The sequence below is a fragment of the Psychromonas sp. SR45-3 genome, assembly GCF_014163575.1.
GTDB classification, from domain to species: Bacteria; Pseudomonadota; Gammaproteobacteria; order Enterobacterales; family Psychromonadaceae; genus Psychromonas; species Psychromonas arctica.
Map to the genome: position 1 here is coordinate 57672 of NZ_JACJDP010000006.1, position 115343 is coordinate 173014.

The 115343-nt window shown below is 38.1% G+C and carries 85 protein-coding genes, 1 tRNA gene and 1 pseudogene (2 of these 87 cut by a window edge); 47 read left to right on the top strand and 40 right to left on the bottom strand.

The features are described from left to right. The 4 genes from wecA to H5084_RS05320 form a co-directional block, all read left to right on the top strand. A protein-coding gene (wecA, locus tag H5084_RS05305) for a UDP-N-acetylglucosamine--undecaprenyl-phosphate N-acetylglucosaminephosphotransferase (protein ID WP_182689775.1) crosses the window boundary here: on the top strand, positions 1–712 show its 3' portion. 398 nt of this gene lie to the left of the window's left edge; only the last 712 of its 1110 coding nucleotides appear in the window; its start codon lies beyond the left edge, outside the window; its stop codon occupies positions 710–712. Positions 713–1013: 301 nt separating this feature from the next. Beyond that, positions 1014–2918, top strand: a complete 1905-nt coding sequence (gene htpG / locus H5084_RS05310) for a molecular chaperone HtpG (RefSeq protein ID WP_182689776.1) — start codon at positions 1014–1016, stop codon at positions 2916–2918. A 121-nt stretch (positions 2919–3039) separates the two neighbouring features. Further along, entirely contained in the window at positions 3040–3684 is a 645-nt protein-coding gene (adk, locus tag H5084_RS05315) for an adenylate kinase (protein ID WP_182689777.1), read from the top strand. Between the two features lie 116 nt (positions 3685–3800). Next, positions 3801–4406, top strand: coding sequence for a C40 family peptidase (locus tag H5084_RS05320; protein ID WP_182689778.1), 606 nt, complete (start codon positions 3801–3803; stop codon positions 4404–4406). 291 nt (positions 4407–4697) lie between these two features. On the opposite strand, the gene H5084_RS05325 is transcribed toward H5084_RS05320, so the two are convergent. The 3 genes from H5084_RS05325 to H5084_RS05335 all read right to left on the bottom strand — a co-directional run bounded on the left by H5084_RS05325 (position 4698) and on the right by H5084_RS05335 (position 7336). Then, complete coding sequence (locus H5084_RS05325) at positions 4698–5324, bottom strand: flavin reductase family protein (protein ID WP_182689779.1); 627 nt, start codon at positions 5322–5324, stop codon at positions 4698–4700. A 124-nt stretch (positions 5325–5448) separates the two neighbouring features. After that, entirely contained in the window at positions 5449–5898 is a 450-nt protein-coding gene (gene gloA / locus H5084_RS05330) for a lactoylglutathione lyase (protein WP_182689780.1), read from the bottom strand. Positions 5899–6208: 310 nt separating this feature from the next. After that, the gene (locus H5084_RS05335) at positions 6209–7336 is read right to left on the bottom strand and encodes a cupin domain-containing protein (RefSeq protein WP_182689781.1); all 1128 of its coding nucleotides are present in this window, start codon (positions 7334–7336) and stop codon (positions 6209–6211) included. Positions 7337–7565: 229 nt separating this feature from the next. Here H5084_RS05335 and H5084_RS05340 point away from each other — a divergent pair, with 229 nt between their 5' ends. Then, positions 7566–8504, top strand: coding sequence for a DMT family transporter (locus tag H5084_RS05340; RefSeq protein WP_182689782.1), 939 nt, complete (start codon positions 7566–7568; stop codon positions 8502–8504). Between the two features lie 87 nt (positions 8505–8591). Here the strand turns inward: H5084_RS05340 and purB are convergent, their stop codons facing one another. The 5 genes from purB to H5084_RS05365 form a co-directional block, all read right to left on the bottom strand. Further along, a complete protein-coding gene (gene purB / locus H5084_RS05345) occupies positions 8592–9962 on the bottom strand; it encodes an adenylosuccinate lyase (RefSeq protein ID WP_182689783.1) in 1371 nt (456 codons plus the stop codon). A gap of 74 nt (positions 9963–10036) precedes the next feature. Further along, positions 10037–10666 (bottom strand): high frequency lysogenization protein HflD, encoded by a 630-nt coding sequence (gene hflD, locus H5084_RS05350; RefSeq protein WP_182689784.1) that lies wholly within the window; start codon positions 10664–10666, stop codon positions 10037–10039. Positions 10667–10815: 149 nt separating this feature from the next. After that, positions 10816–11919 (bottom strand): tRNA 2-thiouridine(34) synthase MnmA, encoded by a 1104-nt coding sequence (gene mnmA, locus H5084_RS05355; RefSeq protein ID WP_166372326.1) that lies wholly within the window; start codon positions 11917–11919, stop codon positions 10816–10818. A 333-nt stretch (positions 11920–12252) separates the two neighbouring features. After that, the gene (locus tag H5084_RS05360) at positions 12253–14376 is read right to left on the bottom strand and encodes a methyl-accepting chemotaxis protein (protein WP_182689785.1); all 2124 of its coding nucleotides are present in this window, start codon (positions 14374–14376) and stop codon (positions 12253–12255) included. Between the two features lie 447 nt (positions 14377–14823). Further along, positions 14824–15120: a hypothetical protein gene (locus H5084_RS05365; protein WP_028868340.1), complete on the bottom strand. Its 297-nt coding sequence runs from the start codon at positions 15118–15120 to the stop codon at positions 14824–14826. Between the two features lie 292 nt (positions 15121–15412). On the opposite strand from H5084_RS05365, the gene H5084_RS05370 reads away from it, so the two are divergent. Next, positions 15413–18340 (top strand): FAD-binding and (Fe-S)-binding domain-containing protein, encoded by a 2928-nt coding sequence (locus tag H5084_RS05370; RefSeq protein WP_182689786.1) that lies wholly within the window; start codon positions 15413–15415, stop codon positions 18338–18340. Between the two features lie 109 nt (positions 18341–18449). Here H5084_RS05370 and H5084_RS05375 read toward each other — a convergent pair whose 3' ends face one another. Then, the gene (locus tag H5084_RS05375) at positions 18450–19361 is read right to left on the bottom strand and encodes a LysR family transcriptional regulator (RefSeq protein WP_182689842.1); all 912 of its coding nucleotides are present in this window, start codon (positions 19359–19361) and stop codon (positions 18450–18452) included. 166 nt (positions 19362–19527) lie between these two features. Here H5084_RS05375 and H5084_RS05380 point away from each other — a divergent pair, with 166 nt between their 5' ends. Continuing rightward, entirely contained in the window at positions 19528–20190 is a 663-nt protein-coding gene (locus H5084_RS05380; RefSeq protein ID WP_182689787.1) for a nitroreductase family protein, read from the top strand. A 128-nt stretch (positions 20191–20318) separates the two neighbouring features. Here H5084_RS05380 and H5084_RS05385 read toward each other — a convergent pair whose 3' ends face one another. Next, entirely contained in the window at positions 20319–20627 is a 309-nt protein-coding gene (locus H5084_RS05385; protein ID WP_182689788.1) for an antibiotic biosynthesis monooxygenase, read from the bottom strand. Positions 20628–20916: 289 nt separating this feature from the next. Here H5084_RS05385 and H5084_RS05390 point away from each other — a divergent pair, with 289 nt between their 5' ends. The 3 genes from H5084_RS05390 to H5084_RS05400 all read left to right on the top strand — a co-directional run bounded on the left by H5084_RS05390 (position 20917) and on the right by H5084_RS05400 (position 25941). Then, positions 20917–21996, top strand: coding sequence for an efflux RND transporter periplasmic adaptor subunit (locus H5084_RS05390; RefSeq protein ID WP_182689789.1), 1080 nt, complete (start codon positions 20917–20919; stop codon positions 21994–21996). Then, the gene (locus H5084_RS05395) at positions 21996–25112 is read left to right on the top strand and encodes a multidrug efflux RND transporter permease subunit (protein WP_182689790.1); all 3117 of its coding nucleotides are present in this window, start codon (positions 21996–21998) and stop codon (positions 25110–25112) included. The genes H5084_RS05390 and H5084_RS05395 overlap by 1 nt, the downstream gene beginning before the upstream one ends. Positions 25113–25470: 358 nt before the next feature. Continuing rightward, the gene (locus H5084_RS05400; RefSeq protein WP_182689791.1) at positions 25471–25941 is read left to right on the top strand and encodes an FKBP-type peptidyl-prolyl cis-trans isomerase; all 471 of its coding nucleotides are present in this window, start codon (positions 25471–25473) and stop codon (positions 25939–25941) included. A gap of 152 nt (positions 25942–26093) precedes the next feature. On the opposite strand, the gene H5084_RS05405 is transcribed toward H5084_RS05400, so the two are convergent. Both H5084_RS05405 and H5084_RS05410 read right to left on the bottom strand, forming a co-directional pair. Next, entirely contained in the window at positions 26094–27461 is a 1368-nt protein-coding gene (locus tag H5084_RS05405; RefSeq protein WP_182689792.1) for an L-serine ammonia-lyase, read from the bottom strand. Between the two features lie 71 nt (positions 27462–27532). Further along, entirely contained in the window at positions 27533–28189 is a 657-nt protein-coding gene (locus tag H5084_RS05410) for a DUF1007 family protein (RefSeq protein WP_182689793.1), read from the bottom strand. 303 nt (positions 28190–28492) lie between these two features. Between H5084_RS05410 and tnpA the strand changes: the two genes are divergently transcribed. Next, on the top strand, positions 28493–28906 hold the full coding sequence (gene tnpA / locus H5084_RS05415; protein ID WP_182689794.1) for an IS200/IS605 family transposase: 414 nt from the start codon (positions 28493–28495) through the stop codon (positions 28904–28906). Positions 28907–29012: 106 nt separating this feature from the next. On the opposite strand, the gene H5084_RS05420 is transcribed toward tnpA, so the two are convergent. Continuing rightward, complete coding sequence (locus tag H5084_RS05420) at positions 29013–29396, bottom strand: DUF2750 domain-containing protein (protein ID WP_182689795.1); 384 nt, start codon at positions 29394–29396, stop codon at positions 29013–29015. A 614-nt stretch (positions 29397–30010) separates the two neighbouring features. On the opposite strand from H5084_RS05420, the gene H5084_RS05425 reads away from it, so the two are divergent. Then, positions 30011–31657: a sensor domain-containing diguanylate cyclase gene (locus H5084_RS05425; protein ID WP_182689796.1), complete on the top strand. Its 1647-nt coding sequence runs from the start codon at positions 30011–30013 to the stop codon at positions 31655–31657. An 802-nt stretch (positions 31658–32459) separates the two neighbouring features. Then, positions 32460–32618, top strand: coding sequence for a YqaE/Pmp3 family membrane protein (locus tag H5084_RS05430; protein WP_037071730.1), 159 nt, complete (start codon positions 32460–32462; stop codon positions 32616–32618). 786 nt (positions 32619–33404) lie between these two features. On the opposite strand, the gene H5084_RS05435 is transcribed toward H5084_RS05430, so the two are convergent. From H5084_RS05435 to rpsU, 5 genes are all read right to left on the bottom strand, one after another. Then, positions 33405–33481 (bottom strand) — tRNA-Ile (locus tag H5084_RS05435). 130 nt (positions 33482–33611) lie between these two features. After that, entirely contained in the window at positions 33612–35459 is a 1848-nt protein-coding gene (gene rpoD / locus H5084_RS05440; RefSeq protein WP_028868997.1) for an RNA polymerase sigma factor RpoD, read from the bottom strand. Between the two features lie 95 nt (positions 35460–35554). Next, positions 35555–37303, bottom strand: a complete 1749-nt coding sequence (gene dnaG, locus H5084_RS05445) for a DNA primase (RefSeq protein ID WP_182689797.1) — start codon at positions 37301–37303, stop codon at positions 35555–35557. A gap of 191 nt (positions 37304–37494) precedes the next feature. Further along, positions 37495–37938, bottom strand: coding sequence for a GatB/YqeY domain-containing protein (locus H5084_RS05450; protein ID WP_182689798.1), 444 nt, complete (start codon positions 37936–37938; stop codon positions 37495–37497). Between the two features lie 18 nt (positions 37939–37956). Beyond that, the gene (rpsU, locus tag H5084_RS05455) at positions 37957–38172 is read right to left on the bottom strand and encodes a 30S ribosomal protein S21 (RefSeq protein ID WP_025563760.1); all 216 of its coding nucleotides are present in this window, start codon (positions 38170–38172) and stop codon (positions 37957–37959) included. A gap of 291 nt (positions 38173–38463) precedes the next feature. Between rpsU and tsaD the strand changes: the two genes are divergently transcribed. Continuing rightward, on the top strand, positions 38464–39483 hold the full coding sequence (gene tsaD / locus H5084_RS05460; protein WP_182689799.1) for a tRNA (adenosine(37)-N6)-threonylcarbamoyltransferase complex transferase subunit TsaD: 1020 nt from the start codon (positions 38464–38466) through the stop codon (positions 39481–39483). 135 nt (positions 39484–39618) lie between these two features. Here the strand turns inward: tsaD and queG are convergent, their stop codons facing one another. Further along, the gene (gene queG, locus H5084_RS05465; protein ID WP_182689800.1) at positions 39619–40842 is read right to left on the bottom strand and encodes a tRNA epoxyqueuosine(34) reductase QueG; all 1224 of its coding nucleotides are present in this window, start codon (positions 40840–40842) and stop codon (positions 39619–39621) included. Positions 40843–41399: 557 nt separating this feature from the next. On the opposite strand from queG, the gene tsaE reads away from it, so the two are divergent. The 12 genes and pseudogenes from tsaE to treC all read left to right on the top strand — a co-directional run bounded on the left by tsaE (position 41400) and on the right by treC (position 57661). Beyond that, positions 41400–41858, top strand: coding sequence for a tRNA (adenosine(37)-N6)-threonylcarbamoyltransferase complex ATPase subunit type 1 TsaE (gene tsaE, locus H5084_RS05470; RefSeq protein ID WP_182689801.1), 459 nt, complete (start codon positions 41400–41402; stop codon positions 41856–41858). After that, positions 41855–43228, top strand: a pseudogene (locus H5084_RS20035) (N-acetylmuramoyl-L-alanine amidase); the annotation flags it as partial. The gene tsaE and the pseudogene H5084_RS20035, both read left to right, overlap by 4 nt. Before the next feature lie 1518 nt (positions 43229–44746). After that, complete coding sequence (mutL, locus tag H5084_RS05480) at positions 44747–46717, top strand: DNA mismatch repair endonuclease MutL (RefSeq protein WP_182689803.1); 1971 nt, start codon at positions 44747–44749, stop codon at positions 46715–46717. 10 nt (positions 46718–46727) lie between these two features. Then, positions 46728–47660 carry a tRNA (adenosine(37)-N6)-dimethylallyltransferase MiaA gene (gene miaA / locus H5084_RS05485; RefSeq protein ID WP_409077628.1) on the top strand — a complete coding sequence of 311 codons (933 nt, stop codon included), beginning with the start codon at positions 46728–46730 and terminating at the stop codon, positions 47658–47660. A 147-nt stretch (positions 47661–47807) separates the two neighbouring features. Further along, on the top strand, positions 47808–48035 hold the full coding sequence (gene hfq / locus H5084_RS05490) for an RNA chaperone Hfq (protein ID WP_025565420.1): 228 nt from the start codon (positions 47808–47810) through the stop codon (positions 48033–48035). Between the two features lie 121 nt (positions 48036–48156). Then, complete coding sequence (gene hflX, locus H5084_RS05495) at positions 48157–49488, top strand: ribosome rescue GTPase HflX (protein WP_051369157.1); 1332 nt, start codon at positions 48157–48159, stop codon at positions 49486–49488. A 137-nt stretch (positions 49489–49625) separates the two neighbouring features. Then, positions 49626–50804, top strand: coding sequence for an FtsH protease activity modulator HflK (gene hflK / locus H5084_RS05500; protein ID WP_182689805.1), 1179 nt, complete (start codon positions 49626–49628; stop codon positions 50802–50804). Positions 50805–50806: 2 nt separating this feature from the next. After that, positions 50807–51673, top strand: a complete 867-nt coding sequence (gene hflC / locus H5084_RS05505; RefSeq protein ID WP_028869006.1) for a protease modulator HflC — start codon at positions 50807–50809, stop codon at positions 51671–51673. 199 nt (positions 51674–51872) lie between these two features. After that, a complete protein-coding gene (locus tag H5084_RS05510) occupies positions 51873–53186 on the top strand; it encodes an adenylosuccinate synthase (RefSeq protein WP_182689806.1) in 1314 nt (437 codons plus the stop codon). Between the two features lie 88 nt (positions 53187–53274). Beyond that, positions 53275–54240 carry a trehalose operon repressor TreR gene (gene treR / locus H5084_RS05515; RefSeq protein WP_182689807.1) on the top strand — a complete coding sequence of 322 codons (966 nt, stop codon included), beginning with the start codon at positions 53275–53277 and terminating at the stop codon, positions 54238–54240. A 185-nt stretch (positions 54241–54425) separates the two neighbouring features. Continuing rightward, positions 54426–55865, top strand: coding sequence for a PTS trehalose transporter subunit IIBC (gene treB / locus H5084_RS05520; RefSeq protein WP_182689808.1), 1440 nt, complete (start codon positions 54426–54428; stop codon positions 55863–55865). Between the two features lie 95 nt (positions 55866–55960). Then, positions 55961–57661 carry an alpha,alpha-phosphotrehalase gene (gene treC / locus H5084_RS05525; RefSeq protein ID WP_182689809.1) on the top strand — a complete coding sequence of 567 codons (1701 nt, stop codon included), beginning with the start codon at positions 55961–55963 and terminating at the stop codon, positions 57659–57661. A 151-nt stretch (positions 57662–57812) separates the two neighbouring features. Here the strand turns inward: treC and ispB are convergent, their stop codons facing one another. After that, positions 57813–58784 carry an octaprenyl diphosphate synthase gene (gene ispB, locus H5084_RS05530; RefSeq protein ID WP_182689810.1) on the bottom strand — a complete coding sequence of 324 codons (972 nt, stop codon included), beginning with the start codon at positions 58782–58784 and terminating at the stop codon, positions 57813–57815. Between the two features lie 357 nt (positions 58785–59141). On the opposite strand from ispB, the gene rplU reads away from it, so the two are divergent. From rplU to H5084_RS05555, 5 genes are all read left to right on the top strand, one after another. Continuing rightward, positions 59142–59453 (top strand): 50S ribosomal protein L21, encoded by a 312-nt coding sequence (rplU, locus tag H5084_RS05535; protein ID WP_025563511.1) that lies wholly within the window; start codon positions 59142–59144, stop codon positions 59451–59453. Between the two features lie 16 nt (positions 59454–59469). Then, positions 59470–59727, top strand: coding sequence for a 50S ribosomal protein L27 (gene rpmA, locus H5084_RS05540; RefSeq protein WP_025563510.1), 258 nt, complete (start codon positions 59470–59472; stop codon positions 59725–59727). 152 nt (positions 59728–59879) lie between these two features. Continuing rightward, on the top strand, positions 59880–61049 hold the full coding sequence (gene cgtA / locus H5084_RS05545; RefSeq protein WP_182689811.1) for an Obg family GTPase CgtA: 1170 nt from the start codon (positions 59880–59882) through the stop codon (positions 61047–61049). 437 nt (positions 61050–61486) lie between these two features. Further along, positions 61487–62350: a mechanosensitive ion channel domain-containing protein gene (locus H5084_RS05550; protein WP_182689812.1), complete on the top strand. Its 864-nt coding sequence runs from the start codon at positions 61487–61489 to the stop codon at positions 62348–62350. 211 nt (positions 62351–62561) lie between these two features. Next, positions 62562–63722 (top strand): mechanosensitive ion channel family protein, encoded by a 1161-nt coding sequence (locus H5084_RS05555; protein ID WP_182689813.1) that lies wholly within the window; start codon positions 62562–62564, stop codon positions 63720–63722. Between the two features lie 325 nt (positions 63723–64047). Here H5084_RS05555 and barA read toward each other — a convergent pair whose 3' ends face one another. Further along, a complete protein-coding gene (gene barA, locus H5084_RS05560; protein ID WP_182689814.1) occupies positions 64048–66825 on the bottom strand; it encodes a two-component sensor histidine kinase BarA in 2778 nt (925 codons plus the stop codon). 115 nt (positions 66826–66940) lie between these two features. On the opposite strand from barA, the gene rlmD reads away from it, so the two are divergent. Together rlmD and relA are read left to right on the top strand one after the other, a co-directional pair. Continuing rightward, positions 66941–68281 carry a 23S rRNA (uracil(1939)-C(5))-methyltransferase RlmD gene (rlmD, locus tag H5084_RS05565; protein WP_182689815.1) on the top strand — a complete coding sequence of 447 codons (1341 nt, stop codon included), beginning with the start codon at positions 66941–66943 and terminating at the stop codon, positions 68279–68281. Positions 68282–68490: 209 nt separating this feature from the next. After that, positions 68491–70704 (top strand): GTP diphosphokinase, encoded by a 2214-nt coding sequence (gene relA, locus H5084_RS05570; protein ID WP_182689816.1) that lies wholly within the window; start codon positions 68491–68493, stop codon positions 70702–70704. Positions 70705–70901: 197 nt separating this feature from the next. Here the strand turns inward: relA and priA are convergent, their stop codons facing one another. Then, complete coding sequence (priA, locus tag H5084_RS05575; protein WP_182689817.1) at positions 70902–73136, bottom strand: primosomal protein N'; 2235 nt, start codon at positions 73134–73136, stop codon at positions 70902–70904. Between the two features lie 400 nt (positions 73137–73536). On the opposite strand from priA, the gene rpmE reads away from it, so the two are divergent. The 5 genes from rpmE to H5084_RS05600 all read left to right on the top strand — a co-directional run bounded on the left by rpmE (position 73537) and on the right by H5084_RS05600 (position 84171). Further along, positions 73537–73752 carry a 50S ribosomal protein L31 gene (gene rpmE, locus H5084_RS05580; RefSeq protein ID WP_028868110.1) on the top strand — a complete coding sequence of 72 codons (216 nt, stop codon included), beginning with the start codon at positions 73537–73539 and terminating at the stop codon, positions 73750–73752. Positions 73753–73981: 229 nt separating this feature from the next. Further along, positions 73982–75223 carry a malic enzyme-like NAD(P)-binding protein gene (locus tag H5084_RS05585; protein WP_028868109.1) on the top strand — a complete coding sequence of 414 codons (1242 nt, stop codon included), beginning with the start codon at positions 73982–73984 and terminating at the stop codon, positions 75221–75223. Positions 75224–75448: 225 nt separating this feature from the next. Continuing rightward, positions 75449–80014, top strand: coding sequence for a biotin carboxylase N-terminal domain-containing protein (locus tag H5084_RS05590; protein WP_182689818.1), 4566 nt, complete (start codon positions 75449–75451; stop codon positions 80012–80014). 210 nt (positions 80015–80224) lie between these two features. Next, positions 80225–83419 (top strand): ABC transporter substrate binding protein, encoded by a 3195-nt coding sequence (locus H5084_RS05595; RefSeq protein ID WP_182689819.1) that lies wholly within the window; start codon positions 80225–80227, stop codon positions 83417–83419. Continuing rightward, positions 83419–84171, top strand: a complete 753-nt coding sequence (locus tag H5084_RS05600) for a class I SAM-dependent methyltransferase (protein ID WP_028868106.1) — start codon at positions 83419–83421, stop codon at positions 84169–84171. The genes H5084_RS05595 and H5084_RS05600 overlap by 1 nt, the downstream gene beginning before the upstream one ends. Before the next feature lie 309 nt (positions 84172–84480). On the opposite strand, the gene H5084_RS05605 is transcribed toward H5084_RS05600, so the two are convergent. Genes H5084_RS05605 through H5084_RS05615 form a run of 3 tightly spaced genes read right to left on the bottom strand, consistent with a single transcriptional unit; the run spans position 84481 to position 87071 of the window. Further along, entirely contained in the window at positions 84481–85233 is a 753-nt protein-coding gene (locus H5084_RS05605; RefSeq protein WP_182689820.1) for an inositol monophosphatase, read from the bottom strand. Between the two features lie 4 nt (positions 85234–85237). Next, positions 85238–86278, bottom strand: a complete 1041-nt coding sequence (locus tag H5084_RS05610; RefSeq protein ID WP_028868104.1) for a LacI family DNA-binding transcriptional regulator — start codon at positions 86276–86278, stop codon at positions 85238–85240. Positions 86279–86288: 10 nt separating this feature from the next. After that, entirely contained in the window at positions 86289–87071 is a 783-nt protein-coding gene (locus H5084_RS05615; RefSeq protein WP_182689821.1) for an MBL fold metallo-hydrolase, read from the bottom strand. 172 nt (positions 87072–87243) lie between these two features. On the opposite strand from H5084_RS05615, the gene H5084_RS05620 reads away from it, so the two are divergent. The 4 genes from H5084_RS05620 (at position 87244) to H5084_RS05635 (ending at position 91257) form a co-directional block, all read left to right on the top strand. Continuing rightward, positions 87244–88308 (top strand): ABC transporter ATP-binding protein, encoded by a 1065-nt coding sequence (locus H5084_RS05620; RefSeq protein WP_182689822.1) that lies wholly within the window; start codon positions 87244–87246, stop codon positions 88306–88308. A gap of 31 nt (positions 88309–88339) precedes the next feature. Next, positions 88340–89488 (top strand): extracellular solute-binding protein, encoded by a 1149-nt coding sequence (locus H5084_RS05625; RefSeq protein ID WP_028868101.1) that lies wholly within the window; start codon positions 88340–88342, stop codon positions 89486–89488. An 84-nt stretch (positions 89489–89572) separates the two neighbouring features. Beyond that, positions 89573–90409: an ABC transporter permease gene (locus tag H5084_RS05630; RefSeq protein WP_156916080.1), complete on the top strand. Its 837-nt coding sequence runs from the start codon at positions 89573–89575 to the stop codon at positions 90407–90409. After that, positions 90406–91257 (top strand): ABC transporter permease, encoded by an 852-nt coding sequence (locus H5084_RS05635; RefSeq protein ID WP_182689823.1) that lies wholly within the window; start codon positions 90406–90408, stop codon positions 91255–91257. The genes H5084_RS05630 and H5084_RS05635 overlap by 4 nt, the downstream gene beginning before the upstream one ends. A gap of 483 nt (positions 91258–91740) precedes the next feature. On the opposite strand, the gene H5084_RS05640 is transcribed toward H5084_RS05635, so the two are convergent. The 9 genes from H5084_RS05640 to H5084_RS05680 form a co-directional block, all read right to left on the bottom strand. Beyond that, positions 91741–92661 carry an ABC transporter substrate-binding protein gene (locus H5084_RS05640; protein ID WP_182689824.1) on the bottom strand — a complete coding sequence of 307 codons (921 nt, stop codon included), beginning with the start codon at positions 92659–92661 and terminating at the stop codon, positions 91741–91743. A 13-nt stretch (positions 92662–92674) separates the two neighbouring features. After that, complete coding sequence (locus H5084_RS05645; protein ID WP_182689825.1) at positions 92675–93709, bottom strand: iron ABC transporter permease; 1035 nt, start codon at positions 93707–93709, stop codon at positions 92675–92677. Continuing rightward, positions 93709–94707 carry an iron ABC transporter permease gene (locus H5084_RS05650; protein ID WP_182689826.1) on the bottom strand — a complete coding sequence of 333 codons (999 nt, stop codon included), beginning with the start codon at positions 94705–94707 and terminating at the stop codon, positions 93709–93711. The genes H5084_RS05645 and H5084_RS05650 overlap by 1 nt, the downstream gene beginning before the upstream one ends. After that, positions 94704–95594 carry an ABC transporter ATP-binding protein gene (locus H5084_RS05655; RefSeq protein WP_220485904.1) on the bottom strand — a complete coding sequence of 297 codons (891 nt, stop codon included), beginning with the start codon at positions 95592–95594 and terminating at the stop codon, positions 94704–94706. The genes H5084_RS05650 and H5084_RS05655 overlap by 4 nt, the downstream gene beginning before the upstream one ends. After that, positions 95542–96321 carry a siderophore ferric iron reductase gene (locus tag H5084_RS05660; RefSeq protein WP_182689827.1) on the bottom strand — a complete coding sequence of 260 codons (780 nt, stop codon included), beginning with the start codon at positions 96319–96321 and terminating at the stop codon, positions 95542–95544. Before H5084_RS05660 ends, H5084_RS05655 begins: the two co-directional genes overlap by 53 nt. A 30-nt stretch (positions 96322–96351) precedes the next feature. Continuing rightward, on the bottom strand, positions 96352–98445 hold the full coding sequence (locus tag H5084_RS05665; RefSeq protein WP_182689828.1) for a TonB-dependent siderophore receptor: 2094 nt from the start codon (positions 98443–98445) through the stop codon (positions 96352–96354). A 149-nt stretch (positions 98446–98594) separates the two neighbouring features. Beyond that, complete coding sequence (locus H5084_RS05670; RefSeq protein WP_182689829.1) at positions 98595–99500, bottom strand: AraC family transcriptional regulator; 906 nt, start codon at positions 99498–99500, stop codon at positions 98595–98597. 422 nt (positions 99501–99922) lie between these two features. After that, the gene (locus tag H5084_RS05675; RefSeq protein ID WP_182689830.1) at positions 99923–100456 is read right to left on the bottom strand and encodes a DUF4136 domain-containing protein; all 534 of its coding nucleotides are present in this window, start codon (positions 100454–100456) and stop codon (positions 99923–99925) included. A 197-nt stretch (positions 100457–100653) separates the two neighbouring features. Continuing rightward, on the bottom strand, positions 100654–101715 hold the full coding sequence (locus H5084_RS05680) for a GGDEF domain-containing protein (RefSeq protein ID WP_182689831.1): 1062 nt from the start codon (positions 101713–101715) through the stop codon (positions 100654–100656). Positions 101716–103096: 1381 nt separating this feature from the next. Here H5084_RS05680 and H5084_RS05685 point away from each other — a divergent pair. Further along, the gene (locus H5084_RS05685) at positions 103097–103780 is read left to right on the top strand and encodes a GntR family transcriptional regulator (protein ID WP_028868089.1); all 684 of its coding nucleotides are present in this window, start codon (positions 103097–103099) and stop codon (positions 103778–103780) included. A 225-nt stretch (positions 103781–104005) separates the two neighbouring features. Here the strand turns inward: H5084_RS05685 and H5084_RS05690 are convergent, their stop codons facing one another. The 6 genes from H5084_RS05690 to H5084_RS05715 all read right to left on the bottom strand — a co-directional run bounded on the left by H5084_RS05690 (position 104006) and on the right by H5084_RS05715 (position 110356). Further along, positions 104006–104851 (bottom strand): ABC transporter permease, encoded by an 846-nt coding sequence (locus tag H5084_RS05690; protein ID WP_028868088.1) that lies wholly within the window; start codon positions 104849–104851, stop codon positions 104006–104008. Between the two features lies 1 nt (position 104852). Then, positions 104853–106133, bottom strand: coding sequence for an ABC transporter permease (locus H5084_RS05695; RefSeq protein ID WP_028868087.1), 1281 nt, complete (start codon positions 106131–106133; stop codon positions 104853–104855). A 39-nt stretch (positions 106134–106172) separates the two neighbouring features. Then, complete coding sequence (locus H5084_RS05700) at positions 106173–107258, bottom strand: ABC transporter ATP-binding protein (RefSeq protein ID WP_028868086.1); 1086 nt, start codon at positions 107256–107258, stop codon at positions 106173–106175. 121 nt (positions 107259–107379) lie between these two features. Beyond that, a complete protein-coding gene (locus H5084_RS05705; protein WP_028868085.1) occupies positions 107380–107796 on the bottom strand; it encodes a dihydrodipicolinate synthase family protein in 417 nt (138 codons plus the stop codon). 86 nt (positions 107797–107882) lie between these two features. Beyond that, entirely contained in the window at positions 107883–108959 is a 1077-nt protein-coding gene (locus H5084_RS05710) for an ABC transporter substrate-binding protein (RefSeq protein WP_182689832.1), read from the bottom strand. Between the two features lie 143 nt (positions 108960–109102). Further along, positions 109103–110356 carry an FAD-binding oxidoreductase gene (locus H5084_RS05715; protein ID WP_182689833.1) on the bottom strand — a complete coding sequence of 418 codons (1254 nt, stop codon included), beginning with the start codon at positions 110354–110356 and terminating at the stop codon, positions 109103–109105. 98 nt (positions 110357–110454) lie between these two features. Here H5084_RS05715 and H5084_RS05720 point away from each other — a divergent pair, with 98 nt between their 5' ends. From H5084_RS05720 to mpl, 4 genes are all read left to right on the top strand, one after another. Further along, positions 110455–111456 (top strand): 4-hydroxyproline epimerase, encoded by a 1002-nt coding sequence (locus H5084_RS05720; protein WP_182689834.1) that lies wholly within the window; start codon positions 110455–110457, stop codon positions 111454–111456. A gap of 38 nt (positions 111457–111494) precedes the next feature. Further along, complete coding sequence (locus H5084_RS05725; protein ID WP_182689835.1) at positions 111495–113066, top strand: aldehyde dehydrogenase (NADP(+)); 1572 nt, start codon at positions 111495–111497, stop codon at positions 113064–113066. Between the two features lie 742 nt (positions 113067–113808). After that, on the top strand, positions 113809–114726 hold the full coding sequence (locus H5084_RS05730) for a manganese-dependent inorganic pyrophosphatase (RefSeq protein WP_182689836.1): 918 nt from the start codon (positions 113809–113811) through the stop codon (positions 114724–114726). Between the two features lie 157 nt (positions 114727–114883). Beyond that, positions 114884–115343 carry the 5' portion of a UDP-N-acetylmuramate:L-alanyl-gamma-D-glutamyl-meso-diaminopimelate ligase gene (mpl, locus tag H5084_RS05735; RefSeq protein ID WP_182689837.1) on the top strand. It continues 881 nt past the right edge of the window, so the window shows 460 of its 1341 coding nt (coding positions 1–460); its start codon is at positions 114884–114886; its stop codon lies off the right edge, out of view.

Consider the following 115343-nt stretch of genomic DNA (forward strand, 5'->3'; position numbering starts at 1 on the left):
CGAAATCGCACAGATAATTACTATATTTGCTGTGATTGGTGCTATTAATGCTTTTAATATGGTCGATGGAATTGATGGTTTATTAGGTGGGCTTGCATCGGTAACCTTTGCTGCTTTGGGAATTGTTTTCTATTTTCATGGGGAAGCTAATTTAGCTTATTTATGCGCAGTATTTATTGTAGCAATGTTACCATATATCTTATTTAACCTTGGTGCATTTGGCCGTACTCGTAAAGTGTTTATGGGCGATGCAGGCAGTATGTTAATTGGATTTACTGTTATTTGGTTATTATTGTTAGCCTCGCAGTCGGCTACTGGTGATGCTTCAGATCAAACTGCAATGCGTGCAGTAACAGCGTTATGGATTATTGGTTTACCATTAAATGATATGGCCGCTATTATGATTAGACGCATACGTCGTGGTGATAGCCCGTTTAAACCCGATAGAGAACATTTACATCATATCTGTCAGCGTTTGGGGTTAAATCCAACACAAACTTTATTGGCTATCTGTTTTATAGCTAGTTTGTTTGCTCTGATTGGTATTTATGGTGAGTTAGCTAATATAGCTGCACCGATAATGTTCTATGGATTTATTTTAACGTTTGTTTTCTATACGCTATTACTTTCCAATATTTGGAGAATAATAGCTAAAATTCGTAGTTATTCTAAATTGCAGCATATAAAAAATTCGTTACAAAAAGTTAAATAGTGTTGCTTAAATGCGTATCTATTTCTTTTGTTATTTATATTACGCGGCTTATTAGCCGCGTTTTTTTTACCTTAAAAGGGGGGGCGATTATTCTCGAACCAGATTTGCTGCATGGGGGGCATATTTTAGTTATGAGTAGGGTGATGAAATACATTGATTAATCTAGGAGCTCAAAATTCGTTTGGGTAGTGCATAATTTTTAAAAAAATTTACTTTAGCTCTTGAAATCAATCTAAGTGTCTCCATCTCTTAACTATCTAAGTAAGACCAATAACCACTTGTTTAAGAGAGAAATAGAAATATGGAACATCAACAAAATCATGCGTTCAGTGCTGATACTGGTAAACTTCTTAAATTAATGATCCACTCTTTATATTCAAATAAAGAAATTTTCCTACGTGAGCTTGTTTCAAATGCTGCTGATGCGGCTGACAAACTACGTTTCAAAGCATTATCTGATGGTAGTTTGTTTGAAAACGATGCAGATCTACGTGTTCGTTTAAGCTTTGACGAAGAAGCAAAAACCATCACTATTAGCGATAATGGTATTGGTATGACGCGAGATGAAGTTATCGAACATTTAGGTACCATTGCTAAATCAGGTACAAGTGACTTTTTCGAGCAATTATCTGGTGACCAAGTTAAAGATTCACAACTGATCGGTCAATTTGGTGTTGGGTTTTATTCTGCATTTATTGTTGCTGATAAAGTAATCGTTAATACACGTAAAGCAGGTGATGATGCTTCTCAAGGTACATGTTGGGAATCTGCTGGCGAAGCTGATTACACGGTTGCTGATATTGAAAAAGCAGACCGTGGTACTGAAATAATTCTACATTTACGTGATGATGAAACTGAATTCTTAAATGACTATAAATTACGTACTGTTGTTTCTAAATATTCAGATCATATCAGTATTCCAGTGCAAATGTTTAAAGATGCAGTGCCTGAATCTGAAGGTCCTGATGGCGAGAAAGTGCCTGCTGTTGAAGCTACATGGGAATCAATTAATAAAGCAACAGCTTTATGGAATTGTTCAAAAAGCGACTTAAAAGACGAAGAATACAAAGAGTTCTACAAGCACATCGCAAATGACTTTGAAGACCCTTTAACATGGTCTCACAATAAAGTTGAAGGTGAGCAAGAGTACACAAGCTTACTTTACATTCCAAAACGTGCGCCATACGATTTATGGAACCGTGAAAAAGCACATGGTTTAAAACTATATGTTCAACGTGTATTTATCATGGATGACGCTGAGCAGTTCATGCCAACGTACTTACGTTTTGTTAAAGGTGTGTTGGATTCAAATGATTTACCATTAAACGTATCGCGTGAAATTCTACAAGATACACGTGTTACTACTAAGCTACGTAGTGCTTGTACTAAACGTGCACTTTCTATGCTAACTAAGTTTGCTAAGAAAAATGAAACTGAGTACAACGCATTTTGGGCTGAGTTTGGCCAAGTATTAAAAGAAGGCCCTGCTGAAGACCCAAGTAATAAAGAGCAAATTGCTAAGTTGTTCCGTTTTGCATCAACTGAAGCTGATGTAGCGGAACAAACTGTTTCTTTAGATGCGTATATTGAGCGCATGAACGAAGAGCAAGATAAAATTTACTACATTACTGCTGATAGCTTTAATGCGGCTAAAAATAGTCCTCACCTAGAGATCTTACGTAAGAAAGGCATCGAAGTATTATTATTGTCAGATCGTGTTGATGAGTGGTTATTAAGCCATTTACCAGAGTACGATGGTAAAACATTCGTCAGCGTAACTCAGGGCGATTTAGATTTAGGTAAACTTGATTCTGAAGAAGAGAAACAAGAGCAAGAGAAACAAAACACCGAATTTGCTAGCTTCATTGAACGTACTAAAAAAGTACTTGGTGATAAAGTGAAAGATGTACGCTTAACACAGCGTCTAACCTCTACACCATCTTGTATTGTTGCTGATAACGACGATATGAGTACACAAATGGCTAAGTTGATGGCGCAAATGGGTCAACCCGTACCAGAAAGCAAGCCAATTTTTGAGCTTAACCCTGAACATGTCATGATCACTAAACTAGCGGATATGACTGATGAGGTATTATTTGCAGAGTGGGCTGAGTTGTTATTGCAACAAGCAGTACTTTCTGAAAAGGGTAGTTTAGATGACCCTTCAGAATTCGTAGCTCGAATTAACAAACTTTTATTAGGATAATCTTCTCATAAATGTGTCGAAGGCCTGCTTATGCAGGCCTTTTTTGTTGATATTCTTGAGAAAATGGCCACAAACGTGTAAATTTCGGTCTGGAATTTATTAATTACATAGGAAGCTATAAATGCGCATTATCTTATTAGGTGCACCTGGTGCTGGTAAAGGTACACAAGCTCAGTTCATGATGGACAAATATGGTATCCCACAAATATCTACGGGTGATATGTTACGTGCTGCTGCGAAAGCGGGCACAGAGCTTGGATTAAAAGCAAAAGAATTAATGGATGCAGGCCAATTAGTCTCTGATGAACTAATCATTGGTTTGGTTAAAGAACGTATTGCTCAAGAAGACTGTGCAAAAGGTTTTTTACTAGATGGTTTCCCTCGTACTATTCCACAAGCTGACGCAATGAAAGAAGCAGGTGTGATCGTTGATTTCGTACTTGAATTTGATGTGCCTGACGAAGAAATTGTTAAGCGTATGGCTGGTCGTCGTGTTCATTCTGGATCAGGTCGTACTTACCACGTTATTTACAACCCACCAAAAGTGGAAGGTAAAGATGATGTGACAGGTGATGATCTATCTATTCGTCCTGATGACGAAGAAGCGACAGTACGTAAACGTTTAGATATTTACCATACACAAACGGCACCTCTTATTGCTTACTACAAGCAAGAAGCTGCACAAGGTAACGGTGCTCATCATAAGTTTGATGGTACTCAAGCTGTTGATGTGATCAGCGCAGAGCTTGCTGAAATTTTAGGTTAAGCTTTCAACGCTTAAGATAGAGACTAAACTTTGGGGCGTAAGCCCCTTTTTTATTTTTGATAAAAATAACGATGATGAGTCAATTATAACCTCAGTTAAACGTGTGGAGTAAGTGTATGCTTTGGGTGTTAAAACATCATAATATTCAATTAAGGTCTGACTTAAAGTCTAGGCTAATCTCTAAACTAAGCTGTAAATTAAGTTATCAGTTAAGTTTATTACCTTTGTTATGTCTTTTAGCTGCCTGTTCATCAAAACCTGATCATCAAGATAATACTTCAATCAGTACTAATACCTCTTCTGCTATTACTTCAAGCTCAAATACAACCTCTGCTGCTATGCAGACAGGTGATTTATTGTATTTATTGTTACTCAATGAGCATGAGTATTGGGAAGGAAGTCCCTACCGATACGGCGGTAATAGCCTACATGGTATTGATTGCTCAAGTTTAGTGCAAAAAGTCTTTAAAAATAGCTTTAACATCCAATTACCGCGTACCACTGAGTATCAAGTAAGAAAAGGTTTCTCAATTAAAAAGAGTCAGTTAAAAGTGGGTGATTTGGTATTCTTTAAAACTGGCCGTTCTAGTAGGCATGTAGGTATTTATATGGGAGAAGGGGAGTTTTTTCATGTTTCGACTAGCAAAGGTGTAAAAATATCAAAACTTTCAAACCCATATTGGCGAAAGCATTATTGGCAATCTCGTCGCGTTATTCATTAAATGTAAAAAATATGGCGGGAAAGTTGAATTAGGCTGATGTTTCTCTTCTGAGTTCGTTATTCAATTTGGTCATTATTTTTGTTGCATTCTGGTTCCACATATTCGTGTGGGGATTTATGCTTTTTTATATGAGTTTTATCTCGGCTGCGCTCGTCGTATTATTTGGATACTTATCAACACAGGTTTCACCTTGTCGGTGACCCTACTTTCTTTTGTCAGAAAAGAAGCTATACCCAGAGAATTCAAAGAAACTGACAGCGGAGCATTTTCTACTTCAGTAATGAAAGTTAGTTAATCTGGTCGTTTCAAGCTAAATGGGGCGGTGATCGATGCATATTCACCTCCACCTAGTCGTGCTAGTGGTTTGATTTTATCAGCTGCAATATTGATTCGGTCAGGATCTTCTGTATTTAACACCTGATCATTAATATATAAACGCTTAATCTCAACAAAAATCAATGTCTGTGGCAAATCACCTATCTCTTTAATTTCATAAAGTTCACACCCATAAGCAATATGACATTGTTCTAAACGGGGTAATGGAAAGTCATCAAAGGCTGTGGTTGTCAGGTCTGTGGCAAACAACTCTGAATCACCGTAATCTAATGTCGCTGCGGTTTGTGTCACGATTTCAGCTTGATCATCAGAAGCAATATGTATCACCATTTTTTTATTTTTTAATACATTGGTTAAGGTATCTTTATTATCACCATTAGGTTTTTTACCCAGTGAGAGCATTAGTATCGCAGGATCGCTTGATACGGCTGTAAAGTATGAGAAGGGTGCTAAATTATAGACTTTATTCGGGCTATTATTATCCGATTGGGTTAATACCCAAGCGATTGGACGAGGCACAATAGTTTGTGTCATTAAGTGGTAACGTTGTGCAGAACTATAGTTTGAAAAATTTAGTAACATATTTTATACCTTGAGTGTGATCGGCGATGACGACAATTAAATGAATTAACAATTTAATGATCGTCATCGATATATAGACCAGTTAGCAATCAATATGGTTTTTTAATCGCCTATGAAGCCTGTTTTACCAAGTACCGGTATTTTTCATTGAAGCCCAAGGCTCTGCTGATGCTAACTTTTTACCTTTCTGTAATAACTCAATAGAAATATTATCAGGTGATCTTACAAAGGCCATATGACCATCTCTTGGTGGACGATTAATAATAATGCCTGCCGCTTGTAGCTTTTCACAAAGCGCGTAAATATCATCGACCTCAAACGCTAAGTGGCCAAAATTTCTACCTTCGGTGTAACTTTCAGGTTCCCAATTATAGGTGAGTTCAATAAGTGGACTATCTAAGTCTTTTAACTCAGTGCCTTCTATAATGTTTTCGGGAGCAGTCAGATAAATTAATGAAAACTGACCTTTTTCGTAATCATTTTTTTTAACTAGAACCAGCCCAAGAAGATCACAATAAAAGTGCATCGACTTTTCTAAATCATTGACCCTGACCATGGTATGTAAAAAGCGCATATTGTTTCCTTTTTATAAAGTGGGTTGGCGATAGTATATTAGGTTTAAGTCCCATCAATCGAATAAGGTTTAAACACTCTAAAAAGTAATACTACAAAGCATATCATAGGGTTGCGTTTAGTTTCGATAAACTATTTTAATTTAGTAAGTAAGTGTTGAAAAGTTAAAAATTAATGTTACTTGAGGTGAGGGAGGTGGAAAAGGGAGGAACAAAAGAAGTTGATTGTCATGGTCTGATTGAGAGGAGACTGTTCGTATTCAAAATAAACAGCTTAAGTGCTAAGCTGTTTATTTATAAGTACTTAGGTAACTATTCTGCGTACCAATAACCGAGGTTAACAAGTTTGGTAAATAGCGTTAATGCTTCTGGCTCATCTTTAAATAATACCATTAACTCACTGGCTGCTTCATCTTGGTCACATAAGTAATGGGCTAGTTCAACAAAACCTGAAACGTCATAAACGCCACCATTGATAAAGACCTGCTTAGGTGCTTGCTCAAAATATACTGCGCGTAATCCACCTAAGCGTGTAAATATTGCGCCGTCTTCTAAAAATTCGACAATATCTTTATCTTCAAGTGGGTATTCAGGTATTGCGATATCTAATTCATGTTTTGCTTCACTGATCATTCGTCCAAACCATGGGATTAAATGCTCAGGTGTTTGGCAGTTTTCTAACATCACTTGATGTAGTTTCTCTAACTCCGCTTGTTCGATACAACCTGGATTTTCACGTACTTGCATTGGAATATCAGTATAACGTAATGCATTTTCGTAATTATCAATATTATAATCAGTAAAACTACTGAGTAAGTCATTTTGATCCGGCGCACGGAAACCAACACTGTAATTAAGTGAAGGTTCAATTGCATAACCTTCATGTGGGCAACCACTTGGAATATAAAGAATATCGCCTGGCTCCATTTCAACATCAATAGCCGCTTCAAAAGGGCCGCAATGTTTTAGCGCGCCGTGTGCAGCAAATTCAGGTAATGGTTGACGTGCACCAACACGCCAATGACGCTTTCCTTGGCCTTGAATAATAAACACATCATAGTTATCAATATGAGGGCCTACGCCACCTTTAGGCGTTGAGTAGCTGATCATTAAATCATCGATACGCCAGTTTGGTAAAAAGCGAAATGGTCGTACTAACTGCTGTGCATCAGGATGCCAATGATCTACGGCTTGTACTAATAAAGTTGCACCATCTTCTTCTAAACGTTCAAAGGTTTTAAAAGGTCCACACTCTGCTTGCCACTGCTCGTTATCAAGATAAACCAAACGACTTTCTAAGTCTTCTTCCATTGCTAAACCGGCTAATTCATCCGCCGCAATAGGATCCTGAAAATCCACAAAACCTTGTTTGATAAAGGTTGGCTTTTGTTGCCAGTAGTCATCTAAAAACTGGTTAATTTCAAAATTAAGTTCAAACATAGGGTGCTGCCTTTGAGGTTCAAATAATCTGAAGTGTAACAGGTCACCTGTATGCACGATAGTGATACAAATTATACTTTGTAAGAGGATTTAAATTTGATTGCTTTAAGGCTAATAGCTTAGTAATGTGATCGGCCGATTTAAGGTGGCTCACCTCTCCTCATAAATCATTAACAGCGTCTTTTTAGTTAAAGTACATTCTCTTAGTTAAATCTAGCAAGGAAGTAGCATGGGTAGCACGGTTAAGTTTGATAAAGTTACAGGGTTACTTGCTGGTTTGATGATGGTGATGATTTGGTCTGGTTGGATCATTATTTCAAAATGGGGACTCTCTCGTGCATTAACGGTTTGGGATGTGACAGGGATACGTTTTGTCACTGCTGGTGTCGTTGTGTTGGTTTATGCCCTATTAAGTAAAACCTCGATTAAAGCCTTGTTTACAGCGCGGATCATCATTTGTAGTTTATGCTGTGGAACGTTTTATGTGTGCGCTAGTTTGATTGGGTTACTGATGTCTGATGCTGCTAATACCGGGGTGATTATCAATGGCTCGTTACCTATCATGTGCGCAGCGATTGTTTTTGTATGGAAAAAAATCCGTTTGAATAATGCGCAATATGTTGGTGTTTTTCTTATTTTAGTGGCCAATGTGCTTTTATTCACTAGTACCGGAGGCGCCACAGTCAGTGCATTATTATGGTTGTTAATCGCGGCCTTTGCGATTGCCTTTTATTCTGTTTCTATGCGGGTATGGGGCTTGAGTTTGAAGACAGTTATGATTGCGGTGCCATTGATTAATGCTTTATTTTTTACGCCTATTTGGTATTTTTTACCCAGTAATATCAGCAGTGCGCCAATGGATGAAATAATACTTCAAGGTATTTACCAGGGAATAGTGGTCAGTATCATTGCGTTATTTTGCATGACTTACTCTATTAATAAATTGGGTGCGGTATCAGCTGCAACGATTATGGCTTTAGTTCCGATTGTGTCGGTTATATTAGCCATGATTTTCTTAGATCAGGTGATCACGTTACAAATGTTTATCTCTATCCTTGTGTGTTCGTTTGGTATCGCTTGCTATAGTGGATTACAGCCATTTTTAATTTGGTTAAGAAGAAACAAAAAAGGCAACCCGAAGGTTGCCTCAAAGCAAAGTAATCGTTAAGTCATTTATGTTTAATTCAAGATGAAAAGCGTCGTTTATGTTTTAAATGAGTACTTTTCAACAATCAAGCTTAAATGACAATGCGATTTATGCCATTTTATCTACTAATTCAATCGCTTGACCAATGTATGAAGCAGGCGTCATTGCTTTAAGCTCTTTTTTTACGGCTTCTGGTAATTCAAGTGTATCAATAAATTGACTCATACCTGGGCCATCTACACGTTTACCGCGCGTTAGCTCTTTTAGTTTCTCGTATGGTTTTTCGATAGCGTAACGACGCATCACAGTTTGGATTGGCTCTGCTAATACTTCCCAGTTTGAATCCAAATCTTTTAACATATTTGCTTCGTTGGCTTCAAGCTTGCTAATACCTTTTAAGCTTGCTTCGTAAGCGATAACAGAATAACCGATAGCAACACCTAAGTTACGTAATACGGTTGAATCTGTTAGGTCACGCTGCCAGCGAGAGACAGGTAGTTTCGCCGCAAGATGATCAAAGATAGCATTTGCTAGGCCTAAGTTACCTTCAGAGTTTTCAAAATCAATTGGGTTTACTTTATGTGGCATAGTTGAAGAGCCGATTTCACCCGCAATGGTTTTTTGTTTGAAGTGACCAAGGCAAATGTAGCCCCATACGTCACGGTCAAAGTCTAAAAGAATGGTATTGAAACGTGCAATCGCATCAAATAACTCTGCGATATAATCATGTGGTTCAATTTGTGTAGTGAACGGGTTAAAGGTAACCCCTAAACTTGTTACAAACTCTTCCGCAAAACCCTGCCAGTTAACTTCTGGGTAAGCACTAATGTGAGCGTTGTAGTTACCAACAGCACCGTTAGTTTTACCTAGTTGCTCAGTTGCTTCAATTTGTTTAACTTGACGTTGTAAACGTGCCACAACGTTAGCCATTTCTTTACCTAGTGTAGTAGGCGAGGCTGGCTGACCATGTGTACGAGACATCATTGGCATTGCTTTGTATTCAATTGCTTTTTCTTTAATCGCATCAACAACACGATTACAGTAAGGCAAAATAACGTCTTTTTTAGCAGTAGAAAGCATTAATGCATGAGACAAGTTATTGATGTCCTCTGAAGTACATGCAAAGTGAATAAATTCAGATACTGCGTTTAACTCTGCATTATCTGCTACTTTTTCTTTAAGGAAGTATTCAACTGCTTTTACATCGTGGTTGGTTGTTGCTTCGATGTCTTTTACTCGTTGTGCATCTGCTTCACAGAAGTTTGCAACAATTGCATCAAGGTGAGCATTTGCTTCAGCAGAGAAAGCTGGAACTTCAGCGATACCATCTGTTTGTGCTAGTTTTTGTAACCAACGCACTTCAACTTGTACGCGAAATTTGATTAAACCAAATTCACTAAAGATATCGCGTAAAATTGCAGTTTTGCTACCGTAACGGCCGTCAACTGGTGATACAGCTGTTAGTCCTGAAAGTTCCATTTGTTGCTCCTAATGATATGTAGGTTGTTTAAATAGTTGCTTTGTTCCCCGGTTAGGAAACGTCAATTAGTGTTTTAAGTTCGTAGTAAATTTTGCTTTGTTTGATGTACTAACGCTTTACGCGATAATAATAATTGACGACGTTTGCCGCCAATTTGACGCCATAATACGGTTGCACGAACACCGGCTAGTAATAAAGCGCGGATTTTATGCTGCGTATGCTCTTGTTGCAAGTAAGCAGGGTTACCGTTCACTTGGATTTTAGGACCCAAATTACTGATCAGATCTTTATAGATAGAATCTAAGTTGCTTAATACGCTGCTGTCATCAATTTCAAAGTGTGCTAATTGGCGATTAACTTGATTAATACGTTCGCCGAGCAAGTTTAAAGATCCTGGGTTTGCCGATAGTTTTCGTTCTAACGCCATTAATCCTGCTACATATTTGGTGATTTGCATATTACGGCTACCATCAGCATTATCGAGTTGTGCAATGACTGTTTTATAACCTAATTTTAGTGCGTCATGCCCACCAAAAATATCTAAAGGTGCTGCACTATCAGTGCGCATAATTGAGCGTAAAGAAGCATTAAATGCGACTGCATCAGGACACATACCTTTGTTCGCTATTTTATCAACTAGGTAGGCAGCTTGGCACATTGCTGCAAAAGCAATGCTTCGAGATTCTAACGTATGGAATGACATAATGAATACACTTCTAATTTGAATAACTGTTGAACAAAATACTATCGACTTTTAGTACGTTATTGTCGAATACTCCGTTGCATCTCTTTTTAAAAAGTTTGCATTAACCAAAAAATATTAATCGGTTAATGCTTGCAACTGAGATAACGTTACTTTTGTAAATGTTGGTCGATAATCGCACCACCTAAACACACTTCATCAAGATAAAATACGGCTGATTGCCCTGGTGTTACGGCTGCTTGAGGTTGGTCGAAAATAACCTCTAAGGTATCATCATCTATTGGATTGACTGTGCATGGAATATCAGTTTGGCGATAACGCGTTTTTACTGTACATCTGAAACTTTCTTTTTTAGGCGTTCTATCAACCCAATCACATTTTTTAGCAATCAAACCATAGGAAAATAGAGCTGGGTGATCAGCACCTTGTGCCACTAATAAGCGATTATTTTCCATATCTTTGCCCACTACATACCATGGGTTCTCATTGGAATTTTGTAAGCCGCCAATACCAAGACCTTTACGTTGCCCTAAAGTGTGGTACATCAGGCCTTGATGTTGACCGATGACTTCATTATCAGGAGTCACAATATCGCCGGGCTGTGCAGGTAAATAGGTTTGTAGAAAATCAGTAAATTTACGCTCACCGATAAAACAAATGCCAGTACTGTCTTTTTTGTTATGGGTTACCAAATCTTGCTCTTCTGCAATACGACGCACTTCTGGTTTTTCTAATTCACCAACTGGGAATAAGGTTTTTGCGATTTGCTCGCCACCCACTGCGTATAAAAAGTAGCTTTGATCTTTGTTGTTATCTACACCGCGTAGCAGTTGTGCTTGGCCATCTACATCTCGACGTCGACAATAATGACCAGTGGCAATAAAGTCAGCGCCTAAATCTTCAGCAGCAAACTCTAAAAAGGCTTTAAATTTAATTTCTTTATTGCACATGATGTCTGGATTTGGGGTGCGTCCGGCTTTGTATTCTTCTAAAAAATGCTCAAATACGTTATCCCAATATTCAGCTGCAAAGTTGATAGTATGTAATTTAATACCCAACTTATCACAGACCGCTTGTGCATCTTGCAGATCCTGAGCGGCTGAACAATACTCATCGGTATCATCCTCTTCCCAGTTCTTCATGAATAAGCCTTCTACTTGATAGCCTTGCTGCTGTAATAAATAAGCAGATACTGAGGAATCAACACCACCGGAAATACCGACGATCACTTTAGTTTGGCTATTGTCTTTCATAAATTATTCTCCAACGAATTCAGCGCCAGATTTTAGCAGAATTTAGGCGCAATTAAACTAATAATGTGAGCGAGATAACGCAGGTCAAGTAAACGCTCGGTATTGCTTGATTTTCAGCTGTTTTATTTGGCTATTTAAAAATACTGCTGATTATAAAAAGGAACCAGAGTGAGAGGATTCTCGAGTAATATCAATTTAAGAAGGAGAGTAAGGTAGGCATCGAGTATTTAACTATTAAACTATTTACCTTCAATTATTTAACTTCAACTACCTAACTTCAATACTAATATTGATTATGTTGAAGTTAGGTTAAGTCGTCATTATCGATAAAGCTTATGCTGCACGTTTAGATACTTCAAAGCGCTCAACCAATTTGTTGAGTCGTAACACTGCATTTTGAACCAATGTGGTTTGATGAATTAATTGCTGTGAAGAAGTTTCCATTTCTATGGTTGTGGTTTGGGCTTGTTGCGCTGTTACTCCATGTAGCTCACTGTTACTGGCAATTTGATTCATGGTATTGAACATTGCCTCGACTGCGCTTTGTAATTTTAAGCTTCTTTCTCCGGAATCTAAGGCTAAACTGTTTTGATCAACATTTGTTACCCCTTGCTGCATATACTTAACGGCCATTTCTGACTCACTACTTAATTTCGACATAATATTGCCGATATGCTTTGCTGCTTCTGATGTTCTAGTGGCAAGGTTACGAACTTCATCGGCTACGACAGAGAAACCTCTTCCATGTTCGCCGGCTCTAGCGGCTTCAATTGCTGCATTTAATGCCAGCAGGTTGGTTTGTTCGGTTATTCCTGTAATTAAAGTAACTATCGCTTCTATTTCTTTCATCTGGCCGTTTACATCATTAACGCTTTTAGCTGAGGCTAATACGATATCTTTAATTTGAGCGGTGTTATTCACCGCTTGTGTATATTCCTGCTGCGTTTTACTAACAACATCTAACATCAATTCGTTCATTGCTTGTGCGGAAGCCGTTGCACTGGCTATTTCACCTTGCTGTTCGCTCGATAGTTGTAACATCGAGTCAATAGATACTGTGGTGGTTTTACTTGCTCCATCGACATTAATACTGTGCTGTAACATCGATTCACTGACCGTATTGACTTCACCAGAAGCGTGGATCATTTCACCTAACATATTATCTAAGCGATCGATAAAGCTGTTTATCCAGCGCCCCATATCTCCAGACTCATCGGCACTAAATTTGGAGGTGTCAAAGCGTTGATTTAGGTTTGCATCACCTTCTGCAAGCATTTGTAAAACGCCGACCATATGTTTTAAACGCGATGTGATCGGTTTTAATGCAAAACTACAAAAGCTGGCAAGGCCTATTATTAATGCAACTGCAATTAAAATATTATTCTGTAATGTATTTAAAGTCATAAAATAAGAGAGGGCGACGGCAGTAAGAAAGGGCAGCGTCATGCTTAGCAATAGCTTTTTCCCCAAAGTATAAGTGAGTGAACGGTGACGATAAACTTCTTCTAAGTCTGCTTCACACATCATGCCCCATATATCAGGCGAACCGGGTAATTGAAAGGTTACCCCTTTGCCAATCACTGGAATATGTCGGTAGTCAGAATAACCTGGATAATCAACATATAAATTTTCTCCGTGTTTAATCGTTTCTCTGACGCCAGGATGTAATTGTTGGGTGGCAGGATCGGTAAAACGTATTTCAAACTCCGTATGTTGTTGTATTTTTACTGTTCCCCACTGCGTGTGCACTCCTGATTTGAGGTTTTCACCATGAGAAAAAGCATTATCTTCAAAGCGTGAGCGAGAAAGTGCAGTACCGGTGCTAATGGCAGGATCCTGGTTCGATTTAACCATGAAAATATAATTATCACCGGATTCACTGTAAATGTGACCCGCTTCGCGTTGAATAAGGTCCCCCATCACATCATTAGGTACTCGTCCGCATAAACAGCCTATGATTTGATCGTTTTTTAAAATAGGTTGGTAAAACATTAATGTAACTGCATCATGAAAGTTAGAGCTTGAAGGCCCAATCAACTGTGTTTGTGGGTCTAAATAAGGGCCGTGAAGAAAGGGAGCCTGTAGCCCTTTTGTAAGTATTGTTTGATCTACTTTATGTTGTATAGGGTGATGATAAGTGGACGCTACAACTTGCCCGTCAGCCATCATGATAAACAACTCTGAAATATCATTGTTTCGTGTTAATAAGCTTTGTAACGATGTTTTCCATTGTGTTTGAGGTTGAGAGGAGATGTATAAAGCGCCATCATTGAGGAAATTCCATTGTGTGCTAACCCATGATGTTAAAATGTGTACTCGTGTTTCAGCAGTGCTAGTAAAGGTTTGTGCGAGTATTTTTTTACGATTTTTATTCAACCAACAAGCTTTGCCTAATGCTAGTTTGCCAGTTGCGCCAAGCCACGGTAACCAATGTTTTTCTTTAGCGGTTAGATCCATTTTATATCCCTTAATACGATTTTATTAACAGGATAAGCAAATTAAATACCAATTACTCATTATGAGGTATTTAATTTTTTTGTTATTTAAAACATATGGTTACATTTATTTTGTTAGTCATGTTTTATATTAAAGCTATTTTTAGTTAGTTTTATTGTATGACTTAATCGTTTTTCGCTCCAATTTGGGGCGATTGCTTTATTTTAGTGCAGATAAAGTGAGGGGGGAGTTGTCTTATAGCCAGCCAATTTTATTTGACGTTTCTCATTCAACATGTTTTTACGGATGTAAAATTACTATTTAGTGAGCTAAATGACTGGTTTATAATATCTATTTCCTGAGGATTGGTGAGGCTCGTAAAAAGGGACATTTACTTACCTCATTGTCGAAACTTAATGATTGCTTTGTTGAAACTGATTGAGAAGTCAAAGCTATTAAAGTTGTTATTTAAGATACTAACTCTGGCCCCAAACGAAGGCGCGCTTCATCGGCGTCAAAATAGTCTTTTTCAGTTAATAGGTGCGTTAACTGTTGCATTGAAATTTCTTTATTGGCGATTAAATTCAGAATACGCTGTTTACAGTGATTAATGGCCGTTTCTTCATCTAACGCTAAGTATTCACGGCAAAAATAGAGTTGTGGCAAACCTAAAGAGAATGCCGTTAATTGTGCGAATTGCATAGCATTGAGTGTGAGGGTTATTTTTTCGAATTCTACTTGTGTGCTTTTAATATCATTTGACATTTAATTATGCTCATTTAAGGAAATCTTTACAAACTCTACATGAAAAACATTAACTTGTCGTTCATAGTGACGCGTTACCCTATCAGGGAAGTATTCATTAGTTAATTTTCTAACCCATACTCACCTCAATAATTTCACTCAGGTCACATTGTTTAATAATTAATACATTCAGTATTGCAGTTTAATCATAACTTTATCGACGATCAGAAAACTGCTCTTAATATCATTGCTTATGTTTTAAAAGTCATTGCAATGATGACTTGAACGCTATCGATTTAAATAAGGATACATAATGTCTGCTAGTCATTTGCAAAAATTTCAACAATTGAAAGAGACCTTACTTGCTTGCATCGAGCAATCTAGAATTTATAGTGATCCTGCTCAGTTACTTGCTTATGGTACGGATGCTAGCTTTTATCGTTTAATCCCTAAAATGGTACTTCGTTTAAACAATGTGCATGAAGTTATTTATACGCTTAAAAGTTGTCAGGCATTGAATGTTGCTTGTACTTTTAGAGCGGCAGGGACCAGTTTATCTGGGCAGGCCGTTTCAGATTCAGTCCTTATTACCTTAAGTGATGATTGGCGAGGGCACGAAATAATTGATAATGGCCAGCAAATAAAATTACAACCGGGTGTCATTGGTGCTGATGCTAATAAATACTTACAACCTTTTGGGCGTAAAATAGGGCCTGATCCTGCTTCTATTAATACTTGTAAAATAGGTGGCATAGCGGCTAATAACGCTAGCGGAATGTGTTGTGGTGTGGCACAAAACTCCTACCGTACGGTTGAAAGTATGAAGTTGGTTTTTGCCGATGGGACACAACTTGATACCGCTAACAATGATAGCGTGGCTTCTTTTAAAGTGAATCATAAATCGTTGATTGAAGGTATTGAGCAGCTTTCTCAACAAGTGTCGAATGACGATACGTTAAGTGCCTTGATTAAACATAAGTACCGCCTTAAAAATACCACTGGTTACTCTTTAAATGCGTTGGTGGATTACCAAGATCCGATTGATGTCATCGAGCATCTCATGATTGGTTCGGAAGGTACTTTAGGCTTTATCAGTGAAATTACTTACAACACAGTTATCGAACACAAACATAAAGCTTCTGCTTTAATCGTTTTTAATGATATTGAAACTGCTTGTAAAGTGGTTTCAGCACTGGCTCATTTACCCGTTTCAGCAGTTGAAATGATGGATGGTAGAGCGATGCGCTCAATTGCTAATAAACCGGGTATGCCAGACTTCATTAAAAGCTTAGATCTTGAGGTTGGAACCTTATTAATCGAGTCGAGAGCAAATGACCTCGACTCCTTAGAACAGCAATGCAACACGGTAATGGAGACAATACAAAAATATACTGTGAGTGAATCTATTACTTTTACAAGTGACACTGTGGTGGTAGAAACATTATGGGCAATCCGTAAAGGTTTATTTCCAGCGGTGGGTGCGGTGAGAGAGGTAGGCACGACGGTTATTATTGAAGATGTGGCTTTTCCGGTTGAGCATTTAGCGGCTGGCGTACGAGATTTACAACAACTTTTTGACCGATTTAATTACACTGAAGCGATAATTTTTGGTCACGCATTAGATGGTAATTTACATTTTGTATTTACACAGGGATTTGAGTCCCCTGATGAAGTTAAACGTTACGGTGATTTTATGGATGAACTGACTCAGTTAGTGGCGGTGAAGCATTTGGGGTCTTTAAAAGCGGAACATGGCACGGGAAGAAATATGGCGCCCTACGTCGAGCTCGAGTGGGGGAAAGCTGGTTATGCGTTAATGCAGCAGATTAAGCGTTTATTTGATCCAACTGGGTTATTAAATCCGGGCGTGATCATCAATGAAGATAAAAAAGCCCATATTCATAATCTGAAACCGATGCCACAAGCCGATGATTTAGTGGATCGTTGTATTGAATGTGGTTTTTGTGAACCGGTTTGTCCATCACGCACCTTGACCTTATCACCTCGACAAAGGATTGTGCTATACCGAGAAATTAAACGTAGTGAAAGAGCGGGGGAGACTGCGTACTCTGAGTCTTTAGCTAAGACGTTCCAATATCAGGGCATAGATACCTGCGCTGCCACCGGATTGTGTGCCGATCGCTGTCCGGTTGGGATTAATACGGGCGACTTAGTGAAAAAACTAAGAACCGCAAAGTATCAGCAATTCACCCCTATTGCGCGTTGGACTGCGAATCATTTTAGTACCACTAATAAGCTGCTCAATCTGGGGCTTAAAGTGAACCAAGTGGCGCAAAAAGTATTAGGTGCAGAGCGGATCAATAAAGTGAGTCAAGGTGTTGCTCAATTATCAGCCCATAAAATCCAACGATGGTCACCACAAATCCCAACTGCTAATCGCTATCAGCTTAAAGCGACGGGTGCTGGAAGTTCACTCAAAAATTCGTCACCCATTGTATCGGTAAGTGAATCAATAAGTGATTCGCCCATTGCACCTATAAGTGATTCGACAATAAAAGCTTCTTTTAATCCAAACTTGGCTAAAAAAGTGGTTTACCTCGCTTCATGTGCGAGTCGTTCCATGGGTCAGCAAGCAGATAATCCTGAGCAACGTTCATTACCAGAAGTCACTACCTCTTTGCTTATTAAAGCTGGGTTTGAAATTATTGTTCCTGACGGGATCAATGAATTATGTTGTGGTCAGCCGCACGATAGTAAAGGATTCAAAGAGGTTGCCAAATTAAAATCTCAACAGTTAGAAGCTGCCTTATGGAAAGCCAGTGAACAAGGAAAGTGGCCTGTGTTGTTCGATACCAGTCCTTGCGCTAAACGCAGTATTGAACAATTTTCGCAACCAATGGAAATACTAGAGCCAAGTCAATTTGTACTTAACTATTTACTGGAACATTTAACTATTTCACCGTTACAAGAAACGATCATGTTGCATATCACCTGCAGTACTCGACGTCAGGCACTAGATAAACAAATGTTACAACTGGCGCAACGTTGTGCAAGCGAGGTGATAGTACCTGAGCATATTGAGTGTTGCGGGTGGGCTGGTGATAAAGGGTTTACCACACCAGAGCTTAATACGGCGGCATTATTACCATTGAAGTCACAAGTACCAGCGCATTGTACGCGTGGTTATAGCAATAGCCGTACCTGTGAAATTGGCTTATCAAAACACAGCGGTATTGCTTATCAGTCAATTTTGTATTTGGTTGATGAGGTCAGTGTTTAAAATGACTCTTAGACTTTAATGATTCAGAGTTTATTGGGGCTGACTTCGTCACGTTTAAGTGAGTCGATATGAAGCGGAGGTCATTCATTACTTAAATGGCCTCCTAGTATTAAGGGGGAGGATATCGTTTACTAAATTCACTGAATTTATGTTGCAAAAAGTCAATCACCATGCGTAATTGCTTTCTAGGGTAGTCTGTTTGTAAGTAGACTAACTGCAAAGGAATATCTTCTGTTAAATAGTCTGTTAACAATACTTTCAAACGACCTTGTTCCACATCTTCTGCAATATCTATCCAGCTTTTATAAGCAATACCATGCCCTAAAATAGCCCACTCTCTTAATAGTGCACCGTCATTGGTGGTTTTAATGGGGGTAACAGAGACTTGTATGCGTTGATTATCTTTATTAAAAGCCCATTGTTGATGGCTTTTACTGCCTAAGTTCCAATTTAATAGCTTATGTTGTTGCAGTTCAGCAGGACTATTGGGTTGCCCAAACTCTTCGATATAAGTAGGGGAAGCAACTACATAACGTGGTGATGATGTTAAGTAACGACGTTTAAGCGCTGAATCTGCTAAATGGCCATAACGTAGTGCGAGTTGAATTTTTTGATCCATTAAATCACTCATATGATCGCTTAAATACAAGGTGAGTGTTAAAGAAGGCGCCGAGGCTAAAAACTCATCCAACCAAGCACTCACTATGTTTCTACCGAGATCAGAGGGCATACTTAACCCTAAGTCGCCACTTAATTGATCGTTATTATTGTTTAACGTATTGCTCGCCAGCTCTAATATTTTTATCGCCTCGCGACTACTTTCAATAAATAGATGACCCTCTTCGGTCAATTGCATGTTGCGTGTCGAGCGAACGAATAATTGGCAATTTAGTCTTTGTTCTAAGCGCTTTAATGCTGCACTTGCTGCGGCAGGTGTTAAGTTGAGTTCACGACTGGCTGCAGAAATGTTTTGTAAGTCGGCAATTCTAATCGCTAATTTAAGATCATTTAAGTGATACATATTCAAAAATAATTATCAAGTTATTCAAATTTATCAATGATTATCAAATAAAAAAATCAAGTGTACAATGTGTTTATTCATTAATAACAATGTCTATACTATCAATCGCCATTTAAAATTGGGCGAAAGCATTTACATTAACAACCTGACAAATGAGACTTAAACAATGACAACACATGAACAAATTATTAACGATTTAGAAAAACGTTATACTGCGAAAAAATACGACCCAAGTAAAAAGGTTGCTCAACAAGATTTAGATATTTTATACCAAGCATTACGCCTTTCTCCTTCATCAATCAACTCACAACCTTGGAAGTTTATTGTGATTGAAAGTGATGCGGCGAAACAAAGAATGTTTGATACTTTTGCTAATAAATTTCAATTTAATCAACCGCATGTTTTTGCTTGTTCACATATTATTTTATTTGCACATAATCCTGCTTACACACGTGCTGATTATGAAAAAGTAGTGGACCAAGGTATAGCTGACCAACGCACTAAACCTGAAGATAAAGAAAAAGCATTTGGTGGTTACGCTTTTGCTGATATGAATACTGATGAGCAAGGTAATAATGCAAGTTGGACTAAATCTCAAACTTATATTGCGTTAGGCAATGCAATGCATACTTTAGCGCGTTTAAAAGTAGATTCAACGCCAATGGAAGGTGTCGATAGTCAACTCATTGGTGAAATTTTTGCTGATGAGTTAGGTGGGTATGAATGTGACGTTGCATTAGCAATCGGTTACCATCATCCATCTGAAGATTATAATGCGAAATTGGCTAAATCAAGATTGACAATGGAAAAAGTGTTAACTGTTATTTAATAACAATTTCCCTATTGAATAATAACTTTATTTATTAAAAAACAAGCAATCACATTGGTCAAAGTCGCTTTGTATTTGCTTGTTTTTTGTTTAAAAGGGGAATTTATCCCCTAACCATTAATAAATTTTTAAATCTTTGTACCGATTAAATGATCCAATACAGGTACTAATACTAAGGGTTGAGCTGAGCTAATGATTGCGGTTAGCATTTTAACTCGCGCACCTTCATGTTTATCTTCTAAGCCTTGTGCTTTTAAATAATGCTCTTCACTTATCCACTGACTGTAAGAAACCCATTGATTATCTTTAGTTTTATGTAAACGAGAGCCTAAAGCGCCGTATTTTTCAATATTTCGTTGTACTAATTCCGTCCAACCTTCTTTAAATACTTTTTCATGTGCTGGATTTATTTCCCAACGAAATAATACAGTAATCATAAACTACTACTCCTAGTGACTTGTTTTGTTAGTATTGTCGATAAAGATAATTGTTTGTATTATAGCCATTCTTAGATATTACTTACTGTGAGTTAATTTGATATTTTGCTACAAAATATTTATTTCTCATGCTTTTTAAGCATTTAGCCTGTTTCTTTTCTATCTATTTTTAGCATATCTCCACATTTTCTTCACAATCTTTTCCTTTTTTTACTTTATGATAGAAGCAATAGTTGAATGCTATTCTCTTTTTATTGTTACTTGATCCATATCTATTAGAAGAAAAATAATGAATAAATCAAATAAGGTTTTTATTTTTGCGGGATTGTTGCTGAGTGTCGTTAGCAATCTAGCTTCTGCTCGTGGTCCAGCTCCTGCTGTGCCTGTTCATAGTGACGTGGTTGCGATGCATGAAGTCGCTCAATCCTTAACTCTGATTGGTAAGTTACAAGCTGAACAATTTGTTAGCATTGCCTCTGAAGTTACCGCTAAAGTGACTCGAATAGCCGTACAAGCAAATCAAGCAGTAAAAAAAGGACAGTTGCTTGTTCAGTTAGATGACGCTAAGGCAAAAGCTTTATTGGCTGAAGCTAGGGCTTATTTACAAGATGAACAAAGGAAGTTAAAAGATTTTCAGCGTTTAATAAAAAAGCAGGCGGTCACACAAACAGAATTTGATGGGCAAGCCTCAGTGGTTGCAATTGCTAAAGCGCGCTTACTTGCCGCACAGGTTTTTGTTGATAATCATCGCCTTGTTGCTCCTTTCGCTGGCACCATCGGTTTACTGGACTTTAGTGAAGGTAAAACCGTGGCCATAGGTGAAACGTTACTGACCTTAGATAATCTCTCTGAAATGACGTTAGATTTACCCGTCCCTGAACGTTATTTATCTATGATTGAAATAGGCATGGATGTTTCAGCTGTTAGCCGTGCCTGGCCTGAGACTGCGTTCATCGGTAAGGTCGCTGCTGTTGACTCGCGAATTAACCCTGACACATTGAATCTACGTGTTCGTTTGCTTTTCGATAATAAAAGTCAACAATTAAAACCTGGCATGATGATGAAGTCTCAACTGGTGTTTGCCGCTGTTAATGAGCCTATTATCGAAGTGCAATCGCTAGAGTACTCTGGTACCAAACGCTTTGTATATGTGATTGGTGATAATAATAAAGTACAGCGTAGAGAGGTGACGCTCGGTGCGCGTATTGGTGACCAAGCTTTAATTGAATCAGGTCTGGCAATCGGTGAGCGTATAGTCGTGCAAGGCTTGGTGAATATGCGTGATGGTCTAACCATTAATGATTTAGCTAAAGAAGGCTCAGCAGCAGAAGTGAATGCCAAAGCAAAGACTAACAAGGACAGTAAATAATGTGGCTATCAGATGTGTCGGTAAAACGACCGGTAATGGCAATAGTATTAAGCTTATTGCTGTGTGTATTTGGTGCGGTTTCATTTAGTAAACTATCTGTTCGAGAAATGCCAGATGTAGAAAGTCCGGTTGTATCGGTCATGACTCGTTATGAAGGGGCAAGTGCAACCATCATGGAGAGTCAGGTTACTGCTGTTATTGAAGATCAAATCACAGGTATTAGTGGTATTGATGACATTGAGTCAGTCACTCGAAATGGTATGTCTCGTATCACAGTGACCTTTGATTTAGGCTGGGACCTAACCGAAGGTGTCAGTGATATTCGTGATGCAGTCGCTAAAGCAGAACGTAGTTTACCCGATGAAGCCAATGAACCTATTGTCTCTAAGAATAATGGTTCCGGTGAGCCTTCGCTTTATATTAACCTCAATTCGACAACCATGGATAGGACTCAACTTACCGATTATGCTGAGCGTATTTTAGTGGATCGTTTCAGTTTGATTAGTGGTGTGAGTTCAGTGGATTTATCTGGTGGCTTATACAAGGTCATGTATGTGAAGTTATATCCAGACATGATGGCAGGCCGGTCTGTGACCACAAGTGATATTGTTAATGCATTACAAACCGAAAATGTTGAAAACCCGGGAGGTGAAGTACGCAATGACACCACGGTAATGTCAGTTAGAACAGCACGCTTATATGCTGAACCTCAAGATTTTGATTATTTAGTGGTTCGTACTGCTAATGATGGAACGCCTATTTATCTAAAAGATGTCGCAAAAGTGTATGTGGGCGCTGAAAATGAAAATTCTGCTTTCAAAAGTAATGGTGTGGTTAATTTAAGCTTAGGTATCGTTGCACAATCCGATGCTAACCCATTACAAGTTGCTGCCGCTGTGCGCAAAGAAGTGGATAATATTCAGCAGTTTTTACCTGAAAATACGACCTTGTTAGTAGACTATGATTCGACTGTTTTTATAGAGCGTTCTATTGAAGAGGTTTATAACACCTTAATGATCACTGGTGGGCTAGTGATCTTAGTGCTGTATATCTTTATTGGTCAGGCAAGGGCCACCATCATTCCTGCCATTACTGTACCCGTATCGTTAGTTTCCGCTTTTATTGCTGCCTATTATTTTGGATTCTCTATCAATTTAATTACCTTGATGGCGCTAATTTTATCGATAGGGCTGGTGGTTGATGATGCGATTGTAGTGGTTGAAAATATTTTCCACCACCTTGAAAAAGGAGAAAAACCATTGATGGCGGCCTATAAGGGCGCCAGAGAGGTTGGTTTTGCTGTTATCGCAACCACTATGGTACTGGTGATGGTATTTTTACCTATTTCCTTCATGGATGGCATGGTGGGACTGTTATTTACTGAATTCTCAGTGTTACTCGCTATGGCAGTTATTTTCTCATCCTTTATTGCCTTAACATTAACGCCCGTATTAGCGAGCAAAATGTTAAAAGAGCATCAACAACAAAACCGTTTTAATCGCTGGGTGGATAAACAATTTTCACGTCTAGAAAGTGTTTACCGTAGTGGTTTAGTGTATGCAATAAAATTACGTTTAGCAGCCCCCTTAGTTATTTTGGCTTGTATTGCGGGGAGTTATTTTTTAATGCAACAAATCCCTTCACAATTAGCGCCTAAAGAAGATAGAGGCGTGATATTCGCTTTTGTGAAAGGTGCCGAAGGCACTAGTTTTAACCGTATGTCTACTAATATGGATTTAGTACAAGCGCGTTTGATGCCACTACTAGGTCAAGGTGTGATTAAGTCTTTTAGTACTCAAGCACCGGCATTTGGTGGTAATGCGGGTGACCAAACCGGTTTCGTTATTATGATTTTAGAAGACTGGAATGATCGAAGTGTGTCGGCCAATCAAGCGCTTGGTTTGGTTAATAAAGCATTAATAAATCTGCCAGATATTAAAGTGCGTCCATTATTACCTGGTTTTAGAGGTGGTTCTGGCGACCAAGTTGAGTTTGTACTTGGTGGTTCCGATTATCCTGAGCTAGCTAAATATGCAGAGCTCTTAAGGCAACATGCTGAAGCGGATGGCATACTCATTAATGGTGATTTAGATTATTCAGAAAAAACACCTGAATTAGTGGTGACCCTAGACAAGCAAAGAGCGGCGGAATTAGGGGTGAGCTTGGATGAACTTTCTCAAACCTTAGAAGTGATGCTCGGAGGTCGTAGTGAAACCACTTATATCGACCGCGGAGAAGAGTATGATGTTTATTTACGCGGTGATGAAAATAGCTTCAATAATGTCAGTGATTTAAGTCAGATTTATATGCGTACCAATCGCGGTGAATTGATCACTTTAGATACTATTGCTGATATTGAAGAGGTGGCTTCCGCCAACCGTTTGTCTCATTACAATAAACAAAAATCAATTACCCTAGGAGGCAGTGCGGCAGAAGGAAAATCTTTGGGGCAAGTATTAGATTACCTCGATGCAAAAGCAATAGAGTTACTGCCAAGTGATATTTCAGTATCGTATAATGGCGAGTCGAAAGAATACAAAGAAAACCGCAGTAGTGTGTTGATTGTATTTGGACTTGCTTTATTGGTCGCCTATTTAGTGCTAGCAGCTCAATTTGAAAGTTTTATCAATCCCTTAGTGGTTATGTTAACCGTACCGATGGGGGTGTTGGGGGGCTTTATTGGTATGGTCGTAATGAGTCAGGGGTTAAATATCTACAGTCAAATTGGCATGATCATGTTGATTGGTATGGTAACAAAAAATGGTATTTTGATTGTTGAGTTTGCTAATCAATTACGTGATAGAGGCGCAGCGCTAGAAGTTGCGATCATTGATGCCTCTGCTCGTCGTTTACGACCTATTTTAATGACCGCATTCACTACGTTGGCTGGTTCAATTCCACTCATTATATCTTCTGGTGCAGGATCTGAGAGCCGAATAGCAGTGGGGACGGTGGTGTTTTTTGGAATGGCGTTTGCGACCATGGTGACCTTGTTTGTTATTCCTGCTATGTACCGTTTAATCTCCGGTAATACACATTCACCAGGTTACGTGGAAAAGCAACTCAATGAAGAACTAAGATTGAACGCAACCGAAACAACAAAGAGCGGAAATTAAACGTATTTTTTCGACTCTCTATTAAGTTAAATGCTTGATGCGTTGAAAACTTAACGTAATAAAGCAGTGAGAAAATTAGTTTTTTCACTGCTTTCCCAATATTCATTACTGTTTAGCGCTTATTCTCACTCTATCTGTTATCTGCTTATTATCAATTACCCTTTTATGTCTCATTACTGAACCGCCACATATATAAGCTTTCAGCTAAATTCATTACCCTATTTTTTATGATTGCTATGATTAGAACGGTATCTGTGACCGGTATTGTGCGTGTATCTTAAATTAGAGTTAAATAAACCAGTAAAATTTAGTACAGTCAGCACTTCATTTTATATTTTTACAAATTCAGGAAGTTAGTATGATTAAATTTATTCTTATTGCGTTAATTCTAGTGGTCGCATTTTTTATTTTTCAATCGATGAACGCAGGTAAAAATGCGCCAGAAAATATTGCTAAAGGAGAGGTGTTTTTAACTGAAAATGCAACTAAAGAAGGCGTAATGGTGACGGATTCGGGTCTGCAATATGAGGTCTTAGAAAAAGGCGAAGGGACAGTACATCCAACGGCAAAAAGTAACGTACAGGTTCATTATCATGGCACATTGCTTGACGGTACGGTTTTTGATAGCTCAGTAGAACGTGGTGAACCTATCTCTTTTGGTTTGCATCAAGTTATTCCAGGTTGGACGGAAGGAGTTCAATTAATGGTGGAAGGGGATAAATTCCGTTTCTTTATTCCGAGTAAACTTGCTTATGGTAATCGCAGTGCAGGTAAAATCACCCCTGGGTCATTATTGATTTTTGATGTTGAGTTATTAAAAATAAACTAATAAAGCCATTTATTGAATAAAAGCAATTATTGAATAATATTGTATAGAGTAAAAAGTGTGTTGATTGGCTTATAACGACTTCTACATAATAACAACCTCCTAACAGTAAGAGGTTGTTATTAATTAGTTAGTGTCTGTTAACATAGAATAATTTATTCACAAGGCGGTGCTAGATGAATCACTGCCAATCCACCTTGCGACGTTTCTCGGTATTTTTTATTCATATCTTTACCAGTTTGAAACATAGTCGCGATCACTTTATCTAACGAAATGAGTGATTTACTATTACGTTTTAAAGCCATTCTAGAAGCATTAATCGCCTTCATTGCCCCCATTGCATTACGTTCTATACAAGGGATCTGTACTAATCCACCGATCGGATCACAGGTCATGCCGAGCGAATGCTCCATCGCTATTTCAGCGGCAATACAAATTTGCTCATTACTACCACCTCGAATTGCTGTTAAACCTGCTGCTGCCATTGATGATGAAACGCCAATTTCACCTTGGCAACCTACTTCTGCCCCTGAAATAGAAGCATTCATTTTATATAGCATACCAATCGCAGCTGATACGGCTAAAAAGTCCTTTAGTTTCACTGTATCAATTTCACGTATGTATTTGTTGTAATACATTAACACTGAAGGGATAACTCCTGCTGCACCATTGGTTGGAGATGTGACCACTTGCCCACCAGATGCATTTTCTTCACTTACGGCAAAGGCATACAGGTTAACCCAATCTAAAATACTCATCGGGTCGTTATCAACCCCTTCGCTAGACTGTAGTGTTTTTAATAAAGCGGGGGCTCGGCGCACAACCTGTAAACCACCTTCTAGGATGCCTTCTGTTTTCAGACCTCGTTCTAGACATTGTGAGATCACTCTCCATATCTTCTCCGTCGTTTCATCGAGTTGTTGCTCACTGCAAAAACTAAGTTCATTCTTTAATACTAAGCCACCAATGCTTAATCCATTTCGGTCAGCTTGGTTGAGTAAGCTTTCCGCTGAATTAAAAGGGAAAGGTACGCTATTTTTAGGTGTTTTGACGGGGTTTAATAATTGCTCTTCTGTGCTGATAAACCCTCCGCCAGTTGAGTAATAAGTGTGAGAGTCGATTTTTTTATCTTGCTCATAAGCCATTAAACGCATTCCATTTTCATGCAATGGTAAGCTTTCACTTTTAAACTCAATATCAATCTCAGGATTAAATGCAATGCTCAGTGTATTTAAAAACGGCAGTGTGTTTGTTTCTGCAATTTCCTTTAATAATTTATTGGCCGTATTGGTTTTTACTGTATCTGGTTTAAAACCCATCAAACCTAGCATGATAGCTCTATCGGTATGATGTCCCTTACCCGTTAATGACAAAGAACCGTATAATTCAATTTTAATACTGGTAATACGATCTATATTTTCTTGGTTAGCAGTAGCAAAAAGATAAGCGGCTAACATAGGGCCACTAGTGTGTGAACTCGACGGCCCGATGCCTATTTTATAAATATCAAAAATTGAAAGCATAGTTACTTCCTAATAGTGGTAAAATCAGTAAATGGGAGCGGAAGGGGATTTGCTACCCTTCCATGTATTCATTAGTTGCAGTGTAACTGGAACTGCTGAGAAAAGAGTTGTCCAAGTGCATTATTGGGCGCTACGTCATCTGCTAAAGATAAAGTATAAGCTCGTTGCGCATCTGAAGCTTTAGGTTCAAGTAATTTCTGTTTGCAGTGTTTATTAATATCTTCGGTGACTTGAATCTCCTGTGGCTCAAGCCATGACATATCAACAAAATAAGTTGAATCGTAAATAAATAGTTTAAAGGTTTTATTATTAAAAGCGATTGGCTCGGATAGGGGAATATCAAAGCTTAGCACTAACTTATCTTGGTATTGTATTAGCTGAGGGTAACGTGCCGCTTTAAACTTAATTGGCGTATTACCAACATAAAAATAGGTGAAATAATGTTCGTTATACATGTTATTGGTTACGCTAGTCGCTAATAACTGTAACGTATTATTGATATGTTCTGGGCTAATATCTTCACCCTGTAACATATAAGCAGATGTTTCTGCATCAAAAGTCCAAGTCATGTGTAAGGTTGTAATATGTGTTTGATCACTTCCAATCGCAGTATTTGTATCTATCCATGCGTGCGGATGGGCAGACAAAGTAAAAGGGAATGAAAGGCAAGCTAACAGTAACCATTTAATGGGTAGTAAATATTTTAAGGTGTTTATTAATCGGTTCATCTTGAGCTCATTCAATTGATCTTTTGTATCTGCTTTAATCATATTTTCTAGAAAGCATAGTAACGGGCATTAGTTACCTTCAATTGTACTTTCATAAAGTACAATTGAAGCTGGTACCAACTCTGTAATACCAATTTCATTAAGTATATGATCAATTATTGGCAAGGGAAAGTGCTTCAATTTAAGTCAGAAATTCGTCAAATGGTCGTTCCCTTTGCAAAATTTCTAACGCAGAAGTGATGTATTTTAACCAATAAGAATGATCAGCTATTTAGCGTAATTAAACATTGAGACTATAAGAGTTTGTCTCATACCCGTTGGGATTGTAAATACCATATTGTATTTATTCCTAAAAAAAGACAGAAGTTGATATATGGAGCGATTAGAAAACACTTAGGTGAAACGTTTCATGAGTTAGCGAAGAGAAAAGGTGTCACAATCGAAGAAGGGCATTTAATGAAAGATCATGTTCATATTTGTCTGAGTATTCCTCCCAAATATTCAGTCTCAAATGTAGTTGGTTATTTGAAAGGAAAAAGCGCCATTTCAATAGCGAAAAACTTTAGAGGGCGGCAACGAAACTTCAATGGTGAAAGCTTTTGGGCTCGAGGGTATTTTGTATCAACAGTTGGTTTAGATGAAAATATGGTGATTGAGTATATTCGTAACCAAGAAAAAGACGATGAGCACCGAGATCAATTAAAGTTTCAAATGTAGTACGCCTTGGGCGTTTACTTTAGCCCTTTGAGGGCGTAATCAAATAAGCCTCCGGCTCTGCCGGAGGTAAGTTAACTGGCACACAAGAAGTACACTTGTTAAGCTTTTATTTCTTACTTTTAAGTGTAAGTTCATGTTCAAATTCATCAGGGAAGAAAATTACCCCCTTTAAATTTTTATCCGGGAAAACAACAATTGATAGTTCATCATCTTCTAAGCCTGGTGTCCAACGTTCACGCCACTTATCTAAACTAATCGCTTCTGGTTTACAATGAGACCATTCTTCCGTTGCCCAGTCCTCTGCAAACTCTTTATTTGGCCATACTGGAACACAGTCTTCATCCTCTGTGTTGAGCATAACGCAGCCATGTTCATCTACTAATAACCAAATTTTTTGCTGCATGTTTACTTCTTTACATAAATATTGAAAACGTTGTTGCTGGTCGAGTTTTAATATTTCAGTAATACGTGATGGAGATAAACCACTCATGTGTTGTCCTATTCATTGTTTATTTAATTAACGATTAGCTTAAAGTAATTATTTTGATTTACTAGGGGGGAGTCACTATTACTAAGAATCCGTCAAATAGACAAAGCTCTCTGAACGAGTCTAATTAGTTTAAACACTGACGGTATTGTTTCCTGAGTTAGTTTTGGGACCTAATTGTAGAATTAGTAGCATCAATTTGATGCGGTATTTAGTTGTAAAAAAGAATAGAATATTTTACTGTAAATGTGAATTTTTTATAAATATTATTGACTTGATCTAATTATATTTACATAAAATGCTAAGATAATACTTATCATTACAAGTTATATATATATTGTTACAAACATATAACTTGTAAATTTTAAAAATTTAAAGATTTAAAAGTGAAAATTGTGTGATTTTAATACAAAGTATTAAGGGTATATTGTAAAAATCAGCGATATTATTACTTTATCACTTAAATATTTATCATAAAAAATGTGAGTCCGTATATTATTAGTTTTTAGACAGAAATGGTTATCTGCTTTTTCTTTTTATTGTATTACAAATAATAGTTGTTATCAGTCATTGATGTTGATTTTTTAATCATCTTTAATAGCCCACCTAAGGTGATTATGTTTTATAGTATAAAAGCCAAAATAATTACTCTGTTTTCATTAGTGATGATCTCTTTCACCGCGTTATTGTTAGTGACCATTTTTATCAATGAACGAGAGAATATACTGAATTTAGAATTAAAAAAATCCAGTGAAATATCAAATATGCACGCCAACTTATTGAGCCAAGAATTTGCTCAATATATTGCGATGTTAGAAATGCAAAGTGATGACTCGTCACTTAAAAAAAATGATCCAGATAAAATTAAACAAATACTGAAGCGTTTAATGAAGGTAGGTAACAGTAATTTTGTTAATGCTATTTATGTTGATCAAAATTTAAACTTAGTCGATGCTTTAGGTAATAAAAATAAAGTCACTAATCCACTATTTATGAAAAATGAGCAGTGGAAAAATAAACCCTATAACATCACAGTACCTGTGAACACTTTATTTGAAAAAATACCAGTGATAATCGTTGCCGTACCCGTGTTAAATGACCAAGATAAATGGCAAGGAACACTGGCCGTTGCTGTACCATTAAAAACTATTATTGATAAATTATCATCCATCAAATTAGCAAATGGTAGTTATGCTTGGTTAGCAGATTCTAATGACTTGGTGGTTGCTCACCCTGACCCTAGCATCGTAATGAATAATCGTCTTTCAACCACCGAGAACCCAAACTTCCCAGGTTTTTATAAAATAGCAAGGCAAACTAAATTACAAAATAATGGTTATGGACATTATTACGACACACAATTACAAGAGTCTAAAATAGTTACTTTTTCTAAGATTAAATATTTACCTGGGTGGAATTTGTTTGTAACCACTCAAGAAGTTGAAATTTTTCGAGGTATATACAGCATTGTATACAGCGTATTAACTATCTCAATTATATTAATGATCGTTTTTTTGTTTATCATAAGCCAATTATCAAACAAGGTGACAGGACCTATCGTTAGGCTTACTAAAGATGTAAAAGCGTCGGTAACTGCCAAAAGCAATTTTATACGTATTATTCATTCTAAAGATGAAATAGGTGCACTTTCTAAAGCGTTTTCTCGCAGCCTTCAAAAAATTCATCATCATACTACTCAGCTGGAAGAAATTGTTCGTGAACGAACCCAGGAGATCTCATCCAAAAATAACTTGCTCAGTGAACAGAATAACAAACTTGAAGTGCTAGTTTCTAAAGATTCACTCACTAATTTATATAATCGTCGCGCTTTTAGTGCATTAGTTGAAAAAGAGCTTTCGCGCGCGAAGAGGCACCATGTAAGTATTGCATTAGCAGTCCTCGATCTTGACCACTTTAAAAATATTAACGATAAATATGGACATGACACCGGAGATAAAGTGCTGTGTCGCATTGCTAGTGAATTGACCACAAGTATGCGTAAAGAGGATCTTATCTGCCGATGGGGAGGGGAAGAGTTTGTTGTGTTGTTATCTGCCTCTACTTCAGAGAAGGTCTATGAGCATATGGAAGATATGCGAGAAAGAGTCGCTGCAATGGATTTTAGTCCTGCCTCTCAAGTTACTTTTAGTGCTGGCATGTCAACCTATAGAGAAGGTGAAAGCTTTACTGAATGGTTTAAACGCGCTGATAAGGCGCTTTATCAAGCTAAAGACAATGGAAGAAATCAAATTGTAAAAGGTTAGCTTTTAACTCCCACGAATAACAATGTACACATGATGCTTCAAGGTGCAAAGTTAGCAAGGAAAGCTAGTGACAAATGATAGGCATAACATTGAGTTTTTGAGAGATTAACTTTATTAATACTCTATCGTTAGAATGATTAAGAGACGTCACTCTTTGGTCGCTCTTTTACATGGGGGGATAACAACACAGATTGGTGTTATTTTCCTTGCCTACGGAACCCGTTCTCAAATGCCCGTTCAGCGTTGAAATAATCAAAAAGAGGATATCATTTACTCATATTGCGCCTTGTTCTGATACCCAAACTCATGCCGGACAAACATCTTGAAGTAACATAAGTATAAATAGCAGCAGTGCGCTACTGGTTTTATTTGTGGGGGATAAGTTGGTTTTTTATTTAATGTTAACATCCATCCAATATCAGTTACTTTTAGCCTCTTAGTGTTCCTGAACGTATTATTTTGACGGTGTCGAATGGTACTAAATTAAATATTTTGAATGATAAATTTTAAGTGATTTGACATTTTCTATTGAGTATAAGTAGATAAGTAAATTTTACAACTAGCGAGAATTATTTTCTTGTTGGAAATTTTAAATTATTCTTCACTATCATTATTTATTTCTATAAATAGATTTAAATCTTTTAAAATCAGTTTCTTAACTGTATATCTTGTTTGGCTTAAATAATGGCGTGATGTTTGCTAATTAGTTATTGAACAGAGTCAGTATTCAAATAAAACTTATCTAATCAATATTTGAATACTCGCACATTTTATTGGATTAAATAATTATAAGGATTAAATCATGGATATTATTCGTATTATTTTCGCTATTTTACTACCGCCAGTAGGCGTATTTTTGCAAGTCGGATTTTCATGGACTCTTGTCCTTAACATATTACTGACGGTGCTAGGTTACATTCCAGGTATTGTCCATGCTATTTGGGTTATCGCAAGAAAGTAATAAATTGAACAATATAACTAGAATAAATAACTAGAATAATATAAATAGATAAAGCAGTAGACCGTTAGATATGAATGGTAACAAGTAAAAATGTACTTTTAATCTAATGCCAGTCAGTTAATAACTGACTGGCATTTTTTTGCTTCTTTTATCTGCATACTTTTTATACCGATTACATTAAATAAGTGATCTAAATTTTGCGCAGGAAAAATGACTTAGTTTAAGGCGTAAATTTAGCTAAATGGTTGTTCCCTTTACGAAATTTACAACGAAAAAATAAGTTATTTTAACAAGTAAAATAGATCAGTTAATTAGTGTGATTGGTATTATGATGCTTTTTTCCAAACGAGCATCAATCGTTGCTAGAGGCTTCCCCCATTTTTCGAGCTTGTGACGAGACTTTTAAGCGAATGATTTGATCTCTAGCGCCCATCTGCGAATGACTTCAAACTACTTTCTTTTTCAAAGGGAGCTGCTAATGACGCTCAACAGTATTGCTTTGTCATCGATTCAATAACCGAAGAGAATAAACCCCTTTATCGAATAGCATAAGAGGATTGTTTGGTGTCGTGTCGATTAAATTAGTAACTAGGCCTATTTCATTCGTTGCCGCTTTTTCAAATGACGAGCTTGTGTTCTTATACTGCGGATATTTGCTTGGTGGCTAACTCCTTAGATTGAATATCAAAGAATTAATCTATGCTTGAAGTACTGTTTGTTACTGGTCCGTTGTGGCGGGTATAAAAAAGCCGTAAAAGAAATTAATCTATTACGGCTTTTAAAATATGGTGGCCCTTCCCCGACTCGAACGGGGGACCTGACGATTATGAGTCGTATGCTCTAACCAACTGAGCTAAAGGGCCTAAATTTGTTCGCTGATTATATAAGCTAGATTTTTACGTGTCTAGTGCATTACGTTTGATTGCTTATTTTATCAGCGTTAAAGGTCAGATTTATATAATAAAATAGTTATACCTGACCTTTACCTGATGGTTACTCGTCTAAGAAGCTACGAAGTTGTTCACTTCGACTAGGGTGACGAAGCTTACGTAGCGCTTTAGCTTCAATTTGACGAATACGTTCGCGTGTTACATCAAACTGTTTACCTACTTCTTCTAACGTGTGGTCTGTATTCATATCAATACCAAAACGCATACGTAGTACTTTAGCTTCACGAGCAGTTAACCCCTCTAATACATCGTTAGTTGCATTTTTAAGGCTTTCGCTAGTTGCGCTATCAACAGGTAGTGCAATCGTTGTATCTTCAATGAAGTCACCTAGATGTGAATCTTCATCATCACCAATTGGGGTTTCCATTGAGATTGGCTCTTTAGCAATTTTTAATACCTTACGAATTTTATCTTCAGGCATCATCATGCGTTCAGCTAGCTCTTCTGGCTGTGGCTCACGACCCATTTCTTGTAACATTTGGCGAGAGATACGGTTAAGTTTATTAATCGTTTCAATCATGTGTACAGGAATACGGATTGTACGCGCTTGGTCAGCGATAGAACGAGTGATTGCTTGACGGATCCACCACGTTGCATAAGTAGAGAATTTGTAGCCACGACGGTATTCAAACTTATCTACAGCTTTCATTAGACCGATATTACCTTCTTGGATTAAATCTAAGAACTGTAAACCACGGTTGGTATATTTTTTAGCAATAGAAATTACAAGACGTAAGTTGGCTTCAACCATCTCTTTTTTAGCACGACGAGCTTTAGTTTCACCAATACTCATTGCACGAGAAATTTCTTTCAAGTTAGAAATAGTGAGTGCACTCTCAACTTCGATCGCTAGCATTTTACGAATGCAACGTTCTAAATCTTCTACTGACTCTTTAATACCTTGAACATAAGGTTCGCTACCAGCTAGTACTTTCTCTAACCATGCACTATTTGTTTCATTACCTTTGAAGATTTTAATAAACTCTGCTTTTGGCATTTTGCACTGTTCAACACAGATTTTTAATATTAAGCGTTCTTGAACACGTGCAGCACTCATATTGCCACGGATCAGTTTTACCATACGGTCAAACTGTTTTGGAATGAGTTTAAATTGTTGGAAATATTCTGCTTGCTCTTCAATTGCACTTAATGTGTCCGCATGTTTACGGCCATTTTTTGTAATTGATTTTTCAACGATGTTGTTTAAACGACGTAATTCAGTGAATTTTTCTGCTGCTTCTTCTGGGCAAGGGCCTTTAGGACCTTCCTCCTCTTCTTCGTCATCTTCTTTGTCGTCATCAGTATCGTCATCTAATTCGGCTTCTGATAATTCAGAACCGATGTTAGTTGCACTAACTGCTTGTGTCATATCATCATTTGGGTCAATAAAACCACTGATTAAATCAGTTAATTTCATCTCTTCTGCTTCATAACTATCGTAGTTATCTAATAGATTACGAATAGTTGCAGGGTATTCGGAAACAGAGTTCTGTACTTCTTTAATGCCTTCTTCGATACGTTTAGCGATAACAATCTCGCCTTCACGTGTCAGTAGTTCTACTGTACCCATTTCGCGCATGTACATACGAACAGGGTCGGTAGTTCGGCCTATTTCTGATTCAACCGTTGCTAATACTTGTGCAGCGGCTTCTACCGCATCTTCATCCGGTTCATCGTTATCTGTGCCAGAAAGAATTAGATCATCAGCATCAGGAGCAGTTTCAACAACTCGGATACCCATGTCGTTGATCATCTGAATGATATCTTCAATTTGCTCCGACTCAACGATATCTTGCGGAAGGTGATCATTCACTTCTGCGAAGGTTAAGAAACCATTCTCTTTACCTTTAATGATCAGCTCTTTAAGCTGTGATTGAGGTGTTTGCGCCATAGGTACCATCCAAAATTAGTCGTGAAATGTGGTGTAAATGGGAAAAAATATAAGCGCTCGAGTATACGCCTATATTGAATTTTATGCCAATCCCATTAATGTTGTTTTTGTTCTTTTAGAAGTTGAGCCAGCTGGACTGTTTCTTCTGTTGTTAAAATCTCACCTTGTCTTGATTTTTGTTTTAAAAACTCAATTCGTTGGGTCAGGTGCAATGATAAAAAATTATCTAATATGTCGAAAAATACTTGTTCGTATTTATCTTCTTGTACTTGGTTATTCCAAGTTGCTAAAGCAATTAGTTGCTTTTCTTGTGGCTGTTCGCGCCAGTGTTCTAATAGTAGACCTGTAGAGAGATGGGGTGTGTCTCTACAAATTTCAAGTAGTGAATTTAAAAGAGTTAAGCCGGGTATTTGCATTTCTTTAAATTCAGGTATTTCATCTAACTGATAGGCCATTTGAGGATTCTGTAGCAGTAATGAAATAGCTAAACGCATTGGTGTTATTTTTTTTGATGTTGGTCTTTTTTCAAGCTTCGTTGGAGCAGGTAAAAGCTTTTTTAAGCCTTCTTTTTCAATGCCTAATAAGCTAATTAAGCGGGTTTCCATCATTTGTCTAAATACTGAATCAGGCAGTTTTGTTAACAACGGGATAGCTAGCTGAGCTAGCTTAGACTTGCTATCGGCACTGCGCATATCAACCTGTGTAAGCAGATGCTGATATAAAAAATCTGATAACGGCATTGCTTGATCAACCAGTTTTTCAAAAAATTCTTTGCCTTCTTTTTGTACTAGGCTATCTGGATCTTCACCGTCAGGCAAGAACATAAAGCGTAATGTTCGACCATCTTGAATAGAGGGGAGGGCGTTTTCAAGGGCCCGCCATGCTGCAGTTCGTCCCGCACTATCACCATCAAAACAGCAAATAACCTCACTGGTTTGTCTAAACAATAATTGAATATGGTCAGGTGTGGTGGCCGTCCCTAAAGAAGCAACTGCATAGTGAATATCGAACTGCCCTAGCGCAACAACATCCATATAACCTTCAACGACTAAAATGCGTTTTACGTCTTTTTCATGTTGTTTAACTTGATACAAGCCATAAAGCTCTTTGCCTTTATGGAAAATAGGGGTTTCCGGTGAATTTAAATATTTTGGTGTCGTATCATCAAAAACACGCCCGCCAAAGCCGATTACTCGACCACGTCTGTCTAGAATAGGGAACATTAAGCGGTCACGGAAACGGTCGTAGCTGCCGCCACTGTCTTTGCTGATTAGCATGCCAGCATCAATCAACTGTTGTTCTAATTGTTTATTGATAGCGAATTTTTTGCGCACTTCATCCCAGCCATCTGGGGCATAACCGATTTGAAAATGTTTAGTTGTTTCACCCGACAAGCCTCTACTTTTTAAGTAGTCTATGACTTTTTTACTGTGCTTATGTGTACGTAATTGTTGTTGATAAAAGCGGGTGATGTCAGCCATTAGTTGATAAAGATCTTTTCTATCGACATAACTGGTTGCCGGTTGACTATGCCCTGATTCTTCACGTGGTACTTCAATGGATAATTGCTCTGCGAGTACTTCTACGGCATCTACAAATTCAATTCCGTCGTAATCCATGAGGAAGGAAACGACATTGCCGCTGACCCCACAATTAAAACAATGGTAAAACTGTTTATCTGAACTGACTGAAAATGAAGAGTTATTGCTACCATTATGGAATGGGCAACATGCACGATAATCTTTTCCTTTTTTTCTCAATTTTACGCGGCTATCAATTACATCAACGATATCGGTGCGAGAAATCAGATCGTCAATGAAATTTTTGGGAATGCGGCCGGCCATTGTGAGTCCTATTGATAAAAGAGGCTAGTATACTCGTTGTGGTTAAAAGTACACAATAGTTGTTAATACTGATTACAATTAATAGATGAATAAATAATAGAGGGATTTAATATTTTATACAGGTTAAAACAAAAAAACCTCAGACTTAATTATTAAGCTGAGGCTTTTTAATCAAAAAAGATGGACAGGGTTTATTTCAAGTGAGCTCTTACAAGACCACTTACTGAACCCATATCCGCTCTTCCTTGTATCTCTTTTTGGAGTATCCCCATCACTTTACCCATATCTTGCATGCCTTGTGCATCAACTGCTGCAATAGCTTGCTTAATATGTGTTTCAACTTCTTCCGAAGTGAGTGCTTGAGGTAAAAACTCTTCTAAAATAACAAGTTCCATTTTTTCTATATCAACAAGATCAGTACGGTCAGCTTTTTCAAACTGCGAGATTGAATCTTTACGCTGTTTTACTGATTTAACAACCACTGCAGTTACAGCGTCGTTATCCAATTCAACTTTGTCATCGAGTTCAATCTGCTTCACAGCAGCAATTAATGAGCGGATAGTCTTTAAACGGACTTTATCCTTAGCGCGCATTGCAAGCTTTTGTTCTTCTTGTAATCTTGTTTTTATAGACATTGGAAACCTTTATCTATTCTAGTATAGACGAACGCGACGAGCGTTATCACGAGAAAGTTTTTTCAAGTGACGTTTAACAGCTGCTGCTTTAGCGCGTTTGCGAACTGTAGTAGGTTTTTCAAAGAATTCACGCTTACGTGTTTCTGCTAAGATACCTGCTTTTTCACAAGAACGTTTAAAACGACGTAGTGCTACGTCAAATGGTTCGTTTTCACGAAGTTTAATTACTGGCATATGCCTATTACCTTTATGGTTACGGTCGTAAATTGACCAGTGCATTTAAATTGGTGCGAGATTTTAATCCTATTTGGGGGATAATGTAAAGAAATTCCGCATTAATTTTAATTAATAAAGTATAAAGATCCCAATGATCTTCAGATCTGCATTTTATAATCAAGATCGACAAAAAAAGCAATCTTAAGTGTACTTTTCCGTTAGAATGCGTTTAATTTTTTATTGTATCCTCTATTTTATTTAATTAGCTTAATTAATGAGCTAATTGTTTTAGCTATAAGGTTGTTTATTATGCGCATTTTAGGCATTGAAACGTCATGTGATGAAACAGGTATTGCTGTTTATGACGATCAACAAGGTTTGTTATCTCACCAATTATATAGTCAGGTGAAATTACACGCTGATTATGGTGGTGTTGTTCCTGAGTTAGCGTCACGTGACCATGTTCGTAAAACAATTCCACTGATCAAAGATGCTTTGAAACTCGCTAATTGTACTAAAGATGATATCGATGCTATTGCTTATACTGCGGGTCCGGGGCTAGTAGGCGCATTATTAGTCGGTTCTTGTATTGGCCGTAGCTTAGCCTACGCATGGGGTAAACCTGCAATAGCAGTGCATCACATGGAAGGTCACTTACTCGCGCCTATGTTAGAAGAACATAAACCTGATTTTCCCTTTGTCGCATTGCTCGTATCAGGTGGTCATACCTTATTAGTGCAAGTTGATGCTATTGGTGAATACACCTTATTAGGTGAAAGTATTGATGATGCTGCGGGTGAAGCATTTGATAAAACAGCTAAATTGTTAGGGTTGGATTACCCAGGTGGACCGCGTTTAGCTAAAATGGCTGAGCAAGGTGTAGCGGGGCGTTTTAAGTTTCCGCGCCCAATGACTGATAGACCTGGCTTAGACTTTAGCTTTAGTGGTTTAAAAACGTCTGCCGCGGTAACGATTGCGCGTGAAGGAAAAGATGGTCAGACACAAGCTGATATTGCTTATGCATTTCAAGAAGCTGTGATTGATACGATTGCGATAAAGTGTAAACGAGCCTTAAAACAGACTGGTTTGAAGCGTTTGGTGGTTGCCGGTGGAGTAAGTGCTAACACGGCTCTACGTGAGCAGCTTGCGGCTACGATGAAAAAGTTGGGTGGTGAAGTGTTCTACCCTCGTAGTGAATTTTGTACTGATAATGGTGCGATGATTGCCTATGCTGGAATGCAACGTTTAAAAGCTGGGCATACGCAAGGTTTGGAAATAAAAGCAAAACCACGCTGGCCGTTACAAGATCTGCAGAGTGTTAATGAGTGAGCTGATAATCTTTAGTGCTATTAAAGCGCTAAAAAAGTAATTATTAAAGAGAATACTAAGGCCTTGCAATGTAAGTTGTAAGGCCTTTTTTATGCATTAAATAAACCTTTATTACTACGCGTCTTTTGATAATTGTTAGGCATCTCTTGGTAACCCTTTTTTTACCGCATTAATTAAACGTTTATTTAAACGGTCAATACTGATTGGCATGTTTTGTTGTTGTTCGGTTAGTGCCCATTGGATATGTTCATTAACGATCTCATCATCACTTAATTCAAGCTTATTTTGTAAAGCGGTAATGGTTTCGATACTGCTTGGCGCATTGCCTAAAGCAACGGCGATATTTCTTAACCAGCGTTTGTGCCCAATCCTTCGAATTGGCGAGCCTTCTGTATTTTTTAAAAAAGTAGTCTCGGACCAATTAAATAAGGTTATTAGTGATTGGTTTTGTAAAAAGTCTTTTGCTTGATAGTCCGATTCTTGGGTTGTTTCTGCAAAGCGATTCCAAGGACAAATCAACTGACAGTCATCGCAGCCATAAATACGATTTCCTATCGCTTTACGAAACTCTACTGGGATTGCACCATATAATTCAATGGTTAGATAAGAGATACAACGTCTGCCATCAACGACGTAAGGGGCTACAATTGCTTGAGTTGGGCAGATTGTCATGCAGGCGACACATTGCCCGCATTCAGCTGTTTGTGCTTGGTCTGTGGGTAAAGGTAAATCAATTAATAGTTCCCCAATAAAAAACCATGAACCTGCATCTTTATCAAGTAATAGTGAGTGCTTACCAGTCCAACCCAGTCCCGCTTTTTCTGCTAATGGTCTTTCTAATATTGGTGCGCTATCAACGAAAGGGCGAAAGCCTAAGTCGCTAAATTCACTTTGAATTTTATCTCCGAGCTGTTTTAATTTTTTACGTAACACCTTATGGTAATCTCTGCCTAAAGCGTAACGGCTGATATAAGCGAGATCTTTATCTTCTAAGTTGGAGGCAAATTGTGCCTCTTCAGGTAAGTAATCCATGCGTACTGAAATAACGCGTAAAGTGCCAGGTAATAATTGATCGGGACGGGCACGCATCATGCCATGTTTTGCCATGTAATCCATTTCGCCGTGGTACTGGTTATCTAACCAAGTTTGTAAGTTAGCTTCCTGATCTTTTAAGTCAATATCACTAATGCCTACCTTTTGAAAACCTAACTCCTTGCCCCATGATTTAATTTTTTTAGCAAGTGCCCTAAGCTCTGTTTCAGAAAGGTCGGTACTTTTAGCTGTGGAAATGTCATCTGAAGGAGTAGATGAAATTGCATTTGTAAGTGATGAAGGGGCGCTTGGTTGAGTATTTTTCATTGTTAGCTTTATATCAAAAGGTGAAAGGGATGGGCTCAGATTCTGTATAAAGTAGAGTTTAACATACTCTGGTCAGTATTTTGTTAGCACGCTTAGGTTACTTTGAAATCATCTGAGTATTATTTTATAGTATTGTTTTATAATGTTTTTATCTGGTTCAGTAAGATTACATTAAGATTAATGGCGTGAGCCTTAATTGTGTCTGTCTGTGTCTATGTTTGGATACCAGTCCAGTTATCGAGTTTAAATTAACTTACTCGGATTGTTCTCAAAGGGCTTAGCCATATCGCTATAGAATATGTAGTTAAGGGCTATGCGTTGAAGCAGATGCGGTGAAAAATAGACATGTTGGTTAGCTTTGTTTAGCACCAATTGACTTTAAATAGTCTATGATAATAATGTTTTTTAGCTTGTGGTGGCTAGAGGTGGTATGCGGGATATGCTTTCTGGTACTATTAGAAACGGTAGCTTTATGCCATTTATTTATTAAGTGACTCTTTTTACAGAGATCGTTAATAATGAGAACTATCAACCATATTGGAAGTCAGTAAAAAGAAATGTCTACTTTATTAAAAGAAAAACTACAGGATGCAGACCAAACAGTTTTGTTTGGTAAACGTTTAAGTAAAGCCTGTGAACTCGCTACCTGTATTTATTTACACGGAGATTTAGGCGCGGGTAAAACAACATTAACGCGTGGTTTTATTCAAGGCTTAGGTCATCAAGGTAACGTTAAAAGCCCTACATATACTTTAGTTGAGCCTTATGAATTGGCAGATTGGCAGGTTTATCATTTTGACTTATACCGTTTATCGGACCCTGAAGAGTTAGAGTTTATGGGTATTCGTGATTATTTTGGTGATTCAAGTCATTGTTTAGTTGAATGGCCTGAGCGTGGTATTGGATTTTTGCCGCCTCCAGATTTAGATTTAACATTGGTTTATATCGATGACCAACGTGAAGTCACTTTACAAGCAAATACTGAAATTGGATTAAGAGTATTGAAAAATTTATGATAGCGCAGGAAAAAAAGCCCGGTTCAGTTAAGACTTTATCGTCTTCAATCAAATTAACACGATTAACATCAGTGTTATGTTTGCTGTGCTTTGTATTTATATTACAAAGCATTAGTTTTAATGTCTCTGCTGCTCAAAAGAATAAGCTCAAAGGGGTACGAACTTGGCCATCTCCTGATAATACGCGTATTGTATTAGATCTTGCTCAAAAACCCGATTATGAAACCCATTATCTGACACATCCAGATCGCCTAGTGGTGGACTTAAAAACCACCAATAACAAAGCAAACTTAAAAAAGATTAGCAATAAAGGTGTGTTGATCAAAAATATTCGTGAAAGTGCGAGTGGTGAAAGTGGCACATTCCGTTTAGTTGTTGATTTAAAAAGAGCCAGTAAAGCGAAAGTTTTTAGTTTACGACCAGCAAAACCCTATGGACACCGCTTAGTCATCGACCTGCCAAATATTGTTACCAAGGTACCAAAAAGTATTGCTGCTGTGCCAAATGGCCGCGATATTATTATTGCAGTTGATGCGGGACATGGTGGAGATGATCCTGGTGCATTAGGTAAATATACCTACGAAAAAAAAGTCACTCTACAAATTGCTAAACGTTTAAAAGCTAAAATTGATTCACAAAAAGGAATGCAGTCTTTTTTAATTAGGACTGGTGATTATTTTGTTAATTTGAATAAACGCTCTGAAATTGCACGAAAAGGAAAAGCTGACTTTCTCGTTTCTATCCATGCCGATGGTTTTACTTCAAGCCAACCTAGAGGGGCTTCCGTATGGGTATTATCAAACCGTAGAGCAACCACTGAATTAGGTCGCTGGATGGAAAAACACGAAGCGCACTCTGAATTATTAGGAGGGGCTGGTGATATTATTCAAGATTCGGATAGTGTGCCATTTCTGAATAAAATGTTATTGGACATGTCGATGGGTAATACCATGGGCGTAGGTTATACGATCGGTGATTTAGTGACGATGGAGCTTTCTAAAGTCACTCAAATGCATAAGAAAAAACCTGTGCATGCGAGCCTAGCGGTGCTTAAGTCGCCAGATATTCCTTCTATTTTAGTAGAAGCAGGTTTTATTACTAACCGCACTGAAGAACGCTTATTAAACCAAGCTGAGTTTCAAAATAAAATTGCGAGTGCTGTTTATAAAGGAATTTATAAGCATTTTAACGACAAACCACCTCAAGGTAGTCTATTCGCTCAGAAAAAACGTGCGATTAAACATACCGTAAGAAGTGGAGAGTCTTTATCGGTATTAGCAAGACGCTATAGTGTAACGAGTAATGAACTTAAATCATTTAATCATTTAAAATCGAATTCATTACGAATTGGTCAAGTGTTAAGTATTCCACCTAATTATCAAGTTGCTGCAAATGAGCCAACGAGCCAACAGATCGCGGCGCCGGTCAAAAGAAAAGCACAAACTCATGTTGTAAAACGTGGTGAATCATTATCTTTGATTGCAGCTAAATACCAACAAAGTACAAAAACATTAGCTGAATACAATCAATTGCGTTCGACAATCTTAGCGATTGGACAAAAGATTAATATTCCCGGTGATGTTCAAACTAGTATCGCATCAACCACGCCAGTGAATACCTCTAAACCTGTGACTCAACGGCTGCTGCAAAAAGAACAAGTTCATCAAGTTAAACGGGGTGAGTCCTTGTCTGTGATTGCTAGTCAATATGATAAAAGCATTGCTCAGTTAAAGTCTTATAACAAGTTACAGCGTTCATCATTACAAGTTGGCCAAAAAATTAAGATACCCGGTGTCTATATTGAAGTCGCAACTACTGCAACACCAAGTGTACAAGCACCCATTGTTACAACTCCCGAGGTACATAAAGTACAACGTGGTGAGTCGTTATCTGTGATTGCTAGCCAGTACAATAAAAGCATTGCTGAAATTAAAGATTATAACGATTTAAAAACGACGACCTTGTTTGTTGGCCAGAAGCTAAAACTTTCTGAACAACAGAAACCTGCATTAGCTGCCGCTGAACCAAAACAATCACAACAGGAAAATAAGGTTATCAAAGCGCAAACGCATAAAGTGCAACGTGGTGAGTCTTTATCTGCGATCGCACAAAAATATGCATCCACAACGGCGCAACTAAAACAATATAACAACCTTAAAAGTACGTCTTTACTGATTGGTCAAAAAATAAAAATTCCAGGTAATCAACAACAAATTGCTACTCCACGACCGGACCTTATTTACCGTGTTAAAAGTGGTGACTCGTTATCGGTGATTGCAAGTCAATATGACATGAGCACAAAAACACTAAAAGATTATAATCAATTAAAGTCTAGCAGTTTACGTGTGGGACAAAAAATTAACGTCCCGGGGACGACGACGGTTGCCGTTAAAAAAGTTGTAGTGCCTACTCAGCATAAGGTCAGTAGTGGTGAATCATTATCTGTGATTGCTGAAAAATATGATCGCACTTCAAAGCAATTTAAAGCCTATAACAATTTAAGTTCTTCTCGCCTATTAGTCGGGCAGGTACTAAACATACCCAGTGCGGACTATGTCAGCCCCTCTTTGCCTGAATCGCATAAGGTGAAAAGTGGTGAATCGCTGTCAGTTATCGCCTATCAGTATGGAACAACGTCAGAGCAACTGAAACTGTATAATAAGTTACGCTCAAGTACCTTATTTGTTGGCCAAGTATTAAGAATCCCAACACAAAAAGTGCAACAAACAGAACACAAAGTGCGCAGTGGGGAATCTTTATCGGTTATTGCCCAGCGTTATGGCACCACAACCACTGCCATTAAATCAACCAATAATCTACGTTCTAATTCACTGGCCGTTGGGCAAGTGCTTACTATCCCTATCAGCTAGTACTGCGAGTGTAAAAGCATGTCTATTCAAATATTACCTGCACGTTTAGCGAACCAAATCGCTGCTGGAGAAGTGGTCGAGCGACCCGCTTCAGTCGTTAAAGAGTTAGTCGAAAATAGTTTAGATGCCGGAGCAACCCGGATTGAAATAGAGATTGAGCAAGGTGGTGCTAAATGTATTCGTATTAAAGATAATGGTAATGGGGTTAGTAAAGACCAACTTACTCTTGCTTTAAGTCGACATGCCACCAGTAAAATAAGCCACCTTGATGACCTAGAAGCGATTGTTAGTTTAGGTTTTAGAGGTGAAGCATTAGCCAGTGTTAGTTCGGTGGCTCGTTTAACGTTTACTTCAAAACCCGCAGATCAAGAGCAAGCTTGGCAAGCCATTGCGGAAGGTCGAGATATGCAAGTGAATGTACAGCCTGCAGCTCATCCTCAAGGTACGACGGTAGAAGTGTTAGATCTGTTTTTTAATACACCTGCGCGTCGCCGCTTTCTAAAAACTGAAAAGACAGAGTTTCAACATATTGATGAATTAATAAAACGTATTGCGCTTAGCCGTTTTGATATTGCAATCAGTTTGAAACACAATAATAAAGTGGTAAGACAATATCGTGCTGCTCCACAACAAAGCCAACAAGAAAAACGTATTGCAGCGGTATGCAGTGAGCAATTTATTCAACATGCTGTTTTTTTTGAACATGCAGATCAAGCATTAAAAATTTCAGGTTGGGTATCGGATCGTTTATCGCCAAGACCTTTAGCCGACGTGCAATATTGTTATATTAATGGGCGTATGATCCGCGATAAATTAGTTAACCATGCAATCAAGCAAGTTTATGCTCACTTTTTACCGCCGGGTATGTTTCCTGGGTACATTATTTATATTGAGTGTGATGTAAAAGAGGTCGATGTTAATGTCCACCCTGCTAAGCATGAGGTTAGGTTTCATCAAGCGCGTTGGGTGCATGATTTTATTAGTAGTACCCTGAACAGTACACTAAATGACAGTTCGTTATTAAGCCATCATACTGACTTAAGTACGCAAACTGCTGGGCATGACTATCAAGCACCTACTAACATCTGTGGTACTCAAACCTCTGGTGCGACAAGCAACGCAGATAGTGTAAGTAATAGCGGTAATAGTCATAACAATTATCAAGACCATAGCCGCCCTCATTATTCAGATGCTGTTACCAATAACCGTGTTGGGGAGGGCAACCAAGGATCATCATCTGGCACTGCTAATCATCATTATTCACCTGCAGTGCAGAGGCCAGGACTCGATCAACAACAAGTAGAAGCTTATTGTGATTTTGTTGCTGAAGCTTACCAACAAAATATTGTTTCTCCTTCGACACATAACTCGCCGTCAAATAAAAGTGCTGGTGGGCAAGTCGCCAATGTAGTGTCTTCAATCGGTGCAGATTATTTATTATTACAGCCGTTACAACCTGAGTTGATGGCGTTATCTAATAATGGTTTATTGATAATGTCATTAAAGGATGCCAATGAGGTCATGGTTAGCGAGCATTTAGTTACTGCTTGGCAAAATGGTGAAATTATCTCTCAACCTTTATTATTGCCCGTGCGATTTAAATTAGATGAAGCAATGCAACAAATAGCACAACAGGTAGAAACCTTGTTAAATCGACTTGGTTTTAGTTATAAATTTCAGTCTCAATTTTTGATTGTTAGTCAGGTGCCTGCACCTTTTAGGCATTCACCTATTGCAGTTATTTTGCCTGCTTTGTTTGATTTCTTAAAACAAAGTCACGCATCCACTATCAATGACAGTGATCAGCAACAGGTTGAATTAATTTGCCAACAATTAGGGGCGTTATTAGTCGCTAATGAAACGGCAACCGCTCCTTCATTAACGCAAATAGAAACATTGTTAAGGTCGTTAATACCATTATCCGCAACACATTTACAACGCTGTTTCAAGCAACCCGATCTATCGCTGTTATTACAAGGTATTCAATAGCATGTCCAATATAAACACCGCTTCATTTCCGACCGCTATTTTTTTAATGGGACCAACGGCATCTGGAAAAACTGATTTAGCAATCAAACTTGCGCAACAATGCCAATGTGAAATCATCAGTGTTGACTCCGCATTAATCTATAAAGGCATGGATATTGGAACGGCTAAACCCAGTGCACAAGAACAAGCATTAGCGCCGCACTTATTGGTTGATATTATCGACCCAAAGGACAGTTACTCGGCGGGTAACTTCCGTGATGATGCACTGCGTTTAATGGGAGAAATTGTTGCTCGTGGTAATACGCCTTTGTTGGTTGGTGGAACCATGTTGTATTACAAAGCTTTGGTAGAAGGTTTATCGCCATTACCTAGTGCTAATAGTGCTATTCGAGCAGCAATCGAGCTGCAAGTAAAAGAAACTAGCTGGCAAGCATTGCACGATGAATTACGTGACATCGACCCGGTATCAGCTGAGCGGATCCATGTTAATGACCCACAACGCTTAGCAAGAGCGATTGAAGTTTATCGTATTAGTGGTAAAAGCATGACCGAACTAACCGCGGTTAAAAGCGATCCTATCCCTTTTGATATTAAGCAGTTTGCCATTGCTCCTGCAGGAAAATCAGTATTACATCAGCGTATTGAAAAACGTTTTGATTTAATGTTAGCTGCAGGTTTTGAGCAAGAAGTACAACGCTTGTATCAGCGTGGAGACTTGCATCTAGATTTACCTTCAATGCGTTGTGTTGGTTATCGTCAAATGTGGGAATATATTGAAGGCAAACTGGATTATGAAGAGATGCGTTTTCGTGGTGTAGTGGCGACACGACAATTAGCGAAAAGACAAATGACTTGGTTGCGAGGTTGGAAACAAAATATAACTTGGTTAGAAAGTGCTGATGAGAATAACTTTGAAAAAATAAAGTCGGTTTTATTAAAATAAGAAAAGCATGATTAAAACGTTAGTTATTGAAATAACAAAGAGATAGAAAGAGGTGCGGATCAAAATTTTAGGTTTTCAGTCGGTTTTTTTTGATCCCTTCGTTATACTGCAGTTCTGTGATAATAAAAAGAATAATAAGGACTATACATGGCAAAAGGACAATCTCTTCAAGATCCATTCTTGAATACTCTGCGTAAAGAGCGTATCCCAGTCGCTATTTATTTAGTCAACGGTATTAAGTTACAAGGCCAAATAGAGTCTTTTGATCAATTTGTTATTCTATTAAAGAATACAGTGAGTCAAATGGTTTATAAGCATGCCATTTCAACTGTCGTTCCTTCTCGCGCTGTTCCTACCATTGCGCACGAAGAATAATTTATTAATATCGATGACAATGGCTTGCCTGCAGGCAGGCCATTTTTTTATCTAATCATTTTATAGCTGTGGTAGGATGAAGATCTATTTATAATTCTTACTTAATCTATTGGAGAGTTAATTGTTTGAACGTTACGAAGCCGGTGAACAGGCTGTTTTAGTCCATGTTTCTTTTTCAGATGAAAATAATAAAGAAGATCTTGATGAATTAAAACTGCTGGTCAGTTCTGCCGGAGTTAATTCAGTTGCAACCGTAACTGGCCCACGTAAGTCACCCCATGCACGTTTTTTTGTTGGTACAGGTAAAGCACAGGAAATAGCAGATACTGTACGCACAATGGAAGCTGATATTGTTATCTTTAATCATGCTTTAACACCAGCACAATTACGTAATATGGAAAAGATTTGCGAATGTTTAGTGCTTGATAGAACGGCACTTATTCTTGATATCTTTGCACAACGCGCAAGAACCTATGAAGGTAAGTTACAGGTTGAGCTTGCACAGCTACATTATATGTCGAGTCGGCTGATTCGAGGATGGTCACACCTTGATAAACAAAAAGGTGGTGTCGGAATGCGTGGTCCAGGTGAAACACAGCTGGAAAGTGATCGACGTTTATTAAGCGCGCGTATCACTACTATTAAATCACGTTTGGAAAAAGTATCTAAACAACGCGAGCAGGGACGTCGTTCTCGCTTACGTAATGAAGTGCCAACGGTTTCACTAGTGGGTTATACCAATGCTGGTAAATCTACATTATTTAATCAAATTACTGCCGCAAAAGTGTATGCTGCTGACCAACTTTTTGCTACCTTAGATCCGACATTGAGAAAGATCTCTGTTGATGATGTAGGGACCTGTATTTTAGCGGATACAGTAGGATTTATCCGTCACTTACCACATGATTTAGTAGCCGCTTTTAAAGCCACTTTGCAAGAAACACGTGAAGCGACGTTACTATTACATGTTGTTGATTGTTCAGATGAAAACTATTTAGCGAATATTGATGCCGTTGAACATGTTTTAAATGAAATTGATGCAGGTGAAGTGCCACACTTAATGGTGATGAATAAAATCGATGCATTAGAACAAGCTGAACCAAGAATCGATTACGACGAAACAGGCCAACCTATTCGAGTTTGGTTATCTGCACAAAAAGATATTGGCGTTAACCTGTTATTCGATGCATTATCGATGTTGTTATCTGGGAAAATTCGTTCTTTACAGTTATCTATACCACCTGCACACGGAAAACTACGCGCGCTGTTTTATCAATTAGAGTGTATTGAGAATGAAGAATATGCAGAAAATGGTAATAGTGTTATTAATATCCGTCTTAATAATACCGACTGGCAACGTTTGATTAAACAGGAAGGTAGTTATATCGAAGAGTTTGTGGTGGATGGCAATTACCAAACTGTTGCAGAATTAGATAAGGAAGAGTGGACCTAATATGTCATAAACTCTTTATTATTAGTGTGAACATTGTTACATTGCAGTAACAGTTTAAGTGTTTGGTAAATTCTTTTAAATGTTTCATAATTAAACAGATTTTATTAATTCAATTTATGAGTAAATCAGGAGCTAACATGGCTTGGAATGAACCGGGAAAAGATGATAAAAAAGATCAGGACCCGTGGAACAAAAACGGCAAAAAAAATGAACAAGGTCCTCCCGATCTAGATGTTGTTTTTCAAAAAATATCTGGTGTTTTAGGCGGTTTGTTTGGTAATAAATCAACGCAAGGTCCTAGTGGCAGTGGTAATGGCGGGAAATTTGTCGCTATTGCTATCTTAAGCATTATAGCAATTGTTTGGTTTGCAAGCGGTTGGTATACGGTTAAGGAATCTGATCGAGGTGTCGTCTTACGTTTTGGTGCTTACCATTCTCAAGTTGATCCTGGTTTACATTGGAATCCAAAATTTGTTGATCAAATTATTCCGATTAACGTTGAAGCTTTCCGTACCATGCCTACAACTGGTTTCATGTTAACTGAAGATGAAAACATCGTACAAGTTTCCATGGAAATTCAGTACCGAATTGTTGCACCTGAAAAGTATCTGTTTAGTGTAACTAATGCTGACAATAGTTTATTACAAGCATTAGATAGCTCTCTACGTTTTGTTATTGGTCATTCAACTATGGATGATGCATTAACAACGGGTCGTGAAGTGGTTCGTCAAGAAACATGGGAAATGTTGGATAAAATCATCGCTCCTTATGATCTAGGTATCCAGATTGTTGATGTCAACTTACAACAAACGCGTCCGCCTGAACAAGTTAAAGATGCCTTTGACGATGCAATTGCAGCACAAGAAGATGAAGAGCGTTTTGTACGTGAAGCTGAAGCTTATGAGCGTGAGAAAGAACCGATTGCACGTGGTCAAGTGAAACGTATCGAACAACAAGCTCGTTCATATGAAGAAGGTATCATTTTACAAGCGCAAGGTGCGGTAGCTAAATTCAATCAACTATTACCAGAATACCAAGCTAACCCTGATGTTACTCGTCAACGTTTATATATTGAAACGATGGAAAGAGTGCTTAGTAATAGCTCTAAAGTTTTGATTGATAACCAAGCTGGCGGCAATTTAACTTTCTTACCTCTTGATAAGTTAATGAATAATCCTGACAACGGCTCATCTCGTTTACCAGTTGAAACCGAAATTGAAACACGTTCTCGTGCCGATGAACAAGCAGATCTCGATGAACGCGCAACAAGTAGCGAACGTGCTACGCGTGGTACTCGAACTACTGGGAGAGACTAATCATGAAAAAATTCTTAATACTGCCAGCCATTCTATTTTTGGTTTTTGTAAGCAGTGCATTTGTTGTTACTGAAGGTCAAAACGGTATTGTTTTACAATTTAGTAAAGTGAAGCGTGATAGTGAAGATAAACCGGTTGTATATGGCCCAGGTTTACATTTTAAAGTGCCGTTTATTGATGCTGTCCGTGTCATGGATACGCGTATTCAAACACTTGATGACCAACCTGATCGTTTTGTAACTTCAGAGAAAAAAGATTTAATTATCGATTCTTATGTGAAGTGGCAGATAGATGATTTAGCCGTTTATTACCTAGCAACAGGGGGTAATAAATTACAAGCTGAAGCGTTACTAAAACGTAAAATTAATAATGGTTTACGTAACGAAATTGGTTCGCATACGATTAAAGATATTGTATCGGGTAAACGTGGTGAAGTGATGGAAACAGCACTGAAACGTATGGCGCGTTCATCTGAGTTAGGTATTAAAGTTGTTGATGTTAGGATCAAGAAAATCAACTTACCTGACGGTGTGAGTAATAGTATTTACAAACGTATGCGTGCTGAGCGTCAAGCTGTTGCAAGAGAACATCGTTCAGAAGGTCAAGAGAAGTCTGAAGTGATCCGCGCAAACATCGACCGTAAAGTATCAATTATGCTGGCTCAAGCTAACAAAGAGTCTGCGGAGATACGTGGTAGAGGAGATGCTGAATCATCAAAGATTTACTCTGAAGCTTTCTCTCAAGATCCTGAATTTTATGCCTTCCTGCGTAGTATGCAAGCTTACCAAAAAAGCTTTGCAGACAAACAAGACGTGATGGTATTAAGTCCAGATTCAGATTTCTTTAAATACATGGGTTCTCAAAAATAAATTTTGAGGTGATTAATTTACTAAGATATTTGATTTAATAAACTTATTGAGATAGTAGTAACTCATTGTAAAAAGGCCGATTTATCGGCCTTTTTTTATTTTTAAATATATAAATGCGTATTAACTAACAAAGATATTGATTCACCTGTTTAAACTTTGCTAAAATCCCCGTTCAATTCGCTAGAGATATGTGATTCTGATGGGAAAAAATGTAGTAATTCTTGGCACTCAATGGGGTGATGAAGGTAAAGGTAAAGTAGTAGATCTACTTACAGACAAAGCGCAATGGGTTGTTCGCTATCAAGGTGGACACAATGCGGGTCATACACTAGTAATCGATGGAGAGAAAACAGTACTTCATCTGATTCCATCAGGCATTTTGCGTGAAAACGTAAAATGTGTCATCGGTAATGGTGTGGTATTAGCACCAGATGCATTGTTCAAAGAAATGAACATGCTTATCGAAAGAGGCATTCCTGCTAAAGAACGTCTTTCAATCAGTGAAGGCTGTCCTTTAATCCTTCCTTACCATGTGGCATTAGATGTAGCACGTGAAAAAGCGCGTGGCAATAAAGCAATTGGTACAACTGGTCGTGGTATCGGTCCTGCTTATGAAGATAAGGTTGCTCGTCGTGGTTTACGCGTTGATGACTTATTCGACATGGAAAAATTCGCTGTTAAATTAAAAGAAGTCATTGAATACCATAACTTCCAATTAGTTAACTACTATAAAGTAGAGGCAGTGAGCTACGAAGATGTATTAGCTGAAATGACTGAAATAGCACCGCTATTAATTAGTATGGTTATTGATGTGACAGACGAATTAGATAAAGCTCGCTTACGTGGTGAGAATATCTTATTTGAAGGTGCTCAAGGTACTTTACTTGATATTGACCATGGTACTTACCCGTATGTAACTTCTTCAAACACGACTGCAGGTGGTGTTGCTACTGGTAGTGGTTTTGGCCCAACGCATCTTGATTATGTGTTAGGTATTGTTAAGGCTTATACCACTCGTGTCGGTTCAGGTCCTTTCCCTACAGAGCTTTACGATGGGATTGACAAGTTAGACCCTGCTGGTCACCACATGGGTACAATTGGCCATGAGTTTGGTGCAACCACAGGACGTTTACGTCGTACAGGTTGGTTTGATGCCGTTGCTATTAAACGTGCAGTGCAATTAAACAGTATTACTGGTTTTTGTTTAACTAAGCTAGATGTTTTAGATGGCTTAGAAGAAATCAAAATTTGTACTGGTTACACTATGCCTGGTGGCAAAGTGGTTGATGTACCACCAATGTGTGCCGATGGTTATGAGCAAGCTGTTCCAATTTATGAAACCATGCCTGGTTGGTCTGAAGTTTCATTTGGTGTGACAACTTATGATGCATTACCAGCGAATGCTAAAGCTTACATCAAACGTTTAGAAGACATTACTGGCGTGCCAATGGATCTTATTTCTACTGGCCCAGATCGTAACGAAACAATTATTCAAGTTAATCCATTTAACTAATTGATTTAGTCAATACAATATTTGTTTTAAAAAGCCCTCTATATTGTAAAATATAGAGGGCTTTTTTGTATTAAGGAAAATAGCAGTCATGGTTAAAAAATTAACTATCATGGATATTGCTAAACTAGCGGGCGTTGGAAAATCAACGGTGTCACGTGTTTTAACTAACGATCCTAAAGTAAAAGTAAGTACACGTGAAAAAGTACAGCGCGTTATCCAAGAGTCTGGGTTTATTCCTTCTAAATCAGCACAAATGATGGGCGGAGGTACCAGCAAGGTGATTGGGATCATTGTCTCTCGGTTATCATCTGTCTCTGAAAATCAGGTCGTAAGTGGTCTATTAGAAATTATTTATGCGAATGGTTACGATGCCTTAATCATGGAAGGACAGCTTAGTGCAAGCAAAACAGATGAGCACTTGCTTGTTCTACAGAAGCGCCATGTTGACGGTATTATCCTATTTGGCTTTAGTGATTATGATTTAGCGTCATTAGAATTATTAGGTCAAAAAGCGGTTGTCATTGCTGTTAATAGTGATGTTATTTCATCGGTCGATTACGATAATTATGGCATGATCCAGCAAGCGATGGGGCACCTTCAGCAGTTAGGAAAGCAAGTTATTAGCTACCTTGGCGTGAACCCTGAAGATAAAACAACAGGTTTGATGAGGCTTAATGCTTACTTGGATTATTGCAAAGCACATCAGTTAACTAGCCGTTTTGAAACCGGTGAACTAAGTCATCATAGTGCCTATGATTTGACGGATGCGGTGTTAACAGCCGATACTCAAGCAATCGTATGCGCTAGTGATACCTTAGCGATTGGTGTAGCAAAACGATTACAAGAGCTTCAGCGTTGTGACGTCATTGTTTCCGGAATAGGGGCTTCAGATATGCTTCCGTTTATTTTTGAGAATACATTCAGTATTGATCCTGGTTATTTTCAAGCAGGGAAGAGTGCAGCTGAATTGTTATTTAAACAGCTCTCTGGGGAACAGAAGGTAACGCACCTTATTCAGGCTGCGACACTACATGCGAGTCTAGAGGTTGAATAATTAACGCTCAAAAATAGTATAAATTGATACCACTCGCTAAATTTGGGAGTGTTCCCATTTATTTCGTGATCATAACCACATTCTAAGTCGGCTCTTATTTTATTTATCTTTTTCATTGGTTATCATTTGACCAGTTAATGGGAGCGCTCCCATTGTTGTGGTTGATTACTAAAATGGACATCATTATGAGTAAAATTAAAGAACTAGATATCGCCTCCTTGATTGATTATATAGGTGGAAAAGACAATATCGCTAGTGTCAGTCATTGTCTGACAAGGCTTCGTTTTGTATTAAATAACAATGATGCCGCTGATATTAAAAAAATTGAAAGCTTAAAAATGGTAAAAGGTTGTTTTACTAATGCAGGTCAATTTCAGGTTGTGATTGGGACAGAAGTTGATGATGTTTATAAAGTCTTAAATAAACTCATTGGCCACAGTGGTGATACTAAAGAGCAGAGTAAAGTCGCTGCTCGCCAAAATATGAGCCTTTTAGAGCGTAGTATCTCGCATATGGCTGAGATTTTTGTTCCTCTATTACCCGCTATTATTACCGGTGGTTTAATTTTAGGTTTCAGGAATATCATCGGTGATATTCGTATGTTTGATGGGAAAACCTTAGTTGAAATAAGTACCTTCTGGGCTGCAGTACATTCTTTCTTATGGATAATAGGCGAAGCTATTTTCCACTTTCTACCGGTTGCTGTGTGCTGGGCAACGGTTAAAAAGCTTGGTGGAACACCGGTTTTAGGAATTGTTTTAGGTATTACACTGGTCTCTCCGCAATTAATGAATGCTTACAATATTGGGTCTCAAATCCCAGATGTATGGGATTTTGGTTTCTTTGTAATAGAAAAAGTGGGTTATCAAGCGCAAGTCATCCCTGCTATATTCGCAGGAATGGCATTAGCTTATATTGAAGTTAACCTTAAACGTATCATTCCTGCGTATTTATACCTTGTGGTGGTGCCTTTTATTTCATTGTTAGTCGCTGTTATTCTTGCGCATTCAATAATAGGCCCTATCGGTCGTGAAATTGGTAATTATGTCGGTTATGCAGCCAAAATAGCGATGACTGGTGATTTTGCCGTCATAGGCTCCATGATTTTTGCTTTCTTCTATGCGCCTTTAGTGATCACTGGTATCCATCACACTACTAATGCAGTGGACTTACAGTTAATGCAAGACATGGGGGGCACGCCAATTTGGCCGCTTATTGCACTATCTAACATTGCTCAAGCTTCTGCCGTTGTTGGCATCATTTGGGTAAGTAAAAAGGCTAATGAACGTGAGATTTCAGTGCCTGCTGCTATTTCTGCTTTTCTTGGAGTAACTGAACCTGCCATGTATGGGATTAATATTAAATATAAATTTCCAATGTTGAGCGCGATGATCGGTGCAGCGCTGGCTGCAGGTATATGTGGAAGTGCGGGGGTGATGGCTAACGGTATCGGTGTGGGCGGTTTACCTGGTATTTTGTCTATACAGCCCCAGTTTTGGATGGTGTTCTTTGTCGCTATGTTAGCAGCCATTATTGTACCAATTATATTAACCATCGTACTTTATAAAAGAGCTGAGAAAAATAATAAGCTTGAAGGGCAAGATGAAGCGACGACGGTGTCTTAATAGCCCCTCTTTAGGTTAATTTTATCTTTAACTTTAAGTATTTAGTAATTTCAAAAAATAGTGGATGATTTTTTCATTCACTTAACGAGTACTCTATGACAAATTTACACAACGAGTGGTGGCGAAAAGCGACTATTTATCAAATTTATCCTAAAAGTTTCTGTGATAGCGGGGGAAAGGGAACTGGTGATATTCAAGGTATCATCTCTAAATTAGATTATTTACATGCATTAGGGATCGATGCAATTTGGTTAACCCCTATTTATTGCTCACCGATGATTGATAATGGTTATGACATTTCTGATTATTACAATATTAATCCCGATTTTGGCTGCATGGCTGATTTTGACCAGTTATTGTTGACTGCTCACCAAAAAGGGATCCGGATTATTCTTGATATAGTGGTTAATCATACCTCTACTGAACATCAATGGTTTCAATCGGCTATCGCTGATAAAAATAGCCCCTATCGTGATTATTATATTTGGCAAGATCCAAAAAATGGTAGAGAACCGAATAATTGGCAATCAAAGTTCGGCGGTAATGCATGGAAGTTTGATCAAAAAAGTGGTCAATATTACTTGCATCTATTTGCTGAACAGCAAGCAGACCTGAATTGGGAAAATCCAAAAGTACGTGCGGAAGTTGAGAATATTATTAGCTTTTGGGCTGAAAAAGGTGTCGATGGATTTCGTTTAGATGTGATTAATTTGATTTCTAAGCAACCCTCTTTTCCCGAGGATGAAAGCGATGGCAGAAAATTTTATACCGATGGGCCGCGTGCGCATGAATATCTGCAGCGATTAAGTGAGTCTGTCTTTAATAAGTATGCTTCGGTTACCGTGGGAGAAATGTCTTCAACTAGCCTTGCGCATTGCCAACAATATTCTGCAACCGATGCAACTGAACTGTCCATGGTATTTAACTTTCATCATCTTAAAACAGATTATAAGAACGGTGATAAGTGGACTAATGTCCCTTTGGACTTATTACAGTTAAAACAAATATTTAACTATTGGCAGCAAGGGATGTATAACAAAGGTTGGTCTGCGCTTTTCTGGTGTAATCATGACCAACCTCGAATTGTAAGCCGTTTTGGTGATGATAAAAAATACCGTGTGCAATCAGCCAAAATGCTCGCTAACGCTTTGCATATGATGCAGGGGACGCCTTATATCTATCAAGGTGAAGAGATTGCGATGACCAACCCGCATTATCAATCAATTAGCCAATATCGTGACCTTGAAAGTATTAATATGCATCGGATCATGTTGGAGGAGGGGAAAACCGAGCAGCAAGTAATGGCTATTTTAGCCAACAAATCACGCGACAACTCACGTACGCCTATGCAGTGGAATAAAAAAGATCAAGCTGGGTTTAGTGATGTGCAACCGTGGATAACAGTGGCAAGTAATTATCCTGAGATCAATGTTGAAGATGCTCTGTTAGATCAAAACTCAGTCTTTTATCATTACCAAAAATTATTGATATTACGTAAACAGTTAGATGTTATTTGTTGGGGAGATTATCAGGATCTTTGTCCTGAGCATGAACAGTTATTTTGTTATCAGCGCACCACGCCTGAACAGAAATTATTATGTATTAATAATTTCTCCGCTGAGCAGGTGCCTTACGCTTTGCCGGATTCACTTTGTTTAGAAAATACAAGAGTTATTATTGCTAACTATAACAGCCCAGAACAAGTGGATCGTAATGGACAAGTCATAAATAGCTTAGCAAGCAAAGCGATCACGTTACGTCCCTTTGAAAGCCTAGTCTTGTTGGAGGCCGTGTAATAACAAGTGGAAAAAAGACGCTACGGGAGATGTATCTCGTAGCGTTTATTACTTGTGTCCCATTATCATTACAGCGCTTGCCTTATTATTATGATTGCAGTAATGGTAGGTTGCTTAAACATTGTTTGCTTTGTATTTCTGTTAACCTTTCTTAACTGACTCGGTTTGCAGCGATATGTGCAAGGCTGATCAACGCTTGTTTATATTCGCTTTCAGGTAAGATAGCAATCGCATCAATGGCTTTATCCGCTTCTTGCATTGCACGTTGTTTAGTATATTCAAGTGCCTTCGTTTCATTCAGTGCTTGCATGATTAAATCAAAGTGTTGCATACCATTGGCTTTTTCGATTGCTTCTCTAATCAAAGTACTTTGAGCCTCGGTGCCATGTTGCATTGCGTACAGTAGCGGTAAAGTTGGTTTGCCTTCTGCTAGATCATCACCGGTATTTTTACCCATCTCCTGTGCATCGGATGCATAATCCATGACATCGTCGGTTAACTGGAAGGCGGTGCCTAAATATTTACCGTAATCAAGGAGTGCATTTTCAATTGCTTTTGACTGCTCACCTAAAACAGCAACCAATTGCGTTGCGGCTTCAAATAGTTTTGCTGTTTTAAAGTAAATGACATCCATGTAGCTTTTTTCGGTTGTATCTGGATTATTACAATTCATTAATTGCAATACTTCTCCTTCTGCAATGATATTAGTTGCATTAGAAAGCACGTCCATTACTTTTAAGTTTTGTAGTTCTGTCATCATTTGAAATGAACGCGTATATAAAAAGTCACCAACCAAAACACTTGCAGCATTACCAAATAAAGCATTGGCTGTTTTCTCGCCGCGGCGAAGATCTGATTCGTCAACAACATCATCGTGCAATAACGTTGCGGTATGGATGAATTCAATAATCGCCGCTAACTTTGTAATGTTAGGAGAGTAGACATTAATCGCTCGAGCAGCTAATACGGTGATAAGTGGGCGAATACGTTTACCACCACTATTAATGATATAAAAGCCGAGTTGATTAATTAACGCAACATCAGAGCTTAACTGTTCAGTAATCAATTGATTTACCTGAGTCATACTTGTTGAAGAAAGCTGCTGAATTTGTTTAATATCCATGCGTAAAAAGTCCCATTGGATGTCTTGAAAATAGTACGCGTATTATTGCCGTTTATTGAACATATCTCAACACCCGATGGCGATTAACAAAGGCTTAAGCGTAATTTATTAGTGGTGGATATGTTTAACAACTATTTTGTTGATTTTTAATGCTTTATTTTGCTGATTTTTGATGCTTTTTTGGGCTTTTTTTGAGCGTGTAAATTTAACGATAATATAATTGTAATTTTTTAGCCAAAACTGATTGCCAAAGGGCGAATGTCTCTGTAGAATCCGCGTCCATTGTGATTAATTAGTGCGCTCTCGATGTTATGTTTGAAATAGAACAACACGAGATGCCTGAACGGAGTAAGAAACATGTACGCTGTTATCCAGAGTGGTGGCAAGCAACACCGTGTTGCTGTTGAACAAACTCTTCGTTTGGAAAAACTTGATGTTGAAGCTGGTGCAACTGTAGAATTTGATAAAGTTCTATTAGTAGCAAGTGCTGAAGACGTTAAAGTTGGTGTTCCATACGTTGAAGGAAGTAAAGTTACTGCAGAAGTAGTAGCTCACGGTCGTGGTAAAAAAGTTAAAATCGTTAAATTCCGCCGTCGTAAACATTCTCGTAAACAAGCTGGCCATCGTCAGTGGTTTACTGAAATTAAAATTACTGCGATTAACGCTTAATTAGGAGTTATTAAAAATGGCACATAAAAAAGCTGGTGGTAGTACTAATAACGGTCGCGATTCAGAAAGTAAACGTCTAGGCGTTAAACGTTTTGGTGGCGAATCTGTTTTAGCAGGTAACATTTTAGTTCGTCAACGTGGTACTAAATTCCACGCTGGTCTAAATGTTGGCCTAGGTAAAGACCACACACTATTCGCTAAAGCGACTGGTACTGTTAAATTCGAAAAGAAAGGCATGCCTTTACGTTCATTCGTGAGCATTGTTGCTGAGTAATTTGTTTCGAAGCAAAATTTAAAAAGCCTCGCAAATGCGAGGTTTTTTTTTATCTATCTATTTCTATTGAAATAAAAAATGTGATCTATGATCAATAGAAATAGGTATAATTGTCGCTATTAGAGTAGCGAATGTGTTTTTTGGAGGTTGTGATGAAGTTTGTTGATGAAGCAAGAATTAAAGTTGATGCTGGAGACGGCGGCAACGGCGTAGTCGGCTTTCGTACTGAAAAATATATTCCTCGTGGTGGGCCCAATGGCGGCGACGGCGGTGATGGTGGTGATGTCTACCTTGAAGCTGATGAAAATTTAAATACACTAATCGATTTTCGTTTTGTGCGTTTTTATAGTGCCGAACGTGGCGAGAATGGTCAAGTATCTGACTGTACTGGTTCACGCGGTAAAGATAAAGTGATCAAAGTACCGGTTGGTACACGTTGTCGTGATGATGATACCGGCGAGATTGTTGGTGATTTAACTAAAAACGGTCAAAAGCTAATGGTCGCTAAAGGCGGTTTTCATGGCTTAGGTAATGCACGTTTTAAAACGTCTACTAACCGTGCTCCTCGTCAAAAGACAGAAGGAACACCTGGTGAAGTACGTAACTTATTATTAGAGTTATTATTACTTGCCGATGTAGGCATGCTAGGTCTACCTAATGCAGGTAAATCGACATTTATTCGAAGTGTTTCTGCTGCAAAGCCAAAAGTAGCTGATTATCCATTTACTACGTTAATACCTAATCTAGGTGTAGTGAGTATGGGGCATGGTAATAGCTTTGTTATTGCTGATATTCCTGGATTAATTGAAGGTGCTTCTGATGGTGCTGGTTTAGGTACACGTTTCTTACGTCATCTAGAGCGCTGTCGTGTGTTATTACACATGATTGACTTGTTACCGGCTGATGCAAGTGATCCGGCTGATAATGCCTTAGTTATCTTAGAAGAACTAAGAAAACATAGCCCTAAACTAGCAGAAAAACCACGTTGGTTAATCTTTAATAAAACGGATTTGTTATTAGAAGATGAAGCTGAAGAAGTGATGCAACGTGTTAAAGATGCTTTACAGTGGGATGGCCCTGTTTATAAAGTGGCTGCCATCTCTAAGACGGGTACGCATGACGTGTGTAAAGAGTTGGTTGCTTACCTTGAAGAATTACCAACAGAATTCACGCCTGAAGAAGAGCGTCAGCAAGTTGAATTCCAATGGGACGATTACCATAAATCAGCCATTGACGCTGTTGAAGGTGCTGTGCATCTTGATGACGACGATGATGATGATGAGTGGGATGATCATCCAAACATCGTGTATGTTAATGAATAAAAATTAATCACTTAATTAACTGATTAATTGAATGACCAATAGTCTGCTATTAAAGCTAGGTTCTTGGTCATTTTTGTTTTTGTAACAATAAGCCTGCCTTATTATCTACCTTATTTATCTTATCTACCACGCTTCCTTTGGTTTTCATTGCTAGTCCATTGCATTCATTGTTATTGATTATCTATTTGAAAAACAGTCATTTGACTCCTGATCATAAGAATTAGTTGAAGTTAGTGTTAGCTGAATTATTATACCCATTCCATTAAGTATGTGACCAAATATCGCGCAGGAAAAATGATTCAATTTAAATTAGAGACGTTGGCAGATGGCTGTTCCCTTTGCAAAATTTCTGACTCAAAAGTGGTGTGTTTTAACTAGCAAGATTAAACCGCTATTTATCTTAATTAACGTTATTACATGGCATTTTAGGAGTTACTATGTCACAACAAGAACAACCAACAGTAGGCTCGTTAATATCTGAGACGAGCTTTATTGAACAAAGCATTAACTGGTTTAGCGAACACCATCAATTGTTTATAAGCCATATTCTTAATATTGTCATCGCAATAGTCATTATTATTGTAGGGAACAATATAGCGCGAGGGTTGTCAGTTTTTTTGGCTAAAAGATTAAAAAGCAAAGCAATAGACATGACCATCGTCGACTTTCTGTCTGCGATTACCCATTACGCATTAATTATTATTACTTGGATTGCTGCCTTAGGGCATTTAGGTGTTGAAACGGCCTCTTTAATCGCAATCATTGGTGCCGCTAGTTTAGCAATCGGCTTGGCGCTTAAAGGTTCGTTATCTAATTTTGCTGCTGGGGTTCTGTTAGTGGCACTACGACCGTTCACTGCGGGAAATTTTATTGAAGCTGCTGGCACTGCTGGTACCGTTGAATCCATTCAGCTTTTTAATTGCATATTAAGAACAGGGGATAATAAGCTTATTTTTGTACCAAACTCAGCTATTTTGAAAGGTAATATCGTTAATGTATCGCGCAAACCTGAACGTCGCATCGATTTAATTATACGCGTTAGTTATCAGGCTGATTTGAAACAGGTGAGACAGTTACTGGAAGCAACGGTACTAGCAAATGAGAAAGTCTTAAAAGAGCCAAGCTTACAAGTTGCGGTCTCTGAACTTGCTAGTTCAAGTGTTAACTTAGTGGTACGTCCTTGGGTTAAATCTGCTGACTATTGGTCTGTTCGCTTTGCTTTAACTGAAAGCATTAAAAATACACTCGATAATGCCGAAATTGATATTCCATATCCACAGCTCTATTTACATAAAAAGTAATATGAACTGTTGTTGAGACAAGCAGACTAACATCCTCATAGGTCCTGGTGTTATCCTATCTAGGTATTTATTATCTAGGTAGAATTGAATCTCAAGGTGGTGGGGCCTTTGTTAACTAGGCATTGCGACACATCATGGGATAGTATGAGGGCTTATTTTTATCCCCTTTTCATCACTATTTATAATAATGTTTTTTCTTTTAAGGAGTCATATGATTGAACAGGCTGAAGTCTATGTAAGTACTTGGTTACTTTCATTAAATATTGGTAACTGGGTTGCTAACTTTGCATTTATGTTATGTCTTACAATGATATTGCAACTAATTTGGCGTTACTTTGCAAAAAGAACTGAAAATGTAATTTCTAAAACGTCGAATAATTGGGACGATATAGTTTTTTATGGAGTGAATAAACCCATTAATTGGGTGATTTTGTTAATGGGGACCTCAATGTCACTGAGGGTCGTTGCCGAAAGTGAAGACTTGGTTATCTCTGACTATTTACCTGTGGTGCAAAAAGTCGCGATTCTATTTATAGTGGGGTGGGTATTCTGGCGCTTAGTCTATAAAGCAGAGCATACCTACGTTGCTGATGATGCAAAAGATACAACCACTGTGACTGCATTGGCTAAATTAGCAAAACTTTCCATCATTACTATTATCACGCTATCTATTATTCAAACCTTAGGGGTGAGTATTTCTGGTGTGCTCGCATTTGGTGGGATGGGGGGACTAATTGTTGGTATGGCAGCCAAAGATTTATTATCAAATTTGTTTGGTGCGACCATGGTTTATATGGATAAACCCTTTAAAGTTGGTGATTGGATACGTAGCCCAGATAAATCTATTGAAGGTACAGTGGAGGAAATCGGTTGGCGTGTAACGCGTATTCGCACTTTTGATAAACGTCCTATTTATGTGCCTAATAGTCTATTTACTACGATTGTTGTAGAGAACCCATCGCGTATGACCAATCGACGCATTAAAGAGAACTTTGGCCTGCGTTATAAAGATATTAAACAAATCGAAGGGATCATTAAATCTGTCAGAGAAATGTTGGAAAATCATCCCGATATAGATCAATCTCAAACGTTGATTGTGAACTTTGATTTATTTAATAACTCGTCACTAGACTTCTTTATCTATACGTTTACTAAAACAACTAATTGGGTTTTATTCCATGAAGTTAAGCAGGATGTATTATTAAAGGTTGCAGATATTGTGATACAACATGATGCTGAGTTTGCTTTCCCTACTCGTCAGTTACATCTTAATAAAGACGATCATAAAATGCTTTTTAATGATAACCATAAGCACGAAAGTAGTCAGTACGATAAATATGAAAAGTATGAGAAGCCTGAAACGGTAAAATAGGGTGGTTAACTAATACTTTTGCTTGATAGGTAATAGGAGTGCTTAGGTCACTGGCTTTTTCTATAAATCTAGCGATAGTGAGAAATGACGCTGGTACTGTAAAACTGTGTTGATAGTGTGGGGTTTTGTCATCGCTAGAACTAAACAATGTTTATAGAGCAAATGTTGATAGAGCAAAGGTATAATAAAGAGAAATGACCGTTGATATTTCAAAAGGTCATTTCTCTTAACTTAGCGGCGGGAATAAAAACTGCTTTTATCGAACGCTATGTACATACACTATATTTACAAAGAGCAGATATCATTTTCACCTGTTTTTTTAAAATTATTTTAAATAGGTCTGTGCTTCTTTTTCAACGTTATCAAGTTCGTCTAATAGCTCTAATAACTCAGGCTCTAAATGATGTGCTTTAACTCCTTGCTTCAGCTCTTTTTCGATTAAGCCGGCAATATTCTTTAATTTAGGCACGCCGCTATAGCTACAACCGCCATGAAATTTATGAATGATGGTAACAAACTGCTCATGGTCACCGTCTTCTTCAATCACTCGATTTACGACACTTCTGATACCTGCAAACTCATCTAATAACATACTTAACATCTCTTTTGCTAAGTCAGTTTTCCCTGCTGATTGTTGTAATGCAAGTGCCCAATCAAATGATTTTTTTTCTACAGTAGGCAATGTCGGGGCTGGCGTTGATGATGTTTCTTGAGCCGACAAAGGATCAATCACTTTTGCATTCGGCGCCCACTTATTAATAATTGCCTGTAAAGCCAACTCATCAATTGGTTTAGCTAAACAATCATCCATCCCTTTTTGTAGAAGCTGCTCTTTTTCACCTGGCAAAACATGTGCAGTCACGGCAATCACCGGGCTTTCTTGATTTAAAGAGTTCTTTTTTATTTCAGCACAGGCACTAACACCATCTAAAACTGGCATTTGGATATCCATGAAGATAATGTCAAAAGGTATTTTCTGTGCTTGCTCTACGGCTTCTCGCCCATTACGACAAGTCGTCACTCGATTAACGCGATCGCTTAGCATCGCTGAAATGAGTTTTAAATTGGCTCGATTGTCATCAACGGCCATCACGTTAATGTCTTTACGCTGCAATGGCGCTGAAACTTGTAATGTGGTCGGCGTCGTTTCATTAGAGACTAAAGCATTGGCAAAGTTTTTATGATTAATCGGCTTGCTTAAGCAATGAGTGATACCGGTATTCATTAATTGTTCATACACGCTTGGGTCACTGGAGTTGATTAATACAATGATATTGTCAGTATACTGCTTTGCTTGCTCTATATGGTTTAATAATGGACGTATATCTTGGTTATTGCTGTGTCCGATGACAATACTGTCATAGCATTTGTTGAGTGCTTTTTTCCATTGTAGATCTGTTTCAGTAAGCGTGGCGTTTGTTTTCCATTGCGTTAATAGCTGCGTGCACGCCCTTGCTGCATATTCGTTCGATTCATAGGCTAAAACGCTTCGACTTGATAGCCTTGTAAGCGGTAAAGATTCCAATGACGTTCTTGTATTTTTTTCTATTTCAATAACAAACCAGAAAACAGAACCTTGATCAGGTGCCGATGTTAAATCGATATGGCCTTTCATTTGGCGCACTAGTTTTTGTGTGATCACGAGTCCTAGACCGGTACCACCATACTGGCGAGTGATACTACTATCTGCCTGTCCAAAGGCTTTAAAGAGTTGTACTTGTTGCTCTTTAGAAATACCGATACCCGTATCCGAGATAACAAATTTAAGCTTGATATTGTTCTCTTTACTGCAGTCTTCTTCAATGCGTTGAATATTAACTTCAATATTACCTTGTTCGGTAAACTTGACGGCATTACCTATTAAATTAGTTAACACTTGTTGTAAACGCATTGCGTCGCCGATCAACTCTTGCGGTACATTGCTATCAATATACATACTGAGTTCAATATTTTTTTCATGCGCACTTTGCGCCAAGAGATGCATCGTTTCATTAATGCAATCACGAATATCGAAGGGAATATTTTCTAGGTCTAACTTGCCTGCTTCAAGTTTAGAGAAGTCTAAAATGTCATTAATGATATTAAGCAGATTACCTGCAGAGCGTTCAATCGTTTGTAAGTAATCAACTTGGTTATTAGTCAGTTGTGTTTTCAGTAATTGCCTTGCAAATCCAATCACTCCATTAAGTGGAGTACGTAATTCATGACTCATATTGGCTAAGAATTCAGATTTTACTGATGCCGCTTGTTGCGCTTCTTTACGGGTAATATCTAATTCAATATTTTGTACTTCCATTTGATCTAGTGTTTCTCGCAACTCACTAGTCGCTAAATCAATACTCTCTTGCATCTCTTCATGATGTTTAGACATGGCCACGGCCATTTCATTGATACCGTGCTGCAATAGGCTAATTTCGCCAGTGTACTCACCTTCTACACGTGAGTTTAAACGTCCAAGACTGATTTTCTCAACTACCGAGGCCATTTCTGAAATAGGGGCTGTAATGCGCTTTGCCTGTCTGAAAGCTAAATAAACACTGCCTAGTATGCCCATTAATACGACCAGCAAGGAGATTGCAGCATCGCGATATAGTAATAACTCAACTTGGTCGCGATTTATCTCTAATGCGACATAGCCGACCACTTTACGGGGTTGATCAAAGGTTAATTGATACTCTAAAAAGTTGGTTTCATCAATAATGGGACTATGGATAATAATATTGTTACCAATAGTGCTGATCTGCGGTAAATCTGGAATGGGTTCATCGACCGCTAATCTCAGTTGTTTATAATCCCGGTGATAATTACTGATCACAAATAATTCATTGTCAGCGGTAAAAATCGCAATACTTTTGATCATGGGGCTATTTTTACGGTGTGTCGCACCAATTAAACGGCGTAAAATAGTTCTTGTTTCATCTTGCATGCCATATTCACTGGCAATCGATAATGCATCAGCAACATTAAGAGCGCGATTAATTAAGAACTCATCGGCTTGTTGAAAGCGATGAAATGAAAAGTAACCGGCTAATAACCCACCAATCAATACAGTAGGAAGGATGGTATAAGCAATAACTTGTGCGCGTAGGCCGTATTTAGTCATAGGATAAAGTCTAATTTCAATGGAGTAATGAATGCTTGCATGTTTTATGTGACAATAGTGTACCGATAAACGTAATCGCTATCATGGCATAGCTTACTTCACCTGTGAAATATTTATGGCTCAGTTCTTCAAAGCATCGCGCACAAACAAGCAAAATAACAAAGTAATTAAACATTGTCAGATTGATAAACTCGATCATCAAGCTCGTGGCATGTTATTTCATCAAAACAAACCACTGTTTGTAGAAGGTGGATTGATCGGGGAAGTATTGGATGTTTCCATTGAGGAAGATAAAAAACGTTATAAAAAAGCGTCTATTATCAAAATACATAAAGCCAGTGAATTACGTATAACCCCGCATTGTCAGCACTATCAAGAATGTGGTGGTTGCCACTTACAGCACATTGAGCAAAGTGCTCAAATTGAGATAAAACAGCAAGGTGTATTAAGTTTATTTGAACGGTTTGCTAAATATAAGCCTGAATACTTAGAAGCCACTTTGCAATCTGATGCTTGGGCCTATCGTCGTTGTGCACGTTTTGGTGTGCTCTATGATAAAAAGACTAAAAAAGTACAGATGGGGTTTCGTCGCTCCAAAAGTAGCGAACTAATTAATCAACAAATTTGTCCGGTATTAAAACCTGCGTTATCGCAGTTAATTTTACCAATTAAAGCCTTATTAAACCAACTGCAAGGTAAAGCGGCACTTGGCCATATTGAGTTAGTTGAAGCTGAAAATACGGTGGCAGTTTTATTGCGTCATCTCAAACCGCTTTCTGAACAAGATGTACAGTTGATTATCGCTTTTTCTGAACAACATCAATTACAGTTTTATGCACAAAGCAGCCCAACCACCATCACATGTTTAACGACAGAGCATCAATTATCTTACTCCTTACCAGAGCAAGATTGCCAGTTTGGATTTAACGTTGATGATTTTCTTCAAGTAAATGCTGTGGTTAACGAAAAAATGGTCATGCAAGCAATGAATTGGCTCGCATTAAACGAAACTGACCAAGTATTGGACTTATTTTGTGGACTGGGTAACTTTACGTTACCTATCGCAAAAATTGCTAAACAAGTGGTTGGAGTGGAAGGTATTCAAAAAATGGTCGACCGTGCCACAGAGAATGCCAAACATTGCCAAATAAATAATGCGCAATTTTACCAAGCTGACTTAAGTGATCTGAACGCATTAAATGCACAATGGTCAAAGCAAGAATATAACAAAATATTATTAGATCCTGCGCGTGCTGGTGCTGCTGAATGTATGGCGTTTGTCGCCAATAAAAAACCAACGCATATTGTCTATGTTTCTTGTGATCCTGTGACTTTAGCGAGGGATAGCCAGTTGCTTTTAGAGCAGGGCTATAAACTTGATAAATTAGGCTTAGTCGATATGTTCCCACAAACTGCGCATGTGGAATCGATGGCATTATTTGTCAAAAATAAGTAATATTTATAGCGTAATAAAGTTTTAATTCAAATGAGAACAAAATATCCAATCTGTTTATCATTGGGTGTTTTTTAGTATTATTAGGATCTGCTGAGGCTGCATTAAAATTCGTCTTTAAAGTCTCAGTTTTAAAGGAGCATGTTAACAGTGCTTTAGTATTCATTGTTTGCTTGTAATCGAAAGATTCAGTTGATTTTTTGGAGTATTAGATGGTTTCAGTTCGTGATACACACTTTTACCAAAGTGCATTAAATGACCCTGAGAAATGGGTGACAACCTTTGGCTTAAGTAAACAAGATCAAAATAATTTATTTGATAATTACAATAAAGTCAGTGAATTATGTGACTCCGAACAGCAGATCGTTGCATTGAAGCTTGGATGTGAAATGGTTGAAATACTGGTCACTCTAAACATGGACATGGATACTTTAAATGCAGCACTAATCTTTCCTTTACTAGCTCAAGATGTTTTAAGCGCTGAAAAAATTGATGAGTTGTGGCCAAAGCGCATTGCTAAATTAGCCAAAGGCGCGATGGAAATGGAAGGTATTCGCGCTTTACAAGATAGAGGCGGTAAAAAAAGTACTGCGTCTCAAGTTGATAATTTACGCCACATGTTATTAGCGATGGTAGAAGATGTTCGTGCAGTGGTGATTAAACTTGCTGAACGTATTTGTTATTTACGCCAGGTTAAAATTGCCGACGAAGATACAAAAGTGCAACTTGCTCATGAAATATCAACCATTTACGCTCCTTTAGCAAATCGTTTAGGAATAGGGCAGTTGAAGTGGGAGCTTGAAGATCTGTCTTTTCGTTACCTACAAGCTGAAACCTATAAAAATATTGCTAAACAGCTTGATGAAAAGCGTATCGATCGTGAAAATTATATTCAAAATTTTGTTGAAACCGTTAAATCATCATTAAATGAGATGAACATAACGGGGACTGCTTATGGGCGACCTAAGCATATCTACAGCATTTATAGAAAAATGCAGAAAAAAGACCTTAAATTTGATGAATTATATGATGTAAGGGCAGTACGTGTTGTGGTTGAAAAACTGCAGGATTGTTATGCCGCATTAGGCGCTATTCATACTAAATGGCGACATATTCCTCGTGAATTTGATGATTATATTGCTAACCCTAAACCTAACGGTTATCAATCTATTCATACGGTTGTTTTAGGCGATAGCGGTAAGCCTGTTGAAGTACAAATACGTACCCAACAAATGCATGAAGACTCTGAAATGGGGGTTGCTGCGCATTGGAAATACAAAGAAGGCAGTGCTGGTGGAAAGTCAGCGAGTAATTACGAAGAAAAAATAGCCTGGTTGCGTAAACTCTTAGCATGGCAAGAGGATATGAGTGACGGTGATGATTTAGTTGAGGAGATTCGAAGCCAGGTCTTTGATGACCGTGTGTATGTATTTACACCAAAGGGAGAAGTGATTGATATGCCAGCGGGGTCGACGCCACTCGATTTCGCTTATTATATTCATAGTCAAATTGGACATCGTTGTATCGGTGCAAAAATTGCCAATCACATCGTTCCATTTACTTATCAGTTAAAAACCGGTGACCAAGTTGAAATTCTTACTCAAAAAGAAGCTAACCCAAGCAGAGATTGGTTAAATCCACAGCTCGGTTATATTAATGCTCCGCGTGCTCGCCATAAAGTCGCGACTTGGTTTAGAAAACAGGATCGAGACAAAAATATCATTGCAGGACGTGAGTTGTTAGAAGTTGAATTGGTTAAGATTAATTTAAAGCTTGCCGATATAACACCTGCGATCTCGCGCTTTAACGTGGGCAGTGCTGATGATATTTATGCGGGAATTGGTAATGGCGATTTACGTATTAATCAATTGGTACACTTTTTAGATGGGTTTTATCATCAAAAAACCCTAGAACAACAAGATGCTGCCGCGTTATTAGAGTTACAAAACCGCAAGACACAAATTACGCCTAAAAATACAGGCAAAGATATCATTATTGATGGCGTGGGTAACTTAATGCATAACATTGCAAGGTGTTGCCAACCAGTACCTGGTGAGGAAATTGTCGGTTATATAACTCAAGGGCGTGGTATTTCTATTCACAAAAGTAACTGTGAGCAATTAGCTGACCTAGAAGAAGCGCACCCAGAGCGTATTATTAGTGCTGATTGGGGGGATTCGCAATCATCGGGTTATACATTAACGCTTCGCTTAATTGCAGATGATAGAAGCGGATTGTTAAAGGATATCACCACGGTATTATCCAATGAAAAGGTAAATTTATTGGGGGTACACAGTCAAACGAACACTAAAACATTAACCGCTATTATTGATCTATCCTTAGAGGTTCAAAACAATAAAGAGATTAATAAATTATTAGTGAAGCTAAAACAGCTTAAAGATGTATCTGACGCGCATCGGTTGTAAGCTAAGCGATCTATAAATAGATAAAGTCTGTTTATAAATAAAGCCACTTATTTCAACAGAAATAAGTGGCTTTATGCTTTGTTTAATAGCTCAATAGTTCAGCAGTTCAATAGTTCAGTAGTTCAATAGTTCAATAGTTCAGTAGTTCAATTAGTCATCAGTGAACTACTGCACTTGCTATCCAATAGTAGTTGGCATTAAATAAAATCAATCGGGTCAACATCAATTGACCAACGTACCTTTCTCCCCTCTGGTATTTTTTCAAAATGTGCTAACGCAATATTTAATGTTTTAGTGACTAAAACTCTCTGTTCACTTTGTATCAGTAATTGAAAACGATATTTTCCTGCACGCCTTTCCATTGATGCGGCAATTGGGCCTAGTATCAGTAGACGATCACTGACTTTATTATTTTGTGCTATTTGGTTTAATGTTTGTTTGCACAGAGTCAGGAAATTTTCTGCCTGTGTTGCATTCAATGATTCTGCTCTAATTAAAGCTTGATAAGAAAATGGCGGTAATTGAGCCATTTTTCGTTCCTGTAAAGCACTGCGAGAAAAGTCACCATAACCATTATTAACTAACTCTTGTAATAGGTTATGCTCGGGGTGGAAAGTTTGTAGAACCACTTGTCCTTTCTTTTCTGCTCGGCCTGCTCGACCTGCCACTTGCGTGAATAATTGGCCCAACCTTTCACTCGCTCTAAAATCATTACTAAACAGGGCTCCATCAACATCAACCAAAGCCACTAACGTAACATCTGGAAAATGATGTCCTTTGGCTAGCATTTGAGTACCCAGTAATATTTTATATTTGCCGCTGTTAATATCGTTGAGATATTCGTTAAAACTATCTTTTTTACGCGTATTGTCTCGATCAATTCTCACCGTTTTATGATCTGGGAATAACTGCGTTAATGTTTCTTCCAGTTGCTCTGTCCCTACACCGGTAGAGTGCAAGTTGGTAGAGCCACAATCATGACATTGTTCTGGTACCGGATGTGTCGCCATACAGTGATGACAATGTAGATAGTTTGCACTTTTATGGTAAGTGTAAAAAGCATCACAACGTTGACATTTTGCCAGCCATCCACACTCATGACACATTAAAACGGGGGCGTAACCACGGCGATTTAAAAATAAAATAACCTGATTGTTTTTATCAAGATGTTGTTGCATCAGTTCGATTAATTGTGGTGATAATCCTGACTTAAGCGGTAATCCCGTCAGATTAATTAAGTCATTTCTAGGGGGAGTCGCATTGCCCGCTCGATGTGTCAAAAATAGATGCTGGTAACGACCTGATAATGCATTATTAAGTGATTCAAAAGCAGGCGTCGCAGATCCTAGTAAAATAGGAATGTTTTCTTGAGAGGCGCGTTTAATCGCAAAATCACGAGCATGGTAACGAAAGCTGTCTTGTTGTTTAAAAGAGGCATCATGCTCTTCATCTAAAATAATTAACCCGAGGTTTTTAAAGTCACTAAAAATGGCACTTCGAGTCCCAATCACAATCGCAGCACTACCTTGTTTAGCGTGCAACCAAGTTTCCAGTTGTTGCTGTTCGTTTAATGCAGAATGTTTTAAATAGATGGGCACATTAAAGCGTGCTTTGAAGCGCTTAATAGTCTGTGGCGTTAACCCAATTTCTGGTACGATAATTAATGCTTGTTGACCTTTTTCTAAGACCGCTTTCAATATATTAAGGTAAACTTCTGTTTTACCACTGCCAGTGATCCCTTCCAACAAGTAACATTTAAATTTATTTAATTGCTGCGTCACACTGGTTATAGCAAGCGCTTGTTCTGTGCTCAATTGAGGTTTTTGCTGCAGCTCTTGTAAGGATTCTGCCCACTCTAGATTGCTAGCTGGGATTTCTTCATACCGTGTGACCAGTTGTTTTTCTTGCAGGCTATTTAATGTCGCTCGGCTGACATTGTTCTCTTTTAATTGGTCATAACTGAGTGCTGATACTTGTAATAGTTGTGCTGCTTGATATTGCTTTTTCGCCCTTGTTAACTGGCTTATATCACTATCAGCTTGTTTCAATTTCCAATATTCTTGAGCTTTAAAGGTGGCGGGTTTTCCTTTGCGCAACAAAGTAGGGATAGCTTGTTGAAAGACATCACCAAAAGGATGCTGATAATAGATCGCTGCCCAGTTTAATAACTTATATAAGCTATGACTTAATAGTGCTTGTTGATCCAACAATTGTGAAATTGATTTTAATTTTTCTATGGCATAGTCAGATTGCGCTGGTGTCGCAGTGATCACCCCGACTTGTTTTCGGTGGCCTCCGCCAAAAGGGACGAGCACACGGCTGCCAATTAATGAGTTTAGGTCTTCTGGATGGAGGTAGGCTGGAAGCAAGTAATCAAATTGCTTATGTAAAGGAATCGCCAGTGCCACTCTGCAAATTATTAATTGAGTCATAGAAGATCTGTTTTAAGTTAATACATCATTAGGATTAAACATTGTAACCTGTTTATGAGAAGGGTTCTGTTTAAGTCTGCTAAATTAATCAATTTATACTTATCTGTATTTCATTTTATGCCTCTCATTGATACCTCTCAACTAGACTTACCATCCATGCCTCCTAAGGGCTTGTTGATTTTGTATCTGTATGATAATAATCATAAAATAGTGAAGGCCATTAAGCTTTTTTAATACTGAAAATAAAGTTGTTATTTTTGGTTATTTTAAGTTGTACTTTTATTGCCCATTACTATACAATCCGCAACCTGAAATTTAATGAAAAATACGTGTGGTACTTTGTTGAGTGAAATAATTCATTCAAGCTGAGCAGCGATACGGCCTAAAAGAGGTTTTCCCTATGAAAAATGATATTCATCCAGAATACAAATTAGTTACTGCTACTTGTTCATGTGGTAATGTAATCAAAGTTGGTTCTACTCTTGGTAAAGAAGAGTTAACTTTAGATATTTGTTCAGCTTGTCACCCATTCTACACTGGTACTCAACGTGTTGTTGATACTGGCGGTCGTATTGACAAGTTCAAAAAACGTTTCGGTGCTTTATCTTCTAAATAAGATAACTACCACGTTTTTAAAAAGCACCTTAGGGTGCTTTTTTTGTATCTGTAAACCTGAAATTTACTTTTTTTCTAAATATTGCCTTCCATTACAACCCTAGCTTGTTTGAGCTGTTACAATACTGCAAATTAGCCCTGTGATTTTGGTTAAAACTTGATTATCATCACACTTTTATTTTTATGCTTATTTTTTTAAGCAATTTAGCCTATTCGAATGGAATTTATAGATGTCAGATTTTCGCCAACAAGCCCTTGATTACCACGCTTTTCCTAAACCAGGAAAAATAAGCGTTGAGCTTACAACTTCAGCTGAAACAGCTGAAGATTTATCATTAGCATATAGTCCAGGTGTTGCTGAGCCGGTTAGAGAGATTGCCGCTAACCCTGATGATGTTTATAAATATACCGCGAAAGGTAATTTAGTTGCTGTGATCACTAATGGTACGGCTATTTTAGGGCTAGGTAATTTAGGTCCGTTAGCGTCTAAGCCAGTAATGGAAGGTAAAGCATTACTATTTAAACGCTTTGCTAATCTTGATGCGGTCGATATTGAAGTAAAACATCGCACACCGGAAGAGTTTATTAATACCGTAGCTAATATCGCAGATACCTTTGGTGGTATTAATCTTGAAGATATTAAAGCACCTGAGTGTTTTGAAATTGAAAAAGAGCTAAAGCAACGCTGTAATATTCCGGTTTTCCACGATGACCAGCACGGCACTGCAATTGTAACCGCAGCGGCAATGATCAATGCGTTAGATATTCAAGGTAAAAAAATTGAAGAGTCTAAAATTGTTTGCATGGGTGCTGGTGCAGCAGCCATTGCTTGTATGGAATTATTGATTAAATGTGGCGCGTTGCGTGAAAAGATTTACATGTTGGACCGTAAAGGGGTAATTCATACTCGTCGTGACGATATCAATGAATATAAACAACGTTTTGCGAACAATACTGACCAACGCACTTTGCAAGATGTTATTTGTGGTGCAGACGTATTTGTGGGGGTATCTGGCCCGAATGTATTAGGTGCTGACGATGTTAAACTAATGGCTCCGAACCCAGTTATTTTTGCTTGCTCAAACCCAGATCCTGAAATTAACCCTGAATTAGCACACTCAGTACGCGATGATTTGATTATGGCGACAGGGCGCAGTGATTACCCTAACCAAGTTAATAATGTACTTTGTTTCCCGTTCATCTTCCGTGGTGCTTTAGATGTTCGTGCAACGGACATCAATGATGAAATGAAAGTAGCTGCTGTTAATGCAATTCGTGCGATTGCAAAACTGCCAGTGCCAGAGTCTGTTCTTAAAGCAAGTGGTTATGAATCTCTCGATTTTGGTAAAAATTATATTATTCCTAAACCTATGGATCCTCGTTTATTGAAAAGTGTCGCAGGTGCTGTTGCACGTGCTGCTATTGCAACGGGTGTCGCACAAATTGAACTTCCTGAAGATTATATGCTTTAAGCTTGACTTCACAACTTGACATAACGATTCCTATTTTGTTGTTTTTTTACACCCAATAGAAGAGAATAGTTATATATTCAGGCTAATATCTAGCTCAAGCTTCACAATATGCAACTTATTCGCAAATGATTTATATTGATTAGAGTTCAATAGTGGAATCAAACGCTAATAAGTTGTAAATTACGACATTTATTTTTTCCATCACTTTCTTGTAAGGGTAATTATATGACAGGAAAACCTTCATCTTCTCAGTTTGAAGTGAATAATATTGCAGATCCGCTATTTATTCATGCTGAGCAAATCGCAAAAGACTTTTCTCTATTTCCAGATAATTCATTACCGTCAAATACAGATGGTGTAGAAGGTCTTATTGACAAGCTGCGTATTAAATCAAACCTGGCTACTATCAAAAAATTGGATGTTGATGCTTATATTGCACGTACGGTAACGCCGGCTGAGAGTAATAAGCGACCTGGTTCAAAAAGTATAATTGAAGGGTTTAACGGTAAAATCATTACCGAACAACTAAACGGTGCTTTCTATTCTGCGGAAATGGAATTGGATTTTGGTGGTTACAGCCGTCGTATTGGTCTAATTGCACAGGAGCGTAGCTCAAATAATGGTGCTTGGATGCCTGAACACCATCTAGCAGCAAGCAAAGCTATCCGTAAATTTGCTGATATGTCATTGCCGATTGTGTACTTAATTGACACACCGGGAGCTGACGCTGGCGAAGCGGCGAATAGTCAAAACCAAGCACACAGTATTTCACAAATGATCACTGAAAGTGCCAACGTTGACGTACCTACTATCGGTATAGTGGTTGGCGTTGGTTATTCTGGTGGTGCGATTCCACTAGCAACAGCTAATATCTTGTTATCGGTACGTGATGGTATTTTTAATACTATTCAACCTAAAGGCTTACAAAGTATTGCGCGTAAATACAACTTGTCTTGGCAAGAATGTGCGCAGTCTGTAGGTGTATCGCCAGAAGAGTTGTATGCGATGGGTTGTATCGACGGTATTGTTGATTACTCGCCTGTTGACCAAGATGAGCGTCAACACAACCTTCAGAAAGCGATTATTTCTGGTATTTTATCGATTGAGTCAAAATCAGTTCAATTTGTACGCAAACATCCTGATATTTTAGAACATTATAATCGTAGTCTTTCGCGTTACCTTGAGCCTTCAAGCAAATTACTGGCGATAGAGAATGCAACGGATGCGCAGCTATTAGCTAAAAATCCAACGTCACATAATAATGCATTCGGTACCACTTACCGTTACATGCGTTACTTGACGTTACGCTCTCGTATTAAAGCGATTCAAAAGAATGAATATGGCCGTTTATCTAAATTAACGGTACCAGAAGGTGATTTGAAAGCGCGTATTGAAGCAGATCGTAAGCAAGTATTCTTAAACTGGTTAGAAAACCCAGATAAGCTAATCTACGATGATAGGCTGAATAAAAACTGGAAAACATTCCTACAAAAACGTGAAGATAAAGGCGTTGAGCGTAATGTACTTACTAAGCTTATCTTAGGTGAGCCAAAAGCAAACTATGATAACGCACGTAGTACATTAATGATCAACCTAACTTGGTCATTGTATAACCGTTGGAAAACCAGTGCTGAAAATAACTTTCATTCTCTAATCAAACATTTAGAAGATGAAAAAACAATGCCAATGACGGATTCATTTCCTGAGTTAGCAGAGCTTGATATCATTGATGTTGTTTCACACACTGAAACGCGTGAGTGTTTCATTATACATTGTCGTCATATGCTGGTGTTTAACGCACTTTATGACAATACAATGGGTAACTTAGCATCGATTGCTAAAGAAGCTATGGCGACCAAAGAACTTTCTCGTCAGTCGGTTTCATCATTAGTGCGTAGTTCATTAAAAACAGCATTAAACAAAGTTAGCGATGATGATTACGAGCAATTAAAAGTGACTTTTAATGCTTGGTTACAATATTTCACTGAACAGTCTGAGCGTGGCGAAATTCTGGCCAAAGTAGAAGAATGGAAGAGTATTGGTGCTCCACAAATGAACTCTAGTTTATTTGTTATTTTGACCTACTTGTTCGAAAAACTATTACCTGAATACTACAACAGTCGTGATGACGAGAGCTCTTACAATGGTGCAATTAATCCCGTAAGAATTGGACGTCGTAAAGATTTCTGGAATCGTTTAACAATGGGTTATCAAGATCTGTTGATTCAAGCTGTATTACGTTCAGAAAAAAATAAAAAGAATAATTCTCATGACGCGATTATTCAAAAATTCTTTACTAACTTCAAAGAGTCTCGTGCAGACTTAATGACAGCTAACCTATTAGAGTTTCCTGGTTTCCGTCTATCAGTGGAAGATGCGCTAGACAAAAACATCAAACCATGTGGATTAATCACAGGAACGGGTGAGTTTAAATTGGAAAGTGGCGAAACACAGCGTGTAGGTGTTGCTGTTTCTAATTTATCTTTCCAAGCGGGTGCTTTTGATATGGCCAGTGCAGAGAAATTCTGTGCGCTATTGGTTAAATGTGCAAAACAACATTTACCTGTAGTGGCTTTCATTAGTTCTGGTGGTATGCAAACTAAAGAAGGTGCTGCAGCACTATTCTCTATGTCAGTCGTTAATGACCGTATTACACGTTTCATTCGTGATAACGACTTACCAATTGTTATGTTTGGTTATGGAGATTGTACCGGTGGAGCACAAGCAAGTTTTGTAACTCATCCAATGGTACAAACTTATTACCTTTCTGGTACTAACATGCCGTTCGCTGGTCAAATGGTTGTACCTGCGTACTTACCATCTACGTCTACATTGTCTAACTACTTGTCACGTGTTCCTGGTGCAATGGATGGTTTAGTTATCAATCCATTCTCTGATGACTTGAATGATAAGTTACGTGATATTGATGAAAATATGCCGATGCCTGTTATCACTGTTGAAGAAACAATTAACCGTGCATTGTCTGGTTTTATACCTGTTTGTGATATCGAAGAAGAGAGATTCTCTAAATCTGATCCACGTCAGTTAATGCATCCAGTTAAAAAAGTATTAATACATGCGCGTGGCTGTACTGCTGTTAAATTAATTCGTATTGCTAAAGCGAACAACATCAATGTTGTTTTAGTAGCTTCTGACCCTGATATGAATTCTGTTCCTGCAGATATGTTAGGTGAAGGCGATAAACTAGTTTGTTTAGGTGGTAACACTTCAGATGAAAGTTACTTAAATGCAAGTTCAGTAATAAAAGTAGCCGAATACGAACAAGTTGACGCATTACATCCAGGTATTGGTTTCTTATCTGAAAGCCCGCATTTTGCTGACTTATGTATTAGCCATGATATCAACTTTGTTGGTCCAAGCATGAACAGCATGCTAACGATGGGTAATAAATCAAACGCAATTAAAACTGCACAAGAAAACGGTGTACCTGTAGTACCTGGTTCTCACGGTATTTTGACCGGTGCAGAACAAGCTTTAGATATTGCGAATAATATGGGTTACCCAGTGTTACTGAAAGCAGTAAACGGTGGTGGTGGTAAAGGTATCTTGGTTATTGAAAAAGCTGAAGATATGTTTGCTGGCTTTAACCAAGTTTCTGCTGAAGCACGAAGTGCATTTGGTAACGGTGACTTATACCTAGAGAAATACATTACGTCTTTACGTCATATTGAAGTGCAATTATTACGTGACAAATTTGGCAATACTAAAGTATTAGGTATTCGTGATTGTTCAGTGCAACGTAATAACCAAAAAGTGGTTGAAGAGTCTGCTTCAACGATGTTGCCTGAAAAATTAGAAAAAGAAGCGCTTAAGCATACTGCTGCACTTGCTGACGCAGTAGATTACATGGGCGCGGGTACGGTTGAGTTTATTTACGATTTAGATGCAAATGATATCTACTTTATGGAAATGAACACACGTTTACAAGTTGAGCATCCGGTTACTGAAGCAACATCATGTATTGATATTGTAAAAGCACAGTACGATATTGCTTCTGGTTGTGATATTTCTGAACTGACGCCACAGAAGAAAGGCTATGCAATTGAAGTGCGTGTAACGGCTGAGAAAGCAGGTTTGGATTCTGATGGTATCATGCAGCTATTGCCATACCCTGGTAAAGTTGCTGAATGTATCATTCCTGAGCAAGACGATGTTGAAGTAATGTCGATGATTTCTACTGGGAAAGAGGTTTCTCCATACTACGATAGTTTAGTGGCACAATTTATTTGTCATGGTAAAGATCGTAACGATACCATTGCTAAGTTACTTGAGTTTTTAGATAAAGTAAGCATTAAAGGGATCGCGACTAATATCCCATTATTGAAACGTATCCTAAAAGATGAAACTTTCATAAACGGTGAATACGATACAACTTACTTACCTAAGTTCATGGCAAAACTTGATCAACAAGTGATGATCGATGAAATGGAAGCATCGGCAGCCTCTGGTCTTGATGGTGTTGCTGAATCTATCCAAGTTGATGGCAGTAATGAGCTAAAAGTAATTGCACAAAGTGCAGGTATTTTCTATCGCGCTTCTTCACCAGCTGAACCTGATTTTGTGTTAGAAGGTGACATTGTTAATGTCGAACAAACATTAGGTCTAATGGAAGCAATGAAAATGTTCTCGCCTGTCACATTAGCAAGCTTTAACCGTAAAGATGCAGTGCTTTATGATACAAAAACTAAGTTCCGTGTCGAACGCATTATTAATGCAAATGGACAGCAAGTATCAAGCGGTGATTTGTTATACATAATTACCCCGCTATAAAGTTACTTAGTTAAAAAAACCAGTCATTTGACTGGTTTTTTTTTGTCTTAATAATCTATATTTACTCAAATTAGTGTAATAAAAACAGCAAGTAATAGGGTTTTAAGTGGATTGTTGGTGATTTATAGACTACTTTAATTTATCAGGCTAATTTGGTGTTTAAATAAAATAATACATTCAATAAGCATCTAATTTGATTTGGAAATTATATTGACGTTCTTTAAAGCTATCCTTGATAAAATCACGTTTTTGGGCGTTTTGTTATGCGCATGTGTTTATGCTAACAATGCGATTTCTGATGAAGTTTTAGTCCTACATTCAGGTTATCAAGGCAATGAACAAACCCGTGAAATTCAAAAGGGTATTGAAGATAAATTTAAAGATAGCAATATTTCTTTGTATGTCTCATATCTTGATAGCAACCAAGCCATGGGAGAGCGGGCACTAATAGAGCATGTCGATTTTTTATCTAGAAAGTTCGATACTCGATATTTTGATGCCATTATCGTCAGTGGCGAAAATGCATTAAAACTAGTACAACAATATGGTGAAAGGTTATTTGTTAACACACCCATTGTTTTTACTGGTATTAAAAGTAGCGACACGTCACTCCCCGCCTTTACACATAAAATATCTGCGATTGTAGAGTCAGAAAATATTTTTGAGACAATGCGCTTATCTACACAATTATTTCCGTTAACAACGAATATCTACATTATTACTGGTCGTCCGCTTACTCGACAAATCTCTGAACAAGCTATTCAGCAATTATCACTACGATTAAAACCTACATTGAACATACTGAACAACGAGAGTGAGGCATCCTTATTAAATAAAATTAACAAAGTTGCTAAGGATTCAGTGATTATATTTGATGATTTTTCCCGTGATAAAGGCGGTTTTTTTGTTAACCGCACTGAAATTTTAAAAGCAATAACAGCGACTGCAAGAGTGCCATTATTTGTTATTAATCAACATGATTTGATGGAAGGAGTCATTGGAGGTGTCGTCACCAGTGGTTTCGCACAAGGGCAAGCAGCTGCAGATAAAGTCTTACAGATAACACTCGGTGCTAAGATAGAAGATTTACCCGTCGAAGTTAGTTTGAGTAATAAGTATATTATTCAATATCCAGAATTGTTACGTTGGGGCTTGCACGAAAGTGATATCCCGATTGGCTACCGTGTTATTAATAAAAAAGAGAATAAGTATAAAACAGATTGTAGTTTATTAACCCTCTTACTTATTGTCCTTAGTTTTCTTTGCTTATTCTTTTGGGGCTGGCGTAAATATTCAAGGTTGGTACAGGATACTGCTTTAGTTGAAAATAAACACGATCGCGTCATCAATATCTTTAATATCTCTTACGATTTTATTTTTATGCTTGATTTGGTTGGTGAAATTAAAATGGTCAATCAAACCGCTTTAGACTTTGTACAAATGCAAGAAGGGGAAGTGGCTGGGCGTATATTATGGGACACTCCTTGGTGGCAAAATGATGCCAAGAGTAAGAAGAAATTAAAGTCTGCCATGGGACAAGCAAGGGTTGGTAAAACAGCGCGTTTTGAATGTGCTTTAATTGACAAAAATAAATTAAAGCATGCGTTTGATGTATTCATTCAACCGGTAAAAAATGCAGCATTACAGGGCAACGAAACAACCTCAATTATTGTTGAAGCTAGGGACATTAGTGATATTAAAGCGGTTGAAGAGGAGGTTGAAAAAGCCAATAAGCGTTCTAACTTACTATTAGATGAAAGCCCTTCTATGTTGTTAATGCTAAATGCTCAAGGGTTAATTTTATCCTGTAATAAATTTGGCTGTAATTTGTTAGGTTATTATGATGGCGAACTAATTGGTCGTAATCTGGTCACTCTGTATTCAGAATTAGTCAACCTCACCGATTTAAAAGATTATCTAGCAGAATGCGTCGATCAAGAGGGCATGTTGTTATCTCGTGAAGTATCTTATTCGACAAAGAATGGCCGTAAAGTTTGGATCAATGAACGCGTACGAAAAATCGATGATCATGATCAATACTTTCTAGTATGTGAAAATATCACTGAGCGCTATGAATTGTCTAAAGAGTTAAATTACCGTGCATCACATGACTATTTAACTGGATTAAAAAATCGATTATTTTTTGAAAGTCAATTAGACAAAAACTTAGATAAAATAGACTCGCATAAATCGCCTTGTTGTTTGATGTATTTGGATATGGATAAATTCAAAATCATTAACGACACCTGCGGACATCATGCCGGTGATGAAGTATTACGACAAATTGCTACTATTCTCACTGAAAGTGTTCCTATTAACGCAATGGTTGCCCGATTAGGCGGCGATGAGTTTGCTATTATTTTTCCTCAAACCGAACTTGACATTGCTAACAAAACGGCAGAAAAGATAATCTCAGCAATCGGCAAACATTATTTTTTATGGGAAGGCAATCATTTCTCATTGGGGGTCAGTATCGGGCTTGCTGAGTTTACAGAACTTGGTCGTGGTGGTGTACATGCATTAAGTTGTGTTGATAGCGCATGTTATACCGCAAAACAATCTGGACGAAATAGGATCCATATCTACGAAGAAGATAAACAGGAAGAGCTTCGCCGTGAAGAGGTGGTGTGGGTCAATAAAGTACAAGATGCATTACGAGATGAATCTCGATTTTGTCTGTATGCACAGTTGATCAAACCTGTTAATGGTAGTGATGATTACCTACATTATGAGATATTAACTCGAATGATTGATGAAAATGGTGAGCTTGCACCGCCTGCAAAATTTATCCCGATTGCGGAGAGTTACAACCTAGCTGATAAAATCGATATGATTATTATCACTAAAACCATTAACTGGTTAAAAAATCATCCTGAGCATGTGTTTAAATTAAACATGTGTTCTATTAATTTATCTGGTCAGTCACTCGGTGATCCAAAGTTTATTGAAGATCTTGTGAGTCTGCTAAGTCACTCATCACTACCGCTGGAAAAACTTTGTTTTGAAATCACAGAAACCGTCGCCATAGGCAATTTTAGTAATGCTGCTAAATTAATTAATTCATTAAAAAAATTAGGTTGTAAGTTAGCATTAGATGACTTTGGTACTGGTTTATCGTCATTCGGTTATCTTAAACGGTTGAATGTTGATTACCTGAAAATAGATGGAGTGTTTGTTAAAGACATGGCAAATGATGCTCAGGATTTTGGTATTGTTAAAACGATCCATGAATTGAGTCATTTGTTTGGTAAAAAAACCATTGCAGAATATGTAGAGAGTGAAGAGATTATCGAAAAATTAAATGAAATTGGTGTCGATTATGCACAGGGGTACCACTTAGGCAAGCCTGTGCCTATTGATATGATGGTATTATTATCAGAGTCATTGTATGAGGATGGTTTTTAATGGATATTGCATTAGTCTGTAATGAAAATATTCTTGCACCTAAAGCAAAGAAGCTACGTGAGAAGTGGGGATTTACCGCACTTCGAAGTGAATTATTTCAACTACGATTGTTGCCGGAATATTTAGCGCTTGAGCAGTTGGATGATAACAAACAAGGCTTAGTCTTTGTTGACTTCGCGTCTGGTGCTGTGGCGCATCGTAGGAAATTTGGTGGCGGAAAAGGGCAGTCTATTGCTAAAGCCATTGGTATGAAACCAGGTGTGACATTGCATGTGATAGATGCAACAGCAGGTCTAGGACGAGATGCCTTTGTACTTGCTTCACTGGGCTGTGATGTGGATATGGTAGAGCGTTCGCCAGTGGCTGCTGCTTTGTTGGAAGACGGCTTAGAGCGGGCTTATTTAGATGCTGAAATTGGAGAGTGGATGCAACAACGTATGCGCTTAACCCATGCCAGTGGCTACGAGTATTTACAGCAACATCAAGCTGATGTCGTGTACCTAGACCCGATGTTTCCGCATAAGAAAAAGTCAGCCTTAGTTAAAAAAGAGATGCGGGTTTTTCAGGGGGTTGTTGGTGCCGACTTAGATGCCGATGATCTATTAGACGTTGCCTTAGCAGCAGCTAAATATAGAGTGGTGGTGAAGCGACCTGATTACGCGCCTTTTTTAAATGATAAAAAACCATCAATGAGTATTAAGACAAAGAAAAACCGTTTTGATGTTTATGTAAAAAAAGCAATTGGTAGCTAGTATCGACGGCATATCGGTTACAAAGCCCCGGGTGTCGCTACAACCATAAGTTGACATAATACAACTATAAGGTTGGCTGTAGCGACAACGGGTGTTTGGAAAGCTGCGTTATTCTACGATATTTCCCACCCTTTTTATACCAGATGCTAATGAAAAAAACAATAAAAATCAACAGTTTGCGATCGTTACCTCTTCGCTGTCTCCATTGATTTTAACCCGCTCCCGTACAATAAGTAACTAGGCTATAATCAGTCTATTGACTTTAAAGGGTAGTTACACAGTATTTATTACCGTCTCCTCTTAACAGTGTCACTCTTTCAACTTATGCCATAACTGTGGGCTTGCCGCCCATACTGGGTTTCCGTTCAACAAACCGTCACATTCCAGAAAAGCAGATGTTTTTCCACCTGCTTCCTCGATCAATAATAGTCCGGCTAAAGCATCCCAACTGTTAAGATGAGATTCGTAATAACCATGGACCAATCCAGAGGAAACATGGGCAAGCATTAATGCACCTGCACCAAAACGACGGTGTTCAATATTTTTTGTATCTAGATCAGTGAGCAATTCCAAGTATTCATACAAAGGACGGCGGTTAGAGCGACCTATACCAATAATTGCTTGTCCCTCTTCTGGTTCTCTCATTATCAATGGAGTGCCATTTAAATAAGATCCATTACCTCGCTCAGCAAAGAACAGCTCATTTCTATCAGGGGCATATACGAAACCAATTTCAATTTTTTCTTCTACAACATAAGCGACAGAAATACACCAGTAATCCATTCCTTGAAGGTAGTTAGTTGTTCCATCGATGGGATCTATCACCCAAATGCCATCTTTATTGACACCTTTAGTCAAGCCACTTTCCTCTCCTAAAAATCCATCTTCAGGAAATAAGGTTTTAATAATTTTTTTTAGCTCACTTTCAATACTTAAGTCTGCTTCTGAAACAAAATCTTGCTTGTCTTTTATTGTCACGGATATCCCTGAACGACGAATTTCTTGTGCATATTTTCCGGCTTTTTTGATTGCTGTTTCTAATATCTTGTATTGCTCTTGCATTTTATTATGTCCTTATATTATCTGTATGTGGAGAGGTGTTTCTAATGATTAATTTAACGGGTATTTCTTCGAAACGTTGAATGATATGAGGATTTTGTCCTCTTGTTTCTAGACAAGTTAGAACCCGTTGTGCTGTGGTGGACACATCTTGGTGGATAGTTGTTAAACGATAACTGTATTGTGATGTTTGAAGGGTATTGTCAAAACCAATAATCTGAAAATTAATGGGAGCATCAAAGCCATTTTCACGCATACCATCCAAAAATCCACAAGCCAGTTGGGCATTGGCGCAATAAATACCATCAACCTTTTTTATTTGTTTACAATAATCATGTGCGGCTCGCCTTCCGCCTTCATAGCCATCTAGTTCGGTTATTATTTCGAGAAAGTCTGATTCATTAAAAATATTTTTATTGATAATTACCTGGCGAAATGTGTCTCCTCGGTTTATGCCAGACCAAGTAGAGCCTTTGTAATTCAGCCAACCAACAGAAGTGCAGCCTGAATTTATGAATTGCTTTGAAACGAGTAATGCCGCCATGTTATTGTTAGAACAGACAAAATCGACATTGGGAATGTCCATATGACGGTTGATACCAACGACTGGAATATTGTGTTGAACACATTCTTTTACTAGATCTGCAGGGGGTTGGCCTGATGTTACAATTACGCCAGAGACTCTAAATTGTGTAAAACGGCGGATAGTCATTTCTAATTCGTCAGCACCTTGTACTTCTGTTACTAGCGCCTGGTATCCTTTTCTTTGAATTTCACTTAGTAGTGCTTCTAATAAGCTACTACGAAAAGGATCACTTAATCGCGCGACGATTACACCAATTAACTGACTACGTTTTCGATTTAATCCCTGCGCTAAAAAATTTATTTGATAACCAAGTTCACTGGCCGCTTGTATTATTTTGACTCTCGTTTTTGGGGCAACACTACCGTTATTACTGAACGTTCGAGAAACGGCCGCTCTTGAAACACCTGCAAGTTGAGCGACGTCTTCAGCTGTCACAGATCTACTGTTTTGAGTCTTTTTCACGATTTTATCCTTACTGCAAGAGCGTAGAAGCTTGTATTTTTTGAATGTAATTTTCGTCTTCTAAATCAATGAATAATCCATCTTTACTTAAAAATAACCTAGGTATGCATTGAACGACCTCAGAGACTTTTGGGATGACTTCATCAAAGAGGTGGTAGAGCCCTAAGATTTTTACATCTGTTTCTACTAATAATCGTTCACAATCTGGTAAATCACCATGAGAAGAGTTGTGTGGTAAAGGTGTAAAAGAGGCACATTCTTGAAATGCAATATCAGCCTTATTCATCAATTTTTTGCTTGCTACAGTGGGGCGACCATCTCCACTGAAAAATAAAGTTTGTTGCTCCGCTGTAATACGAAGCGCACGGTTGCTTATTTCATGTTGCGTATTAGCTGTGTCAATTTTCCAGTGTTTCCACTCAAAAGAATCACTGATTTCCTGCCAATGGATCTCGAAACATATCACTTTCTCTGGCCAAATTGATAATGCGACTAACGCTTCAAGCGGTTCTTTTTGTTCTGTCTGGCAAAAAATGGTTAACGGTTCAGTTCTTTTAAAACTTTTCCATTGGTTTATTAAAGCCGCTAATCCTGAGCAATGATCAGGGTGGATATGAGTAAAATAAATAACCTGTATTTCGTTTACTCCAATATCTCGTTGCCAAATAGCTCTAGGTACAGTTGGTCCACAGTCAACGAGCCATTGATTTTCCTGCGAATCGATAATTCTAATTGAAGATGTATTACTGTGTTTTGAGAACGCGCTACCACAACCAATCACATCAATTTTCATATTGCCTCATAATTTTTTTTTAGTTTCATAGAATTGTCATAAAGTTCCGACAAAGTAGGTCCCCATAATGTCGGTTAAAGGTTACATTTTTTTTACAAATCTATGAACACGTGTTCATTTTTTGAAAAAATTTAAAAACCTCCGATAACCTTTTTATCGCACTGGAGCAAAGATGACGCATTTACATATAAAAGACCTACAGGCAGGTTATGGGAGAAAGTTGATTTTGAATAATATCAACTTAGAAGTTAGGCAAGGGGAAATGATTGCTTTACTTGGTCCTTCTGGATGTGGAAAAACGACCTTATTAAATGCGTTATGTGGTTTTATTCCTTTGAGTTATGGAGAAATACTTTCAGATAAACGTGTTATTTCTCAATTGCCCGCAGAGCAAAGGAATATCACCATGGTGTTTCAAAGTTATGCGCTTTGGCCTCATATGACTGTCGAACAAAATGTTGCATACGGGCTAAAAGTTAAAAAAGTAAAACGTGCAGATATCGAAACTCGAGTTGCAGAATTGTTGAATGTAGTGAAATTGGCTGGTTTAGAAGCAGAAAAAGTCACTGCACTATCAGGAGGTCAAAGACAGCGAGTCGCATTAGCGCGAGCATTAGCTATTCGGCCCGATGTCTTGGTATTAGATGAGCCTCTTTCGAACCTTGATGCCAAAGTTAGGTTGAGTGTGCGCCATGAAATTAAAGCATTACAAAAGAAACTTGGTTTTACCTCTCTGATCGTGACTCATGATCAAGAGGAAGCGTTGGTAATGGCTGATCGTATTGCGGTATTAAATAAAGGACAAATTGAACAAATTGGTACGCCGGAAGAGATTTACCATCATCCAAGTACGGCTTTTGTTGCTGATTTTATGGGGGCAGATAATCACATTGTATGGCCAATTCAGGACCCTGGTTTTAGTTTAAATATCAACCTGCCTCCCGATGATCTGAGTATATATTTTCGCAGTGAAAACGTTTCAATATCATTGCAAGCCACTATTAATAATGAGTTAAATCAGCAACAAAATGAGGGGTTAATCATTAATGGCACTGTCGAGCAAAGTGTTTTTTTTGGCAATAGCTACAGAATTAGTGTGCGCAGCGGGAAGCACATAATACAGGCAGAACATTATAAGCACCTGCCTGGGAAAACTCCCGTGACTCTACATATATTACCCGAAGCACTGCATATATACGCAGCAGACGTAAAAAGTTCAGTACTCGAAAAAAACTAAACCATTTCTATCAAATTAATAAGGATGAATTATGTTTCATAAAACTAAACTGGTAGCAATTGCCACTATTGGTCTTACCCAATTTTCAAGTTTTGCAAATGCACAAACTACTTTGAATGTGGTTTCTGCAGGTAACCAACATATGGTGGATTACGTTAAGTCTTATTTAGCTCCAAAATTTGAGGCGATGCACCCTGGTGTGAAAGTAAAGGTCGTTGGAACTGGACCAGGAGATGCAGGCTCTCATAAGATCATGGAGAAACTTTCAGCACAAAATAGTAGTGGGCTTGCTACTTGGGATATTGATGTTGCTGTTGTCCACCAAAAAATAGGTGGGGAGCTGGTGAAGGATGGCCTGCTTTCAAAGTATAGAGCAGACATTAGTACTGGTAATCTGGCTACGCGAGACAGTGCTAAAAATGCACTTGGTGTCAATGTGGATGGTTATGTTATGCCTATGTTTCATAGCCAAACAGCGATTGCATATAACAGTGAATTTGTTTCCAATCCACCAAAATCTTACGATGAATTAATAACATGGACGCAAAAAAATCCTAAAGCCTTTGGTTACAACGGGATTAAAAATGGTATGTCTGGCGTGAGTTTTGTTACTGGCTGGATTTACGCCTATGGTAGCAATGCTGACAAGTTATCAACGGCTCCCTATGAAAAAGAAATTGCGGGATCGTGGGATAGTGCTTTTGCAAACCTTAAAGAGTTTAATAAAAACATTACCTTTACGCCAGGTAATGCTGGGACGTTAGATATGCTGAATCGTGGAGAAATATTCATGGGGCCTGTATGGGTTGATATGTTCTACAGCTGGAAAGCACAAGGTAAAATCCCTCCTTCATTGAAACTGTCTTTGATAGCACCCGGTATGCCAGGGCAGCCTATGTATTATGTTACGCCAACAAAAGCATCACATCCAAAACTTGCACGTGAATTCATTGAGTTAGCAACTAGTCCTGAAATACAGGCTGAAGGTATTGTGAAACGCTTTAACTGGTATCCAGGTATTGATGCTGAGCATGTTAAAAACAAGTTAGACAATGCAACATGGGAAAAACTTTTTGCTGAAATTACACCAAATGACTTAGCAAAGTATGGAAAAAGCTTTCCAATTGGACCTTATTTTGATGACATAAAAGAAGGTTACGAACGAAAAGTATCTAACTAAGCCTTAGAGTGCTGTTACTTGATTAATGCTCTGAAGTTTATCACTCAGAGCTATTTAAACTTATGAACGTTACCGGGACAAAATATGCGTCAAATGCAATCACACAATCTTTGGTTAGTCGCTCCTGCCGCTTTGATGGTTGGCATCTTCTTTTTATATCCACTTTGCTTCTCACTTTATTCCGCCGTTACATTAGATGGTGGAGGTTTCACATTGACACATTTGTATAAAGCTTTTGATCTATATTCAAAAGACATGTTATTTACTATTTTTATTGTATTCGTTTCAGTGTCTATTTTAGCAAGTTTATCAGTGACTATTGCAGCACTTATCACTTTATCGCCTTTTCGTTCTTTAGTGGGCTTACTGGCTTTTCTTTATCGTTTACCGTTGTTTATTCCTTTTATTGTAACGGCACAAATGATGCGTACATTTTTGGCAAAGAATGGATTAATGAATAATGCATTTATCGAATCTGGATTGTTAACTCCTATGGAAACAATCTCTTTTCTAGGTTGGGGAGGGATCATTATTACATTTGTTTGGAAACAAATGGCATTTTCTACGTTATTAATATCTGGCGCAATGGCCGCTTTAGACGACTCTCAAATCCAAGCTGCACGTAATTTAGGTGCATCTAGGTTTCGAGTTTTAGTTCAAATAATATTACCTCAAATTACTGCAAGTATAGGGATTGCTATGGTGTTATCGACGGTAACTATTATGTCAGTGCTTTCAGTTCCACTAATGATAGGTACAGGTACGCCTACGATGATGACTGCCGATATGGCATTTCGAGTTAATTCTTATGGCGATTATCATGTTGCAAATGCACTTGGCCTAGTTTCGTACTGTATATGTGGTGGATTGGCTTACTTTTACTTACGCCAGAATTTGAAAGACAAAGGAGCTATTTCATGATCGCTACACAAAAACAGTATTATTTTAGTGGAATTAGTATCTACAGTGTACGTTTCAGTTTTTGGTTACAAAGTCTGTTCATATTACTGCTCGCTTTGGCGATGTTCGGTCCTATTGTAAACCTACTCATTTGGACAGTAACAGAAAGTTGGTATTTTCCAAACTCGCTACCTTCGCAATGGGGGTTTAAATACTGGCTACAAGTGTTCAATCCTTACTGTGATGTATCTGGTTCATTGCTGACTAGCCTGTTAATTGCAATATTAACAGTGGTTGTTTGCCTGTTAGTTTCTGTGCCAGCAGGGTACGCACTTTCTAAAAATAGTATGCCATTTCGTGTGTTTTGGATGTTACTTTTTTTGATCCCACAGGCTTTTCCAAACCTGACCGTGTATATGAATATTGCTCGACTTTTTTATGACTTCGGCCTAAATGGTACGTTGCTAGGAGTGGTTTTAGTGCACAGTGTGCATGGTTTGATGTTTTCTATTTGGATCAGTGTGGCTGCATTTAGCTCCACAGATCCAATGTTGGAACGTGCCTCTCGTAATTTAGGTGCAGGACCTATCTATACATTTTTCCATATTGTTTTGCCTCAGGCTGCTCCTGGACTTGTTGCCAGCTGTATTTTTGTATTCTTGGAGTCATTAGATGAGTTTACAGGGACCTTTTTTGTAGGCTCTCCAAACATTAATACTTTGCCACTTTTACTGTATACCGCGAGCATGGAGGGGAATTATCAAATTGCATCTATTACCGCATTGATTTTACTTGTTCCTTCTATTTTATTTATGGTAATTATTCATAAATTCATGAAACCTGAAATGCTTTCCAAACTTGGTAAATAGCCGTTTTATTTGTTGTTTTTGAAAATAAAACCCAACAAGCCCCTACTTAAGTAGGGGCGAAGTCCAGATACGGTTCAAAGACTTTTTTATTTAAACTTCTGGTCTAAAATTATCGGCTGTTATGGCTGAACAATGATTGTATTGTTCTATATCAACGTGTTGTCGGCTCGTTCATTGAACAAACCAATCATTCCGCTTGCCAAGAAACCACGGATTTACTGCTCAAATTAAAACGAACCTTAACTGCAAATAATACTGAGCTGAGACTTTTAATCAGACGGTTGCGAAAACTGGCCAAATGTATAAACAAAAACCTAATATGCTGAAACTATTCAAAGAGTATTTTTCTGATTGCTTTTGGTAGTGTTCAAAAATCGTAGCCCTTTCTTCAAGCTATTGTTGCTGATGCACTTAATTTAGAACGCATACGTTCTGAATTAAGTTGCATCTAATTCTAACTGTCATGACATTAGAGTTTGTTCCTTATTTGGTTATTTTGGACATCTCTGGCAGCATTTCATCTAATAAATATTGAATCGATAAGTAACTAAAGAATGAAAAAGCACCGCCAACTAGGTCACCGGTAAAGTATTCTTTTTTATTTTTATAAAAGGGCATACGTTTACGAAAAACACTGGTACTTGCACTTTCAATGGTTTCTTGGGAAGCCAACCACACTACAATATCATTATCTAAAATATCCAAACGCTCTTCACTGAATGACGCATAAAAAGCATCTCCTGCTATTTGATCAATTTCAGGAGGAATAACAAAACCTAGATCCATTAAAAAACCAGAACGTAAGTCTTTAGTTGCATACGCGCCGGGTTGTTTATTGTAATAAAATGCAACGCTAGCGGTTTTATTTTTAAATTCGGGATGAGCGCTTTTGGCTTGTGTTAATTTTTGTTGTAAAGATTGAATATGTTGTTCTGCAAGTGCTTGATACCCCAATGCTTTACCTATTATTAAATGCCTGATATTCCATGGAATTGTCCAATCCTCATATCCAGCTGGTGGTGCTAAAGTGGGAGCAATTGCATTTAATTTTAAATATTCTTTTTCATTCATTGCCGAAGATACACCGATAATGATATCTGGTTTTAATGCGGCAATAGCTTCGTAATCGAGTATTCTAGCATCCAATATGACGGGTTTGCTGTCGCCTAATAAGGTTTGTGCCCAAGGCCAAACCGCAAAGGGTTGGTTGCCATACCAATCACGTATTGCTAATGGTTTGACAGCAAAAGATAAAACATCATCTTGGTCAAGATGACCAACAATCACAACGCGACTTGGTTGTCTGTCGATCTCGATGGTGCCGTATTTATGCGCTAGAGAGGTTGGAAAAGCTAGCACTGAGAGGCTAAAGCATAAACTCATTAAGCCAATTATCCATTTCATATCTATTCCTTTTTTAAAATTGTTTTTTTATTAATAAATAAGCAAATAAGGGGGCACCAACTAATGAGGTCACCAAACCTGCGGCTATCTGTGTCGGAGCAAAAAGAGTTTTGCCTATAATATCGGCTGATAATACTAATATTGCCCCTACCAATGTGCTCAATAGTAAGTGGTTGGCCGGACCGTTGTGGGGGATTTTTCTTGCCAAATGTGGGGCTAATAAACCGATAAAGCCCAGCGGTCCTACAATCGCAGTTGCAATCGCAGCTGCAGCTACGGAGGTAGCAAGCTGTAACAACATGGTTTTCCTTAAATTAACACCTAAACCAACAGCGACCTCATCACCTAAACTAATCACTATCATTGTTCTGGCTTGGCTTATCGCTAGTAGCATTAAAACAATACAAGCCAAGCCTAAAGCGTTTACATCATGCCAGTTGCTTGTATTGGTGCTGCCTGCTAACCATGAGAGTGCCGACATGGCAGATTGTAATTTTCCGTATGTTAATAGAGTAGAAATAAGCGCACTGATGAAAGCAGCGACTCCTACCCCTAATAAAATAAACTTTAGTGAATTACCTTTACCGCGTAATAATTGGATAATACCAGCAACTGCAATCGCACCTATAAAAGCTGATATTTCTCGCCAGCCATCAATATAATCAGGGAACAAAATAGTTAGCGTTACCACGGCCAATGCTGCTCCTTGGCTAATGCCTACTAGACTTGGATCTGCCAAGGGGTTCCGCGTCAGATTTTGTAATAATGTGCCTGACAGGGCAAACAAAGCACCGCTAAAAATCGCCACTAAACTTCTGGGTAAGCGAAACTCCCAAATAATCAACGTAGCCTGTGAGTCGCTGATCCATGGCTGTTGTTGTATTAGACTGAAAAAGCTGTCTACTAAGGAAAGTTGGTAACTGCCACTTATCAGGCTAAACATAAAAACAGCAATTAAAGCGAGTAATAAACAGGTTGTGTAGATTGCTGCGATTTTAGTTACTTGAAATGATATTTTTTGTTTACATAATCGAATTGACATGGTCATTAGCGTACCTTCACTTTGACTAACCAAATAAACAAAGGCGCACCCATTAATATAGTAATCAAACCTGTTGCGATCTCTTGTGGTTGTATTAACCATCTTGCAAGGCTATCAATAGATAACAAATAAACTGCACCAAGTAGTATTGAGTAGGGAATGATCCACCGATAATCCGCACCCACTATAAAACGCACTACGTGCGGGATCACTAAACCGATAAACCCCAAGGGGCCCGCGAGAGCGATAGCCGCTGAAGTTAAGATGACGATACACACTAGAAGTTGCCATTTACGGCGGCGGATGTTGATACCTAAACCCGTTGCGATCTCTTCGCCCATGGATAAGGCCGTCACACTAGGAGCTAAGACGATTGCCCCGATTAAACCGACTACTATCCAGGGAATGCACCAATATAGTGTCTCAATATTACTGGCTAATAATGAACCAACTAACCACGTTCTCATTTCTTCAAAGGTTTGTTCATCTAATAGATGGTGGATGGCAAGTAAAGCACCCGAAAAAGCCGTAAATGCGGCCCCTGATAAAATCAGGCTAAGTGGCGTAATACCGCCATGGGTTCGAGCGGCAATATTCCAAACAATGATCGCACTAATGAGTGCACCAACGGCTGCTACAACAGGTAACCATATTAATGATGCATTAGTGACAAAGGTAGACCAATAAACTACCGCTAAAGCACCTCCCGTCATCATGCCTAACAAACTTGGATCCGCGAGTGGATTGCGCGTGACACCTTGCATTAAAGCGCCTGCAACCGCTAAACAGGCTCCGACGCAAATAGCGATCATCGCGCGTGGCAGGCGTAATTCTTGTATGATCAAATGGTCAAAGTTATCTTCATTGTATGTGTAGAAAGAGTGCAAAATATCAGAAATAGAGATGACTTTAGTACCAATTGATAAGTGAATGACTAACGCCACAATAAGTAATAAACACATCAGCGATATACCTGTCGCTCCTAACCATTGCTGGCGCTTCATAAGCTTTCCTTATGACCACGTTTTTTTATAGGTATACAAATTAACGTATTCGATTCTAAATCAGTTATAACCTTTGCATTTAAACCAAATACACTGGCTAGATTTTCAGCATTAAACACATCTTGCGCTGTCCCTTGCGCATAAATTTTGCCTTCTTTCATCATAATTAAATGGTCTGCATATGCAGCTGCAATGTTTAATTCGTGTAAAACAATGACTAATGTCCGTTGATGCTGGTGGGCCATCTCAGTTAATAGCTCCAATAGGTCTACTTGTACTTTTAGGTCGAGATAGGTGGTCGGTTCATCGAGTAAAATAATGTCTGTCTGTTGAGCAAGTACCATCGCAATCCAGCAACGTTGCCTTTGTCCGCCTGATAGCTCGGCGATCGCACTATCTGCCAACTCAGTAATATTTGCTTGTTGCATTGCCTGCATCACTGCGGCTTCGTCTTCAATGCTCCATTGTTTTAAAAAGCTTTGATGTGGGTATCGACCTTGGGCAACCAGTTCTTTAACTGATAAACCTTCCGGTGCAATAGGTCCTTGTGGCAATAAGGCCATTATTTTAGCGACTTGTTTGGCTGGCTGAGAATGAATATTCTGATCGTTAAGTAAAACTTCACCACTGATTGGGATGAGGACACGGGCTAAACACTTTAAGAGAGTTGATTTCCCACAACCATTTGAGCCAATTAAAATGTTCATTTTGCCCGGTTGTATTTCAAGGTCGATACCTTTTACAACAGGGGTAGTGTAACCAACGACTAAATTTTTAGCGGTTAAAGTGGAATGTGATATTTTTTTATTAATTGTCATTCGTTTAGGTGTCTTATTATTTGTATCTAAGTTTGTTAGCTTTAGGGCAATCGGCACAAAGTTTTTCATTAATCCTGTCCGCAAGGCAGCAGCTTGTCCTAATTAGTTTAATAGGTTTCTCTGTATTGGTTTGTAAAGAGTTAACTAATTTCTCTGGTAGTGCGAAAGCATTAAGCCATCGTTTTGCATGCTTTAGTATGGTTTGATCATTGAAGTCTGCATCGAACTCGCGGACCCTAAGTAAGTTGCTCATTATTGAGTCGGCGATAAAACGTCCTGCATAACCAGACGGGCAGCGGTGTAATGAATTTAACTGTATTCGATAGTGTTCAATGAGTGGTTTTAATTGCTTTGCTGCCTGTGTGATTAATTGATCTATTTCGCCTGTGCTGACGCTATTACTTTGAAAAACAAAACCGATAATTGCATTATGTTGGCGTTGTTGTTTGAAGCCAGTAAAATCAGGCAGTTGTTTTAAACCATAAACACTAATGAAAGTGATATAGATAGGTTGCCAACAAAGTAGATGCCATAGTCGAGCTTGATAATAAGCACTGCCTGCATCTGGGTTTTGTTTTTGTAAATCAGCTTTTAGCGCTTGAATAGTTTGGTAATCTTGCGCTTGTCCGGTAAGCCATTCATTATTATTGTTGAGTATTTGCTGTTGCTGAGGATCTTCAAATTTTCCATTTAGGTAGGGGATTACCTGTCTGCATAAATCTAACATGGAAGTAAGGGCATCTGCATTTTTGGTTGTATGTGTATTTTTAATTGTGCTTGTCTTTTCAATTATCATGGTAAAGGGCGGCTTGCACCGCCCACTGCATTAAAAGCTATAATTTACTTTTAGCTCAACACTGCGATCTGCGTTATTCCAACAGTTATCTTGGTCATAACAAGCATATGAATCAGTATCAAATAAGTTACTAACAATCACATTTGCCGTCGCACCATCTAATGAAGATGAGACGTTGCCTAGTTCATAACCAACTGATAAGTCTACAATAGTGTAGTCTGGTACCATGCCTTGGGTATTGGCTGTATTTTTTTGCATTTCACCGACATAACGAACACCTGCGCTTAACCGACTGCCGCGAAGCAGACCTTGATCCGTTTGGTAGTTGGCCCATAAACTTGCAGAGTGTTCTGGGTTATAAAGCGGGGTTGTGCCTTCATATAAAGTATCTTTAGTCACTTCAACATCTAAGTAGGTGTAATTTACTGCAAGATCGAATGAGTCTGTTAACTGGAATTTAGTATCAAGCTCCACACCTTGTGAGGTGACTTCGCCTATTTGGACATAGCTGTATGAACCTGAACCCACAGTTGTAGGATCTACGGTAACAACATTTGATTTCACAATATTAAACAATGCAACGGAACCGGAAATAGATTCGTCATAGGACATGTATTTCAAGCCAAGTTCAATTTGTTCGCCTGTTTCAGGTTCGTAACCAGAGGTATTTAATGGTTCAAAGCTAGTCGCATAACTAACAAAAGGCGAAATACCGTTATCAAGTTCATATAATGCACCTACACGGTAGGATAGATTTGATTCATCGGTTTTATAGGTTGTTCCGTAGGATGTCCCATCGGCATTATATTGATCAAAGCGTAAACCAGCGATAACAATCAAGCTACCCCATTGCAGTTGATCTTGTGCATATATCCCCACTTGTTTACTGTGAATATCATCGTCGGAATAGACTGTTTTTGTGAGTTTGCTGGCATCAATCATATTATTGTTTGGTGTAAATGTATTAAAGGTTGATACACCATGTGTTGCATATTCAGCATCGCCATCTAGTTTTTGAAAATCAGCTCCAATTAGGAGGTTGTGGTCAACATCGCCGGTTGTTACGTTAGCAGAAAGTTGGTTATCAAATACAAAGCCTTCAGAAGTTTCTTGAGTTGAATATAAGGCTCTGCCTAAATCACCTGTTGTGGCATCATAACTGTAGGTGTATGAGTTTTTTTGCTCAAACTCTCCTTTCATGTAACGAAAATTTTGCATGAAGGTTATTTGGTTCTCAAATTCATGTTGGAATTTATAACCTGCTAATAAAAATTTACGCTCTGTATCATTCCAATTTTTATCTCCGACAGAATAATCACTATCATTATTGACCAGTATTGACTCTGGCATCGCCGTGTTATTACCTACCTGAGGATCTTTCTGATAATAAAGGTTTACATTTAATAGCGTTTTATCACTGATATTCCAATCAATAGAAGGAGCAATAACATAACGTTCATTGCCTGAAAGTGATGTTTGTGTATCGTACTGGCGGGTTAACCCTACAAAACGATAGTTAAAATCACTGTCACCAATTTGTCCTGCAGAATCAATTGAAAATTCTTTTAAATCATCAGTGCCGATAGAAGCTCCAATGGTTGTATTATTTTCCGCTTGTGGTGCTTTACCGATTAAATTGACCATTCCTCCAGGAGGCATTGCGCCGTATAAAACAGAGGTTGGCCCTTTAAATATTTCTACCTGTTGAAGTGCAATCGGATCAATTTGTGGTTGTAAGTTCCAGCCCGATAAGGTTTGAAGTGAGACACCATTATAATAACTTTGGCTAACATTAAAGCCACGAATATTAAATACATCTAGGAAAGTGGCTTCTGAACCATAATTATTTGAGGTGATGCCCGGTGTGTACTTTAAGGTTTCCCCTAATGTTTTAACACTACGGATTTCTAACTGCTCATTATCAATTATATTTATCGCCTGCGGCGTTTCTTCTGGTTCTAATACTGTTTTTGTTGCAGTGTTTCGATAAGTTTTTCCCATGACTGTCATGGTATCAAAATAGGTTCCTTGTTTGTCTGCTTCATCTGCCATTGCAGTATAGGGTGCTGCAAGCGCTGCCGCGACTGAAAGTGCAAGAATTGACCGTGTATGTTGCTTGTTCATGAGTACCTCAAGTTGTTCATAAATCCATTTCTAAATGGGAATCATTATCATGCTTTGATTCTAAAGCACTACTTAACAATAAACTTAACAATTTGGGGCATGATTGATATTTATTTCAATAAAGTGGTTTTTATAAAAATAAGCGGTGCTTAACAAGGTTTAAGTTGAATAGGAATAAAGCATTCCATGGTTGATTCGTTACTGTGAATATCAAAACCTGCTTGATAAATTTCCAAGTCAAAGCCTTCAACTGATTGATAGTCTGATTGAGGTAACCAAGTAGAAAGAAACCACTGTATCGTTAAATCCAGGTGTTTAACTAAACCTGTATGTGGAATGACCGCATAGGTTTGTGCTGGGACATGTAATAAATGTTCAGACGCTAAATTGCTGGTTTCTTTGTTGTTTACTTTATACCCTGCCCAATAAGTGCTTGATGCATGATCTTGGTTTTCTCTTGTATCAATCACACCCATCACTGGTTTCTTAAAAGGTGGCTTAATGCCGGTTGTGTCGACCATTTTTTGCCAAATAAGCGGTATTGTCTTGCTATAATTAGGTTGCTTAGCAAAAATTCCTTGGATTAGACCGCTAACACCATAGAAGTAAAAGTCAGCTTGGTAATCAAAGCGTATTTGTAATAATCTTTTTTTGACTTCATAAGCCTGATGATTAGGCATTGACGATATTAAAGGTGTTTTTAATCCGATGTGCTGACCACGTTTTCTATAGGCACTTGGGCTGCACTGGAAAAGTTGTTTAAATGATCGGTTGAAGCTTATTTCAGAGTTAAACCCACAATTTAAGGCAATATCCATAATTCTATTGGTATTTAAAAGAAGTTGTTCAGCTGCGCGACTTAACTTTATCTCTCGTACATATTGTGCGACGGTTTGATTTGTTTCTTGAAGGAAAATACGTTGTAGCTGCCAGCGAGACCAACAACTTTTTTTAGCGAGAGATTCAACGCTTAAAGGAGAGTCGATATTATTATGTATATAGTCAAGAATGCGCTCTATTCTTGTGAAATGCGTATTATCTACCAAAACGTCCACTCACTGTTTATTCATTGACTGATTGAGACTGCTGATCTTTGGCATTTAAATTGTGTTCAATCTGCAGCGAAATACTTGTTAGTTATTTCTGCTAAGTGTCGTGTTGATCGATGCCGTCTTTAATTTTATCAATTGTCGTTCTTTTACAAAAATCAAATGGTAATGATAATTACTACTAATTGCAATGTTAACGGTTAACTTATTTTTAGATCGTTGATTGAACCAAATGATGAATAGAAATGATGTTATAGGAAACTTAAGGTCTTATTTAAACGGACAAGTGGGAGAAAGTTGCTATTACTTATTGAACCTTAAGCCCTAAAACCTTTGGTCAAGAAATTTGAAGGGGGCAGTATTGTTGTTACAGTAACTTGCAATACTGCCTAAAAAATTTGATAGGAGATTGTTTTAACTTTCCTGAGCTAAGGTTGCTTGGTTTGCGGTGGATAATCGCTGAGCATAAGCGCAATTTCTTTAACAATAAAATCATTTCGTTGCTGGGCTGACATTGTATCAGTTAGCTTATTCTGAGAAATAGACCGCCATATTATCGATTTACTAGCAGGGTTTATAAACTCAATTACTAGCTTATTATATTGGTTTTCATTGTAACTAGAGGGGGTGCTCATGCCAATGCCAGCTCGACCTAAGCCAATACCAAAACCGAAAGTGCCACCATTAGATTCGAGCTCTGTGGTCATTTCTAGTCGATAGTTTATTTGTAAGTCAGCACTTTGTGGCTGTGTTTGGCTAAGCCCTTTGACTTTCAGTTGTGCAGCGGTTTCATCTTCTATTCGCTTGCTATCAATACTTACTACGGCGCTTTCAGGTGGGATAACAAAAGTAAACGTTTTATATTGTGAGAAGTCATGGCCTAGAGCATAGTCAGACACCGGGGTAGCTGTACAAGCAATTAGAAAAGAACATAATAAAAGGGGGAAAATAAGGCGCGGCATATAAAAATCCTATTATAGTAAAGTAATTTATAATAAACCATCAGAGTGTTGTTAAGTGTTGTAATACGATTAATTTGTGAAATTGGTTGCCATTCTGCTAAGTTTTATTACTTAAACCAACGTTGTTAATGGTAGTAGTGAATGTGATTGAGTTTCTTTTGTTGTTGATAAATAGGTTACAAAGTATCGATTATTGCCTAAGCAAAATCATTAAGTGCTTGAACAACTTGATCTTTACCGTTTCTTTTTCCTTTATAAAGAGCATTATCTGCATACTTTATAATATTTTCTGGAGCATGCGAGGATGTAGAGCTGGCGATGCCGAATGTCATTGTGACCATTAACTCCCTTTGCGCTAAAGGAACTTTAATTTTTGAAATGCTTTGTCGCAGTTTATTCAGTGTTATGATCCCATTATCAATATTTGTGTCAGGTAACATAAATAAAAACTCTTCCCCTCCCCACCTTGCTTTAATGTCATGTTGACGCAGTTCTTTTTGAAGAACATTGGCAATTTCTACAAGGACGGTATCGCCAATATCATGGCCATAGGTATCATTAATTTTTTTAAAATTATCGATATCTGCAATTGATAAAACAAACTCCGATTGTTCACGATTATTGCGACTAAATTCTTCCTCAATTAACTCCATTGCTCGTTTTCGATTATTTAGTTTGGTCAAGGTATCAGTATTAGATTCATACAATAATATTGATTGATATTGCTTTACTGAAAATGAATAAATCAGTGGGGTGGTTGATGTTATCAAAAAAGTCACAATCATATTTAATAAATAAAACGACTCTTGTGCTTGAACACTCATACTGTAGGCTGCAACGGTGTAATTACTGAGTAAGTAGGTTGCTATTAAGCAGATAAAGCTTATTACAGTGAGTATTAACGGAATCGCAAATTTGACATAACCGCCAATAGCAAAGTAGGCCGCAATAGCAATAAAAAAGTATTGAAAACCATAATCCCAGCCGAGTAAATAGATAGCAAGGAATTGGTGACTTAATACTTCGAATGCAATGGCAATTATTGTATAGGGGAGGTAGTGATAATAGTTTAATGCAATATAGATCGTTGATAAATACAAAGCAATACTGAAAAAATTATAGTAATAAAGCGGTGTTATATCATTGATGTAAAAAACAATAATAAAAACAAAATGAAGGATGATTGCCATTATTTCGGCAAAAATAATAGCACGAAAGCTGGTGTTTTCTAATGGTGAATCGTTGGAAAATAATTTCATATTTTAGGTCTCAACGTTCGTTCAATAACATATTAAACAATAGCAATTGCTTTTTGAGCATTAAAAAAATGATAACCATTTTAGGCCAGTACTTTGCTGACTATTGTTATCTCATTGCGTTGATTGAAGTTAATGAATGCCTAGGTTCATGTTGTAGGCGATGTTTTAATATAGCACCTAAGGTGGTGAAAAAAAAGAGATGAAATTTTTGATATAATGCTTTTATTAATAATTGGATTTGCTGCCATATTTGAAAAATACTTTTATATATTTTTTAATTCTTTTTTGTTACCAAGCAGCGATTTAGGTAAATATTGATTTTTGATATCATCTAAAACTTGTTTTGATTGAGATTGTACCAACCTAACTTTCGCTTTAAGGGCGTTCAGTTAAGAAAAACAAGTTGCTCTTTAGCTGAAGTGAGGTAAAAATCGATCACCTAAAAGATCGTGAGATTTGTAATGGAACTTTGAGGAGCTCTCGCACTTCGATTAATCGTTTTAGTGAATTTTCTTCTTTATCAGATAGCTTAAGCCCAGATATTGATTTTACCTATAATCTAACGCCATTAGGTTAAGAAAACACCCCATATTTGACATGGTCTCAGCCGTCGTCTGCATGTTATTTTTTAGCAAAGAACCTGTTCCTTACCTTATCAACTAACTCCATTTTTTACCTCAATAATTCCATTATTTGTCAATAAATACTGTAACATAAGGCCCTAAAAAGGCTAGGCTGTCATGTCAATAAAGATACCCTTTATCATAAGGTTCTTACGCCGAACGCTGTCAATGGAGCGCCTAAATTTGTATGGTGTAGTTGAGGGTATTTGGCCTACACCTGACAATAAAAGCAAACTGCGCCTATTATCGCTCCACGAATAAATCTAATGAAGCATCTTACCCACAAATTCGAATGGTTTGTATAACGGATATGGTAGTCTTTACACTCATCGAAACGTGTTAATCAATAATTTTCTGGAAGCCTTCTCTAAAGGCCTGGCCTATGGCATTTAGAAAGAAATAAGTTCAGGTGATGATAACTATAAAGGAAGCGCTTTTTACGGTATTTTTAAGCCGTTAAATATGACTTAGCTTATCCCGAAGATATACTCTGTGAGTTAGTTAAGGAAGTTAAGTTTGTTGCTGATAATCAAGCCAAATTCACGATTGGACCCACTGCGAAGCTATAAATGCTAGCTTAAAAGTTTTACACCGGCTAGTACTTAGCCGACTGGCATTATCTCATTGAGTAAGTCTTTAAAAGAAAGAAAAATATTTACTAGCTATGCGTTTTAATGTTTCTCTTATAAATGCTTTACAATTACTATTATGGATAGATAATGAATTGCATATAATATAAAAATAAAAGGAGCTGTTTTATGGCATCAAAGCAAGAACAAGTTTTCAAAACTCGAACCCAAATCGTCGAAGAATCCATTCGCAATAAAATTCTCTCTGGAGTTTATAAAGCGGGACAGCCACTAAGACAAGATGCTTTAGCAAAAGAATTAAATGTAAGTAGAATACCGGTAAGAGAAGCGTTAATGCAACTTGAGGTGCAGGGGTTAGTTCAATTTGAATCTCACAAAGGAGCAACTGTTACAGAGCTCTCTCCAGAAAAAATTGATGAGTTATTTGCATTAAGAGCACTTATTGAATGTTACGTACTAGAGCGTGCCATTGTTAATATGACAGATGCCGATTTAGAACATATAAAAACAGTAAAATTAAACTTCGAACAAGCAGTTGAAAGTGGGACAAATATAGAAGAGTGGAGTATTTATAATTACGACTTTCACAAAGCCCTTTATGGACCAGCTAATCTTCCTGAATCGATGGATATTGTCTACAGCTTAAATACTAAAAGTGATCGCTATATTCGTATGCAGTTACTTTTTACTACCGGTGTTAAAAAAGCGGAAAGTGAACATAATGGGTTGTTTGAGCTATGTCAGCAACGTGATGTTGAAGGCGCAAAAGCATTATTAAGAAAGCACATTATTGAAGCTGGCCACGCGATTAGAAATTTACTCATTGAACAAAATGAGTCAAACAAAAAATAATCTTATAAAATATTAATATTGGCCATATTGTGGTTAATATTAATATTCTACTCTGACAGAGCTAATGATTGTAAGTTTTTTAACCTGATAAATATGGCTTCCATGCTTAACATTATTCTATTATTAATGACGATAACTCATTAATACTTAAAGATAAGATAGTGTCTGAGAGCATTATTATCTTAAAGCTGCATGAGTTTCTCATGCAGCCTCAATAAATCTCTATTAGCTCAAGCCTCTTAGTTTTGCATTGCGACGTCTTAATAACTCTAAGGTGAGCAGTAACATCACTGACATCAGAATCAAAATGCTTGCAACGGCTAAAATAGTAGGGCTGATCTGTTCGCGTATACCAGACCACATCTGTCGAGGTACGGTCCTTTGCTCAGCACCTGTAATGAAGAGTGCTACCACCACTTCATCAAATGAAGTGCCAAAGGCAAAAAGCCCTCCAGAAATAACACCGGGTCTTATCAGGGGAAGGGTTACGTTAAAAAATGTATATACAGGTGTCGCACCTAGACTAGCGCCTGCCCTAACCAAACTATGATCAAAACCGGATAATGTTGCGGTCACCGTGATCACCACAAACGGAGTTCCTAAAGCCGCATGTGCCAAGATAATACCAAGGTACGTTTGCGATAAACCAAAGCGTGTATAGAAAAAATACATTCCCGCTGCAGATATAATCACTGGAACAATCATTGGAGATATCAATAATGCCATAACTGCATTACGAAATGGCATTTTTCTGTTGGCCAGACCTAGCGCTGCAATGGTGCCTAATATAGTTGAAATAATCGTGGCCGCTATCGCAATATAAGCACTATTTTTCAGTGCATTAAACCATTGTGGGTTATCAATCATATCTTGATACCATCTTAACGAATAGGCCGAAGGATCAAGGGTTAGCATACCTTCAGTAAACGAAAAATAGGGTGTTGCATTAAATGAGAGTGGCACAATAATTATAATTGGAGCCACTAGAAAAAAGAGTACGGCAGTGCAGTAGACCTTAAAGCCAACAAAGCCGACTCTCTCCATCGGAGTACAATATTTTGGTAATGCCATCTTAATTACCCACCTTAATATTATTGATACCAACAATTCGATTAAACAAATAAAACATAATTAATACCGTCAATAGTAATATCCCACCTAAAGCCGAGGCCATTCCCCAGTTCAGAGAGCTTTGCATATGATAAGCAATGAAATTAGAAATCATCTGCCCACTTCTACCACCAACTAATGCAGGTGTAATATAAAAACCAATAGACAAGATAAACGTTAACAAAACACCAGCCCCTACACCCGACATAGTCAGTGGCATGTAAGCTTTGATAAAGGCGATGGTTGGGGTTGCGCCGAGTGAACGAGCGGCACGGAAATAATCTGGTGAGATGCCTTTCATCACACTATAAATAGGTAAAATCATGAAGGGCAATAGTATATGTACCATCGCGACAACCGTGCCAAACGTATTATGAACCAACTGTATTCGCTCTGAAATCACTCCGACATAAAGTAGTAGATCATTTACAACACCTTGCATTTGTAACAAAACAATCCAGGATGTTGTTCTTACAAGAAGTGAGGTCCAAAAGGGTAGAAGAACTAAAATTAGCAATAAGTTAGATTTACTATCTGGTAATGTTGCTAGCAAATATGCCAAAGGATAACCTAGTAATAAGCATAAACCTGTAATTAGTGCTGATAACCCCAATGTTTTCACAAAAAGGTTTAGATACACTTGTCTGTGTTCTGGTTGAGCAACAATATCTCCTTGCGCATTTTGACGAAAATCTAATGCAGCCAAGTAGTAACTAATAGTAAATTTAGAGCTTAAATTTTTAATAGCACCCCAATATTCGATATTATTCCAGCGTTTATCTATTTTTATCATCGCCGTTTTGTAGTCATTAATTTGCTCAAAAGTACTCAGTTTCCTACCTGTTTTCATCATCAAGCTACGCATCCCTGCGACTTCAATATTTAAGCGACTTGCTAATGGTGGTAAAGACTTGCTTTGGTATAACCGAATAAGCTCCTCCGCCAGTGCATTATAAGCCTCTTTGTCAGGAAGGCCTTGTTGCTCCCACTGAGAAAGTGATTTCACCGTATTAGGCAGGTTTTTTGCAATCAATGGATTATCGATACTGCGATATAACATTTCTGCAATCGGCACTACAAAAGTGATCATAATAAATGCGAGCAATGGTAGGGTTAACATTAAAGAACGTAAACGTTTTTTGCGCTCGGCTTTTTGTAAGTTTTGTTTTAGTTTGGCTTGATCTTCATTTAACGGATCTTGCATATCCACTACAGAGGGCAAACTCGTCAGCTCCAGATGCATACTTATCTCCTTGCTTCCTGTTGAATTAGGTAAATCAAATTAACTTGCTACAGCATTCAATGCGTGACAGTCATGACTTGACCACCCGAGTGAAATTGTTTCGCCAATCATTAAATTATGGCTTGAAGTGCTTGGAACTTTTACCACAAAATTACGATTGCCTAGCAGCTCTACAACCAACCTTAAATGGTCTCCGTGGTAGATAACTTCTTGGGTTTTTGCTTGGAATATATTATCGAATTTTCCAATCTCTGGGTCTAATACCACATTTTCGGGTCTTATAGATAATGTGCTATTCTCTCCAATATTAGTGACTTTTACAGCTCTTGCTTTGACTTTCTCTTTGCCAATATTAATGACACAATGATCACTGTTAAATTCCTCAACAGATCCTTGTAGCTGATTATTTTCACCAATAAATTGTGCTACAAAGGTATTTTCTGGGTTTTCATATAGATCGGTTGGGCTTGCTAGTTGCTGAACGACACCTTCATTAAAAACTGCAATTCTGTCAGACATCGTAAGTGCTTCCGTCTGATCGTGAGTGACATATAATATGGTAATACCCAGTTTTTGATGAAGACGCTTAATTTCATATTGCATCTGTTCACGAAGTTGTTTGTCTAACGCCCCTAAGGGTTCATCCATTAGTACTAATTTTGGTTCAAACACTAAGGCTCGAGCAAGCGCAATGCGTTGTTGTTGTCCGCCAGAAAGTTGGCCTGGTCGACGGGTTGCAACATGGCCTAACTCGACCATATCTAAAATATTCTTTACTTTTTTCTCAATCATATCAGTCGGCATTTTTCGTGCCTTCAGAGGAAATGCTAAATTTTCTGCAATAGTCATATGTGGAAACAGTGCATAATTTTGAAACACCATGCCTATATCTCGTTTATGGGGGGCTAAATTATTTACTGCTACTTGGTCAATATAGATATCACCATTAGTGGCAGTTTCAAAACCAGCTAACATCATTAAGCAGGTTGTTTTACCTGAACCTGACGGCCCAAGCATTGTGACAAACTCTCCCTCAGCGATATCAAGATTAAAGTTTTTTACTACCAGTTGTTCACCATCATAAGTCTTTTGAACTTTCTTAAAACTAACATATTGACTATTCATTACTGTCTCCAAATTATTAAAATAAAATGTGTAGCCTTTAGCCTTACTCATTTCATTCAGATAGCACCCAAGTGTTAGCGGTACATATTAAGATCAGGGCGTGTTGCTATAGATTTTTCAACTAATTGGATAATAGCTCACGTTCAGCACCTTCTAATGGCAAACGAGGGGCGCTAAATACTTCAGAACCCCGACCGCAGAGATGCTCTGCTAACTTGATGCATTGAACCAAAGTAGGAATCGTGTCCAGTTTCAATAGTGGAAGGAACCAACGATATAGCTGTAATGCTTCAGCGTATAGGCCTTGCGATGCAAGACCAAAAATTGCCACGACTTCTTGAGTTGCCGTTAAAATTAATCTTTTTTCTTCTGGTGATAATGAGCAATTTTCACCCTCAGTATCTAGGCAGATAATCCCATCAATACCATCATTTATTTGATTATCAATCACCTGTTGATTTGCTTTAATGTTCAGTGATTGGTCTGCATTAAACTGTGTACTAACAGCAGGGTATACGTCTTTCCAGTTAACTTTCATGTTAACCCCTTTTTTGATATAAAATATTGTCTAAAAAAATAGGTGCGGTAATTCAAAATGAACTAAGCCGCACCAATTTATTTTTATTACTTAGCTAACCAAGTATTAAACTCTTCGTTCAATTCATCGGCGTAATCACCCCACCATTCATCATTTACTAAGAAAGCCGTTTCAAAGTTTTGTGGTGCAGTCGGAAGTGTGTCTAACAGCGCTTTATCCATATTAATGGTCGATGACTTACGCGTCGGACCATAGGAAACATATGCGGCTTGCTTTGCCAAAGGTTTAGTTTTAGAAGAGAACACAACAAACTCAATTGCGCGTTCTAAGTTCTTACTACCTTTAGGAATAGCCCAACCGTTCATGTAACCCATCTGACGATCCCAAATAATTTTAAAGGGTTGGTTTTCATCTCGTTTAGCATTCGAAATACGCCCATTAAATGCAGACGAAATAACCACTTCACCATCCGCTAACATCTGCGGTGCTTGAGCGCCAGTAGTCCACCAAAACACGTGTTCTTTAATCGTATTTAGCTTGTTAAATGCACGATCACGACCTTCGCGTGTTTCTAACTGTGCATAGACATCTTCAGCAGAGACACCATCTGCTAACAGAGCCCACTCCATGTTACCTTGTGGGATTTTTTGTAAGCCACGACGGCCAGGGAATGTTTTAAGATCAAAAAGGTCGGTCATCTTAGTTGGCGTTGCTTTACCTTTAAATTGATTCTCATTTATGGCTAAAATAGTCGAAACAACAATGGAGTTAATGGCACATTTATGAATTGCACCTTCAATAAAATCATCTTTAGCCGGAGTACCGTCATCACCTGCTGGTAAAATTGATGGGTCAAATGTCTCTAATAACCCTTCAGCACAACCTCTTACAATGTCTGGTTTATCTAAAGAGACAAGATCCCACGTCACATTGCCTGATTCTACTTGTGCTTTAATTTCAGCCAATCCGCCATTAAAATCTTCAGAAACGATCTCAACCCCCGTCTCTTTGATATATGGTTTGTGGTACGCCTCTACCTGGCTTTTGGTAAATGAGCCGCCCCAAGATACAACGGTTAACTTATCCGCACTGTAGGCGTTAAGTGAGATACCTAAAAATATAGGAAGTAATATGTAAGGTTTTAGATTGATACTATTTAACATTGAGCTTCTCCATTTTGTTTGATTTACGCTTATTTATAAGAGGATTTAAGCGTATTTTTCCTTCGACTTATTAACGTCCGTTAACAAACTCATAACAAACCTAGCAGTATTTTATATTGTATACAATATAAAATTGCGAGTTTTTAAATGAAGCGTGAAATGGAATAGGGCTTAAGATCTATTTTTGTCGGTTGCGTTTGCTCTAATGACAAAATTAAATCGGCGGTGAAAGCTGCTTGAGTTAATCCTAAATGTTGATGCCCAAATGCCATCAACACTCGTCCATCACACACTGAATCGATCACCGGTAATGAGTCGGGTAATGATGGTCTGGAACCCATCCATGCAGTTCCTTTTTGTTTTGATAAGTTTGGGATAAGCGCGTTGGCATGTTGCTGTAACATATTGGAACGGTGCGGATTTTCAGCTGCGTCAACATGGGCATATTCAATGGTTCCTGCTAAACGCAATCCACCATTCATTGGTGTCATAATAAACTTTCTTTCTGCTGAGCTTATGGCCATTGATATTGAATGTTGCGGTTTAGGTATCATTAAGTGATAACCTCGTTCCGCAAGTAGAGGCGGATTAATATTAGTGAGTTGTTTGGCAAACTTTGCAGACCATACTCCTGCTGCAAGTACCACTTTGTTTGATTTTATCTCCCCTAAACGTAATGTTTTCATGCTACAACCGGACTCTGAAGCCGAGATGTCCTCAACTTTATCAATGATTATTTCCCCTCCAATTTTTTTGTAAGACTCAGATATTAAAAGGCATAAATCAAGAGGTTCAATAGTGTGCCCTGTATTTGGAAAAAGAATCGCGTGTTTGACATTACTACTTAAATTGGGTTCTTTTCGGCGCGCTTCGTTACCGTCAATAACAATCGCATCAACTTTGTTTAGCAGTAGTTTGTTCAGAACAGGGCGATAACTTTTAAAGGCTTCCTCTGTTTCAAATACCAACATAGAACCTTCATCTTTGAGCATATGGAGTTGATCAATTTCCGTAAGCAGATCTTGCCATGCATTAAGTGAATATTTATTGAGCTCTATTAATGCAGAGGTTCCTTTATTAAATTGTTCCGTCCTCGCATTGAACAAAAAATGAAACATCCAAGGGATGGTTTGTAGAATATCTCGCCAACGAATTGATACAGGGCTCTGAGGATCAAATAGCATTTTTGGTAATTGAGGTAGCAGTGAAGGTGAAGATAATGGGAATATTTGTTCTGTGGCGAAGTGTCCGGCATTACCTTTTGAACAACCTTCTGCAATACCTTTACTCTCGATAATACGAGTTTTCAAACCACTCTTTTGTAAACGGTATGCGCAACATAAACCGACCACGCCACCGCCAATAATAATAATGTCTAATTCTGTATTATTTTTCATCACATTTATCCTAAAATATAATTGTATAAAATATACGATAGTATATATTAACATTGCTTTAACATTTTGAAAGGTGTGATTTAAAGGAGAAAGTAAAAATGAGAAAGGGAACATTTTTTTGTATTGATGCTCACACATGTGGTAACCCTGTTAGATTAGTTGCTGGGGGCTACCCAACACTTATTGGTAACAACATGAGTGAGAAAAGACAGTATTTTCTAAAAGAGTTTGACTGGATAAGGCAAGCGTTGATGTTTGAACCAAGAGGTCACTCTATGATGTCAGGATCAATAGTGCTACCTCCTTGTTCAAGTAATGCTGATGCTTCTATTTTATTTATAGAAACCAGCGGCTGTTTACCAATGTGCGGTCACGGCACTATTGGTACTGTTACTTCTGCGATAGAAAATGCCATTATTACTCCAAAAGTACCAGGCCAACTCATTCTTGATGTACCTGCTGGGCAAATAAGGATCGAATATCAACAAGTCAATGGCAAAGTTGAGTCGGTCAGAATCTACAATATCTCCTCCTATTTAGCGCACACCGATGTAGTTATAAATATTCCAACTCTTGGAGAACTGATCGTTGATGTCTCCTATGGTGGTAATTTCTACGCCATTGTCGATCCACAAAAAAACTATAAAGGCTTAGAGCATTTCAGTCCTGATCAAATTCTACAACTTAGCCCATTAGTGCGTGAAGCCGTTGATAAAGCAGTTAAATGTGTTCACCCAGAAGACCCTACCGTTAATGGTGTAAGCCACGTTTTATGGACAGGTGAACCAACTCAGCCGGAAGCAGTAGCTCGTAACGCTGTATTTTATGGCGATCGCGCGATTGATAGATCTCCATGTGGCACAGGAACCAGTGCAAGAATGGCACAGTGGTATGCCAAAGGTAAGTTAAAAGTTGGTGAGGAATTTATTCATGAAAGCATTATTGGAAGTATGTTTAAAGGCCGAGTGGAGTCCTCCGCTCAAGTTGGTTCATATCAAGGGATCAATCCAAGTATCGAGGGTTGGGCAAAAGTGTATGGTCACAATACCATTTGGGTAGATGAAGATGATCCGTATGCATTTGGTTTTGAAGTGAAATAAATACAATAATTAGTAATTCATATAGTTAAGGAATAGTTATGTCGAGCTCTACCATAGATGTAAATAAAGCGAACAACCGTGTTACAGATACTTTTCAAGCCGTTAATCCTGTTGATGGCACTAAACTGGTTGGCGATTTTAAGCAAGATTCTTTGCTTAACATCAATCATGCTGCACAAGTCGCGCAAGATTGCTTCTTAGAATATAAGTCTACAACTAGTCAACAGCGCGCTACTTTTTTACAAACGATTGCTCAGCAGCTAGAGGATAATCGAGCTGTAATTGTAAGTAGAGCACAACTTGAATCGGGTTTACCAGAAGCCCGTCTAAACGGTGAGTTAGGTCGTACAATTGGTCAGCTAAACTTGTTTGCAAATAACTTACTGAATGAAGGTTGGCAGCAAGCAGTAATAGATACGGCAGATTCAGGTCGTCAACCTGTAGCTAAACCAGATATTCGTTCACATAATGTTGCTATCGGGCCTGTGGCTGTTTTTGGTGCGTCCAACTTTCCGCTAGCTTTCTCAACTGCTGGTGGTGATACAGCTTCTGCATTAGCTGCTGGTTGCCCTGTTATCATGAAAGGCCATCCTGCACACCCTGGTACTAGTGAACTTGTTGAACAGTGCATCAACAGGGCGTTGTCTGCTTGTCATCTTCCTGCTGGCGTTTTCACTTTGTTACAAGGCACAACGAATGAACTGGGAAGCGAATTAGTTCGGCACCCTAATATTAAAGCTGTTGGCTTCACTGGATCTACCACCGTTGGACGACTGTTGATGGATATTGCAACTTCTCGCCCAGAGCCGATTCCGTTTTATGGTGAGCTTGGTTCAGCTAATCCCGTTTATTTACTTAAAAATCAATTGGAGAAAAATGCAGCACAACTAGCAGAACAGTTTGTGCTATCGATGACAATGGGAGCAGGGCAGTTTTGTACCAAGCCTGGATTGATTTTTGCAATTGAAGGGCTAGGACTTGACACATTCGTTAAACAGTCACAGTTGCTACTTGCCTCGCAACAACCATATACTCTTCTAACCCAAGGTATTAAACAGAGTTATCTTGCATCGTGTAAGAAGAGGGAGTTGGAGCCCAACATAACTAAAGTTACCAATCGCGCTGAAGATGGCAAAGTATTAGCTAAGCTGTATCAAATTTCAGCTCAAGATTGGTTAAACAATCCAGATTTTGAGGAAGAAATATTTGGCCCTCAAGCACTTATTATTAGCTGTAAAGATAATGAACAGTTACAAGAGTTAAGTGAAAAATTAAGAGGGCATTTAACCGCAACGATTCATTGTAATGAAGAAGATTTTGACCAAGCTGAACGTTTAACCACTATTTTGAATAATAAGGTGGGGCGTGTCTTATTAAATGGATGGCCAACGGGGGTTGAGGTATGCCACAGCATGGTACATGGGGGAGCTTACCCTGCAGCAACAATGAGTAATAGTACTTCGGTAGGATCAGGTGCAATTTATCGTTGGTTACGTCCTGTTTCATATCAAAATTTCCCACAAGCATTACTACCTGATGTATTGCGTGATGACAACTCCAAAGGTATCTGGAGACAAGTTAATGGTCAAATAAGTAAACAATCGATTTAATTTACTTTGCACCCTAATACCAGAAGCCAGAGTGACGAATTATTTCAACTCTCTGGCTTCTGGTTCCTATCGCGTTATAGCTAACGGTTTTATTCATTTAGCTTTCTTAACAAATGAATCGCAAAACTTTAAATGACATTGTTTACCACGTAGTGCTCCACAAAAACTACTAAGTTAGCTGATGGTATTTGAATTTTATATCTATTTTTTTATTGTTTGTAGGCTTTGCTACAACACACTCTAGTTGTTTTAATATTAATCATCTGGCGATCAGCTACTATCTTATAATATGGCTTCAATCTAATACTATTAATTGGTGTTTTTTTCAAATGTGAGCACACCAATTGCTTTCATTCACAATAGTGTTATTAATGTTTAATGTACTTTCTATGAAAGAAGGATAATTAACAATAGTTAAAGATCCTAACCCATGCGTTCTGACCTTTTGAAAAAAAGCAGATGAATCTAGGGCAACAAAAACCAATAAACAATCAGCTTTGGATAGATAACATTCTTTGGTCGGTTGTGAGTGATTTGAAATAACGATTTAATTTTTAGATCTGCTCAGAGCTTGTTTTAGACAGGTTATGAGCTCGAGACAAGGTATAAATATAGACAATTAACGCAATCTGAAAACTAAAAACTTTATTAACGTTAAATTAGATAAAGAATTATACTTAAAATAACCGGCAGGATAAGGTATTCTATCTATAAATTAACTCATAACATATTGGATAAATCGATGATTGTATTAGGACACCAAAACCCAGATTGTGATAGTTTATGTAGTGCTATCGGCCTTGCAAGTTTATTTAATAAAATGGGCAAAACAGCAACCCCTGCTCTACAAGGCGAGCCCAACCCTGAAGCGTTATTCTTATTAGAACAATCTGGCTTACCACAACCTGAAATCCGTACTGAAGTCGCGGGTGAAGAAATCTTTATCGTAGATTATTCAGATTGGGGACAAGGTACTGCTGATATGAAGAAAGCAACGATCTTAGGGATTGTAGATCATCATAAATTAGGCGATATCACTACTTCTACTCCTCTGGAATGTTGGATCTGGCCTGTTGGTTGTAGTGCTACGATTGTTTATAATATGTACAAATTTAATAATCACACACCTGATGCACCAGTAGCAAAAATGATGATGGGTGCGATCATATCTGATACGGTTAACTTCCAAGGTCCTACTTGTACAGAGATGGATGTGGTTGCAGCAAACGAATTAGCAGCAATTGCTGGCGTTGACGATATTCAAGCATTTGCAACTGCTCAATTTGAAGCTAAATCAGATATTAAGTCTGTATCCGCCGCTGAGCTTATTTTACGTGACCAAAAAGTATTTGAAATGGCGGGTGAGAAACTAGCTATTGGACAACTCGAATTAACATCTTTAGAGACTGCTTTTTCTAAGAAAGGCGATATGCTGATAGAAATGGGACAACTACAAGCAGATAAAGGCTATCATTCTACGATAGTGTTATTAACTGATATTAATAAACTAGATACGACTGCATTAATCATCTCTAAAGATGCGAACAAAGTCGCAACAGCTTTAAACAGCACTGTAACTGATCATATGTTTGAATTGCCAGGTGTTGTAAGCCGTAAAAAACAAATTATTCCTTTTTTACAAGCTGCATTTGAAGGTTAAACATATAGTTTAAACTTTCTTAAAAATAATGCTGAAAGGCGAGCCTTATGATGAGGCTCGCCTTTTTTATTACCAATTTTTAATTTTCTTACAACCACTTAAGTTTAATATTTGATAACATCCCTTATATTATCCCTATTTCTAATATTGAGGTTACATGCATATTCATATTCTTGGTATTTGCGGCACGTTCATGGGCGGTGTTGCGATTCTTGCTAAATCCTTAGGCTATAAAGTCACAGGTTCAGATAAAAATGTCTATCCGCCGATGAGTACACAGTTAGAAGAGCAAGGGATTGAACTTATTCAAGGCTTTGATCCAAGCCAATTAGATTGTAAACCTGACCTTGTGGTGATTGGTAATGCAATGAGCCGTGGAAATCCTTGTGTAGAAGCCGTACTAGATAAACAAATACCTTATATTTCAGGCCCGCAGTGGTTGTTGGAACATGTTTTGAAAGACCGTTGGGTATTAGCGGTTGCAGGAACGCATGGCAAAACATCAACCTCTAGTATGCTCGCTTGGATTTTAGAGTATGCCAATATGCAACCGGGTTTCCTCATCGGTGGTGTGCCAGAGAATTTTGGTTTATCTGCCCGTTTAGGGGAAACACCAT

Bases quoted from the DNA above. Each gene is read 5' to 3' on its own strand.
- H5084_RS05385 (WP_182689788.1), bottom strand. From the start codon at position 20,627: ATGATTACTGTATTATTTCGTTGGGAAATAAATCCAGCACATGAAAAA.
- rpmA (WP_025563510.1), top strand. From the start codon at position 59,470: ATGGCACATAAAAAAGCTGGTGGTAGTACTAATAACGGTCGCGATTCA.
- H5084_RS05705 (WP_028868085.1), bottom strand. From the start codon at position 107,796: ATGAAAGTTAACTGGAAAGACGTATACCCTGCTGTTAGTACACAGTTT.
- H5084_RS05695 (WP_028868087.1), bottom strand. From the start codon at position 106,133: ATGCATCTGGAGCTGACGAGTTTGCCCTCTGTAGTGGATATGCAAGAT.
- H5084_RS05365 (WP_028868340.1), bottom strand. From the start codon at position 15,120: ATGTCAAATGATATTAAAAGCACACAAGTAGAATTCGAAAAAATAACC.
- ispB (WP_182689810.1), bottom strand. From the start codon at position 58,784: ATGGATATTAAACAAATTCAGCAGCTTTCTTCAACAAGTATGACTCAG.
- H5084_RS05600 (WP_028868106.1), top strand. From the start codon at position 83,419: ATGGATATTGCATTAGTCTGTAATGAAAATATTCTTGCACCTAAAGCA.
- treC (WP_182689809.1), top strand. From the start codon at position 55,961: ATGACAAATTTACACAACGAGTGGTGGCGAAAAGCGACTATTTATCAA.
- H5084_RS05680 (WP_182689831.1), bottom strand. From the start codon at position 101,715: ATGAAATTATTTTCCAACGATTCACCATTAGAAAACACCAGCTTTCGT.
- rlmD (WP_182689815.1), top strand. From the start codon at position 66,941: ATGGCTCAGTTCTTCAAAGCATCGCGCACAAACAAGCAAAATAACAAA.
- purB (WP_182689783.1), bottom strand. From the start codon at position 9,962: ATGGAACTTTCAGGACTAACAGCTGTATCACCAGTTGACGGCCGTTAC.
- H5084_RS05320 (WP_182689778.1), top strand. From the start codon at position 3,801: ATGCTTTGGGTGTTAAAACATCATAATATTCAATTAAGGTCTGACTTA.
- H5084_RS05555 (WP_182689813.1), top strand. From the start codon at position 62,562: ATGATTGAACAGGCTGAAGTCTATGTAAGTACTTGGTTACTTTCATTA.
- barA (WP_182689814.1), bottom strand. From the start codon at position 66,825: ATGACTAAATACGGCCTACGCGCACAAGTTATTGCTTATACCATCCTT.
- H5084_RS05710 (WP_182689832.1), bottom strand. From the start codon at position 108,959: ATGTTAAATAGTATCAATCTAAAACCTTACATATTACTTCCTATATTT.
- H5084_RS05340 (WP_182689782.1), top strand. From the start codon at position 7,566: ATGGGTAGCACGGTTAAGTTTGATAAAGTTACAGGGTTACTTGCTGGT.
- H5084_RS05635 (WP_182689823.1), top strand. From the start codon at position 90,406: ATGATCGCTACACAAAAACAGTATTATTTTAGTGGAATTAGTATCTAC.
- H5084_RS05690 (WP_028868088.1), bottom strand. From the start codon at position 104,851: ATGGCATTACCAAAATATTGTACTCCGATGGAGAGAGTCGGCTTTGTT.
- gloA (WP_182689780.1), bottom strand. From the start codon at position 5,898: ATGCGCTTTTTACATACCATGGTCAGGGTCAATGATTTAGAAAAGTCG.
- rpmE (WP_028868110.1), top strand. From the start codon at position 73,537: ATGAAAAATGATATTCATCCAGAATACAAATTAGTTACTGCTACTTGT.
- H5084_RS05420 (WP_182689795.1), bottom strand. From the start codon at position 29,396: ATGAGTGGTTTATCTCCATCACGTATTACTGAAATATTAAAACTCGAC.
- H5084_RS05325 (WP_182689779.1), bottom strand. From the start codon at position 5,324: ATGTTACTAAATTTTTCAAACTATAGTTCTGCACAACGTTACCACTTA.
- H5084_RS05390 (WP_182689789.1), top strand. From the start codon at position 20,917: ATGAATAAATCAAATAAGGTTTTTATTTTTGCGGGATTGTTGCTGAGT.
- H5084_RS05380 (WP_182689787.1), top strand. From the start codon at position 19,528: ATGACAACACATGAACAAATTATTAACGATTTAGAAAAACGTTATACT.
- H5084_RS05370 (WP_182689786.1), top strand. From the start codon at position 15,413: ATGTCTGCTAGTCATTTGCAAAAATTTCAACAATTGAAAGAGACCTTA.
- adk (WP_182689777.1), top strand. From the start codon at position 3,040: ATGCGCATTATCTTATTAGGTGCACCTGGTGCTGGTAAAGGTACACAA.
- H5084_RS05665 (WP_182689828.1), bottom strand. From the start codon at position 98,445: ATGAACAAGCAACATACACGGTCAATTCTTGCACTTTCAGTCGCGGCA.
- H5084_RS05660 (WP_182689827.1), bottom strand. From the start codon at position 96,321: ATGATAATTGAAAAGACAAGCACAATTAAAAATACACATACAACCAAA.
- H5084_RS05615 (WP_182689821.1), bottom strand. From the start codon at position 87,071: ATGAAAATTGATGTGATTGGTTGTGGTAGCGCGTTCTCAAAACACAGT.
- treB (WP_182689808.1), top strand. From the start codon at position 54,426: ATGAGTAAAATTAAAGAACTAGATATCGCCTCCTTGATTGATTATATA.
- H5084_RS05605 (WP_182689820.1), bottom strand. From the start codon at position 85,233: ATGCAAGAGCAATACAAGATATTAGAAACAGCAATCAAAAAAGCCGGA.
- H5084_RS05450 (WP_182689798.1), bottom strand. From the start codon at position 37,938: ATGTCTATAAAAACAAGATTACAAGAAGAACAAAAGCTTGCAATGCGC.
- H5084_RS05360 (WP_182689785.1), bottom strand. From the start codon at position 14,376: ATGGATCTAACCGCTAAAGAAAAACATTGGTTACCGTGGCTTGGCGCA.
- priA (WP_182689817.1), bottom strand. From the start codon at position 73,136: ATGACTCAATTAATAATTTGCAGAGTGGCACTGGCGATTCCTTTACAT.
- relA (WP_182689816.1), top strand. From the start codon at position 68,491: ATGGTTTCAGTTCGTGATACACACTTTTACCAAAGTGCATTAAATGAC.
- hfq (WP_025565420.1), top strand. From the start codon at position 47,808: ATGGCAAAAGGACAATCTCTTCAAGATCCATTCTTGAATACTCTGCGT.
- H5084_RS05715 (WP_182689833.1), bottom strand. From the start codon at position 110,356: ATGAAAAATAATACAGAATTAGACATTATTATTATTGGCGGTGGCGTG.
- H5084_RS05395 (WP_182689790.1), top strand. From the start codon at position 21,996: ATGTGGCTATCAGATGTGTCGGTAAAACGACCGGTAATGGCAATAGTA.
- rplU (WP_025563511.1), top strand. From the start codon at position 59,142: ATGTACGCTGTTATCCAGAGTGGTGGCAAGCAACACCGTGTTGCTGTT.
- H5084_RS05720 (WP_182689834.1), top strand. From the start codon at position 110,455: ATGAGAAAGGGAACATTTTTTTGTATTGATGCTCACACATGTGGTAAC.
- H5084_RS05725 (WP_182689835.1), top strand. From the start codon at position 111,495: ATGTCGAGCTCTACCATAGATGTAAATAAAGCGAACAACCGTGTTACA.
- H5084_RS05645 (WP_182689825.1), bottom strand. From the start codon at position 93,709: ATGACCATGTCAATTCGATTATGTAAACAAAAAATATCATTTCAAGTA.
- H5084_RS05590 (WP_182689818.1), top strand. From the start codon at position 75,449: ATGACAGGAAAACCTTCATCTTCTCAGTTTGAAGTGAATAATATTGCA.
- H5084_RS05655 (WP_220485904.1), bottom strand. From the start codon at position 95,594: ATGAAAAACTTTGTGCCGATTGCCCTAAAGCTAACAAACTTAGATACA.
- rpsU (WP_025563760.1), bottom strand. From the start codon at position 38,172: ATGCCAGTAATTAAACTTCGTGAAAACGAACCATTTGACGTAGCACTA.
- treR (WP_182689807.1), top strand. From the start codon at position 53,275: ATGGTTAAAAAATTAACTATCATGGATATTGCTAAACTAGCGGGCGTT.
- hflK (WP_182689805.1), top strand. From the start codon at position 49,626: ATGGCTTGGAATGAACCGGGAAAAGATGATAAAAAAGATCAGGACCCG.
- H5084_RS05650 (WP_182689826.1), bottom strand. From the start codon at position 94,707: ATGAAGCGCCAGCAATGGTTAGGAGCGACAGGTATATCGCTGATGTGT.
- H5084_RS05585 (WP_028868109.1), top strand. From the start codon at position 73,982: ATGTCAGATTTTCGCCAACAAGCCCTTGATTACCACGCTTTTCCTAAA.
- tsaE (WP_182689801.1), top strand. From the start codon at position 41,400: ATGTCTACTTTATTAAAAGAAAAACTACAGGATGCAGACCAAACAGTT.
- H5084_RS05400 (WP_182689791.1), top strand. From the start codon at position 25,471: ATGATTAAATTTATTCTTATTGCGTTAATTCTAGTGGTCGCATTTTTT.
- H5084_RS05430 (WP_037071730.1), top strand. From the start codon at position 32,460: ATGGATATTATTCGTATTATTTTCGCTATTTTACTACCGCCAGTAGGC.
- H5084_RS05640 (WP_182689824.1), bottom strand. From the start codon at position 92,661: ATGAAATGGATAATTGGCTTAATGAGTTTATGCTTTAGCCTCTCAGTG.
- H5084_RS05620 (WP_182689822.1), top strand. From the start codon at position 87,244: ATGACGCATTTACATATAAAAGACCTACAGGCAGGTTATGGGAGAAAG.
- rpoD (WP_028868997.1), bottom strand. From the start codon at position 35,459: ATGGCGCAAACACCTCAATCACAGCTTAAAGAGCTGATCATTAAAGGT.
- hflC (WP_028869006.1), top strand. From the start codon at position 50,807: ATGAAAAAATTCTTAATACTGCCAGCCATTCTATTTTTGGTTTTTGTA.
- H5084_RS05685 (WP_028868089.1), top strand. From the start codon at position 103,097: ATGGCATCAAAGCAAGAACAAGTTTTCAAAACTCGAACCCAAATCGTC.
- H5084_RS05550 (WP_182689812.1), top strand. From the start codon at position 61,487: ATGTCACAACAAGAACAACCAACAGTAGGCTCGTTAATATCTGAGACG.
- queG (WP_182689800.1), bottom strand. From the start codon at position 40,842: ATGAAAAATACTCAACCAAGCGCCCCTTCATCACTTACAAATGCAATT.
- H5084_RS05405 (WP_182689792.1), bottom strand. From the start codon at position 27,461: ATGCTTTCAATTTTTGATATTTATAAAATAGGCATCGGGCCGTCGAGT.
- hflD (WP_182689784.1), bottom strand. From the start codon at position 10,666: ATGTCATTCCATACGTTAGAATCTCGAAGCATTGCTTTTGCAGCAATG.
- mnmA (WP_166372326.1), bottom strand. From the start codon at position 11,919: ATGAAAGACAATAGCCAAACTAAAGTGATCGTCGGTATTTCCGGTGGT.
- H5084_RS05335 (WP_182689781.1), bottom strand. From the start codon at position 7,336: ATGTTTGAACTTAATTTTGAAATTAACCAGTTTTTAGATGACTACTGG.
- mutL (WP_182689803.1), top strand. From the start codon at position 44,747: ATGTCTATTCAAATATTACCTGCACGTTTAGCGAACCAAATCGCTGCT.
- htpG (WP_182689776.1), top strand. From the start codon at position 1,014: ATGGAACATCAACAAAATCATGCGTTCAGTGCTGATACTGGTAAACTT.
- dnaG (WP_182689797.1), bottom strand. From the start codon at position 37,303: ATGGCCGGCCGCATTCCCAAAAATTTCATTGACGATCTGATTTCTCGC.
- H5084_RS05510 (WP_182689806.1), top strand. From the start codon at position 51,873: ATGGGAAAAAATGTAGTAATTCTTGGCACTCAATGGGGTGATGAAGGT.
- H5084_RS05625 (WP_028868101.1), top strand. From the start codon at position 88,340: ATGTTTCATAAAACTAAACTGGTAGCAATTGCCACTATTGGTCTTACC.
- H5084_RS05700 (WP_028868086.1), bottom strand. From the start codon at position 107,258: ATGAATAGTCAATATGTTAGTTTTAAGAAAGTTCAAAAGACTTATGAT.
- cgtA (WP_182689811.1), top strand. From the start codon at position 59,880: ATGAAGTTTGTTGATGAAGCAAGAATTAAAGTTGATGCTGGAGACGGC.
- H5084_RS05630 (WP_156916080.1), top strand. From the start codon at position 89,573: ATGCGTCAAATGCAATCACACAATCTTTGGTTAGTCGCTCCTGCCGCT.
- tsaD (WP_182689799.1), top strand. From the start codon at position 38,464: ATGCGCATTTTAGGCATTGAAACGTCATGTGATGAAACAGGTATTGCT.
- H5084_RS05675 (WP_182689830.1), bottom strand. From the start codon at position 100,456: ATGCCGCGCCTTATTTTCCCCCTTTTATTATGTTCTTTTCTAATTGCT.
- H5084_RS05730 (WP_182689836.1), top strand. From the start codon at position 113,809: ATGATTGTATTAGGACACCAAAACCCAGATTGTGATAGTTTATGTAGT.
- H5084_RS05410 (WP_182689793.1), bottom strand. From the start codon at position 28,189: ATGAACCGATTAATAAACACCTTAAAATATTTACTACCCATTAAATGG.
- H5084_RS05425 (WP_182689796.1), top strand. From the start codon at position 30,011: ATGTTTTATAGTATAAAAGCCAAAATAATTACTCTGTTTTCATTAGTG.
- H5084_RS05375 (WP_182689842.1), bottom strand. From the start codon at position 19,361: ATGTATCACTTAAATGATCTTAAATTAGCGATTAGAATTGCCGACTTA.